General features: G+C 71.8%; 108 protein-coding genes, 2 tRNA genes and 1 pseudogene (1 of these 111 running past the window's edge). 75 read left to right on the top strand and 36 right to left on the bottom strand.

All coding sequences use genetic code 11. From position 1 onward, the window contains the following. From cobA to QQX09_RS11770, 9 genes are all read left to right on the top strand, one after another. Nucleotides 1-54 carry the end of a uroporphyrinogen-III C-methyltransferase gene (gene cobA, locus QQX09_RS11810; protein ID WP_301134944.1) on the top strand. 1,170 nt of this gene lie to the left of the window's left edge, so the window shows 54 of its 1,224 coding nt (coding positions 1,171-1,224); its start codon lies beyond the left edge, outside the window; the stop codon is at nt 52-54. A gap of 19 nt (nt 55-73) precedes the next feature. After that, the gene (locus QQX09_RS11805; protein WP_301135042.1) at nt 74-1,183 is read left to right on the top strand and encodes a uroporphyrinogen-III synthase; all 1,110 of its coding nucleotides are present in this window, start codon (nt 74-76) and stop codon (nt 1,181-1,183) included. Continuing rightward, nucleotides 1,180-1,866 (top strand): sirohydrochlorin chelatase, encoded by a 687-nt coding sequence (locus tag QQX09_RS11800; RefSeq protein ID WP_301134941.1) that lies wholly within the window; start codon nt 1,180-1,182, stop codon nt 1,864-1,866. The genes QQX09_RS11805 and QQX09_RS11800 overlap by 4 nt, the downstream gene beginning before the upstream one ends. Then, nucleotides 1,856-2,563, top strand: coding sequence for a HesA/MoeB/ThiF family protein (locus tag QQX09_RS11795; RefSeq protein ID WP_301134938.1), 708 nt, complete (start codon nt 1,856-1,858; stop codon nt 2,561-2,563). The genes QQX09_RS11800 and QQX09_RS11795 overlap by 11 nt, the downstream gene beginning before the upstream one ends. Then, entirely contained in the window at nt 2,556-3,794 is a 1,239-nt protein-coding gene (locus tag QQX09_RS11790; protein ID WP_301134936.1) for a molybdopterin molybdotransferase MoeA, read from the top strand. The genes QQX09_RS11795 and QQX09_RS11790 overlap by 8 nt, the downstream gene beginning before the upstream one ends. Next, on the top strand, nt 3,791-4,291 hold the full coding sequence (gene moaC / locus QQX09_RS11785; protein ID WP_301134933.1) for a cyclic pyranopterin monophosphate synthase MoaC: 501 nt from the start codon (nt 3,791-3,793) through the stop codon (nt 4,289-4,291). Before QQX09_RS11790 ends, moaC begins: the two co-directional genes overlap by 4 nt. 104 nt (nt 4,292-4,395) lie before the next feature. After that, a complete protein-coding gene (gene mobA / locus QQX09_RS11780) occupies nt 4,396-4,962 on the top strand; it encodes a molybdenum cofactor guanylyltransferase (RefSeq protein WP_301134931.1) in 567 nt (188 codons plus the stop codon). Beyond that, nucleotides 4,959-5,210 (top strand): DUF6457 domain-containing protein, encoded by a 252-nt coding sequence (locus QQX09_RS11775; RefSeq protein ID WP_301134928.1) that lies wholly within the window; start codon nt 4,959-4,961, stop codon nt 5,208-5,210. Before mobA ends, QQX09_RS11775 begins: the two co-directional genes overlap by 4 nt. Then, on the top strand, nt 5,207-5,440 hold the full coding sequence (locus QQX09_RS11770; RefSeq protein ID WP_301134925.1) for a MoaD/ThiS family protein: 234 nt from the start codon (nt 5,207-5,209) through the stop codon (nt 5,438-5,440). Before QQX09_RS11775 ends, QQX09_RS11770 begins: the two co-directional genes overlap by 4 nt. Nucleotides 5,441-5,520: 80 nt before the next feature. Here QQX09_RS11770 and QQX09_RS11765 read toward each other — a convergent pair whose 3' ends face one another. Next, complete coding sequence (locus QQX09_RS11765; RefSeq protein ID WP_301135040.1) at nt 5,521-6,258, bottom strand: HNH endonuclease; 738 nt, start codon at nt 6,256-6,258, stop codon at nt 5,521-5,523. Between the two features lie 841 nt (nt 6,259-7,099). On the opposite strand from QQX09_RS11765, the gene QQX09_RS11760 reads away from it, so the two are divergent. After that, the gene (locus QQX09_RS11760) at nt 7,100-7,744 is read left to right on the top strand and encodes a GyrI-like domain-containing protein (protein WP_301134923.1); all 645 of its coding nucleotides are present in this window, start codon (nt 7,100-7,102) and stop codon (nt 7,742-7,744) included. 19 nt (nt 7,745-7,763) lie between these two features. Here QQX09_RS11760 and moaA read toward each other — a convergent pair whose 3' ends face one another. From moaA to QQX09_RS11720, 8 genes are all read right to left on the bottom strand, one after another. Beyond that, nucleotides 7,764-8,762: a GTP 3',8-cyclase MoaA gene (moaA, locus tag QQX09_RS11755; protein ID WP_301134920.1), complete on the bottom strand. Its 999-nt coding sequence runs from the start codon at nt 8,760-8,762 to the stop codon at nt 7,764-7,766. Next, nucleotides 8,759-9,175: a molybdenum cofactor biosynthesis protein MoaE gene (locus QQX09_RS11750; RefSeq protein ID WP_301134917.1), complete on the bottom strand. Its 417-nt coding sequence runs from the start codon at nt 9,173-9,175 to the stop codon at nt 8,759-8,761. The genes moaA and QQX09_RS11750 overlap by 4 nt, the downstream gene beginning before the upstream one ends. Continuing rightward, nucleotides 9,172-9,663, bottom strand: a complete 492-nt coding sequence (locus QQX09_RS11745; protein ID WP_301134914.1) for a MogA/MoaB family molybdenum cofactor biosynthesis protein — start codon at nt 9,661-9,663, stop codon at nt 9,172-9,174. The genes QQX09_RS11750 and QQX09_RS11745 overlap by 4 nt, the downstream gene beginning before the upstream one ends. A gap of 80 nt (nt 9,664-9,743) precedes the next feature. Beyond that, nucleotides 9,744-10,766, bottom strand: coding sequence for a sulfate/molybdate ABC transporter ATP-binding protein (locus tag QQX09_RS11740; RefSeq protein WP_301134911.1), 1,023 nt, complete (start codon nt 10,764-10,766; stop codon nt 9,744-9,746). After that, the gene (locus tag QQX09_RS11735) at nt 10,763-11,542 is read right to left on the bottom strand and encodes an ABC transporter permease (protein WP_301134909.1); all 780 of its coding nucleotides are present in this window, start codon (nt 11,540-11,542) and stop codon (nt 10,763-10,765) included. Before QQX09_RS11735 ends, QQX09_RS11740 begins: the two co-directional genes overlap by 4 nt. After that, the gene (modA, locus tag QQX09_RS11730) at nt 11,539-12,291 is read right to left on the bottom strand and encodes a molybdate ABC transporter substrate-binding protein (RefSeq protein WP_301134906.1); all 753 of its coding nucleotides are present in this window, start codon (nt 12,289-12,291) and stop codon (nt 11,539-11,541) included. Before modA ends, QQX09_RS11735 begins: the two co-directional genes overlap by 4 nt. 11 nt (nt 12,292-12,302) lie before the next feature. After that, the gene (locus QQX09_RS11725) at nt 12,303-12,704 is read right to left on the bottom strand and encodes a TOBE domain-containing protein (protein ID WP_301134904.1); all 402 of its coding nucleotides are present in this window, start codon (nt 12,702-12,704) and stop codon (nt 12,303-12,305) included. 78 nt (nt 12,705-12,782) lie between these two features. Continuing rightward, on the bottom strand, nt 12,783-13,349 hold the full coding sequence (locus QQX09_RS11720; protein WP_301134902.1) for a PH domain-containing protein: 567 nt from the start codon (nt 13,347-13,349) through the stop codon (nt 12,783-12,785). Nucleotides 13,350-13,453: 104 nt separating this feature from the next. Here QQX09_RS11720 and QQX09_RS11715 point away from each other — a divergent pair, with 104 nt between their 5' ends. The 3 genes from QQX09_RS11715 to QQX09_RS11705 are packed head-to-tail and all read left to right on the top strand — an operon-like array spanning nt 13,454 to nt 16,799. Beyond that, on the top strand, nt 13,454-15,049 hold the full coding sequence (locus tag QQX09_RS11715) for a circularly permuted type 2 ATP-grasp protein (protein ID WP_436969067.1): 1,596 nt from the start codon (nt 13,454-13,456) through the stop codon (nt 15,047-15,049). Next, nucleotides 15,043-15,966: an alpha-E domain-containing protein gene (locus tag QQX09_RS11710; protein WP_301134900.1), complete on the top strand. Its 924-nt coding sequence runs from the start codon at nt 15,043-15,045 to the stop codon at nt 15,964-15,966. The genes QQX09_RS11715 and QQX09_RS11710 overlap by 7 nt, the downstream gene beginning before the upstream one ends. Continuing rightward, complete coding sequence (locus tag QQX09_RS11705; protein WP_301134898.1) at nt 15,963-16,799, top strand: transglutaminase family protein; 837 nt, start codon at nt 15,963-15,965, stop codon at nt 16,797-16,799. The genes QQX09_RS11710 and QQX09_RS11705 overlap by 4 nt, the downstream gene beginning before the upstream one ends. A gap of 54 nt (nt 16,800-16,853) precedes the next feature. On the opposite strand, the gene QQX09_RS11700 is transcribed toward QQX09_RS11705, so the two are convergent. Further along, complete coding sequence (locus QQX09_RS11700; RefSeq protein ID WP_301134896.1) at nt 16,854-18,713, bottom strand: D-alanyl-D-alanine carboxypeptidase family protein; 1,860 nt, start codon at nt 18,711-18,713, stop codon at nt 16,854-16,856. A 152-nt stretch (nt 18,714-18,865) separates the two neighbouring features. Further along, the gene (locus QQX09_RS11695; RefSeq protein ID WP_301134894.1) at nt 18,866-19,894 is read right to left on the bottom strand and encodes a CAP domain-containing protein; all 1,029 of its coding nucleotides are present in this window, start codon (nt 19,892-19,894) and stop codon (nt 18,866-18,868) included. Nucleotides 19,895-20,326: 432 nt separating this feature from the next. On the opposite strand from QQX09_RS11695, the gene leuS reads away from it, so the two are divergent. From leuS to holA, 5 genes are all read left to right on the top strand, one after another. Beyond that, nucleotides 20,327-22,828 carry a leucine--tRNA ligase gene (leuS, locus tag QQX09_RS11690; RefSeq protein WP_301134892.1) on the top strand — a complete coding sequence of 834 codons (2,502 nt, stop codon included), beginning with the start codon at nt 20,327-20,329 and terminating at the stop codon, nt 22,826-22,828. A 111-nt stretch (nt 22,829-22,939) separates the two neighbouring features. Next, entirely contained in the window at nt 22,940-23,794 is an 855-nt protein-coding gene (locus QQX09_RS11685) for a DegV family protein (RefSeq protein ID WP_301134890.1), read from the top strand. Between the two features lie 201 nt (nt 23,795-23,995). Beyond that, nucleotides 23,996-24,703, top strand: coding sequence for a ComEA family DNA-binding protein (locus tag QQX09_RS11680; RefSeq protein WP_301134888.1), 708 nt, complete (start codon nt 23,996-23,998; stop codon nt 24,701-24,703). Between the two features lie 4 nt (nt 24,704-24,707). Further along, nucleotides 24,708-26,996 (top strand): ComEC/Rec2 family competence protein, encoded by a 2,289-nt coding sequence (locus QQX09_RS11675; RefSeq protein WP_301134886.1) that lies wholly within the window; start codon nt 24,708-24,710, stop codon nt 26,994-26,996. Next, nucleotides 26,972-27,982, top strand: a complete 1,011-nt coding sequence (gene holA, locus QQX09_RS11670) for a DNA polymerase III subunit delta (protein ID WP_436969066.1) — start codon at nt 26,972-26,974, stop codon at nt 27,980-27,982. The genes QQX09_RS11675 and holA overlap by 25 nt, the downstream gene beginning before the upstream one ends. A gap of 232 nt (nt 27,983-28,214) precedes the next feature. On the opposite strand, the gene QQX09_RS11665 is transcribed toward holA, so the two are convergent. From QQX09_RS11665 to QQX09_RS11650, 4 genes are all read right to left on the bottom strand, one after another. After that, the gene (locus QQX09_RS11665) at nt 28,215-28,889 is read right to left on the bottom strand and encodes an EAL and HDOD domain-containing protein (RefSeq protein ID WP_301134884.1); all 675 of its coding nucleotides are present in this window, start codon (nt 28,887-28,889) and stop codon (nt 28,215-28,217) included. Nucleotides 28,890-28,975: 86 nt separating this feature from the next. Further along, nucleotides 28,976-29,236, bottom strand: coding sequence for a 30S ribosomal protein S20 (gene rpsT, locus QQX09_RS11660; RefSeq protein ID WP_062289062.1), 261 nt, complete (start codon nt 29,234-29,236; stop codon nt 28,976-28,978). A gap of 75 nt (nt 29,237-29,311) precedes the next feature. Further along, nucleotides 29,312-29,818, bottom strand: coding sequence for a type II toxin-antitoxin system PemK/MazF family toxin (locus QQX09_RS11655; RefSeq protein ID WP_436969069.1), 507 nt, complete (start codon nt 29,816-29,818; stop codon nt 29,312-29,314). Nucleotides 29,819-29,823: 5 nt separating this feature from the next. Further along, entirely contained in the window at nt 29,824-31,515 is a 1,692-nt protein-coding gene (locus QQX09_RS11650; protein ID WP_301134876.1) for a putative bifunctional diguanylate cyclase/phosphodiesterase, read from the bottom strand. Between the two features lie 161 nt (nt 31,516-31,676). On the opposite strand from QQX09_RS11650, the gene lepA reads away from it, so the two are divergent. From lepA to QQX09_RS11635, 3 genes are all read left to right on the top strand, one after another. Beyond that, a complete protein-coding gene (lepA, locus tag QQX09_RS11645) occupies nt 31,677-33,536 on the top strand; it encodes a translation elongation factor 4 (protein WP_436969068.1) in 1,860 nt (619 codons plus the stop codon). 52 nt (nt 33,537-33,588) lie between these two features. Beyond that, a complete protein-coding gene (hemW, locus tag QQX09_RS11640; protein WP_301134873.1) occupies nt 33,589-34,773 on the top strand; it encodes a radical SAM family heme chaperone HemW in 1,185 nt (394 codons plus the stop codon). 79 nt (nt 34,774-34,852) lie between these two features. Then, on the top strand, nt 34,853-36,916 hold the full coding sequence (locus QQX09_RS11635; RefSeq protein WP_301134871.1) for an acyltransferase family protein: 2,064 nt from the start codon (nt 34,853-34,855) through the stop codon (nt 36,914-36,916). 54 nt (nt 36,917-36,970) lie between these two features. On the opposite strand, the gene QQX09_RS11630 is transcribed toward QQX09_RS11635, so the two are convergent. Both QQX09_RS11630 and QQX09_RS11625 read right to left on the bottom strand, forming a co-directional pair. Next, a complete protein-coding gene (locus tag QQX09_RS11630; protein WP_301134869.1) occupies nt 36,971-37,456 on the bottom strand; it encodes a DUF4870 domain-containing protein in 486 nt (161 codons plus the stop codon). 82 nt (nt 37,457-37,538) lie between these two features. Next, on the bottom strand, nt 37,539-37,934 hold the full coding sequence (locus QQX09_RS11625; protein WP_301134867.1) for a DUF4870 domain-containing protein: 396 nt from the start codon (nt 37,932-37,934) through the stop codon (nt 37,539-37,541). Nucleotides 37,935-38,123: 189 nt separating this feature from the next. Between QQX09_RS11625 and hrcA the strand changes: the two genes are divergently transcribed. From hrcA to era, 8 genes are read left to right on the top strand one after another with little or no spacing between them, the layout of a single operon-like run. Then, entirely contained in the window at nt 38,124-39,131 is a 1,008-nt protein-coding gene (hrcA, locus tag QQX09_RS11620; RefSeq protein WP_301134865.1) for a heat-inducible transcriptional repressor HrcA, read from the top strand. Next, nucleotides 39,132-40,265 carry a molecular chaperone DnaJ gene (gene dnaJ, locus QQX09_RS11615; RefSeq protein WP_301134863.1) on the top strand — a complete coding sequence of 378 codons (1,134 nt, stop codon included), beginning with the start codon at nt 39,132-39,134 and terminating at the stop codon, nt 40,263-40,265. A 3-nt stretch (nt 40,266-40,268) separates the two neighbouring features. Then, a complete protein-coding gene (locus QQX09_RS11610) occupies nt 40,269-41,036 on the top strand; it encodes a 16S rRNA (uracil(1498)-N(3))-methyltransferase (RefSeq protein WP_301134861.1) in 768 nt (255 codons plus the stop codon). Between the two features lie 38 nt (nt 41,037-41,074). Next, nucleotides 41,075-41,416, top strand: a complete 342-nt coding sequence (locus tag QQX09_RS11605; RefSeq protein ID WP_301134859.1) for a histidine triad nucleotide-binding protein — start codon at nt 41,075-41,077, stop codon at nt 41,414-41,416. A gap of 38 nt (nt 41,417-41,454) precedes the next feature. Then, on the top strand, nt 41,455-42,459 hold the full coding sequence (locus tag QQX09_RS11600; RefSeq protein WP_301135034.1) for a PhoH family protein: 1,005 nt from the start codon (nt 41,455-41,457) through the stop codon (nt 42,457-42,459). Further along, a complete protein-coding gene (gene ybeY / locus QQX09_RS11595; RefSeq protein WP_301134857.1) occupies nt 42,456-42,905 on the top strand; it encodes an rRNA maturation RNase YbeY in 450 nt (149 codons plus the stop codon). The genes QQX09_RS11600 and ybeY overlap by 4 nt, the downstream gene beginning before the upstream one ends. After that, complete coding sequence (locus tag QQX09_RS11590; RefSeq protein ID WP_301134855.1) at nt 42,902-44,218, top strand: hemolysin family protein; 1,317 nt, start codon at nt 42,902-42,904, stop codon at nt 44,216-44,218. The genes ybeY and QQX09_RS11590 overlap by 4 nt, the downstream gene beginning before the upstream one ends. Next, nucleotides 44,211-45,113 carry a GTPase Era gene (gene era / locus QQX09_RS11585; RefSeq protein ID WP_301134853.1) on the top strand — a complete coding sequence of 301 codons (903 nt, stop codon included), beginning with the start codon at nt 44,211-44,213 and terminating at the stop codon, nt 45,111-45,113. The genes QQX09_RS11590 and era overlap by 8 nt, the downstream gene beginning before the upstream one ends. 125 nt (nt 45,114-45,238) lie before the next feature. Here era and QQX09_RS11580 read toward each other — a convergent pair whose 3' ends face one another. After that, a complete protein-coding gene (locus QQX09_RS11580; protein ID WP_301134851.1) occupies nt 45,239-46,447 on the bottom strand; it encodes a hypothetical protein in 1,209 nt (402 codons plus the stop codon). A 126-nt stretch (nt 46,448-46,573) separates the two neighbouring features. Continuing rightward, nucleotides 46,574-46,732: a hypothetical protein gene (locus QQX09_RS11575; RefSeq protein WP_301134849.1), complete on the bottom strand. Its 159-nt coding sequence runs from the start codon at nt 46,730-46,732 to the stop codon at nt 46,574-46,576. 317 nt (nt 46,733-47,049) lie between these two features. On the opposite strand from QQX09_RS11575, the gene leuA reads away from it, so the two are divergent. Continuing rightward, complete coding sequence (leuA, locus tag QQX09_RS11570) at nt 47,050-48,795, top strand: 2-isopropylmalate synthase (protein ID WP_301134847.1); 1,746 nt, start codon at nt 47,050-47,052, stop codon at nt 48,793-48,795. Next, a complete protein-coding gene (locus QQX09_RS11565; RefSeq protein ID WP_301134846.1) occupies nt 48,792-49,319 on the top strand; it encodes a hypothetical protein in 528 nt (175 codons plus the stop codon). The genes leuA and QQX09_RS11565 overlap by 4 nt, the downstream gene beginning before the upstream one ends. Nucleotides 49,320-49,406: 87 nt before the next feature. On the opposite strand, the gene QQX09_RS11560 is transcribed toward QQX09_RS11565, so the two are convergent. Further along, complete coding sequence (locus tag QQX09_RS11560; protein ID WP_301134845.1) at nt 49,407-50,150, bottom strand: DUF4386 domain-containing protein; 744 nt, start codon at nt 50,148-50,150, stop codon at nt 49,407-49,409. Nucleotides 50,151-50,189: 39 nt separating this feature from the next. Beyond that, nucleotides 50,190-51,281, bottom strand: a complete 1,092-nt coding sequence (locus QQX09_RS11555; protein ID WP_301134843.1) for an NAD(P)-dependent alcohol dehydrogenase — start codon at nt 51,279-51,281, stop codon at nt 50,190-50,192. Between the two features lie 97 nt (nt 51,282-51,378). Here QQX09_RS11555 and QQX09_RS11550 point away from each other — a divergent pair, with 97 nt between their 5' ends. The 9 genes from QQX09_RS11550 (at nt 51,379) to QQX09_RS11510 (ending at nt 58,823) form a co-directional block, all read left to right on the top strand. After that, on the top strand, nt 51,379-52,053 hold the full coding sequence (locus tag QQX09_RS11550; protein ID WP_301134841.1) for a TetR/AcrR family transcriptional regulator: 675 nt from the start codon (nt 51,379-51,381) through the stop codon (nt 52,051-52,053). A 19-nt stretch (nt 52,054-52,072) separates the two neighbouring features. Then, entirely contained in the window at nt 52,073-52,804 is a 732-nt protein-coding gene (gene recO, locus QQX09_RS11545) for a DNA repair protein RecO (RefSeq protein ID WP_301134838.1), read from the top strand. A 153-nt stretch (nt 52,805-52,957) separates the two neighbouring features. Continuing rightward, on the top strand, nt 52,958-53,668 hold the full coding sequence (locus QQX09_RS11540) for an HAD family hydrolase (RefSeq protein ID WP_301134836.1): 711 nt from the start codon (nt 52,958-52,960) through the stop codon (nt 53,666-53,668). A gap of 1 nt (nt 53,669) precedes the next feature. Further along, nucleotides 53,670-54,677: a phosphate/phosphite/phosphonate ABC transporter substrate-binding protein gene (locus QQX09_RS11535; RefSeq protein WP_301134834.1), complete on the top strand. Its 1,008-nt coding sequence runs from the start codon at nt 53,670-53,672 to the stop codon at nt 54,675-54,677. Then, nucleotides 54,677-55,504 (top strand): phosphonate ABC transporter ATP-binding protein, encoded by an 828-nt coding sequence (phnC, locus tag QQX09_RS11530; protein ID WP_301134832.1) that lies wholly within the window; start codon nt 54,677-54,679, stop codon nt 55,502-55,504. The genes QQX09_RS11535 and phnC (QQX09_RS11530) overlap by 1 nt, the downstream gene beginning before the upstream one ends. A 4-nt stretch (nt 55,505-55,508) precedes the next feature. Then, nucleotides 55,509-56,333: a phosphonate ABC transporter, permease protein PhnE gene (gene phnE / locus QQX09_RS11525; protein ID WP_301134831.1), complete on the top strand. Its 825-nt coding sequence runs from the start codon at nt 55,509-55,511 to the stop codon at nt 56,331-56,333. After that, a complete protein-coding gene (gene phnE, locus QQX09_RS11520; RefSeq protein WP_301134829.1) occupies nt 56,330-57,175 on the top strand; it encodes a phosphonate ABC transporter, permease protein PhnE in 846 nt (281 codons plus the stop codon). Before phnE (QQX09_RS11525) ends, phnE (QQX09_RS11520) begins: the two co-directional genes overlap by 4 nt. Nucleotides 57,176-57,188: 13 nt before the next feature. Continuing rightward, nucleotides 57,189-58,010, top strand: coding sequence for a MurR/RpiR family transcriptional regulator (locus QQX09_RS11515; RefSeq protein ID WP_301134827.1), 822 nt, complete (start codon nt 57,189-57,191; stop codon nt 58,008-58,010). Between the two features lie 54 nt (nt 58,011-58,064). After that, nucleotides 58,065-58,823, top strand: a complete 759-nt coding sequence (locus tag QQX09_RS11510) for an isoprenyl transferase (RefSeq protein ID WP_436969065.1) — start codon at nt 58,065-58,067, stop codon at nt 58,821-58,823. Nucleotides 58,824-58,826: 3 nt separating this feature from the next. Here QQX09_RS11510 and QQX09_RS11505 read toward each other — a convergent pair whose 3' ends face one another. The 5 genes from QQX09_RS11505 to QQX09_RS11485 are packed head-to-tail and all read right to left on the bottom strand — an operon-like array spanning nt 58,827 to nt 62,376. Beyond that, nucleotides 58,827-59,369 (bottom strand): DedA family protein, encoded by a 543-nt coding sequence (locus tag QQX09_RS11505; protein ID WP_301134825.1) that lies wholly within the window; start codon nt 59,367-59,369, stop codon nt 58,827-58,829. Next, on the bottom strand, nt 59,369-59,782 hold the full coding sequence (locus QQX09_RS11500; RefSeq protein WP_301134822.1) for a Fur family transcriptional regulator: 414 nt from the start codon (nt 59,780-59,782) through the stop codon (nt 59,369-59,371). Before QQX09_RS11500 ends, QQX09_RS11505 begins: the two co-directional genes overlap by 1 nt. Then, a complete protein-coding gene (locus tag QQX09_RS11495; protein ID WP_301134820.1) occupies nt 59,779-60,618 on the bottom strand; it encodes a metal ABC transporter permease in 840 nt (279 codons plus the stop codon). The genes QQX09_RS11500 and QQX09_RS11495 overlap by 4 nt, the downstream gene beginning before the upstream one ends. After that, a complete protein-coding gene (locus QQX09_RS11490) occupies nt 60,615-61,442 on the bottom strand; it encodes a metal ABC transporter ATP-binding protein (protein WP_301134817.1) in 828 nt (275 codons plus the stop codon). The genes QQX09_RS11495 and QQX09_RS11490 overlap by 4 nt, the downstream gene beginning before the upstream one ends. Beyond that, nucleotides 61,435-62,376 carry a metal ABC transporter substrate-binding protein gene (locus QQX09_RS11485; protein WP_301134814.1) on the bottom strand — a complete coding sequence of 314 codons (942 nt, stop codon included), beginning with the start codon at nt 62,374-62,376 and terminating at the stop codon, nt 61,435-61,437. The genes QQX09_RS11490 and QQX09_RS11485 overlap by 8 nt, the downstream gene beginning before the upstream one ends. A gap of 179 nt (nt 62,377-62,555) precedes the next feature. Between QQX09_RS11485 and QQX09_RS11480 the strand changes: the two genes are divergently transcribed. The 5 genes from QQX09_RS11480 to QQX09_RS11460 all read left to right on the top strand — a co-directional run bounded on the left by QQX09_RS11480 (nt 62,556) and on the right by QQX09_RS11460 (nt 68,806). Further along, a complete protein-coding gene (locus tag QQX09_RS11480) occupies nt 62,556-63,941 on the top strand; it encodes a glycine--tRNA ligase (protein WP_301134811.1) in 1,386 nt (461 codons plus the stop codon). A 1-nt stretch (nt 63,942) separates the two neighbouring features. Continuing rightward, entirely contained in the window at nt 63,943-65,202 is a 1,260-nt protein-coding gene (locus QQX09_RS11475) for a YibE/F family protein (protein ID WP_301134808.1), read from the top strand. A gap of 435 nt (nt 65,203-65,637) precedes the next feature. Continuing rightward, complete coding sequence (dusB, locus tag QQX09_RS11470; RefSeq protein ID WP_301134806.1) at nt 65,638-66,810, top strand: tRNA dihydrouridine synthase DusB; 1,173 nt, start codon at nt 65,638-65,640, stop codon at nt 66,808-66,810. A 101-nt stretch (nt 66,811-66,911) separates the two neighbouring features. Further along, entirely contained in the window at nt 66,912-67,487 is a 576-nt protein-coding gene (locus QQX09_RS11465) for a dihydrofolate reductase family protein (RefSeq protein ID WP_301134804.1), read from the top strand. 50 nt (nt 67,488-67,537) lie between these two features. Next, nucleotides 67,538-68,806, top strand: coding sequence for a deoxyguanosinetriphosphate triphosphohydrolase (locus tag QQX09_RS11460; protein ID WP_301134801.1), 1,269 nt, complete (start codon nt 67,538-67,540; stop codon nt 68,804-68,806). Nucleotide 68,807: 1 nt separating this feature from the next. Here QQX09_RS11460 and QQX09_RS11455 read toward each other — a convergent pair whose 3' ends face one another. The 4 genes from QQX09_RS11455 to QQX09_RS11440 are packed head-to-tail and all read right to left on the bottom strand — an operon-like array spanning nt 68,808 to nt 71,093. Continuing rightward, the gene (locus QQX09_RS11455; RefSeq protein WP_301134798.1) at nt 68,808-69,806 is read right to left on the bottom strand and encodes a DUF368 domain-containing protein; all 999 of its coding nucleotides are present in this window, start codon (nt 69,804-69,806) and stop codon (nt 68,808-68,810) included. Beyond that, nucleotides 69,803-70,219 (bottom strand): hypothetical protein, encoded by a 417-nt coding sequence (locus QQX09_RS11450; protein ID WP_301134795.1) that lies wholly within the window; start codon nt 70,217-70,219, stop codon nt 69,803-69,805. The genes QQX09_RS11455 and QQX09_RS11450 overlap by 4 nt, the downstream gene beginning before the upstream one ends. Continuing rightward, nucleotides 70,216-70,638 (bottom strand): hypothetical protein, encoded by a 423-nt coding sequence (locus QQX09_RS11445; RefSeq protein ID WP_301134793.1) that lies wholly within the window; start codon nt 70,636-70,638, stop codon nt 70,216-70,218. The genes QQX09_RS11450 and QQX09_RS11445 overlap by 4 nt, the downstream gene beginning before the upstream one ends. After that, on the bottom strand, nt 70,638-71,093 hold the full coding sequence (locus QQX09_RS11440) for a DUF6941 family protein (RefSeq protein ID WP_301134790.1): 456 nt from the start codon (nt 71,091-71,093) through the stop codon (nt 70,638-70,640). The genes QQX09_RS11445 and QQX09_RS11440 overlap by 1 nt, the downstream gene beginning before the upstream one ends. A 115-nt stretch (nt 71,094-71,208) precedes the next feature. Between QQX09_RS11440 and dnaG the strand changes: the two genes are divergently transcribed. From dnaG to QQX09_RS11405, 7 genes are all read left to right on the top strand, one after another. After that, nucleotides 71,209-73,170 carry a DNA primase gene (gene dnaG, locus QQX09_RS11435; RefSeq protein WP_301134788.1) on the top strand — a complete coding sequence of 654 codons (1,962 nt, stop codon included), beginning with the start codon at nt 71,209-71,211 and terminating at the stop codon, nt 73,168-73,170. A 176-nt stretch (nt 73,171-73,346) separates the two neighbouring features. Beyond that, on the top strand, nt 73,347-74,375 hold the full coding sequence (gene phnD / locus QQX09_RS11430; RefSeq protein ID WP_301134786.1) for a phosphate/phosphite/phosphonate ABC transporter substrate-binding protein: 1,029 nt from the start codon (nt 73,347-73,349) through the stop codon (nt 74,373-74,375). Nucleotides 74,376-74,459: 84 nt separating this feature from the next. Beyond that, nucleotides 74,460-75,230: a phosphonate ABC transporter ATP-binding protein gene (gene phnC, locus QQX09_RS11425; RefSeq protein ID WP_301134783.1), complete on the top strand. Its 771-nt coding sequence runs from the start codon at nt 74,460-74,462 to the stop codon at nt 75,228-75,230. Beyond that, nucleotides 75,227-76,030 carry a phosphonate ABC transporter, permease protein PhnE gene (gene phnE / locus QQX09_RS11420; RefSeq protein ID WP_301134780.1) on the top strand — a complete coding sequence of 268 codons (804 nt, stop codon included), beginning with the start codon at nt 75,227-75,229 and terminating at the stop codon, nt 76,028-76,030. The genes phnC (QQX09_RS11425) and phnE (QQX09_RS11420) overlap by 4 nt, the downstream gene beginning before the upstream one ends. Further along, a complete protein-coding gene (gene phnE, locus QQX09_RS11415; protein ID WP_301134779.1) occupies nt 76,027-76,911 on the top strand; it encodes a phosphonate ABC transporter, permease protein PhnE in 885 nt (294 codons plus the stop codon). Before phnE (QQX09_RS11420) ends, phnE (QQX09_RS11415) begins: the two co-directional genes overlap by 4 nt. 105 nt (nt 76,912-77,016) lie before the next feature. Beyond that, nucleotides 77,017-77,442, top strand: coding sequence for a VOC family protein (locus QQX09_RS11410; protein WP_301134778.1), 426 nt, complete (start codon nt 77,017-77,019; stop codon nt 77,440-77,442). A gap of 72 nt (nt 77,443-77,514) precedes the next feature. Beyond that, complete coding sequence (locus QQX09_RS11405) at nt 77,515-77,955, top strand: hypothetical protein (RefSeq protein WP_301134777.1); 441 nt, start codon at nt 77,515-77,517, stop codon at nt 77,953-77,955. Between the two features lie 71 nt (nt 77,956-78,026). On the opposite strand, the gene QQX09_RS11400 is transcribed toward QQX09_RS11405, so the two are convergent. Then, nucleotides 78,027-78,102, bottom strand: a tRNA-Asn gene (locus QQX09_RS11400). 77 nt (nt 78,103-78,179) lie between these two features. Next, nucleotides 78,180-78,374: a CsbD family protein gene (locus QQX09_RS11395; protein WP_367307561.1), complete on the bottom strand. Its 195-nt coding sequence runs from the start codon at nt 78,372-78,374 to the stop codon at nt 78,180-78,182. A 176-nt stretch (nt 78,375-78,550) separates the two neighbouring features. Between QQX09_RS11395 and QQX09_RS11390 the strand changes: the two genes are divergently transcribed. After that, nucleotides 78,551-78,624 (top strand) — tRNA-Ile (locus QQX09_RS11390). Between the two features lie 239 nt (nt 78,625-78,863). Then, on the top strand, nt 78,864-82,274 hold the full coding sequence (locus QQX09_RS11385) for a glycosyl hydrolase 53 family protein (protein WP_301134775.1): 3,411 nt from the start codon (nt 78,864-78,866) through the stop codon (nt 82,272-82,274). A 114-nt stretch (nt 82,275-82,388) separates the two neighbouring features. On the opposite strand, the gene QQX09_RS11380 is transcribed toward QQX09_RS11385, so the two are convergent. Then, nucleotides 82,389-83,279 carry an AraC family transcriptional regulator gene (locus tag QQX09_RS11380; RefSeq protein ID WP_301134772.1) on the bottom strand — a complete coding sequence of 297 codons (891 nt, stop codon included), beginning with the start codon at nt 83,277-83,279 and terminating at the stop codon, nt 82,389-82,391. A 56-nt stretch (nt 83,280-83,335) separates the two neighbouring features. Between QQX09_RS11380 and QQX09_RS11375 the strand changes: the two genes are divergently transcribed. The 9 genes from QQX09_RS11375 (at nt 83,336) to dinB (ending at nt 97,205) form a co-directional block, all read left to right on the top strand. Then, the gene (locus tag QQX09_RS11375) at nt 83,336-85,741 is read left to right on the top strand and encodes a beta-galactosidase (protein WP_301134770.1); all 2,406 of its coding nucleotides are present in this window, start codon (nt 83,336-83,338) and stop codon (nt 85,739-85,741) included. Between the two features lie 130 nt (nt 85,742-85,871). Next, the gene (locus QQX09_RS11370) at nt 85,872-87,098 is read left to right on the top strand and encodes a sugar ABC transporter substrate-binding protein (protein ID WP_301134766.1); all 1,227 of its coding nucleotides are present in this window, start codon (nt 85,872-85,874) and stop codon (nt 87,096-87,098) included. A 74-nt stretch (nt 87,099-87,172) separates the two neighbouring features. Then, nucleotides 87,173-88,534, top strand: a complete 1,362-nt coding sequence (locus tag QQX09_RS11365; RefSeq protein WP_301134763.1) for a carbohydrate ABC transporter permease — start codon at nt 87,173-87,175, stop codon at nt 88,532-88,534. Next, the gene (locus QQX09_RS11360) at nt 88,534-89,376 is read left to right on the top strand and encodes a sugar ABC transporter permease (protein WP_301134760.1); all 843 of its coding nucleotides are present in this window, start codon (nt 88,534-88,536) and stop codon (nt 89,374-89,376) included. The genes QQX09_RS11365 and QQX09_RS11360 overlap by 1 nt, the downstream gene beginning before the upstream one ends. A gap of 133 nt (nt 89,377-89,509) precedes the next feature. Then, the gene (locus QQX09_RS11355; protein WP_301134757.1) at nt 89,510-92,482 is read left to right on the top strand and encodes a DUF5107 domain-containing protein; all 2,973 of its coding nucleotides are present in this window, start codon (nt 89,510-89,512) and stop codon (nt 92,480-92,482) included. Between the two features lie 118 nt (nt 92,483-92,600). Beyond that, nucleotides 92,601-93,605: an acetylxylan esterase gene (locus tag QQX09_RS11350; RefSeq protein WP_301134754.1), complete on the top strand. Its 1,005-nt coding sequence runs from the start codon at nt 92,601-92,603 to the stop codon at nt 93,603-93,605. A gap of 73 nt (nt 93,606-93,678) precedes the next feature. Next, entirely contained in the window at nt 93,679-94,545 is an 867-nt protein-coding gene (locus QQX09_RS11345) for a Rossmann-fold NAD(P)-binding domain-containing protein (protein WP_301134752.1), read from the top strand. Between the two features lie 615 nt (nt 94,546-95,160). Further along, complete coding sequence (locus tag QQX09_RS11340; protein WP_301134749.1) at nt 95,161-95,871, top strand: SDR family NAD(P)-dependent oxidoreductase; 711 nt, start codon at nt 95,161-95,163, stop codon at nt 95,869-95,871. 125 nt (nt 95,872-95,996) lie between these two features. Next, nucleotides 95,997-97,205 (top strand): DNA polymerase IV, encoded by a 1,209-nt coding sequence (gene dinB / locus QQX09_RS11335; RefSeq protein WP_301134746.1) that lies wholly within the window; start codon nt 95,997-95,999, stop codon nt 97,203-97,205. Between the two features lie 249 nt (nt 97,206-97,454). On the opposite strand, the gene QQX09_RS11330 is transcribed toward dinB, so the two are convergent. Further along, nucleotides 97,455-99,053, bottom strand: a complete 1,599-nt coding sequence (locus tag QQX09_RS11330) for an MDR family MFS transporter (RefSeq protein ID WP_367307560.1) — start codon at nt 99,051-99,053, stop codon at nt 97,455-97,457. 279 nt (nt 99,054-99,332) lie between these two features. On the opposite strand from QQX09_RS11330, the gene QQX09_RS11325 reads away from it, so the two are divergent. The 5 genes from QQX09_RS11325 (at nt 99,333) to QQX09_RS11305 (ending at nt 106,114) form a co-directional block, all read left to right on the top strand. Next, nucleotides 99,333-100,247 carry a carbohydrate ABC transporter permease gene (locus tag QQX09_RS11325; RefSeq protein ID WP_436969064.1) on the top strand — a complete coding sequence of 305 codons (915 nt, stop codon included), beginning with the start codon at nt 99,333-99,335 and terminating at the stop codon, nt 100,245-100,247. Between the two features lies 1 nt (nt 100,248). Next, nucleotides 100,249-101,223 (top strand): carbohydrate ABC transporter permease, encoded by a 975-nt coding sequence (locus QQX09_RS11320; protein WP_301134740.1) that lies wholly within the window; start codon nt 100,249-100,251, stop codon nt 101,221-101,223. A 98-nt stretch (nt 101,224-101,321) separates the two neighbouring features. Next, the gene (locus QQX09_RS11315) at nt 101,322-102,689 is read left to right on the top strand and encodes an ABC transporter substrate-binding protein (RefSeq protein ID WP_301134738.1); all 1,368 of its coding nucleotides are present in this window, start codon (nt 101,322-101,324) and stop codon (nt 102,687-102,689) included. Between the two features lie 66 nt (nt 102,690-102,755). Next, nucleotides 102,756-104,888: an alpha-galactosidase gene (locus tag QQX09_RS11310; RefSeq protein ID WP_301134736.1), complete on the top strand. Its 2,133-nt coding sequence runs from the start codon at nt 102,756-102,758 to the stop codon at nt 104,886-104,888. A gap of 68 nt (nt 104,889-104,956) precedes the next feature. After that, nucleotides 104,957-106,114: an ROK family transcriptional regulator gene (locus QQX09_RS11305; RefSeq protein WP_301134734.1), complete on the top strand. Its 1,158-nt coding sequence runs from the start codon at nt 104,957-104,959 to the stop codon at nt 106,112-106,114. Here the strand turns inward: QQX09_RS11305 and QQX09_RS11300 are convergent. Beyond that, on the bottom strand, nt 106,101-106,985 hold the full coding sequence (locus tag QQX09_RS11300) for a helix-turn-helix transcriptional regulator (protein WP_301134732.1): 885 nt from the start codon (nt 106,983-106,985) through the stop codon (nt 106,101-106,103). The two genes, QQX09_RS11305 and QQX09_RS11300, sit on opposite strands and share 14 nt — an antisense overlap. 153 nt (nt 106,986-107,138) lie before the next feature. On the opposite strand from QQX09_RS11300, the gene QQX09_RS11295 reads away from it, so the two are divergent. From QQX09_RS11295 to QQX09_RS11280, 4 genes and pseudogenes are all read left to right on the top strand, one after another. After that, on the top strand, nt 107,139-107,471 hold the full coding sequence (locus QQX09_RS11295; protein ID WP_062298699.1) for a carboxymuconolactone decarboxylase family protein: 333 nt from the start codon (nt 107,139-107,141) through the stop codon (nt 107,469-107,471). 1 nt (nt 107,472) lies between these two features. Continuing rightward, nucleotides 107,473-107,868: a cupin domain-containing protein gene (locus QQX09_RS11290; protein WP_062298700.1), complete on the top strand. Its 396-nt coding sequence runs from the start codon at nt 107,473-107,475 to the stop codon at nt 107,866-107,868. After that, a pseudogene (locus QQX09_RS11285) lies at nt 107,868-108,242 on the top strand (DUF2255 family protein). The gene QQX09_RS11290 and the pseudogene QQX09_RS11285 overlap by 1 nt, the downstream one beginning before the upstream one ends. Before the next feature lie 125 nt (nt 108,243-108,367). Continuing rightward, nucleotides 108,368-108,721 (top strand): cyclophilin-like fold protein, encoded by a 354-nt coding sequence (locus QQX09_RS11280; RefSeq protein ID WP_301134730.1) that lies wholly within the window; start codon nt 108,368-108,370, stop codon nt 108,719-108,721. 56 nt (nt 108,722-108,777) lie between these two features. Here QQX09_RS11280 and QQX09_RS11275 read toward each other — a convergent pair whose 3' ends face one another. Continuing rightward, on the bottom strand, nt 108,778-109,683 hold the full coding sequence (locus QQX09_RS11275) for an aldo/keto reductase (protein ID WP_301134728.1): 906 nt from the start codon (nt 109,681-109,683) through the stop codon (nt 108,778-108,780). 330 nt (nt 109,684-110,013) lie between these two features. Here QQX09_RS11275 and QQX09_RS11270 point away from each other — a divergent pair, with 330 nt between their 5' ends. The 3 genes from QQX09_RS11270 (at nt 110,014) to QQX09_RS11260 (ending at nt 113,981) form a co-directional block, all read left to right on the top strand. Further along, the gene (locus QQX09_RS11270; RefSeq protein WP_301134726.1) at nt 110,014-112,110 is read left to right on the top strand and encodes an extracellular solute-binding protein; all 2,097 of its coding nucleotides are present in this window, start codon (nt 110,014-110,016) and stop codon (nt 112,108-112,110) included. An 81-nt stretch (nt 112,111-112,191) separates the two neighbouring features. Then, entirely contained in the window at nt 112,192-113,127 is a 936-nt protein-coding gene (locus QQX09_RS11265; RefSeq protein WP_436969063.1) for a carbohydrate ABC transporter permease, read from the top strand. Further along, nucleotides 113,124-113,981, top strand: a complete 858-nt coding sequence (locus tag QQX09_RS11260) for a carbohydrate ABC transporter permease (RefSeq protein WP_301134725.1) — start codon at nt 113,124-113,126, stop codon at nt 113,979-113,981. The genes QQX09_RS11265 and QQX09_RS11260 overlap by 4 nt, the downstream gene beginning before the upstream one ends. The last annotated feature ends 171 nt before the right edge of the window (nt 113,982-114,152 follow it).

The raw sequence follows: 114,152 nt of genomic DNA, 5'->3' as shown, positions 1-114,152 counted from the left end.
TCGAGGCCGGATCTGCTGGCCTCCGAGGTCGCGGCGACGCCGCGACGCGAGTGACGGGGAGGTCCGCGTGTCGATGGTGGGGGAGCCGCTGTCGGGCTGTGTCATGGTCATCACCGCGGACCGCAGGAAGCGCGAGCTCGCATCCGCGCTGGAGCGCCGCGGCGCCCTGGTGCGCCACGCGCCCGCGCTCAGCACCATCCCGCATCTCGACGACGCCCGCCTCATCGAGGACACCCGGGCCCTCATCGCGTCGCCCCCGGACATCGTGGTGGCGACCACCGGCATCGGCTTCCGCGGCTGGATCGAGGCGGCCGATGCCGCGGGCCTCGCCGAGGACCTGCTCGACGCGATCAAGGACGCCCGGTTCATCGCACGCGGGCCCAAGGCGCGCGGCGCCATCCAGCAGGCGGGCCTCGAGGCGGACTGGGTCGCGGAGTCGGAGACGTCGGCCGAGCTGCGCGACTACCTCCTCGCCGAGGGCGTCGACGGGCTCCGCGTCGCGGTGCAGCACCACGGCAACGGGTCCGACGGGCTGGACGAGGCCTTCGAGGCCGCGGGCGCGGAGGTGCAGAGCCTCCTCGTGTACGGCTGGGGCAGGCCCCTCCAGCCCGACCTCCACGACGAATGGATCGACCAGGCCGCGAGCGGAGGCGTCGACGCGGTGATCTTCACGTCGGCGCCGGGTGCGGAGTCGTGGCTCGCGACCGCGCGGGAACGCGGCGTTCTCGAGGGCGCCGCCGCGCGCGCCGCCTCGGGCGACCTCGTGATCGCAGCGGTGGGCCCGGTGACCGCGGCGCCGCTGCACGAGGCCGGCCTCGTGGTGCGCTTCCCGGACCGGTGGCGCCTCGGCGCCCTGGTGCGGCTGCTGGTCCAGGACTTCACCGAGTCGGCGGTCGGGATCCCGACCCCGGACGGCCCGCTCGTGATGCGCGCGACCTCCGCGGTGCTGGACGGGCGCGTGCTGCCGCTCACGCCGACCGGGCTCGAGATCCTGCGTGCGCTCGCGCACGCGAAGGGGAACGTCCTCACCCGTGAGCAGCTCGCGGGCGTGCTGCCGGGCGCCCAGGCGGGCGCCCACGCGGTCGAGGCGGCGATCAACAGGCTGAGGGAGAACTCGGGGGCACCGATGCTGGTGAGAACTGTGGTGAAGAGGGGCTACGCGCTGGCGGTGAGCGCAGCATGAGCACGCTGATCGCATGCGCGCACGGCACGCGCGACGAGGACGGTCAGGCGACCATCCTCAAGGTCGTCGAGGACATCCGCGGCGCGCTGCCGCAGCACGACGTGCGCGACGCCTACGTCGACGTCCACGGCCCGTACTGCAAGGAGGTCGTCGCGGACGTCGAGCCGTGCGACGGCACCTCGGCGGTGGTAGTGCCGCTGCTGCTCGCGGGCGGCTATCACGTCTACCACGACATCGCGGAGGCGGTGAAGGGGCGGGAGGACGTCGCGGCGGCCTCCGCGCTCGGGCCCGACCCGCGGCTCGTCGACATCGTCATGGACCGCATCCACGAGGCGCACATCCCGGAGACCACCACGCTCATCCTCGCCGCGGCCGGCTCGTCCGACCCGCGCAGCACGGCGGACACCGAGGCGGCGGCCGAGATGCTGCGCGCGCGGTGGAGCGGCCCGGTCCGCATCGGCTACGCCGCCGGCATCCACCCCACGGTGGCCGATGCGGTCGCGGACGCCCGCGCCAACGGCGAGGACGGCGAGGTCGCCGTCGCATCGTTCCTGCTGGCACCCGGCTTCTTCCAGAAGCGGCTGGGGGAGGCGGGGGCGGACTACGTCACGGCGCCGCTCGCGCCTCACCCGAGGCTCGTGGAGATCGTGCTGGACAGGTACCGTGACGCGGGTGGCAGCTGACGCGTACGTCCGGCAGCGGGCGCTTCCCGGATTCGGTGGCGAGGGGCAGGCCGCGCTGGGCGCGGCGCGCGTGGCGATCGTCGGCGTCGGCGGGCTGGGCTGCCCCGCGGCCCTGTACCTCGCCGCGGCCGGCGTGGGCGCGCTCACGCTGATCGACTCGGACCGGGTGTCCGTGACCAACCTGCACCGCCAGGTGCTGTTCGGGCCCGCCGACGTGGGCCGCGCGAAGGTGGAGGCCGCCGCATCGTCCCTCGCCGCCCTCGCCCCCGACGTCCGGGTGACCACCCTCGACGCCCGGCTCGGCGCCGATGCGGCCGAGGTGCTCGCGGGCCACGACCTGGTGCTCGACTGCACCGACACGTGGCCGTCGCGGCTCGCCGTGGCCGACGCGTGCGCGGCGCTCGCCGTCCCCCTCGTGTGGGGCGCGGTCCAGGGGTGGTTCGGCCAGGTGACCGTCTTCGATTCCGGGAGGACCCTGCGCGACGTGTTCCCCGAGGAGCCGGCGCCCGATTTCGGCGTGTGCGACGCCGGCGGGGTCCTCGGGCCGCTGTGCGGGCAGGTGGGCGCCGCGATGGCGTCGCAGGCGGTCGTGCTGCTCACCGGCACGGGACGGGGCCTCGCGGGGACGTTGCAGGTGCTGGACGCGCGCGACGGCGAGTGGCGCAGCCTGCCCGTGGCCGGGGGTGCCCGTGCGTAGCGCGGCCGAGCACCTCGCGCAGGTCCTCGCGCTCGTCGGGCCGCCCGTGCCCCGTCGCGTCGCGCTCGCGGACGCGCTGGATGCCGTCCTCGCGGTCGACGTGCGGGCCGCCGGCGATCTGCCGCCCTTCGACAACTCGGCCATGGACGGCTACGCGGTGCGGGCCGCCGACGTCGCGGAGGCGAGCGAGGGTGCACCCGTCCGGCTCGCGCTGGTGGGGGAGTCCGCCGCGGGGCACCCGTGGGACGGGGTGCTCGGGGCGGGGGAGACGGTGCGCATCATGACGGGCGCGCCCGTGCCGGCCGGGGCCGATGCGGTGGTGCCGCAGGAGCTGGTGGCCGCCGCGGCGGGCGCGGTCCTCGTCGACGCGCCCACGCCCCTCGGCCGCCACATCCGTCGCCGTGCGGAGGACGCGCGCGCGGGTGACCTCGTGGTTCCCGCCGGGGTGCGGCTGCGCCCGCGCCACCTCGCGGCGGCCGCGGCGGCGGGTAGCGGCGAGCTCGTCGTGATGCCGGCACCCCGGGTGGCCTACCTGGCGACCGGCGACGAGCTCGTGCGTCCCGGCACGCCGCTCGCCCCCGGGCGGATCTGGGAGTCGAACGCGACGTATCTCGAGGCGGCGCTGCGCAGCCTCGGCGCCGTGCCCGTGGATCTCGGCACCGTCGGCGACCGGGGCGAGGACGTGCGTGCCGCGGTCGAGGCCGCGGATGCGGATCTCGTCGTCACCACGGGCGGCGCCAGCGTGGGCGACCACGACCCGGTGAAGGAGGGGCTCGCGGGTGCGGGTGTCGAGTTCCTGCGGGTCGCGATCCAGCCGGGCAAGCCTCAGGGTCTCGGGGTCGTCGCGGGGACGCCGGTGGTGTGCCTGCCGGGCAACCCGGTGGCGGTCGCGGTGTGCGTCGAGCTGTTCGTGGGGCCCGCGGTGCGCGCGATGCGCGGCATCCCCGAGCCGGAGTGGGAGCCGATGCGCGCCCTGGAGCCATGGCGCTGCCCGCCGGGGCGCGAGCAGGTGATGCCGGTGGTCATCGAGGGGGCGGCCAGCGGTGAGGACGGCCGGCAGGGCGTCGGCGGGAGCAGCGGCAGCGCGGGTGTGCGTCCCGCCACATCGGGCGGCTCTGGTTCCCACCTCGCCGCCCGCCTCGCCGCGGCCGACGGGCTCGCCCGCGTCCGCGCCGAGGCCGACACCGTCGAGGCGGGCGATATCGTCGCCGTCAGGAGGTTCACCGTATGAGCGAGACCAGCGACGCCGGCGCGACCGGGCCCGCCTTCACCCACCTCGATGGACGCGGCCAGGTCCGCATGGTCGATGTGACCCGCAAGCAGCCCACCGTGCGCAGCGCGACCGCCGAGGGTTTCGTCGCGTGCGCTCCGCACGTGGTGGCGGCGCTGCGGGACGGGACGGTGCCGAAGGGCGACGCGCTGGCACTCGCGCGGATCGCCGGCATCGCCGCCGCCAAACGGACCCCCGAGCTGCTGCCTCTCGCCCACGTCATCGGCGTCCACGGCGCGGTCGTCGAGGTCGAGGTGGAGGACGGCGGCGTCCGCATCAGTGCGACCGTGTCGACCGCGGACCGGACCGGTGTGGAGATGGAGGCATTCACCGCGGTGTCCGTGTCGGCGCTCAACATCGTCGACATGGTGAAGGCGCTCGACAAGGGCACCACCATCCGCGACATCAGGCTCGTCGCGAAGGACGGCGGCAAGTCGGGGTCGTGGCGCCGTGGGTAGTCGCGCCGTGGGTCCGAGGACCGTGGGTTTGAACGCCGTGGGTCCGAGAGCCGCGGGTACGAGGGCCGTGAGCAGGAGTGCCGGCGCGTGGGCGGGGTCTCGCCGTGGCTGACCGCTGGGACGCGATCGTCGTCGCAGGAGGGCGCGGCTCACGGCTCGGCGGTGTGTCGAAGCCCGAGCTCGTCGTCGGCGGCAGCACGCTCCTCGAGCGCGCGCTCGACGCGGTCGCGGGAGCGGCGAGCGTGGTCGTGGTCGGCGGGCCTCGCGCCGAGGGTGTGCGCTGGACCGTCGAGGAGCCCGCGGGCGGCGGCCCGGCCGCCGCGGTCGCGGCGGGGATCGCGGAGCTGGCGCGCGAGCGTGAACCCGCACCCGTGACGGCCGTTCTCGGCGTGGACACCCCGCTGGCGGGGGAGGTGCTCCCGCCACTGCTCGACGCCGCGGCCGACGATCGCGGCGCGTGGGCGGTGGACGCCGGAGGCTTCGCTCAGCAGCTGCTGGCGGTGTACCCGACCTCGATGCTCGCGGAGCGGTGCACCGGGGATCTGGCGGGCACCTCGCTGAGGCGGCTGGTCGAGGGGATCCCGATGGCGGGGCTCTCCGCGTCGGGCGACCTCGCCCGGGATCTCGACACCCGCGAGGATGAGGACTACTGGAAGGAGCGGTTGGGATGACCGAGGGCACCATGGATCAGTGGGTCGCGGCGCTCGCGACCGAGCTCGAGCTCGACCTGGGCCAGCTCGACGTGCAGGCGTTGCTCGACGTGGCGCGCGACGCCGCGCACTCCGTCGTGCGGCCGGCGGCGCCGCTCACGACCTTCCTGGTCGGCTACGCGGCGGGCCGGCGCGCGGCGGCGGGAGACGACATCGGACCCGAGTGCGGGACCGCGCAGGCGCTCGCGGCCCGTTGGGCGGCCGAGTGATCACCGTCCGGCTGTTCGCGGCGGCCGCGGAGGCCGCCGACGCGCAGGAGCTCACGCTCGATGTGGGCACCGTGATAGGCCTGCGCGAGGCCCTCGCTGCCCGCGGCGACGAGGCTCCGCGGGTGATCGGCCAGTGCGCGATCCTGCGCGAGGGCACGCGCCTCGAGGACGCCGCAGCCCTCGCCTCCGGGGATCTCGTGGACGTGCTGCCGCCGTTCGCCGGGGGATAGCCGCCGCGCAGCCCATCTTCCGGCCGCCTGGGCATGCCGGTGCGGCGCCTCCCGTGGGGGTGGGCGCCGTCGGGGCGGGGTCATCTGGGTGGGTCGGTGGCGTCGGGGTTGCCGGTGGGGTGGGTGTCGGTGATGTCGATTCGTAGTGCTGCCTTGCCGCCTTGGCGGGGGCGTTGGAGGGGGTCGACCGTGACGGGCGGGATGAACCACACCTCGGTGGCTGTGGCCTTGACCTGCCAGCCGTCGTCGTGGATCCGATGGTGGCAGCGTGTGCACAGGAGGACCCCGTTGGACAGGTCGGTGGGGCCGGAGTCGAGCTTCCACCAGGCAATATGGTGGGCGTCGCACCACGCCACCGGGGCATGGCAGAACGCGCATCCACCGTCCCTCTCGGCGAGCGCGTGGCGTTGGGCGGGGGTGAAGTATCGGCGGGCGTAGCCCACGTCGAGGACCTGGGAGCCGCCACCGAGGACGATGGGGAGCATCCGCGCGTCGACCATCATGCGTCGCATCTGCCCGGCTGACAGCGGTGTCGACACCGCGTCACACGATCCGAGCCCCACCCCGGTGGTGAGGGCGTCGTAGTCGATGCGGATCACGACCTCGGTCGACACCCCCGAGCCGGGCTGGTCGCAGCGCATCCCGTGACGGGCGAGGTCCACCAGCGCGTCCACGCGGATCCGGCCCGCCTCCCCCGGAGGCGCGGCCCCCAATCCCTCGTCGCGGCGCTTGCGGAACGCGTCCTTGACCTGCGCGTCGCACCACGTCTTGATCGGTGCCGCCGATGCCGGATCCAGCAGGCCCGAGATCCGCACCATCCCGTCGGCGCCTTCCGTGAGGGACAGGTAGCGTTCGGCGCGCTGGCGCTTCTCCCGCTCCTCCCACCGGCCCGCAGCTCCAGGCATGCCTTGCGCAGATCCGCCAACGACAGCTTCAACGCCTTCGCGACCAGCGCCTTCTCGACGTCCTCGCCCGCACCGTCGAGGGCCTCGAGGGTGTCGATCACCAGCGCCGCCTGCGCCGCCGACAGGTCGCCGGCCTTCACTGCGGCCGCCACATGACGGAACCTCGGCGTCTCACCGCTGCCACCGCCACCACCGCCGGCGCCCGCGCCGCCAGCACCGCCGGCACCGCCGGCATCGTCACCGTCGTCGCCGTTGTCGAACAGCCGGCCCGTGACGATCGCATCACGTGCCTGCCCGGCCGACCCGCCCCGCTTCTTCGCGACCATCCCGTTGGCGTTGCGGTGACCGCGCCTGCGCGCCATCCCACCACCGGGCTTGTCCTTGGAACGCCGCTCCGCCTCGGCCGCGAGCATCACCCCCGGCACATCCGCCAGCCGCGCCAGCTTCCCCGCGACCTCCAACGCGGTCGCGAGCTCGTCCTCGGACAGGGTGCGCAGGTCGCGCTGCTCGAAGGGCCTGAGCGGCACCAAGCCCTTCGCGACATCCAGCACCGAGAACTCCATGCGACAAGTCCACCACGAGGGTCAGACAACGCCCAGAAGCCATCACCCCAGGTATGTGGACAGTTTCCACCCCAATACTGCCTGTGGACATCACCCCGCACGAGCACGCGCGGACGCGGGGACACGGGCACACGACAGCCAGGCGACGGGCAGCCGGGGGTGTGCCAGACTCGCCTCAAGGGGGCGCAGCGATGACGGACAAGGTCGACTTCAAGAAGTCCCTCGACGCCTACCAGGCGCGACGCGGAGAGATCCGCATCCTCGACGTGCCGCCCACCCGCTACCTCATGGTCGACGGCCGCGGCGACCCCAACACGAGCCCGGACTTCGCCCAGGCCATCGAGGCCCTCTACCCGGTCGCCTACAAGGTGAAGTTCGCGTCCAAGAAGGAGGTTGGCCGCGATTACGTCGTGCCGCCGCTCGAGGGGCTGTGGACCGCCGACGACCCCTCCGCCTTCACCACGCGCCGCGACAAGTCCGCGTGGCGGTGGACGCTCATGATCATGACGCCCGGGTGGGTGGACGATGCGCTGGTCGAGACGGCCCGCGAGACGGCCCGCGAGACGGCCCGCAAGGCGGCTGCGGCGAAGGGCGCCCCGCCGCGGCTGGACGACGTGCGGCTCGAGACGCTCGCGGAGAGACGATGCGTGCAGACCCTCCACGTCGGGTCCTTCGACGACGAGGGTCCCGTCCTCGCGCGGATCCACGACGAGTTCATCCCAGGCAACAGCCTCCGCATGACCGGCCGGCACCACGAGATCTACCTCAGCGACTTCCGCAAGGTCGCACCCGAGAAGCTCCGCACGATCCTCCGTCAGCCGGTCGCGCCGGCCTGACATCCAGGTGGGGGGCGTCTCAGCCCCCGATCGCGCTCATCGGGCGCGACGGCTGCACGAACGACGGGTCGTCGATGCCGTGCCTGGGCTTCTTCAGCGCGACGCACGCCTGCATCGCCTCGGCGAGCCGCGCATCGTCCGCCCCGTCCCTCATCAACGACCGCAGGTCGGACTCCTCGTGCGCGAAGAGGCAGTTGCGGAACTGGCCGTCGGCCGTGAGCCGCACGCGGTCGCAGCGGTCGCAGAACGCGCGCGTCACCGACGCGATCACCCCGACCGTCGCCGAGGTCCCGACGATCCGGAACTGGGACGCGGGCGCCGCGCCGTCGTGCCCGAGCGCCTCGAGCTCGTACCGCGACGCGACCGCGGACAGGATCTCCTCGCCCGTCACCATCTCCTCGCGCCGCCACGTGTGCCCGCCGTCGAGCGGCATGTGCTCGATGAACCGCATCTCGAGCCCGCGCTCCACGGCGAACGCGACCAGGTCGCCAATCTCGTCGTCGTTCACGCCACGCATCACGAGCGCGTTGAGCTTGACGGGGGAGAAGCCCACCGCGCGCGCCGCCTCGATCCCGGCGAGCGTGTCCGCGAGACGGTCGCGCCGCGTGAGCTCGATGAACCGCGCGCGCTGGAGCGTGTCGAGCGAGATGTTGACCCGCGCGAGCCCCGCGTCCCGCAAGGGCGCCGCGAGCGCCGGCAGCCGCAGCGCGTTGGTGGTGAGCGACAGGTCCAGCGGCCCGTCGGGCCCTTCGATCGCCGCGAGCGCGCGCACCACGTCGACCACGTCGGGACGCAGCAGCGGCTCGCCGCCGGTGAGCCGGATCTCGGTCACCCCGAGCGACACGGCGACGCGTGCGAGACGCACCAGCTCCTCGGTGGTGAGCAGCGTCGACGAGGCGAGCCACGGCACCCCGTCCGCCGGCATGCAGTACGTGCAGCGCAGCGAGCAGCGGTCGGTGAGCGAGATGCGCAGGTCGCGGTGGACGCGCCCGAACCGGTCGACGAGACCCGCCGTCACGCCACACCCACCCACGTGTGCGACCCGTCCGCGAGCAGCTCGCGCTTCCACACGGGCAGCTCGGCCTTCACGGTCTCCACCAGCGCGGACACCGTGTCGAGCGCCTCGCGACGATGCGGCGCGGACACCGCGGCGACGATGGCCGCCTCTCCCACGCTCAGCGAGCCGATGCGATGGGTGACGGCGATGACGAGGTCGGGGGCGTCGTGACGCGCCGCCAGCGCGCCCAGCACCTCCGCGGCGGAGGGATGAGCCGAGTAGTCGAGCCCGACCACCTCGCCCTCGACGGAGGGGTCGTGGTCGCGGACCGTGCCGATGAACGTCGCGATCGCGCCGGCGCGCGGCCCCGCGACGGCGGCGACGTGCGCGTCGAGCGACAACGCCGCGTCCGAGATCGAGGCGAGCGCGATCAATGGTCTCCTCCGTCCAGCTGCGACAGCGCGTGCGGCAGCACGGCCGCCAGCACGGCCGCCGCGGACCGCGCGGCCCCCGGCGATCCGGCGACGTTCACCACGATCGTGCCCTCCTCGGTCACCCCGGCCAGCCCGCGCGACAGCACCGCGGTGGGGACCGCCTCGGCATCGACCGCGCGCAGCCGCTCCGCGACCCCGGGCAGCGGCCGCGCGAGCAGCGGAGCCGTCGCCTCGGGGGTGAGGTCCTCCGGGGTGAGCCCGGTTCCGCCGGTGGTGATGACCACGCGCGCGCCGCCGGCGATCGCCGCGCGGATCGCGCCGCGCACCGGGTCGACGCCGTCGGGGACGATGCGCGTGCCGACCTCCGCGCCCAGCGCCGCCATCGCCTCCGCGAGCACCGGGCCGGACGCGTCCGCGCGCTCGCCGCGCGCGGATCGGTTCGACGCGGTGACGACGTGCACGCGCACGCCCGACAGGTCCGGGGCCATGCCCGTTAGTGTACGAACGGCCGTGTTTCGCCGGGGTTGCGATGCGCTCGCGCCGGCGCTCCTCGCCCCGTGAGGGCGGATCACCCCGTGAGGGCGTACGCGAGGTGCCCCCGCGGCACGCCGAACCACACCACGGCGCCCGCATCGAGCGAGGCGGCGACGGCGGCGTCGACGTCCGCGGCGACCGCCGCGCCGACCACCCGCACCTCGTCGCCGCGAGGCTCGAGCGCCCGCACGGCGTCCGGCACCCATGCGAGCGACCGGTCGCGCGGCGCGTCCCCGATCGCGAGCACGACGGCGGACGGCGGCAGCGCGACCGCCGCCGCCTCGCCGCCGCGCGGGCCACCGCTCACGGGCACGCGCACGCCGCCCTCCAGCTCGAGGGCGCCCCCGCGCATCGTCCCCGCGACCAGCACGCGCGCGGCCATCCGGGCCGCGAACGGCGTGCGCGGCCGGGTGAGGACCTCGGTGGCCGTCCCCGCCTCGACGACGCGACCCCCGGCCATCACCGCCACGTCGTCCGCCAGCGTGTGCGCGTCGAGGACGTCGTGCGTCGTGATGATCGCCGTGACGTCCGCGAGCAGGCTCCGCAGCATCGTGCGGATCGCGGACGCGGCCTCCACGTCCAGGCCCGCGAACGGCTCGTCCAGCAGCAGCACGCGGGGCTCGGCCGCGAGCGCCCGCGCGATCGCGACGCGGCGCGCCTGCCCGCCCGACAGGTCGCCCGGGCGGCGTGAGGCGAGGTCCGCACACCCCACGCGCTCGAGCCACGCCTCCGCGACCCGGCGCGCGTCCCGCCGTCCGGCCGCCCGCGGCCCGAATGCGACGTTGTCGAGCACGCTCATGGGGAACAGCGCATCGTCCTGCGCGAGGAGGACGATGCCCCGGTCGCGGGGCGGCACGGGCCGTCCCGACCCGACGAGCTCACGCCCGTCGAGCACGATGCGCGCGCGGCCGGGCCGCACGACGCCGGCGATCGCCTCGAGCGCGGTGGACTTCCCGGAGCCGTTCGGGCCCAGCAGCGCGAGTGTGCGGCCCGCGCCGACCGTGACGTCCGCCTCGACCCCGCGCTCCGCGACCTCGACCCGCGCCTCGAGCCTCATCGCACCGCCCTTCCCGCGACGGGGCGGTACGCGACCGCGACCACCGCCACGGCGACGACGAGCAGCACGATCGACAGGGCCACGGCCGCGTCGGGATCGGTCTCGCGGGCGAGGTAGATCTCGAGCGGCGTGGTGCGCGTGACGCCGGCGAGCGAGCCCGCGAAGGTCAGCGTCGCGCCGAACTCGCCGAGGGCGCGGGCGAAGGCGAGCACGGTGCCCGTGGCCAGCGCGGGCCCGAGCGCCGGCAGGGTGACCCGCGCCAGGATCCGGGTGCGCGACGCCCCGAGCGTCGCCGCGATCGCCTCGCGCCGCGTCCCGTGCGCGGCCAGCGCGGACTCGACCGACACCACCATGAACGGCATCGCGACGAAGGCCTGCGCGAGCACGACCGCGACGGTCGTGTAGGCGATCGACACGCCCGCCTCGTCGAGCGGCCCGCCGAGCAGCCCGCGGCGGCCGAACGCGTACAGCAGCGCGAGGCCCCCGACCACGGGCGGCAGCACGAGCGGCGCGAGCAGCACCGCGCGCGCGACGGCGCGGACGCGTCCGTGGAGCCCGTGCAGCGCGAAGCCGAGCGGCACGCCCAGCACCAGCACGAGCGCGGTCGCGGCGACCGAGGTCCGCAGGCTCAGCGCGAGCGCCTGGAGCGACGCGGGCGCGGTGATGAGCGCCCACATGTCCCCCCAGCTCGCGCGCGCGAGCAGCCCCACCAGCGGCAGCGCGACGAGCAGCGCTCCCGCGACGGCGAGCGGCACGAGCCAGCGCGGGCCCGTCACGGCGCCCCGAAGCCCGCGTCGGCGAGCACGGCCCGGCCCTCGGCACCGGCGACGTAGGCGACGAAGTCGTCGGCGATCTCCGCGAAGTCGGACCTCGTGAGCCGGGCGATGGGGTAGCGGTTGACCACGGCGTCCGCGCCGTCGATCGAGACCGCCTCGACGCCCGCCGCGCGCGGGACGTCGGTGACGTAGACGACGCCCGCATCTGCCTGGCCGGAGGCGACCTTGCCCAGGACATCCGTGACGCTGAGCTCCTCGGAGACCGCGGCGATGTCGACGCCCTGATGCGCGGCGAGCTCGGCCGTCGCGGCGCCGCACGGCACCTGCGGTGCACAGATCACCGAGACCACCGCATCGTCCGCGAGGGACGCGAGCCCGGTCACCCCGGCGGGGTTGCCCTCGGGCACGGCGATGGTGAGCGTGTTGGTGGCGAAGACGACGGGCTCGCCCGCGACCTCGTCGGCGACAGCGGCCATCTGCGCCTCGTCGGCGGACGCGAAGACGGCCGCCGGGGCGCCCTCGAGGATCTGCGCCGCGAGGTCGCTGCTGCCGCCGTACGTGACGCGCACGTCGACCCAGGGGAGCACCTCCTCGAACTCGTCCGCCAGGGTCTCCATGACCCCGGACAGCGACGCGGCCGCGTACACGTCGAGCACGTGCGTGACCGCCGTCGAGGGGGCGCCCTCCGTGTCCGGGGAGAAGGCGGCGCAGCCGCCGAGCGCGATCGCGACGATGCCGGCCGCCGCCACCCGGGCGCGCCTCACCGCGACCCGGCCGGCGTCTCGACGATGACGGTGGTCGCCTTGACCACCGCGGTCGCGACGGAGCCCGGCTCGAGCGCGAGCTCGCGGGCCGCCTCGGCGCTCATGAGCGACACCACGCGGTGCGGGCCGCACTGGAGGTCCACCTGCGCCATCACGCTGTCCGCGACCACCCGGGTGACGATCCCGGTGAAGCGGTTGCGCGCGGACCGCCGCACGTCGGTGGGGTCCTCGGGAGCCTGCGTGCGGGCGGCGTAGCCGGCGACGTCGACCCCGTCGACGAGGATCCGGCCGGCGCCGTCGCGCACCGTGGAGATCCCCTCGGCGTCGATCCAGCGGCGGATGGTGTCGTCGCTCACGCCGACGAGCGCGGCGGCCTCCGAGATTCGCAGATGCGGCATGGAGGCGACGCTAGCGCCGCATCTGCGGCGGTACAAGGGTGGGGACGATGCGGCGGCGGGGGAGCGGCCCCGGTCCCCCTACGCCGTGGGCGCGGGAGGCGTGGGCGGAGCGGGCGGCGCCGACCGCGGCGGCTGGTCGTCGTCGCCCTCGAGCGCGTCGAAGACCTCGTCGTAGAGCAGCGCGTGCACCTTCTCGACATTCGGGATGTCGTCGAAGGACAGCGGGTCGTCCGAGGCCGACTCGATGATGAGCGTGCCCGTCCGGAACATCCGGTCGATGAGCCCGTGGCGGAACTGCACCGTGTTGACCCGCGCGAGGGGGATGTCGATGCCGCTCTTGGTGAGCACGCCGGTGCGGTAGATCACGCGGCGGTCCGTGATGACGAAGTGCGTGGTCGCCCACCGGATGAAGGGCGCGATCGCGAGCCACACGATGAGCACCAGCCCGACCACGCCCACGACGACGGCGAGCACCGTCTCCGCGATGCCGTCGAGCTCGACCGTGCCGAGCCACCACAGCACGAAGGCCACCAGCGCGATCGCGAGCACGGACACGAGCACCGGCCCCACGAGCGCCTTCCAGTGGGGGTGGCTGTCGACGACGACGTCCTCGTCGGGGGCCAGCAGGTTCCGCGGGTATGCCATGAGGGGAACGTAGCAGCGGGAACGCCCCGCGGGTAGGGGGCGTCATGACGCGCCGGAGACGCGATCGTGACCGCTCCGAAACATGGGGTGGCTATCGTTGCTGCATGACCGCCGACCAGCAGACGCCGTGGACCGGATACCAGCCGGTTCAGGCGTGGGACGAGGCCATGGACCTCGAGGGCCGCGTGAGGGACCCGTACCGCCGGGTCTATCACGAGATCGATCGCATGTCCGGCGAGGACCTCTACTCGCGGGCGGAGGCGCTCGCCTCGACGTACCTGGCGCAGGGCGTGACCTTCGACCACGCGGGCGAGGAGCGGCCGTTCCCGCTCGACATCGTGCCGCGCGTCGTCGGAGCCGAGGAGTGGGACATCATCTCGCCCGGCGTCGCGCAGCGCGTGCGCACCCTGGAGGCCTTCCTCGCGGACGTCTACGGCTCGCAGCACTGCGTGAACGACGGCATCGTCCCCCGCCGCCTCATCGCGACCTCCCAGTACTTCTACCGCGAGGCCGCTGGGGTGGACCCGGCCAACGGCGTGCGCGTCCACGTGTCGGGCATCGACCTCGTCCGTGACCAGCACGGCATCTGGCGCGTCCTCGAGGACAACGTGCGCGTCCCGTCCGGCGTGAGCTACGTGCTGTCCAACCGCCGCGCGATGTCGCAGATGTTCCCCGACATGTTCGGTGCGATGGGTGTGCGCCCGGTGCTCGAGTACTCGCAGCGCCTGCGCGCCGCGCTCACCCGTTGCGCGCCCAACGACATCGACGACCCGACCATCGTGGTGCTCACGCCCGGCGTGTTCAACAGCGCGTACTACGAGCACTCGCTGCTCGCCCGCACCATGGGCGTCGAGCTGGTCGAGGGCCGCGACCTCGAGACCCACAACGGCCGCGTCTACATGCGCACCACCGCCGGCCGCCGCCGCGTCGACGTGATCTACCGCCGCGTCGACGACGACTACCTCGACCCCGTCGCGTTCCGTCCGGACTCCGCGCTCGGCGCGCCGGGCATCGTCCACGCCGCCCGCCTGGGCAACGTCACCATCGCCAACGCGATCGGCAACGGCGTCGCGGACGACAAGCTCATCTACACGTACATGCCGGACCTCACCCGCTACTACCTGGGCGAGGAGCCGATCCTGCCCAACGTCGACACGTGGCGGCTCGACGAGCCTGAGGCGCGCGAGGAGGTCCTTGACCGCCTCGACGAGCTCGTGGTCAAGCCCGTCGACGGCGCGGGCGGCAAGGGCGTGCTCATCGGTCCCAAGGCCTCGCGCGAGGAGCTCGCCCAGGTGCGCGCCCAGATCCTCGAGGACCCGCGCGGCTGGATCGGCCAGCCGGTCATCCAGCTGAGCACCGTGCCGACGCTCACCGACGAGGGCCTCGAGCCGCGTCACGTCGACCTGCGCCCCTTCGCCATCAACGACGGCGACGACGTCTGGGTCCTGCCCGGCGGCCTCACCCGCGTGGCCCTCGCCCGCGGCCAGCTCATCGTCAACTCGTCGCAGGGCGGCGGCTCGAAGGACACCTGGGTGCTCGGCGGCGTGCGCCAGCGCGGCCCGGTGACCCCGCCGCCGGAGTCGAAGGTCGAGCTGTCGGGCATCGGCGCCGTGCCGCAGGCCGCGCACCCCGACGACATCGAGCACGGCCAGCAGCAGCAACAGCAGCAGCAACAGCAGCAGGGGGAGCCGACATGCTGAGCCGCATCGCGGAGTCCCTGTTCTGGATCGGCCGCTACGTCGAGCGCGCCGACAACACCGCCCGCCTCCTCGACGTGCACCTCAACGTGCTGCTCGAGGACCCGTGGGTCGACGAGCCCAGCGCCAACGCCTCGCTGCTGTCGGTGATGAACTGCGACTACGAGGCCCCCGTGAGCCGCCGCGACGTGCTCGCGACCCTCGCGTTCGACGCGGAGCGTTCGTCCTCGATCGCGTGGACGCTCGGCGCCGCCCGCGAGAACGCCCGCCGGGCGCGCGAGGTCATCAGCACCGAGGTGTGGGAGTCGCTCAACACCACGCGCAACCAGCTGCCGCGGTGGACCGCCTCGGCGCGGCCGCACGAGTACTTCGTGTGGGTGCGCGAGCGCGCCGCCGTGGTGTGGGGCCTCCACTCGGCCACGACCTCGCGCGACGACGCCTGGCACTTCATGGAGCTGGGCCGCTCGCTCGAGCGCGCGGACATGATCGCGCGCCTGCTCATGACCCGCCACTTCGAGGGCACCACGGGCCCCAACTGGACCACGCTGCTGCGCTCGTGCTCCGCGCACGAGGCGTACCTGCGCACGGTGCGCGCGCTCGTCACCGAGGAGCGCGCGGCGGAGTTCCTGCTGGTCGACCGCCTGTTCCCGCGCTCGATCGCGTACAACCTGCAGAAGGCGGAGGACACGCTCGGCCTCATCGAGGGCGCCTCGAACAGCCGCGCGCTGTCCGACCGTGCGCGCCTCGCGCTCGGCCGTGCACGCACCAACCTCGAGTACCGCGACGTGCGCGACGTGCTCGACGACCTGCCGGGCCAGATGCGCGAGGTCCAGAGCGCGTGCGGGGCGGCGTCGGACCTCATCCGCGATCGCTACTTCCTGCCGGCGTCGACCGTGCTGTGGAGCCAGGAGGCCCTATGACCACGCTCCGCATCGAGCACCGCACCACCTTCGCGTACGAGGGCTCGATCGTGTCCTCGTACAACGAGGCGCGCCTCACGCCCGCCTGGCTGCCGCGCCAGCGCGTCCTCGACTCGAAGGTCGAGATCGCGCCCGTCACGTGGCGGTCCTCGTACCGGGACTACTGGGAGGCCGACGTCGTCGTCTTCGAGGTGCTGCAGCCCCACGAGGACCTGTCGGTGGTGGGCTCGAGCCTCGTCGAGGTCACGAGCGTGCCCGCCCGCGAGGAGCGCGTCGCGTGGGACACCCTCACCGGCCCCCGATTCCAGGACCTCCTCAGCGAGTACCTGGGGCTGAGCGACACCACCGAGCCCACCGAGGAGCTCGAGGCCTTCGCCCGCGACGCGGCCGCGCGTCTGAGCCCGGACGACACCGCGCGCGCGATCTGCGACCACCTGCACGACCAGATCAAGTACGTGCCCGGCGCCACCTCCGTCCACACGCCCGCGCGCGACGCGTGGGACGCTCGCTCCGGTGTGTGCCAGGACTTCGCGCACCTCGCGATCGGCGCGCTGCGCACGGTCGGGATCCCGGCCCGCTACGTGTCCGGCTACCTCCACCCCAAGCGCGATGCCGCGATCGGCGAGACCGTGTCGGGGGAGTCTCACGCGTGGGTCGAGTGGTGGACCGGCGACTGGTACGGCTTCGATCCCACCAACGACCGCGAGGTGGGCGACCACCACGTCATCGTCGCCCGCGCCCGCGAGTACACGGACGTGCCGCCGCTCACCGGCGTGGTGGCCGGCAGCACCACGGACCTCGACGTCCAGGTGCACATCACCCAGGTCGACTAGGGACGATGCGGCGGGCACCCCGGCGGGGTGCCGTGCGCCGGGACGATGCGCGGCTCAGCCGACGTGCTCGAGGTGCCACGGCTCCGGCTTGGACCCGTCGGGCCGCGCCCACGCCGGCAGCGTCCACCCGTACGAGGGGGCCGCGGAGATGAGCCACGCGTACGCCTCGCCGTCGTAGCCGCCGGGGAGCCCCGGCTCGGACAGGTCGGTCGCCTCGCCCCATCCGTGGTTCGACGTGCCCGGCACCGCCGCCATCCCGCCGTAGCGGGCGGTCGCGGCCAGCTGGCCCGCGTAGTCGCGGTACGCGCTCGAGACGGGGATGTGCAGGCCGAACAGGTCGTGGAACGCCGCGTCGAGCCGGGCGAGGTCGTCGGCGGCGCCGCACGCCAGCAGCAGGTCCTCGCGCCAGGGCAGCCCGCACAGCGCATCGGCCGGGATGAAGCCGTTGTCGAAGTCGCGGGCGAGCGCGGGGGCCGTGGTGCCCGTCGCATCGTCCCCGGTGGCGGCGGAGCCGCCGCCCGCGGGCGCCCCGGAGCCGTCCACCGCGAGGTAGTCCGGCGAGGCCCACAGGAGCCGGTCGCCCACGCGCACCTCGACCCAGCCGTCGGCGGTGACCGCGCCGGTCGTGTCGAGCGCGGCGCCGTCCTCGCGCTGCGTCGCGACCGCGGCGTCGGTCGACGGGCCGCGGCGCAGGTTGAGGGCGCCCTCGACATCCACCTGGACCACGGTCGGGTCGACGAGCCGCAGCGGCGCCTTCCACGGGGTGAAGCGCACGTCCGAGCGGTGTGCGAGCCGCAGCACCGCCGCGACGGCGCCGCGCGACACCGTCGCGGAGGGCAGCAGTTCGAGCCCGTCCTCGCCGATCTGGCCGAGCTCGCCGACCGTGCCCGCGAGCCAGGTCGCCGCGGCATCCATCTCGGAGCCGGGGGCGACGTCCACGTACGTCCCGAGATCGCCGTCCTTCACGCGGGGCGAACCCGCGAAGCGGTAGAGCATGCGGGTCATCGCGCCGCGCGTGAGGGGGTCGTCGGGGCGGAAGATCCGCACGTCACCCTCGAGCCTCCCGGTGACGACGCCCTGCGCCGCCAGCCACGCGATCTCGGCGGCGTGCTCGGTGTCGCCGCGTCCGGCATCGGCGAAGGGGGATCGCCTGGGCACGACCTTCGCCGGGGAGCCGGCGAGCCGGTAGAGGAACGCTGCGAACTCGCCGCGCGTCGCCGTGGCCTCCGGCATGTACGCGCGGCCCGCCTCCGTCAGCACGCCCTCGGCGACGCCCCTGCGCCCCATCCATGCGATCGCGGCGGCGAACGACGAGTAGGTCGGATCGCCGAGAGCATCCGAGACGTCGTCGAACCTCACGGGGCCGAGCGGCTCCGGTGCCGGCACGCCGGACGATGCGGGGGCGTCGGGGTCGTACGGCTCCGGCTCGGGTGCGGGCGGGGCCTGCGTCGCCGTCCCGGACGTGCCTCCGCCGGTCGCGGGCTCCTCGGCGGGGGCGGCCGGGGTGGTGGGAGCGGTCGGCGCGGGCTCGGGGTCCGTCGTCGCGTCGGAGGGCCCGGAGGGTTCCGAGGGCTCTGCGGGCTTGTCTGCGCCGCCCGTCCGCTCGGGTGCGGGCTGCTCGGGCCTGCTGGGAGGCGCGGGCTCCTCGGACTCGGCGGGAGGCGCGGGCTCGGGTTCGGGCTCCGGCGCGCCCGTCTCGACCGGCGCGGGCGACGTCTCGGCGGGGGCGGCCTCCGCATCGTCCACCGTCGCGGATGCGTCGGGGGAGGCGACGGCCGTCGGTTCGGGCGTAGGGGGCACCGTCGCGGCTCCGGCGGGGGCTGTGCCGACGATCAGCAGCGCGCCCGCGACGGCGGTGGTCGCGATCCAGGAGAGCAGGCCTCGGGGTGAGCCGGGCCCGCCACGTCGCTCCATCGGCCTCCTCCCTGTCCGGTCGGGCCGCCGCGCGTCGACGGGGTCCTCCGCGGGGAGGGACCCGGGCGCGCGACCGCTACGTCACGGTCAGCCCTGGCGTACGGCGTCCTTCCATGGTGCCACGCACGCCGCGGCCGGGGGCGGGGAGGGCATCAGGAGACGGAGATGCCCGTGCTCCAGCGGGTGGTGGTGAAGAAGCCGGAGCGCTTCGCGATGACCCTGGCCTTGATGGTGTGCCCGCGGTCGGCGTTCCGCACCGTGTAGCGGCGGCCGGCGGCGTCGGCGATCTTGTTGCCGTCGCGGAACCACCGGTACGAGACGCTGTCGGGCGTGGGGCTCCACGACCCCGCCTGCGCGGTGAGCTGCGAGCCGACCGTCGCGGTGCCGGACACGGTGGGCCGCGGCGCCGAGGTGAAGGCCTTGGGGATCGACACGACCGTGCTGGTCCTCGCTGTCGTGAGGTATCCCGAGCGCTTCGCGATGACCTTGACGCGGATGTTGTGGCCGCGGTCGGCCCTGGTGACGGTGTACTTGCGGCCGGTCGCGCCGTCGATGCGCTTGCCGTCGCGGAACCACCGGTACGTGACGCTGCTGGGCGAGGGGCTCCACGAGCCGATCCTCGCGGTGAGCACCGAGCCCACCTTCTTGGTGCCGGCGATCTTGGGGCGCGGCTTGGTGCTGAACTTGCTGTACTGCGCGAAGTTCTGGGTGGCCCACACGCAGTCGGTCGACTTGTCGTACGCGACGCCGATGCCGATGTCCGAGTAGCTGCCGCTGATGTTCGCCTCGTGGCCCGCGGACTTCAGCCATGCCGACATGACGGCGGAGGCGTTCGCCGCCGCTCCGCCGTAGCCGCAGGCGTAGCCGACGTTCTCGGCGGCACGCGTGGCGGTCGAGGGGATCTGGGACGCGAAGCTCGGGTTGTGGCTGAGGTTCGAGGTGGAGCGCATCCGCTTGCTCCACGTCTCCGAGACGTCCACGATGCCGCCCTGCAGCGAGAGCGGCTTGAGCCCCTCGTTCGCGCGATAGGCGTTGGTCTTCTTGAGGATGAGCTGCGCCGGGTCGGTGGCGGCGTGCGCGGAGCCGCCGGTCAGCGCGAGGGCCGCGACCAGCAGACCGACCAGCGCGAGCGCCACACGGCGCGCGAGGGGGTGCGGGACCGCAAGGGCGGACGGACGCATGCTGACCTCCTGTTCGGGGATCCGGGGCTGGACGCGCCCGTCTCCGGATGGGATATCGGCATGATTCCGGCATTCCGGTAGTCCGTGCAGGGGTTTGTGGGCTATGCCACAGATGTCCCCCGCACAGATGTGGCCAATGTCACTCGTTCAGGGGGTGGAACGTCGTGCCTGGTCAGCGCCCGCGGACCGCCGCGCTCGTCCTGCTGGTGGCCAGGAGGCCGGGCTTGCGCGCGGTGACCCTGACGGTGATCCGCGCGCCGCGGTCCTTCGCGACGGGGGAGCACGTGCGCGCCGTCGCGCCCACCCTGCGCTCGACCGGTGAGCGCAATGGAGCGACCCCCTGCCGCCGACAAGGGTCGTGCGGCGACCCCGTCACGGGGTGGACGTACGTGCGCGGCCCGCGCGCGCATCGTCCCTCGGTAGAATTCACGGGTGACCGAGACGCCCCAGACCGACGAGCACCGCTACGACTTCCACGAGATCGAGGCCCGCTGGCTTCCCGTGTGGGAGGAGCGCCAGCCCTTCCGCTCGGGCCGCGAGAACGATGCGCGCCCCACGAAGTACGTGCTCGACATGTTCCCGTACCCCTCCGGCGACCTCCACATGGGCCACGCCGAGGCGTACGCGCTCGGCGACGTCATCTCCCGCCACTGGGTGCAGAAGGGCTTCAACGTCCTCCACCCCATCGGCTGGGACTCCTTCGGCCTGCCCGCGGAGAACGCGGCGATCAAGCGCGGGGTCGACCCCGCCGGCTGGACCGAGGACAACATCGCGCAGCAGCTGAGCTCGATGAAGCGCTACGCGTGCTCGTTCGACTGGGACCGCGTGCTGATGACGCATCGTCCCGACTACTACCGCTGGAACCAGTGGATCTTCACCCGGATGTTCGAGCGCGGCCTGGCGTACCGCAAGCACTCCAACGTCAACTGGTGCCCGAAGGACCAGACGGTGCTCGCGAACGAGCAGGTCGTGGGCGGGCTGTGCGAGCGGTGCGACACCCCGGTCACCAAGAAGAAGCTCAACCAGTGGTACTTCAAGGTCACGGAGTACGCCGACGAGCTGCTCGACGAGCTGGAGAACCTGCGCGGCTCGTGGCCGTCGAAGGTGATCGCGATGCAGCGCAACTGGATCGGCCGCTCGTCGGGCGCCGACGTGTCCTTCACGATCGAGGGCCGCGAGCAGCCGATCGACATCTACACCACGCGTCCCGACACCCTGTACGGCGCGACCTTCATGGTGGTGGCCGCGGACTCCGACCTGGCCGCCGAGCTGGCGGAGGGCGCGGACGCCGCGACCCAGGAGGCGTTCGCCGCCTACGTCGAGAAGGTCAAGGGCGAGTCCGAGATCGACCGGCTCGCGACCGACCGGGAGAAGACCGGCGTGTTCCTGCAGCGCTACGGCATCAACCCGGTCAACGGCGAGCGACTGCCCATCTGGGCCTCCGACTACGTGCTCGCCGACTACGGCCACGGCGCGATCATGGCCGTGCCCGCGCACGACCAGCGCGACCTCGACTTCGCGCGCGCCATGGACCTGCCGGTCCGGGTGGTCCTCGACTGCCGGGACGATGCGGGGGAGCCCTTCGGCGACCCCGTCGAGACGGGCGTTGCAGCGACGGGCGACGGCGTCCTTATCAACTCGGAGTCGCTGAACGGTCTCGCCAAGACCGAGGCGATCGCGGCCATCACCGCCGAGCTCGAGACCGCCGGCACCGGCCACGCGGCGACCAACTACCGCCTGCGCGACTGGCTGATCTCGCGCCAGCGCTACTGGGGCACGCCCATCCCGATCATCCACTGCGAGACCTGCGGCGAGGTCCCCGTCCCCGACGACCAGCTCCCGGTCACGCTGCCCGCGGCGGAGGGCCTCGACCTCAAGCCCAAGGGCCAGTCGCCGCTCGCGGCCGCGACGGACTGGGTGAACACCACCTGCCCGACCTGTGGCGGTGCCGCCCTGCGCGACACCGACACCATGGACACCTTCGTGGATTCGTCCTGGTACTTCCTGCGCTACCTCGACCCGGCCAAGACCGATGGGCCCTTCGACGTGCTCGACGCGAAGCGCTGGGCACCGGTCGACCAGTACGTCGGCGGCGTGACCCACGCGATCCTCCACCTGCTCTATGCGCGCTTCTTCACCAAGGCGCTCCGGGACATGGGCATGATCGACTTCGACGAGCCGTTCTCCGCGCTCCTCAACCAGGGCATGGTCCAGATGGACGGCTCCGCGATGTCCAAGTCCCGCGGCAACCTGGTGCGCCTGTCCGATCAGCTCGACGAGTTCGGCGTCGACGCCGTCCGTCTCACCATGGCGTTCGCCGGCCCGCCCGAGGACGACATCGACTGGGCCGACGTCTCTCCGGCCGGGTCCGCGAAGTTCCTCGCCCGCGCGTGGCGCCTCGCCCGCGACGTGACCTCCGAGCCGGGCGTCGACCCGAGCACCGGCGACGCGGCGCTGCGCGCGATCACGCACCGCACGTTGCACGACTCCCAGGAGCTGGTCGAGGGCTTCAAGTTCAACGTGGTGGTCGCCCGCGTCATGGAGCTGGTCAACGCGACGCGCAAGGTCATCGACAGCGGCGCCGGCGCCTCCGACCCGGCCGTGCGCGAGGCCGCCGAGGCCGTCGCGATCCTCCTCAGCCTGTTCACGCCGTACACGGCGGAGGACATGTGGGCGATGCTCGGGCACGAGGACGTCGCGCTCGCGACCTACCCGGCCGTCGACGAGTCGCTGCTCGTCGAGGAGACCGTCACGTGCATCGTCCAGGTCAAGGGCAAGGTGCGCGGCCGCCTCGAGGTGCCCCCGGGCATCTCCGAGGACGAGCTGCGCGAGCTCGCGCTGGCCTCCGACGGCGCCAAGCGCGCCATCGGGGACGCGGGCATCCGCACGGTCATCGTGCGCGCGCCCAAGCTCGTCAACATCGTCACCGCGTAGGCGCGTCCGACAGCGCCCGGTGCCCCAGCGGCGCCGGGCGCTGTCGCGTCCTCGGGCGGCGCCGCGGCCGGATCGCCCTCGCCGGGGTGGCCGCGCCGCTAGGGTGACGGCATGACCGTCGCAGTCATCGCCGACTCCGCGGCCTCGCTGTCCCCGGGGCTCGCCGCGAGCCGGCTCATCGGCGTGGTGCCGTTGCAGGTCGTCGTCGACGGCGAGGCGAGGCCGGAGGGTGTGGACATCGGCCACGCCGAGGTGGTCGCGCATCTGCGTGCGGGCGACGTGGTGACGACCTCGCAGCCGACGCCCGCGGCCTTCGACGAGGCGATCGCCGCCGCGGTCGCGGAGGGGGCCGACGGCGTCGTCATCGTGGCGATGTCGGGGGCGCTGTCGGGCACGTACGAGGCGGCCGTGGCCGCCGCGGCACGCGCCGACCTGCCGGTCGAGGTCGTCGATACCAGGACCGTCGCGATGGCGACCGGCTACGCGGCGTTGGCCGCCGCGCACGCGGCCCGGGCGGGAGGCTCGCTCGCGGACGTGGCCGCCGCCGCGCGCGCCGTCGCCACGGGGTCGCGCTGCTTCTTCACCGTCGAGTCGCTCGACCACCTGCGCCGGGGAGGACGGATCGGCCCCGCGGTCGCGGCGGTGGGACGCGTCCTCGGCATCCGACCGGTGCTCGAGGTGCGCGACGGAGAGGTCGTGCTCGTGGGACGGGTGCGGTCGGCGGCGCGGGCGCGGGCCGCCCTGCACGCCGCGGTGGACGATGCGCTGGGAGGGCGCGCGCACCCCGTCGTGACGGTCCACGGCGTCGGGGCGGAGGAGTCCGCGGGGGAGGCCGCGCGCGAGATCGAGGCGCGCCACCCGTGGCTCGGTCCCGTCGCGGTGGCCGAGGTGAGCGCGGTGCTGTCCGCGCACGCGGGACCAGGGACGCTCGCGGCGGTGGTCGCGGACCTGCCCCCTGAGGCCTGAGGGCTCTCCGCCTGGCGCGTCGCGCCGCCCCGCCTCGCGCCGCGCTGCCCCGCCTCGCGCCGCCCCGCCTCGCGCCGCGCCGCCCCGCCCCGCCCCGCCCACTCCGGCGGGCGATGACCCCGGCTCGCCGCGTGGGCCGCCGTGCCCACAGGGATGCCGGTGGCCGTCCACGACGAGGTCGCGCGAGCCTACGGTGCCCGCATGGATCTCGCCGACTCGTCCGAGGACGTGCGCGCACGCTGGTCCGCCGGGCTGCGCGATGCGGCGGCGCGTGCCTATGCGGCCGGCCACGGCGCCGACCCTCCCGCGCCGCAGCCCACCCGCTGGCGGCTCGACGCCCGTACTGCCGCGACCGCCGCGGCCGTGATCGCGGTCATCGCAGCGCTCGGGTGGTGGGGGTTGCGGGCGGAGCCGGCCGTGCCCCTCGTGGCGAGCGCCTCGTCCGCCGCGGCCACGGCGGCGCCCGCGAGGTCCACGCGGCCGGTCCTCGTGGTCCACGTGAGCGGCGCGGTGCGCGAGCCGGGGCTCGTCGAGCTCGCCGCGGGAGCGCGGGTCGCGGACGCCATCGCGCGCGCCGGAGGGCTCGGCCGCAAGGCCGACGAGTCCTCGGTCAACCTCGCCCGGCCCGTCGCCGACGGGGAGCACATCGTGGTGGGACGCGTCCTGGCGGCTGGCTCCTCCGGTGGGGCCGGAGGGTCGTTCGCTGCCGGTTCCCCTGCGCGTGTCGACCTCAACACGGCGGACGCCGCCGCGCTCGAGACCCTGCCCGGCGTGGGGGAGGTGATCGCGGCGCGCATCGTCGCCGATCGCGAGGCCAACGGGCCGTTCATCGCGGTCGCGGACCTCGAGCGCGTATCGGGGGTGGGCCCGTCGATCATCGCGGCGATCGCCGACCTCGCGACCACGTGACGAGGTGGGAGGCTGGGGCGACGTCAGGCTGGTCCCCGCGGCGGTGGCGACGTGGGTGGCGTCGCTCGCCTCCTGGGCCGGCGGGATGCGGGGCGGATTCGCGGTCGCCGGTGCATGCGCCGTCGCGGCGATCCTTGCGACGGTCGCGCGGCGGCGGGTCGGCGCGGGTGCGATCGGCGCGGTCGCGCTCGCGGCGGTCGCCGCCGTGGCCTCGACCGCCGGCACCGGTGCGGCGTCGGCGGCGCGCGCCTGGATCCCCGCGCACACGAGCACCATCGTCGAGGTGAGCGGCCGCGTCGTCGAAGTGAGGCCCGTCGCATCTCACGACGAGCCTCGCGTGGCGGTCCGCGTCGCGGCGGCGCGGTGGCGCGAGGCCGGGCAGCCGCGGTGGCGGGCGGGCGCCGGGCTCGTCGTCGTCCTCGCGGAGGCGGAGGGTGCGCCGGTGCGTGGCGGCACGGCGACGGTGCGCGGCACCACCGCGCCGGCCGCGGGCGGCCCCGTCGACGCGCTGCTCGACGGACGCATCGTCGCCAACCAGGAGCCGACCGGATGGCGGGCCGCGGCCGAGGAGGCGCGCGTGGACTTCGGGGAGGTGCTGGCAGGAGCGCCGGAGGCGACCTCGCCGCTGGTCGCGGGCATGGTGCTCGGCGACACGTCCGCGATGGATCCCGGGTTGGTGGCGCAGATGCGCGCGACGGGTCTCGCCCACCTCACCGCGGTCTCCGGCGCGCACTTCGCGATCCTCGCCGTGGCGGTGGGCACGCTGCTGCGGCGCGCGCGGGCCTCGCCCGCGATCGTCGCCGTCGGGACGGTCGCCGCCTGCGGGGCGTTCGGTGTGGTGGTGTCGGGCGGCGGCTCCGTGCTGCGGGCGCTCGCCATGGCGGCGATCGCGGCGGGGGCACTCCTCGCCGGACGCCGGGGCCAGAGCGTGCCTGCGCTCGCAGCGACCGTGGTGGTGCTGCTGCTGATGCGACCCGAGCTCGCGCGTGACGCGGGCCTCGCCCTGTCCGTCGCCGCGGTGGGATCGATCGCGCTGCTCGCACCGGGGCTGGCGGGCCGCCTCCGACGTCGCGTCGCCGCGCCCCTCGCGGATGCGGCCGCGGTGACGCTCGCCGCGCAGGCCGCGTGCCTGCCGATCCTCGCGGCGATCGACGCCGGCGTGGGCCCGTGGGCCGTGCCGGCCAACGCCGTCGCCACGCCGTTCGCGATCCCGGTGACGCTGCTCGGCGTCGCGGCATTGGCGCTGGCCGGCCCGGCGCCCGCGCTCGCCCAGGTGCTCGCCGACGCGTCCGCACGATGCGCGTACCCCGTGGTCGCCGCGGCGCGCGCCTTCGCGGAGGCGCCGGGCGGCGACCTGCTCAGCGACGTCGGCGCGCGCGGCGTCGTGCAGGGAGGCCTGCTGCTCGCCGCCGTCGCCGCGGCGGCGCGGGCGCCGCGGCCCTGGTGGCGGGCCGGCGCGCTCGTCGCGGCCGTGCTCGGACTCGTGCTCCACGCGCCGCCGCGGTGGCTGCCCGAGGCGCTCGGCGGCGCGATCGACGGCTGGACCGTGGTGGCGTGCGACGTCGGCCAGGGCGACGCCCTCGTCGTGCGCGGGGGAGGCGGCGTGGTGATGGTCGACGTGGGCACGGAGGACGCCGATGCCGCGGGCTGCCTCGACCGGCTGGGGGTCTCGCGGGTGGATCTGCTGGTGCTCAGCCACGAGCACGCGGACCACACCGGTGGGGTCGCACCGCTCCGGGAGGCGGTCGACGTGGGGCACGCGTGGTTGCCGGCCGCGCCATCCGAGCAGACCCTCGACGCGCTCGCCGGGATCCCGACGTCGACGCCGGCCGCGGGGGAGCAGGTGCGGGTGGGAGGCGTCACCGTCGAGGTGCTCCAGACGGGTCCCACGCCGCGCTCGCGCGACGGCACCGAGGTCAACGACTCGTCGACCGCGCTGCGGATCGAGGCCGCCGGGCTCGTGGTGGTCGCGCTCGGGGACCTCGAGGTCGAGGGTCAGCGGCGGCTGGAGCCCGCGGTGGCGGCGCTGGGCGTTGTCGATATCGTCAAGGCCGCGCACCACGGCTCCGCCGCGCAGGATGCGGCGCTGGTGCGCGCGATCGCGGCGCCGGTAGCGCTCGTGTCCGTCGGGGCGGGCAACGACTACGGGCATCCGTCGCCCGAGGCTCTCGACCTGTACGGCGGCGGGGGAGCGGTGGTGCTGCGGACGGATGTGTGCGGAGACGTGGTGCTGGGCGCACGGGACGGCGAGCCGGTGCTCGTCCGGCGATGTCGGGACTCCGTGGGAGGCTAGTCCCCGTGGCGAGACGAGAGGCACCCCAGGCGACATGGCATCGCGCCGCCCCGGCCCCGGTGGTGCTGGTCTCCGGTCCCGAGAAGCTGCTCGCGAGCCGCGCGGTCGAGCGCGTCACGGCGGTGATGCGCAAGAGCGGCGACATCGAGGTGAGCAGGCTCGACGCCAGCGCCTACGCCCGCGGAGGCCTCGCGGGGGCGACCAGCCCGTCGCTGTTCGCCGAGCCGGGCCTCGTGGTGGTCGAGTCGCTCGAGGCGATGAACGACGACTTCCTGCAGGACGCGCTCGCCTACGTCGCGCGACCCGACCCCGAGTGCGTGGTCGTGCTGCTCCACGGTGGCGGCGTGCGCGGCAAGAAGCTGCTCGACACGCTCCGCAAGGGTGGCGCTCCCGAGTACACCTGCCCCGCGATCAAGAAGGACGCCGAGCTCGTCGACTTCGCGACCGGCGAGTTCGAGCGGGCCAAGCGCCCGGCCCCCGCGCGTGCGGTGCGCGCGCTCGTCGACGCGATCGGCGAGGACGTCGCCGAGATCGCGGCCGCGTGCGCGCAGCTGGTCAGCGACGTCGAGGGCACCATCGACGAGGCCGCCGTCGCGAAGTACTACGGCACCCGCGTCAACGCGACCGGCTTCGCAGTGGCCGACGCGGCCATCGCCGGCCGGACCGCCGACGCCATCGCGCTCGTGCGTCACGCGCTGTCGACGGGCACGGACCCGGTCCCGCTGGTCGCCGCGCTCGCGATGAAGCTGCGCACCCTCATCAAGGTGGGTGCCGCGCGCGGCCGGGGTGTGAGCCTCAAGGAGCTGGGGATCCAGCCGTGGCAGGAGGACCGCGCGCGACGCGACCTGCGCAGGTGGGACGCGGATACGCTCGCCCTCGCCGTGCAGGCGGTCGCCCGGGCCGACGCCGAGATCAAGGGCGCGTCGCGTGCGCCTGGCTTCGCGCTCGAGCGGGCGGTCCGCACGGTCGCCGAGCTCGCAGCCTGACCACCCCCGCCGCCCGCGCTTCCGGGGAACTGAGCGACGGTTCTGAACGATCCGTGACTCCCAGGGGGAACTCAGCGACGCCTCCGCGAGAGCACCGTCGCTCAGCTCCCCGCAGGAATCGCATACCTGCTGAAACCGTCGCTGAGTTCCCCGAAACGCGAGGCGGGCCGGGGCGGGCGCGGCCCCATAGCCGAGGCGGGCCGGGGCGGGCGCGGCCGAGGCCGGGGAGCGGCTAGACCAGCGCCGCGTGCTCGCCGCGGTCGTGGACGATGACGCGCTCGAACCACCAGCCCTGGAACAGGTCGAAGCCCAGGTCCCCGCACGCCTCCATGATCTCGGCATCCTCGACGCGTTCCGCGATGAGCGTGGCGCCGCCGCGGCGCGCCGCCTCGACCAGCGCCGGTCCCTCGCGGACGAGGTCGCGGAAGTCGACCTTCACGTAGTCGGCGAGGGGGAGGAGGCTCAGCTGGGACTCGGTGGCCGCGAAGTCGTCGACGGCGACGCGGAAGCCGTCGCGCTTGAGCTCCGACAGCCGCGCGGCGAGCGCCACGTCCGCGTAGGCGGACTCGACGATCTCGATCACCACGCGCGCCGGGTCGCAGTGACGGGCGAGGTCATGGTCGAGCAGGTAGGTGCGGGTGAAGTTGATGAAGGCGGGGTGCGGCGCGGTGATGTCGGGGTCGCGCCAGAACGCGGCCGCGATCACGTGCTCGGTCGCCCGGTCCTGCAGCCGCGGCGGCCACATGTCGATCGGCAGCCCCTCGTGGCCGGGCGCGCGGTAGAGGAGCTCGTGCCCCCGCACCTCGCCGGCGCGTGTGAAGATCCCCTGGCGCCCCACGATCGCGGCCGAGCCGTGGCGGCTCAGGTGCGGAGGGTGCCAGAGCCGGGGGCCCGCGGCGAGTGTCACAGCAGGCAGACTAGCGGTCACGCCCCCGGAAAGCACGAACGCCCCGATCGCCGGTGGCGATGCGGGGCGTAGGTGCGTGAGGTCGCTTAGAGAGCGGCGACCTGCTTGGCCAGCGCCGACTTGCGGTTCGCGGCCTGGTTCTTGTGGATGACACCCTTCGACACGGCCTTGTCGAGCTTGACGGAGGCGGTCTTGAGGGCGGTCTCGGCGGTGGCCTTGTCGCCGGCGGCGATGGCCTCGCGCACCTTGCGGACGTTGGTCTTGAGCTCCGACTTGACGGCGACGTTGCGCAGGCGAGCCTTCTCGTTGGTGCCGATGCGCTTGATCTTCGACTTGATGTTTGCCACAGCGTTCCTTCTGCGTCTTGGTGAAAGTTGGGGGGTGGAGCGCGAGCAGGCGCTCACACACGAACGGAAATTGTATCAGCGATGGTGCTCTTTGAGCGAACCGGCGACGCGGTCGAACGTGGCGCGGTCGAGGATCGCGCCCTCGCGGCGCACCGTGGCGGGGTCGACCCGCAGGATGCGGTCGAGGCGTACCTCGCTGGGACGCCCACGAGAGTCCCACGGTCCGGCGCCGATGTCCATCCAGTACCGGCCCCACCGCGCCTCCTGGGCGGCGTCCTGGTCGTGGTCCTTGCTGGTGAGCATGAGCCCGAGCAGCCAGCGCCCGTCGTGCCCGATGAGCAGGACCGGGCGGTCCTTGCCCTGGCTATGGTCCTCCTCGAACGGCACCCACGTCCACACGACCTCGCCGGGGTCGGGGTCCCCGTTGCGCGAGGGCGCGTACCTGACGGTCGGCATGCCGGAGAAGTCGCCCGGGTAGGCGGTCGTCGTGCGGGTGGACGATGCGCGGGCGGGTCCGGCGGTCCCGCCCGGTCGCGGGGTGGTGCGGACGGCGCGGACGATGCGCCGGAAGAGGTCGAACAGGGAGCTCACCCTGCCGACGGTACCGGCCCCTCGTGCGGGTCCGCCACGGACGACGGACCGCGCAGGTCGAGCTCGTGGGCGGGCTTGGCGTGCCCGAAGAGGAAGCCCTGCCCGAGCTGCCAGCCGTGCTCGCGCGCGATCGCGCGCTGCGCCTCCGACTCGACTCCCTCGATGACGCCGGACATGTGCAGGCTGCGGGTGAGCGTCGCGACGGTGGTCGAGATGCGGTCGCCGGTGCCGCGGTCGCCCAGGCGCAGCGTGAACTCGCGTGCGAGCTTGAGCCCCGAGACCGGGTTGAGCAGCACGGAGCTGAGCGCCGAGTAGCCGGTGCCGAAGTCGTCGATGATGAGGTCGACGCCGAGCGCGGTGAGGCCGTCGAGGTCGGACTTCGCGGCCTGGGTGGCGATGAGCATGCCGGACTCGGTGATCTCGAGGCCCAGGCGGTGCGGGTCGATCCCGGTGGCGTCGAGCGCGTGGGTGACGACGCGGGTGAGGTCGGCCGAGCCGATCTGGCGGGTCGACACGTTGACGAACACGCGCCCCGTGAACTCCGGGTGGGCGGCGATGAACTCGCAGGCCTCGGTGATGACGAACGCGCCGAGCGGGACGACGAGGTTCGCCTCCTCGCACACCTCGATGAACTCCTCGGGCAGGAGCAGCCCGCGGTTGGGGTGCTGCCAGCGCACGAGCGCCTCGTACGCGACCACCTCGGCCGTGTCGAGGCGCACGATCGGCTGGTAGTGCACCACGAGCTCGCCCTCGCGGATCGCGGCGCGCAGCTCGGACTCGATCGACAGCTTGTTGAGCGCGTGCGAGCGCAGCTCGCTCGTGAAGACCTCGACGCGGGCGCGGCCGCGCTGCTTCGCCGCGTACATCGCGGTGTCGGCGTTGCGCAGGAGGCTCTCGGCGGTGAGGTCGGGCTCGGCCAGCGCGAGGCCGGCGCTCACGGTCGGGACCACCTCGTGGCCGCTCACGTTGAACGGGATCTGCACGTCCGAGGCGATCACGGTGAGGAAGGCCTCCGCGGCCGCCTGCGTCGCGACGGACTCCAGGATCACCACGAACTCGTCGCCGCCGAGGCGCGCGACGGTGTCGCCGGGACGCACGGCGCCCTTGATGCGGCGCGCGATCTCCTGGAGCAGCTCGTCGCCGGCCTCGTGCCCGAGCGAGTCGTTGACCACCTTGAAGTGGTCGACGTCGAGGAAGATGCACGCGACGGTGTGCGCGTCGGTGCGGCGCTCCTCGAGCGCGGCCTCGAGCCGCTCGAGCAGCAGCGTGCGGTTCGCGAGGCCCGTGAGGTGGTCGTACAGGGCGCGGCGTTCGAGCAGGTCCTTGGCGCGGCGGATCTCGGTGATGTCCTCGACGTGCACGAGGTAGCGCGCGGCGCCCTCGCCCTCGGCGGGCGAGACGGTCATGCGCGTCCACACCGCGTCGCCGTTGCGGTGGATGAGGCGCGTCTGCGCCTGGAAGTAGGGAAGCTCGCCGTGGTCGAGCTGCCAGCGCAGCTCCTCGTCGCGGGGGATGTCGTCGGGGTGCGTGAGGTCGCGCAGGCGGTAGGTGCGGAGCGCGGCCACCGAGCGTCCGACGATGCGCGCGAAGGCGCCGTTGACGTCGACGAGGGCGCCGTCGGCGCCGAGCACCACCATGCCGATGGGCGAGCCGTCGAACGCGGGACGGAACAGATCGGTCTCCGCCATCGTCGCCTCCTCCCGGGTCCTGGCCGCGCGCACCCTGCGCGCGGTCCACTCCATGTATCGGCAGGTCGGGCGCGGCCATGAGGCTCGGGGGCCGCCGCGGTGCGGCCCGACTTCATGGGAGAATAGCCCGCACCCGAAAAAGCCTGAACCGAGGAACCGTCATCACCGTGTCCGCAGATCCCCGCATCGAGCCCGCCTCGACCCAGCCGGCGCTCATCCGCAACTTCTGCATCATCGCGCACATCGACCACGGCAAGTCGACCCTCGCGGACCGCATGCTCCAGCTCACGGGGGTCGTCGAGCCGCGCCAGATGAAGGCGCAGTACCTCGACCGCATGGACATCGAGCGCGAGCGCGGCATCACCATCAAATCGCAGGCCGTGCGCATGCCGTGGTCGGTCGACGGCGAGCCGCACGCGCTCAACATGATCGACACCCCGGGCCACGTGGACTTCACCTACGAGGTGTCCCGGTCGCTCGCGGCGTGCGAGGGCGCGATCCTCCTGGTCGACGCGGCGCAGGGCATCGAGGCGCAGACCCTCGCGAACCTGTACCTCGCGATGGAGAACGACCTCACCATCATCCCGGTGCTCAACAAGATCGACCTGCCGTCCGCGGACCCCGACCGCTACGCCGCGGAGCTCGCGCAGCTCATCGGCTGCGAGGTCGATGACGTCCTGCGGGTGTCCGGCAAGACCGGCGCGGGCGTGCCCGAGCTCCTCGACCGCGTGGTGCGCGACATCCCCGCGCCCGTCGGCGACGCCGCGGCCCCCACGCGCGCCATGATCTTCGACTCGGTGTACGACACGTACCGCGGCGTGGTCACCTACGTCCGCGTGGTCGACGGCTCGCTCAAGCCGCGCGAGAAGATCGCCATGATGTCGACGCTCGCGACCCACGACCTGCTCGAGATCGGCGTGATCAGCCCCGAGCCGATCCCCACCAAGGGGCTCGGCGTCGGCGAGGTCGGCTACCTCATCACCGGCGTGAAGGACGTGCGCCAGTCCAAGGTCGGCGACACCGTCACCGCGGCCGCGCGACGCGCCGAGGAGTCGCTCGGCGGCTACCGCGACCCCAAGCCGATGGTGTACTCGGGCCTGTTCCCGCTCGACGGCTCGGACTTCCCGATCCTGCGCGACGCCCTCGACAAGCTCCAGCTCAACGACGCGTCGCTCGTGTACGAGCCCGAGAGCTCCGTCGCGCTCGGCTTCGGCTTCCGCTGCGGCTACCTGGGCTTGCTCCACCTCGAGATCGTGCGCGACCGCCTCGAGCGCGAGTTCGGCCTCGACCTCATCTCGACCGCCCCGAACGTGGTCTACGAGGTCGAGATGGAGGACGGCAAGGTCCACACCGTCACCAACCCGTCCGAGTTCCCCGGCGGCAAGGTCGCCGCGGTCCGCGAGCCCGTCGTGAAGGCGTCGATCCTGGTGCCGAGCGAGTTCATCGGCACCGTCATGGAGCTGTGCCAGGAGCGCCGCGGCGTCATGGGCACCATGAACTACCTCAGCGAGACGCGCGTCGAGATGCACTACACGCTGCCGCTCGCCGAGGTGGTGTTCGACTTCTTCGACCAGCTCAAGTCCCGCACCCGCGGCTACGGCTCGCTCGACTACGAGCCCGCCGGCGAGCAGGTCGCGGACCTCGTCAAGGTCGACATCCTCCTCCAGGGCGAGCAGGTGGACGCCTTCAGCGCGGTCGTGCACAAGGACAAGGCGTACGCGTACGGCCTGTCGATGGTGGGCAAGCTCAAGGACCTCATCGACCGCCAGCAGTTCGAGGTGCCGGTCCAGGCCGCGATCGGCTCGCGCATCATCGCCCGCGAGACCATCCGCGCGATCCGCAAGGACGTGCTCGCGAAGTGCTACGGCGGCGACATCTCGCGCAAGCGCAAGCTGCTCGAGAAGCAGAAGGCCGGCAAGAAGCGCATGAAGAACATCGGCTCGGTCGAGGTCCCGCCGGAGGCCTTCATCGCCGCGCTGTCCACGTCGGACGACGGCTCGGACAAGGGCAAGAAGAAGTAGCGTGCCCCTGTCCGACGCGACGGACCATGTTCTCACCAGGCATGATGAGCACATGAATACCGTCGCGGGGGTGAGGGACCTCGGCGTCTACGTCCACGTCCCGTTCTGCTCGGTGCGCTGCGGCTACTGCGACTTCAACACGTACGCGCCCGGCGAGGTCGAGGGCGCGACCCGCGAGGGCTACGTCGAGGCCGCGCTGCGCGAGATGGAGCTCGCGCGCACCGCGATGCCCGGCGACGCCCGCGCCGCGCGCACCGTGTTCTTCGGCGGCGGCACCCCGACCATGCTCGACTCGTCCGCGCTCATCGCGCTGCTCGACGGCGTGCGCGGCACGTGGGGGCTGAGCGCCGATGCGGAGGTCACCACCGAGGCCAACCCGGACTCCGTCACCAAGGAGTCGCTGCGCGCGCTCGCGCGCGCGGGCTTCACCCGCGTGAGCCTGGGCATGCAGTCCGCGGTGCCGCACGTGCTCACGACGCTCGACCGCACGCACAACCCGGCGAACGTGGAGCGCGCCGTCGCGGCCGCCCGCGAGGCCGGCCTCAAGGTCAGCCTCGACCTCATCTACGGCACGCCGGGGGAGTCGCTCGCCGACTGGCGCGCCAGCCTCGAGTCCGTCCTCGCGCTCGAGCCCGATCATGTGAGCGCGTACGCCCTCGTGATCGAGCCGGGCACCCGCATGGGCGCGCAGCTGCGCCGCGGCGAGGTCGAGCCGACCGACCCCGACGTCCAGGCCGAGATGTACGAGCTCGCGGACACGCTCCTGAGCGAGGCCGGCTACTCCTGGTACGAGGTCTCGAACTGGGCGCGCGAGCCCGCCGACCGCTGCCGCCACAACATGGCGTACTGGCGCAGCCAGGACTGGTGGGGCGTGGGCCCCGGCGCACATTCCTACCTGGGCCCGCACCGTCGTCCCGACGGCACGGAGGCACCCGCGCGCCGGTGGTGGAACGTCAAGCACCCGCGCGCCTACGCCGCCCGTCTGGCGGCGGGCGAGAGCCCGGAGGCCGAGGGCGAGGAGCTGGCGGGCGACGATCTCCGCCTCGAGCAGGTGATGCTGCGCCTGCGGCTGTCCGAGGGCATCCCCGCCGAGCTGGTGGAGGGACGCGGCGAGGCGGTCGCGAAGCTCATCGCGGACGGCGTCCTCGACGGCGCCGCTGCCGTGCGCGGGACGCTGCGGCTCACGCGTCGCGGCCGCCTGCTCGCGGATCTCGCGGTCCGCGCGCTGGCCTTCTGACCCGCCCCACCACGGCGCGGACGGCGTCCCGCGGAGCGACTCGCCGCGCGCATCTGGGCGTTCGACCCGGATGTCCCCGATGTCCGTTCCGGGCCGTACCCTGGTGGGCCGGAATACCAGGAAGGAGCGGCGGCCCTCGCGGCCGCCGGGCACGCTCATCAGCACCGACACCCTCACGCGGGAGGCCCCGCGCGCGCGACAGACCCGCGCCGTCCCGCGCGGACGGATCGCGGGTCTCGACGGCCTGCGCGCGATCGCCGTCGTCCTGGTGGTCGCGTACCACCTCGCGCCGTCGTGGCTCCCGGGCGGCTACGTCGGCGTCGACGTGTTCTTCGTCCTGTCGGGCTTCCTCATCACCACGATCCTGCTCCGCGAGCGCGCCGAGCGCGGCCGCATCTCGCTGCGACGCTTCTGGGTCCATCGCGCGCGTCGCCTGCTGCCGGCGCTGGCCGTCGTCGTCGCGGTCGGCGTCGCCGTCGTGTCCGCGGCCGCCGGCGTCGTGCTGCTCGGGGGCGGAGCCGTCGAGGGCTCCCTGTGGGGCGACCTGCTCGTCGGCGCCGGTGCGGAGGTCGCGGCCGCCGCGACGTTCACCAGCAACTGGGCCACCCTGCTGCTCGGCCGCAGCTACGCCGCCGCATCGTCCCCGCACCTGTTCGAGAACCTGTGGTCCCTCGCGGTCGAGGAGCAGTTCTACCTGCTGTGGCCGCTCGCGGTGATCCTCATCGGTGCCGCCGGCCTCGCGATGCGGCGCGCGGCCTGGGTCGCGGCCATGCTCGCCGCCGCATCGGCGCTCGCCATGGCGGTGCTCCTGCCCGCCGGCGATCCCACGCGCGTCTACCTCGGCACCGACACGCACGCCTTCGGCCTCATGATCGGCGCCGGGCTCGCGTTCTGGTGGGCACGGGACGATGCGCGGGAGGCCGCGGCGGCGCAGCCCGCGCGCGCCGTCACGCTCGGCGCCGTGGGGCTCGTCTCGCTCGGCGCGATCGCCGTCCTCCTGCCGTGGGACTCTGCCTGGGCGTACCGCGGCGGGCTCGTGCTCGCCTCGCTCGCCGCCGCGGCCGTCGTCCACCTCGTGGTCGCGGTGCCGGCGCTCGGGGAGCGACTCGACACACCCCTGCTGCGGTGGGTGGGCGACCGCTCGTACGGCATCTACCTGTGGCACTGGCCCGTCCTGGTGGTCGCGGTGACGGCGCTCGACGGCGGCCGCGTCCGCGAGGCCTCGGGGCCGGCCGTGGTGATCACGGTGGTCGCGACGGTCGCCGCCGCGGCGGCCTCGTATCGGTGGCTCGAGATGCCGGTGCGGCGCATGGGCCTGCGCCGTGCCGCACGCGTCCTCGTCGGGCGGCTGCGGCGGGGGGACGATGCGCGGAGCGGCTGGCGTCGCCGCCGGGCTGTCGCGGTGGTCGGCGCGGCCGGCGGCGTGCTCGCGCTCGCGGGGGCGGGCATCGCGCTGGCGCCCGACCGCACGGGCCTCGAGGCGCGGCTGGAGGAGGGCGCGCGCCTCGCGGCGACGCTCGCAGCGCCGCCGCCCACCCCGTCGACGCCCGCGACGATCCCGGCGCCGGGTACGCCCGCATCGTCCGTGCTGGGCCTGGGAGGCACGCCTCTGCCCGCGCAGGTCCCGCCGCCCGGCGCGCTGCCCGAACGCCGGCCGGCGCCGCCCGTCGGCAGCGACGTCACGGTGATCGGCGACTCGGTCGCGCTCGGCGCCGCGCCGGCGCTCGCGGAGGCGCTGCCCGGCATCGCGGTGGACGCCGAGGTGGGGCGGCAGTTCTGGACGGGCGTCGACCGCGTCGAGCAGCTCGCACGCCAGGGGCGGCTGCGCGACTACGTGGTGGTCGCGCTCGGCACCAACGGCGCGGTACCCGAGGAGGACATGGACCGGCTGATCGCGGCGGTCGAGGGGCGTCCGGTGGTGCTGGTGACGCCGTACGGCGACCGGTCGTGGATGGCGGCGTCGCAGCGCGCGGTGCGCGAGGCGGCGCGGGCGCATCCGAACGCGGTGGTGGCGGACTGGCAGCGCGCCGTCGAGCGCCGCCCGGACGTGCTCGGCTCCGACGGGATCCACCCCGACGACGACGGCTCGGCCGTCTTCGCCCGCACCGTGAAGCGCGCCCTCGCGGCCGCGGCGGCGGCCTGACGCACGAGGGCCGGGACCCGGGGTCGCCCCCGAGCCCCGGCCGTGCGGGCTCCGTCAGCGGATGAACGGGATGATGAGCGGGATCCGGTAGTACTCCCCGCGGTTCGCCTTGACGCCGGCGATGATCGAGATGACGAGCGCGTAGATCGGGTACCCGATCATGGGGATCCACGTGACGGCGAACCCGATGCCGAGCGTCAGGAGGCCGATGAGGACCGAGGCGATCACCACGACCAGCGACGTGAGCTGGAGGTTGAGGTTGGTCTTGCCGTGCCAGTCGACGAGCGCGCTGCGCTCGCGGTAGATGAGCCACATCACGAGCGGCACCACGAAGGCGAGCGTGCCCGCGGAGACCACGAGCGCGACTGCGGCGAGGATGTGCACCAGCATGGCGATGGTGCGGGCGTCGCTCTCGAGCATCGGGGCCGGGGCGACGTAGGGCGGCGTGGGCGCCGCGTAGGGCTGCTGCGGCTGGGCGGGGCCGTCCTGAGGGGGGACGGTGCCGTCGGCCGGCGTCTGGGGCTGGGTCGTGTCGTTCATGCCTCCAGCCTCGCAAAAGGGGCGGGGCCCCGCATCCACCACGAGGGGGAGCGGGGCCCTGATCCTGCTCGGGGTACGACCCCTACTTCACGATGCGCCAGTTGAACGGGTAGCGGTAGCGCTCGCCGCGGTTGGCGGCGATGCCGGCCATGATGCACAGCACCAGCATCGCGATGCCGACCACGACGCTGAGCACGATGCCGATGATCACCACCCACAGGATGCCGGCGACGATCTGGGCGATGGTGACGAGGATCGAGAAGTTGAGCGCCTCCTTGCCCTGGTCGTCGACGAACGCGCTGCGTTCGCGGAACACCAGCCAGATGATGAGCGGCGGCAGGAAGCCGAACAGGATGATGCCGAGGTGGGCGAGCATCGCCCACAGGCGCTCGTCGCTCTGCGTCATCGGCTGGGGGGCGTAGGGCTGCTGGGGCGGCGGCGGAGGCGACTGCGGTGGCGGCGGCGGGTTCTCGGTCATGGCTCTCTCCCTCGGATGCGGACCTGGGCGGAGGCGCGCGAGGCGCCCCCGCACCTCCAATCTAGCCAGGTGGGCGCGCTCCGGCCGGGTGCCGCGTGCGGGCCCCGGCACGCCGCGCCGGGGCCCGGGAGGCGTCCGCGGGCCGCGTTAGGATTAGCACTCGTCGAGTTCGAGTGCCAGGAGGGGATCGTGAGCGAGGAGCGTCGCCGCGCCGTGCTGCGCGCGATCGTGGAGGGCTACGTGTCCACCCACGAGCCCGTGGGGTCGAAGGCGCTCGCCGAGGCCCACACGCTGGGCGTCTCCTCCGCGACCATCCGCAACGACATGGCGATCCTCGAGGAGGAGGGGCTCATCGCGCAGCCCTACACCTCCGCGGGGCGCATCCCCACGGACCTGGGCTACCGCTCGTTCGTGGACCAGCTCGCGGCCGCCGCGCTGCCCGACGCCCACAAGCGCGCGATCGGCACGTTCCTGTCCGACGCCGTCGACCTCAACGACGTCGTCGAGAGGTCGGTGCGGCTGCTGAGCCAGCTGACGCGCCAGGTGGCGGTGGTGCAGTACCCGTCGCTGCGGGAGTCCGCGGTGCGCCGCATCGAGCTGGTGCGCATGGGCGCCGAGCACGCGCTCGTGGTCGTGGTGTCCGCGGACGCGCGCGTCGACCAGCGCACCATCGCGCTGGGCGAGGCGACATCGGACGACGCGTTCGAGCGCGCCGTGCGCGAGGTCAACGCCACCGCCGAGGGCCTCACCGGCGCCCGGCTGGAGGCGGCGCTCACCATGTGGGCCGCCGCGCCCGACCAGGTGCCGTGGGCCGGGGCCGTCGCGGACTTCGTGGTGACCGCCGCGCGCGGCGGCACCGTCGAGCGCGTCGTGTTCGCGGGAGCGTCCAACCTGGCACGAGCGGGTTCCGGCCTCGAGGCCGGCACGATCGCGCCGGTGCTGGACGCGCTCGAGGAGCAGGTGGTGCTGCTGCGGCTGTTGCACGAGATGGCGGCCGAGGGGGACGATGTCTCGGTTCGCATCGGCGCGGAGACGCACCACGAGGCGCTGTCGCGCACGTCGATCGTCGCGGCGGCCTACGGCCGCGACGCCGCCTCGCTCGTGGGTGCGCTCGGACCGACACGCATGGACTATCCGGGGACGATGGCCGCCGTACGCGCCGTCGCCCGCTATCTGTCGAAAGTGGTGGAGCTCTAGGTGAAGGACTACTACGCCGTCCTGGGCGTCTCTCGGGACGCCTCCGAGGCGGAGATCAAGAAGGCGTACCGCAAGCTCGCGCGCGAGCTGCACCCCGACGTCGCGGGTGCGGAGGGCGAGGAGCGGTTCAAGGAGGTGGCCGCCGCGTACGACGTGCTCGGCCACGCGGACAAGCGCGCGCAGTACGACCGCGGCGTGGACCCCCGCGCCGCGTCCGGCGGCGCGGGCGGCCCCCAGGGCTTCGGCTTCGAGGACATCTTCGAGACGTTCTTCGGCGGCGGCGCCGGCCCGTTCGGCGGGCAGCAGCGCGGCCCGGCCTCGCGCGTCCAGCGCGGCGGCGACACGCTCGTCCACACCGAGGTCACGCTCGAGGAGGCCGTCTTCGGCGTCACCCGGGAGATCCAGGTCGACCTCGCGGACGTCTGCACCACATGCCACGGCTCGTGCTGCGCGCCCGGCACCCAGCCGCAGGGCTGCCGCCAGTGCAACGGCACCGGCTCCGTCCAGCGCGTCGCGCGCTCGCTGCTCGGCCAGGTCATGACCACCGCGCCGTGCCCCACGTGCGGCGGCTACGGCTCCACCATCGAGACGCCGTGCGGCGAGTGCTCCGGCCAGGGCCGCACCCACTCGCGCCACACCGTGAGCGTCGACATCCCCGCGGGCGTCGAGACCGGCACCCGGATCCGCATGACGGGTCAGGGCGACGCCGGCATCGCGGGCGGCCAGAAGGGCGACCTCTACATCGAGATCCGCGAGCGTCAGCACGCGGTCTTCGAGCGTCGCGGCGACGACCTGCACTGCAACCTCGAGGTGCCGATGACCGCCGCCGCGCTCGGCACGGTCCTGACCGTCGAGACCTTCGACGGTCCGCAGGAGGTCGACGTCCGCCCGGGCACGCACGCGGGCTCGACGGTGAGGCTCAAGGGGCTCGGCGTCGGCCGTCTCCAGCGCGCCGGCCGCGGCGACCTGCACGTGCACCTCGACGTGGTCACGCCGACGGACCTCACCGACGAGCAGGCCGAGCTGCTGCGCCAGCTCGCGGGCCTGCGCGGCGAGGAGGCCCCCGAGGCGCGCCTCGCGCCCCTCGGCGGCGGCGTGTTCTCGCGCCTCCGGGACGCCTTCAAGGGTCACTAGGCGGTGACCGCCCCCGTCTTCGTCGACCCCGCGGCCGCCACCGCCGCCGCGGGCGACGTGCTGCGGGTCGAGGGGGACGAGGCCCGCCACGCGGTGACCGTCCAGCGCCGTCAGGTGGGCGAGCGCGTCGACGTGGTGGACGGGGCGGGCGCCCGCGCGCGCGGCGTGCTCGCCGCGACGGGGGACCGCTGGATGGAGGTGCGCGTCGAGGCGGTGAGCCGCGACCGCGACCCCGAGGTCACGCTCGTGCAGGCGCTCGCGAAGGGCGGCCGCGACGAGCAGGCGGTCGAGGCGGCCGTCGAGCTCGGCGTCACGCGCATCGTCCCGTGGGCGTCCGACCGCGCGATCGTGCAGTGGCGCGGACCCAAGGCCGCCAAGGGCCGCGAGAAGTGGGCGTCGCTCGCGCTCGCCGCCGCGAAGCAGAGCCGGCGCGCCGTCGTCCCGCCGGTGGACGATGCGGCGACCACCCGGCAGCTCGCGGCGCGGGTGGCGGAGGCGGTCGCCTCGGGCGCCCGGGTGCTCGTGCTCCACGAGGCGGCCGCCGCGCCGATCACGGCCCTGAACTGGGACGATGCGGACACGGCCGTGTGGCTGGTCGTCGGTCCCGAGGGTGGCATCTCCGACGCCGAGGTGGAGGCGCTCACCGCCGCCGGCGCCGAGGCCGTCGTGCTCGGCCCCCATGTGCTCCGCGCATCGTCCGCCGGTCCCGCCGCGCTCGCGGCGCTCGCCGCGCTGCGCGGCCACTGGGCGCGGCCGGAGGCGCATCCCTGAGGCCACCGGGCGTCCGCCCAGGTCATTACGCTAGGGGGATGAGCACCACGGACTGCATCTTCTGCAAGATCGTCGCGGGGGAGATCCCCTCGACCACGGTCGTCGAGACCGAGAACGTCATCGCGTTCCGCGACATCGCGCCCAAGGCGCCGGTGCACGTGCTCGTCGCCTCGAAGCAGCACGTCCCCAACGTCGCCGCGGCCGCGCGCGAGATCCCCGAGGTCCTCGCGGAGATGGCACAGGTGGCGCAGCAGATCGCGGACGCCGAGTGCGACGGCGAGTACCGCCTCATCTTCAACACCGGCCCCGCCGCGGGCCAGACCGTGTTCCACGTGCACGGCCACGTCATGAACGGCGGCGCGCTGGGGTGGGACGCGTGAGCGTGACCCGGGTCGTCGTCGTCGACGACGCGGCGAGGATGCCCGACCTGCTGGGGTCCGGCGACGGCGTGCTCCGGGAGGTCGAGCGGGCGTTCCCCGCGGTCGACATCCTCGTGCGCGGCAACCGCATCACGCTGACGGGCGACGAGGACGATGTGGATGCCGCGGCCTCGGCGGTGGAGGAGCTGCGCGACGTGCTGGGCGCCGGCGTGCCGCTCACCCCGGAGGTCGCACGGGAGTCCGTGCGCATGCTGCGCTCGACGGGGCCTGCGACGGGCGGCACCACCACCGTCGCGGAGCGCCCCGCGGGCGTGCTCAGCCGGTCGATCCTGTCGACCCGCGGGCGCACCATCCGCCCCAAGACCCAGGGCCAGGCCTCGTACGTCCACGCGATCGAGGGCCACACCATCACGTTCGGCATCGGCCCCGCCGGCACCGGCAAGACGTACCTCGCGATGGCCCAGGCCGTGGCGGCGCTGCAGTCCAAGCGGGTCAACCGCATCGTCCTCACGCGCCCGGCCGTGGAGGCGGGGGAGCGGCTCGGCTTCCTGCCCGGCTCGCTCAGCGAGAAGATCGACCCGTACCTGCGGCCGCTGTACGACGCGCTGCACGACATGATCGACCCCGAGTCGATCCCGCGGCTGATGGAGGCCGGCACCATCGAGGTGGCGCCGCTCGCGTACATGCGCGGCCGCACGCTCAACGACGCGTTCGTCATCCTCGACGAGGCGCAGAACACCACGCGCGAGCAGATGAAGATGTTCCTCACGCGCCTGGGCTTCGGCACCACCATGGTGGTGACGGGCGACGTCACGCAGGTCGACCTGCCCGGCGGCACCCGCTCGGGGCTGCGCGCCGCGTCGGAGATCCTCACGGGCGTCGAGGACATCGCGTTCTGCCACCTCGGCGCGCAGGACGTGGTCCGGCACCGCCTGGTGAGCGACATCATCACCGCGTACGCGGAGAACGACGAGAAGGACGACGGCCGCGGGCCGCGCCCCACCGGCCAGCGCCGCCGGTTCGACAAGGAGGAGCCCCGGTGATCGAGGTCAACAACGAGACCGACGCGAGCATCGACGAGGTCGAGTTCGCCGAGCTCGCCAAGTACGTGCTGGGCCGGATGCACGTCGCCGAGGGCGCGGAGCTCGCGATCATGTTCGTCGACGAGGAGGCGATGGAGCAGCTCCACCTCCAGTGGATGGACGAGCCCGGACCTACCGACGTGCTGAGCTTCCCCATGGACGAGCTGCGGCCGGGCACGCCCGACGAGCCCACGCCCGCGGGCCTGCTCGGCGACATCGTCGTGTGCCCGTCGGTCGCGAAGCGCCAGGCGGCGTCCGCCGGTCACAGCGCGGAGGAGGAGATGCTGCTCCTCACCACGCACGGGATCCTCCACCTGCTCGGCTACGACCACGTCGAGCCGGAGGAGGAGAAGGAGATGTTCGCGCTCCAGCGCAACCTCCTCCTCACGTTCCTCGCGAGCCGATGACGTCCTCCGCCGTCACGCTGCTGCTGGCGGTCGTGGTCGCGGGCCTCGCGGGCGCGGCGATCCTCCACGCCGTCGTCGCCGCCTTCGAGCAGATCCCCTACGCGGACGAGCGCCGCATGGCCGGCCAGCTGCGGCCGGACGGCGCGCCCACGCGAGCCGCCCGCCTCGCCGCGCTGCCCGACCACGCCGACACCGCATCGTCCGTCGCGTACGCGGTGCTCGAGACCGTGGCGATCGTCGCGTGGACCGCGCTCGCGCTCGCGTGGGGCGACGCGCTGGGCTGGGAGACCGGCCCGACGCTGCTGCTCGCGTGGGTCGTGGCCGCGTTCCTGTCGCTCGTCATCGTGCGCGCCTGGCCGCGCGCCGCCGCCCGGCGCGCTCCCGAGACCGCGATCCGCGCGCTCGCGCCGCTCGCCTGGACGCTCATCCGGCTCACCGCGCCCATCCGCGCCGTGGTGCCCGCGCTGCGCATCCGCGAGCTCGCCGAGCCCGAGGACCTCGTCGAGCAGGCGGGGGAGGCGCTCGAGGAGGAGGACGCCGAGCTGCTGCGCTCGGTCGTGAGCCTGGGCGACACCCTCACCCGCGAGGTCATGGTGCCGCGCACCGACATGGTGACCATCCAGGCGGGCACACCCGCGCGCAAGGCGATGGTGCTGTTCATGCGGTCGGGCTACTCGCGCGTGCCGGTGATCCGCGGCGACGTCGACGACACAGTCGGCGTGCTGTACCTCAAGGACGTGGTGCGGGCGACGTGGGACCACCCCGAACGGCTCGAGGAGCCCATCGACCACCTGCTGCGCGAGGCGGTGTTCGTGCCCGAGTCCGTGCCCGCCGACGACCTGCTGCGGCGCATGCAGGACGAGGTGTTCCACATGGCGGTGGTGGTGGACGAGTTCGGCGGCGTCGCCGGCGTGGTCACCATCGAGGACGCGCTCGAGGAGATCGTGGGCGAGGTGGTCGACGAGCACGACCGCTCCGCGCCCGAGGTCGAGGACCTGGGCGAGGGCCGCTACCGGATGCCGGCCCGCTGCAGCCTCGACGAGCTGGGCGAGCGGTTCGACGTCGAGATCGACGACGAGGACGTGGAGACGGTGGCGGGGCTGCTCGCGAAGGCGCTGGGCAAGGTGCCGATCCCCGGCTCGCGCGCGACCGCGCACGGCATCGAGCTGTTCGCCGAGCGCGCGGAGGGCCGCAGGCGCACGCTGGTGTCGGTGATCGCGACGCGCGCCGAGGTGGACGATGCGGCGCCCGGCACAGGCGAGAACGAGACGGTGCCGCGCAGGCGCGGCCGGAAGGACGAGGACGATGACTGAGAACCACCGATCCGGCTTCGCGGCGTTCGTGGGAAGGCCCAACGCCGGCAAGTCGACCCTGATGAACGCGCTGGTGGGGGACAAGGTCGCGATCATGTCGTCGCGGCCCCAGACGACGCGCCGCGCGATCCGCGGCATCGTCAACCGGCCCGAGGCCCAGTTGGTCATCGTGGACACCCCCGGCCTGCATCGTCCCCGCACGCTGCTGGGCGAGCGCCTCAACGACCTCGTGCGCGAGACGCTGTCGGAGGTCGACGTGATCGGCTTCTGCCTGCCCGCCGACGAGAAGGTGGGCCCGGGCGACAAGTGGATCGCGCGCGAGCTCGCCGATGCGCGACGTCCCGTCGTCGCGATCGTCACCAAGGTCGACAAGGTGCCGCGCGACCGCGTCGCGGCGCACCTGCTCGACGTGTCGCAGCTGGGGGAGTGGGCCGAGATCATCCCCGTGAGCTCGGTCAAGGACATCCAGATGGGCACGCTCGTCGACGTGCTCGCGAAGTACCTGCCGGAGGGTCCCGCGCTCTACCCGGAGGGCGAGCTCACGGACGAGCCCGAGGACGTGCGCATCGCGGAGCTCATCCGCGAGGCGGCGCTCGAGGGCGTCCGCGACGAGCTGCCGCACTCGATCGCCGTGGTGATCGAGGAGATGGTGGAGCCCGACTCGGAGGACGCCCACCGGCCGGTGCTGGAGATCCGCGCGCACGTGTTCGTGGAGCGCGACTCGCAGAAGGGCATCATCATCGGCAAGGGCGGGTCGCGGCTCAAGGAGGTCGGAGCGACGGCGCGGGCCGGGATCGAGCACCTGCTGGGCCGGAAGGTCTACCTGGACCTCCATGTGAAGGTCGCGAAGGACTGGCAGCGCGACCCTAAGCAGCTGGGGCGGCTCGGGTTCTAGCGATTCCCAATGAAGCATGTGACACATGTGATCTCGTGGGGATGAGGGGGCCGGCGTCCGCGACGGTGGCCTGACTGGTGCATCGTTGTCGCGTGCGGTCGGACCCGCTCGTGCGTCGGCAGCTTCTAGTCCGTGAGCGCGATGGTCGCCCAGATCTGGCTGGGGATGTCGGCATCCCAGACGTCCGCGGTGCCCCGGATGACCACCTTCGCCTTGACGTCGTGGTGGCTCATCACCGCCGCCTGGACGGTGTGGCTGCCGTCGCAGGAGTACTCCGCCGAGACGTTGAGCAGGTGCCCGTCGTCGTAGGACGGAGTGGGCTCTGCCGCCTCGCAGTCGCCCGCCAGGTCGGACTCGGAGGCGGCGAGGTGGTCGATCGTCATCGAGTCGGGCCGCAGCTCGACGCTGACGCCCGGCGCCGTCGTGGTCGAGAGGAAGGCTTCGATATCGGGCGCCGCCACCAGTGCGGGCGCAGAACCGCCGTCGTCCGAGGCCGCGCCTGGCACGCCGTCGACCTCCCAGCCCGCCGGCACGGATAGCGAGATCCGCCCGCTGTCATCGGTGACGGAGGTGAAGCTCGTGGGCGTGCCCAGCTCGGACGACATGGCGTCGTACGCCTGCATCGCGATACGGATGGACTCCCAGACGGTCGACTTGAGGCCGTCGCGCGACTCCTCCTCGGTGAAGCGGAGCGCGGCGGCGGCGCCGACGCGGTCCGGCGGGCCGCGGAACACCCACAGTGTCGTGTCGTCGGCAGCCGTGTCGTCCCACCGCGTGCACGCGAGGTCGACGGTGGCACCGTAGAAGTCCCCGTCGACGTGAGACACCGGTGGGCCGGTCATCTCGCACCCACGCCAGCTCTCGGCCTCCTGCTCGACGCGGTACGAGTAGTCCTCCTGGACTGTGTCGAGCAACCGCACGCTCACCCCGGAGGACTCGAAGGTGCCGTAGGCCCCGTCGAACTCGTTGGAGTAGACGAACTCGTTGATGTCCGGCCAGACAATGAGCGAGGGGACGTAGGCGGCGCCATCGCCTTGGGGCCGGGGGCGACCGTCGACCTCCCAGCCCACCGGTGCGAGCATCGAGATCCGCCCGCTCTCATCGGTGACGATCCGCACATCCGCACCATCGGCGGTCGAAGCACCCGCGGACGGGCTGGTGTCGCCGGCATCGGTGTTGGCCGACGACGCGGGTGCGCCCGACGTGCTCGTCTCAGCGCCGCCGTCGGCTGCCGTGCAGCCCGCCAGCAGCGTGAGGAGCGCCGCGGTCGCCGCGAGGGTCCTGCTTCCGTGGGTGCGCACCTGGCTGTGCCCATGCGTCCTTGTCGCCTCCATGGTGCATCCCCCCGATGCCACGGCCGGAACCTCGACGGGTCCGCGTCATCGTTGGACCCGAGGCCCACCCTAAAGCGCGCAAACCTGACAAACCGGCGAGCGACACGCCGTTTGCTGGGAGTCGGGCTACTGGATCGAGGACAGGATCTTGAGTGCTTGGGCGAGGAGCAGGACGAAGCCGCCGCTGCTCAGCAGGATGATGGCGAGGACGGTCGGGACGGCCCAGAAGGGCTGCTCCTTCTTGGCGGTGGCGGCGGGCTCGGTGGTGGCGATCTGGTCGGGCATGTGGGCTCTCCTCGTCGGTTTCGTACTTAGTACGCCTTGTGGTCGCCACGATAGTCGTACTAAGTACGATACGCAAGAGCTGGCGCGACGACCCTTGCCGGACTGGCGAATCGTCCCGTTATCCGCCCGGCGCCTGCCACGACCAGCGCTCGTCACACGCGTCACCTTTGTCATTGGCAGTCGTCCGCTATGGTGGACGCATGCGTGCACGCTCGCTGCTCCTTAGCTGCCGCGACGAGGCCTAGAACAGGCCGGATCCTCGTCGCGGCGGTTCGTGTGCCGGCTCACAGGACAGCGACACAGCTAAGGATTCCCACATGATCAGCGAGCACTACACCGGCGGCGCCCAGACCGCGTCGCCGATGCCCATCAAGAAGTACGTCCCGTTCGATCGCCTGATCGACGTCGACCTGCCCGACCGGACGTGGCCGGGCAAGCGCATCACCAAGGCCCCGCGCTGGTGCGCGGTCGACCTCCGCGACGGCAACCAGGCGCTCATCGAGCCCATGAACGCCGAGCGCAAGATGCGCATGTTCGAGCTCCTGGTCCGCATGGGCTACAAGGAGATCGAGGTCGGCTTCCCGAGCGCGAGCCAGACGGACTTCGACTTCGTCCGGCAGCTCATCGAGGAGGACCGGATCCCCGATGACGTCACCATCCAGGTCCTGACCCAGGCCCGCGAGCACCTCATCGAGCGCACCTACGAGTCCCTCAAGGGTGCCAAGCAGGCGATCGTCCACCTGTACAACTCGACGAGCATCCTCCAGCGCGAGGTCGTGTTCCGCGCGGACGAGGACGAGGTCCTGGACATCGCCACGCATGGCGCGATGCTCTGCCAGAAGTTCGAGGAGACCATCCCCGACACCCGTGTCTTCTACGAGTACAGCCCCGAGTCGTACACCGGCACGGAGCTCGCCTACGCGGTGCGTGTCTGCAACGCCGTGCTGGACGTGTGGAAGCCCACGCCCGACCGCAAGGTCATCATCAACCTGCCCGCCACTGTCGAGATGGCGACCCCGAACGTCTATGCCGACTCGATCGAGTGGATGAACCGGAACCTCGACTACCGCGACTCCGTGGTCCTGTCCCTGCACCCGCACAACGACCGCGGCACCGCGATCGCGGCCGCGGAGCTGGGCTACATGGCCGGCGCGGACCGCATCGAGGGCTGCCTGTTCGGCAACGGCGAGCGCACCGGCAACGTCGACCTGGTGACGCTGGGCATGAACCTCTTCAGCCAGGGCATCGACCCGGAGATCGACTTCTCCGACATCGACGAGGTCCGCCGCACGGTCGAGTACTGCAACCAGCTCGACGTGCACCCGCGCCACCCTTGGGGCGGCGACCTGGTCTTCACCGCGTTCTCCGGCTCGCACCAGGACGCGATCAAGAAGGGCCTCGAGGCGATGGATGCCAAGGCGCAGCGGCAGGGTGTCGAGGTCGACGATCTGCTGTGGGCCGTGCCGTACCTGCCGATCGACCCCAAGGACGTGGGTCGCTCGTACGAGGCGGTCATCCGCGTCAACTCGCAGTCCGGCAAGGGCGGCGTGGCGTACCTGCTCAAGACGGAGCGCAATCTCGACCTGCCCCGCCGCCTCCAGATCGAGTTCTCCCGCGTGGTCCAGCGCGCTGCCGACGCCTCCGGCGCCGAGATGACCGCCGACTCGCTGTGGCGGATCTTCGAGGACGAGTACCTGCCCGCCGCGGACCCCGAGCGCGCCTGGGGGCGCCTGGCCCTCGTGGGCACGCGCGGCACGTCGAGCGAGACCGGCCCGGACACGCTCGCGGCCGACATCACCGACGGCGGCCAGGAGGTCACCATCGAGGGTTCGGGTAACGGCCCGGTCGCGGCCTTCGTCGCGGCGCTCGGCACGCGCGGCGTCAAGGTCGAGGTCCTCGACTACCACGAGCACGCGATGAGCACCGGCGGGGACGCCACCGCCGCCGCGTACGTCGAGTGCGCGATCGGCGACGAGATCCTCTGGGGCGTCGGCATCGACCCGTCGATCACCACCGCGTCGCTCAAGGCGATCATCTCGGCCGTCAACCGCGAGGGGCGATGACCCGTCGCATCGCGGGGGTCGCCGCGGCCGTCCTGGCCGCGGCGGCCCTGACCGCGTGCGGCACCGCCCTGCCCGACACCGAGCTGTCGGACCTGACGGCGCTGGGGCTCGAGTCCGTCCCGTGCGAGGACACCGTGCAGATGGCGGGCATCCAGTCGGATGACGACCAGGCCGTCATCGAGTGCTGGACGGGCGCCCCCGACGACGGCATCATCGCCACCGCGGACGCGGTCCTCGAGGCGCTGCTGGCGGACAACGCCGGCGCCGAGGACGTGAGCGCGGCGCTGTGCTGGGATGACACGGTGACCGATGCGGAGGCCAGCGCCTGCCGCGCGATCCTCGTGGGTGACACCACCGATGGTGCCGTGGTCTCCGCGGTGCTCGCGCTCAAGGACCCGGGTGCGGTCATCGGCGAGCTGCCCGACGCCCCCACCGACGACGAGGTCGAGGCCGCGCTCGCGGGGGCGGACGTCGAGGTCCTCGTCTTCAGCGAGCCCGCGTCCTCGGAGACCGGCGGCGCCTGACCCGCACCCGACCTGCGCCTGACCCGCGTTTGACGCGCAAAGCCCCGCCGCACCCGGGAGGGCACGACGGGGCGGTGCGGGCACGGCTCAGGCCGTGACCAGGTCCGGCTCCCGGCCGGGGAGGGCCGCCACCGCGCGCGGTGCACGCGTGAGGAGCCAGACGGTGAACCACACCTCCGTGACGATCGACGCGGTGGCGACGATCGCGAGGAACGCCCCGCCGAAGTCGGCGTAGTTGGCGAGCAGGAGGTGGGCGAAGGTGTCCGCCACGTACGCGACGCCCGCGATCCCCAGGCCGTAGCCCAGCGCGCGGGGCCCGATGCGCGACGCGACGAGGATGCGGCCGAGCACCATCAGGTGCAGGCCGAACGCCACGAGCGCGAGCAGCCACGTGATGTCGAAGGCCTCCATCGCGAGCCCGGTCCAGGCCTCGCGCTGACCGGCGTCGAGGCCCGCGACGATGTCGCCGCCGACCGCGAGCTGCAGGGCGAGGTACATGAACGTGATCGCGGGGATGAACGCGACCGTGTAGGCCAGGCGGAGCCATGCGGCAAGCAGCGAGCGGCGCTCGCCCGTGTGGCGCAGCAGCACGTGCAGGGCCCACGCGATGCCGATGTCGATCATCGCGATCGCGGCGAAGCCTGCGATGCCGAACCGGAACGTGGTCTCGTTCTCGGCGATGTTGGCCATGGTCGCCGCCGGGTCGTCGAGCACGACGAGCTGGTTGCGGACCAGGAAGTTCGCGCCCATGGCGAGGAGCACGATGGCGATGTAGCCGAGGCCGGCGAGGCGCGCCGCCGATCGGGGCGAGAGGTCGGTCGTGACGTTCATGACGGGTTCTCCTGTCGGGACGATGCGGTGGAGACGCGCTCAGCGGGCGTCGCGGACGAGGACGGCGGCCTTGCCGGAGACGATGCCCGCGGCCAGGTCGGTGACGGCGTCGCCGGCGCGCTCGAGCGGGTACGTGCGGCTGACCGCGGCGCGGACGCTGCCCGCGTCGACGAGGTCCCTCACGCGCTCGAGGCGCTCCGTGGTCGTGGCGGACACGAAGCCCATGAGGCGCTGCGAGGCGAACAGCGAGACGAGCGGCGCCCACAGGGTGCGGCCGCTGCCGCCCACCAGGGCGTCGCCGCCCTCGCCTCCGACCATGACGAGCGTGCCGGTGGGGGACAGGATGCGGCGCAGGCGGCGCAGCGAGGTGAGGCTGCCCGCGTCGATGATCACGTCGAAGGACTCGTCGAGCTCGGTCACCTCGGTGGTCCGGTAGTCGATGACGCGCTCCGCGCCCAGCTCGAGCACCAGCTCGGCCTTCGCGGCGCTGGCGACGCCGGTGACGTGGGCCCCGGCCGCGACGGCGATCTGCACCGCGAACGAGCCGACGCCACCCGACGCGCCCAGGATCAGCACGCGCTGGCCGGCCTCGACCTTGGCGCAGTCCTGGACCGCCTGGAGCGCGGTGACCGCGGACACGGGCATGGCGGCCGCGTCGGCGATCCCCGCAGCCTCGGGCCTGAGTGCGAGCCGCTCCTCCTTGGCGATCGCGAACTGGGCGAACGAGCCGTCGGCGGTGCCGAAGACCTCGTCGCCCACGGCGAACCGGGTGACCCCGGCGCCCACGGCGGAGACGACGCCGGCGAGGTCCGAGCCCTGGACGGGCTGCTTGGGACGGCGCAGGCCGAAGCCGATCGCGCGGATCACGAGCGGGCGGCCCGTGGCGAGGTGCCACACGCCGCGGTCGACGCCCGCGGCGTGGACCTCGACGAGGACCTCGCCGTCGCCGGGCTGCGGAACCGGCACGGTGTCGAGGTGGATCTCCTCCGGGCCGGCGTAGCGGCGCTGGACGGCTGCGCGCATGGTGGTGTCCCCCTCGGTGATGGACGTGGCGTCGCTGGCGGAAGCGGCGGCGGCGATGGTGGCGGCCGAGGCGGCGGCTGCGGCCTGGGCGGTGGTGCTGGCGTTCATGGTTTCCTCCCCGTGTGTCACGCAATCGTACTTAGTACGAGTTGCTATGCTCGACCGTAGGCGTACTTAGTACGAACCGCAAGGGCTGGAGGCAAGAATGTCGGATACCAGGCAGGATGTGCGCAAGCCGCGACTGTCGCGCGAGCGGATCCTCGCCGCCGCGATGGATCTCGCCGACCGCGACGGGATCGAGGCGCTCACGATCCGCAAGCTCGCGGACGAGCTCGGCACCAAGCCGATGACGATCTACCACCACGTCGACGGCAAGGAGGCGCTGCTCGACGGCATGGTCGACGTCGTGTTCTCCGAGATCGCGAAGCCGCCCGTGGACCTCCCATGGCAGGAGGCCCTGCGGGTGCGCTGCCGCTCCGCGCGCGAGGTCCTCGGCCGTCATCCCTGGTCCGTGCCGCTGCTCGAGTCCCGGCACCACCCGGGCCCCGAGCTGCTCGCGCATCACGAGTCGGTGCTGGTCGCCCTCGACCGTGCCGGGATGCCGCTGCCGCTCGTGGCGCACGCCTACGCGGTGCTCGACAGCTTCGTCTACGGCTTCGCGATGCAGGAGGCCAACCTCGCGGTGCAGCGCGGGGACGAGGACGCGGAGCTGGCGGGGGAGATCGCCGCGGCCTTCGATCCGGGCGCCTATCCGATGATGACGCGCTTCGCGATGGAGCACGCGATGCAGCCCGGCTTCAACTTCGGGGACTCGTTCGACTACGGGCTCGACCTGCTGCTCGACGGGCTCGCGCGCGCCGTGGATCGGGAGCGCGCCTGACGCGCGGGACAATGGTCCGGTGCCCCTCTACCGAGACGACGCGATCGTCCTCCGCACCCACAAGCTGGGTGAGGCGGACCGCATCGTCACGATGCTCACGCGGCGCCACGGCAAGGTCCGGGCGGTCGCGAAGGGCGTGCGCCGCACCTCGAGCCGGATCGGGTCCCGCATGGAGCCGTTCATGCTCGTCGACGTCCAGCTGTACGAGGGCCGCAACCTCGACATCGTGAGCCAGGTGGAGACCAAGGAGCCGTACGCGCGCCGCATCGCCGAGGACTACGGGATGTACACGGCCGCCACCGCGATGGTCGAGACGGCCGACAAGCTCGTGGATCACGAGCGCGAGCCCGCGTGGGAGCAGTACCGCCTGCTCCACGGCGCGCTCGGCGCGCTGAGCCGCCGCGACCACGAGCCGGGCCTCGTCCTCGACAGCTTCCTGCTGCGCTCGCTCGCGCACGCGGGCTACGAGGCGAGCTTCCACGACTGCGCGAGCTGCGGCCGCGAGGGCCCGCACCGTGCGTTCGTGGTGGGCGAGGGCGGCGCGGTGTGCGAGTCGTGCCGGCCGCCGGGCGCGGCCGCGCCCGCCCCCGAGACCTTCTCCCTGCTCGAGGCGCTGCTCTCGGGCGACTGGGGGACCGCGGACGTCTCCGACGGGCGCCACCGCAAGGAGGCCGCGGGCCTGATCGCCGCCTTCGCGCAGTTCCACCTCGAGCGCAAGGTGCGCAGCCTCGGCCACGTCGACCGGTCCTGAACGAGGGGGCCGGTCGGAGGGCGGCGGCCGCCCCGCGCCCACGCATCACCGCGTTATTTAACAGGATGTTCACCTGTTCGTGGCCATTCCGTCCACATCGGGCCGCTACTTTGGACGCATCGTCCAGACAAGCGAGCCGACCGGAGGAAGCCTGTGCCGCGAACCGTGATCTTCGACTTCGACGGGACCCTCGCCCTCGGTGACGGGCCCCTCGACGCGTACGTCCGTGCGGTCGACGAGCTCGCCGGGGTGGAGGGATTCGCCGAGGCGGCCGCGGTCGAGCGGTCTCGGCTCGCGACGGAGCCCGGCCTGTACCGCGACGCGTACCACGCGGTCGCCTCGGCGGCCGAGGCCGTCGGGATCGACCAGCAGACCATGTCTGCCGGATACCTGCGCAGCCGCGACCTCCTCGCGACGGACGAGGCGCCGGTCGTCGCCCCGCCCGGGCTCGGCGAGTTCCTCGCGCGGCTCGCCCGCCACGCCGAGCTCGTGCTCGTCACGAACGCTCCCGACACCCGCATCGCCGAGGCGCTCGAGGCGCTCGGCGCCGACGGCGTCTTCTCCCGCCGCGTCTGCTCCGCGCGCAAGCCCGCAGGGATCGCGGCGGTGATCGACGTCGCGCTCATGCGCGGTCCGGTGCTCTCCGTCGGAGACATCGACGAGTTCGACCTGGCGCCGGCGCGCGAGCGCGGCGCGGACACGGCCCTCGTGGGCCCCGCCGCTGCGCACGGTGCAGCCCAGGTCACCTTCGCAGGGGAGCGGCTCGAGCTGCTCTACCCCGCGATCGAAGCGTGGGCGGCCGGTGCGGCGCCCGACGAGATCGTGCCACCCGGCACAACCTTCCCTCATGAAAGGCACGTCTGATATGCGTTCCACGATCCTCACCGCCGGCCTCGCGGCCTCGGCCCTCGTCGCGCTCGCCGGCTGCAGCAGCGACGCCGGTGCAGAGCCCGAGTCGACCGCCGGAGCCGCCGGCACGGAGTGGCCCAGCGAGATCACCCTCGCGCTCATCCCGAACGAGAACGTCCAGGACCTCGTCACCTCGGTCGAGCCGCTCACCGACTACCTGTCCGCCGAGCTCGGCATCACGGTCGAGGGCGTCGTGACCAAGGACTACCAGGCCGCCGTCGAGGCGATCGGCTCGGGCCAGGCGCAGATCGCGATCGCGGACGCCGGCTCGCTCGCGGCCGCCGAGGACATGTACGGCGCTCACGCGGTGCTCCAGGACGTGCGCTACGGCGCCTCCCAGTACGCCTCGATGTTCTTCACCTCGAACCCCGACAAGTACTGCGACGACGAGCCCGTCGAGGCCACCTATGCGGCTACCGGCCAGACCTTCCTCTACTGCAACGGCGTCGCCGCGGGCGAGGACAACGCCGGCGTGGGCCCGATCGCCGTCGACAAGCTCGGCCTCATCGAGGAGGGCACCGCGGTCGCGTTCGGCAACACCACCTCGCCGGCCGGCTACCAGCTCCCGGTCCTCGCGCTCGAGGAGCAGGGCGTCGACATCGACTCGCTCGACCAGGTCCCCGTGACCGGCAACGACACGCTCATCATGGCGGTCTACAACGGCGACGCCGAGGTCGGCTTCGCGTACTGGGACGCCCGCTCGTCGATCGACACCGCCGAGGTCCCCGACCTCGGCGAGAAGGTCGTCGTCTTCGGCCTGTCGGAGATGTACCCCAACGGCGGCGTGGTCCTCTCCGACGAGCTGCCCGAGGACCTGCGTACCGCGATCACGGACCTCATGGACGGCTTCTCGGAGGTCGACCCGGAGACCCTGCAGAACCTCTTCAGCCAGACCGACTGGGTCCCGGCCGACGCCGACGCGATCGACCTCGCCCGACAGGTCAACGCCCGCTTCAGCGAGTGATGAGCGACCTCTCCACGCGACCGGAGGCCGGGGGCACGACGCCCTCGGCCTCCGGGCCGTGGCCCATCGAGCTCGACGAGGTCACCGTCCGCTACCCCAACGGCGTGACGGCGCTCAAGGGCGTCTCGCTCCGCATCGAGGCAGGCGAGATGGTGGCGATCGTCGGGCTGTCCGGGTCGGGCAAGTCCACGATGATCCGCACGATCAACGGGCTGGTGCCGCCCACGTCCGGCCGCGTGGCCGTCGGACCGCACGCGGTCAGCGAGCTGCGCGGCCGCGCGCTGCGCGAGGCTCGCGGCGACATCGGCATGATCTTCCAGGGCTTCAACCTCGCCGACCGTGCGAGCGTGTTCCACAACGCGCTGGTCGGCCGGTTCTCCCACATGCCGACATGGCGGACGATGCTCGGGCTGGCGTCCGACGTCGACCGCGACATGGTGATGCGCTCGCTCGACTCCGTGGGGATGCTCGAGAAGGTCTGGCACCGCGCCGGCGCGCTCTCAGGCGGCCAGAAGCAGCGCGTCGCGATCGCGCGTGCGCTCAGCCAGGAGCCTGCCGTCATGCTCGCCGACGAGCCCGTCGCGAGCCTCGACCCGCCCACCGCGCACTCGGTCATGGCCGACCTCGCCTCCATCAACGCGTCGCGCGGGCTCACCGTGCTGGTCAACCTCCATCTCATGGACCTGGCCCGGCAGTACACGACCCGCATGATCGGGCTGCGCGCGGGCGAGGTCGTCTACGACGGCCCCGCCGCATCGGCCACCGACGCCGACTTCGAGGCGATCTACGGGCGGCCCGTGCAGTCGCGCGACCGGCTGGGGGAGTGACGTCATGACCACCGTCGCAGAGGCTGCGGAGCGGCCGGCGCAAGCGATTCCTCCGCGCCCGCGGACGTGGCCCCGCACCGCGCGCATCGTCGCCGTGCTCGCCGTGCTCACCGCCGCGACCGCGACGCCCGCCCTGGGCGGCGTCGAGATCGACCTCGGCGCGATCGCGGACAACTGGACCAACGGCGCCGACCGCATCGGCCAGATGCTCGTGCCCGACCTCTCGGTCCTGCCGCGCACCTGGCAGCCGCTTCTCGAGACGCTTCAGATGGCGGTCGTCGGCGCCGCGATCTCGGCCGTCCTCGCCGTGCCGCTGTCGCTGTGGGCCGCCCGCCCCACCAACCCGAACGCCCCGGTCCGTGCGGCCGTGCGCTTCGTGCTGAACGTCATCCGTGCGGTCCCGGACCTCGTGTACGCGACGGTGCTGGTGGCGATGGTCGGCGTCGGCACCCTCCCGGGCGTCATCACGCTCGTGCTGTTCGACATCGGCATCGTCGTGAAGCTCGTCTCCGAGGCGATCGACTCCGCGGACTCCTCCTACATGGAGGCGGGGCGCGCCGCGGGCGGCACGCAGACGCAGATCAACAGGCTCACCGCGCTGCCGCAGACCTGGCCCGCGCTCGCGTCCCAGGTGCTGTACTCGCTCGAGCTCAACGTGCGCATCTCGGCGATCCTCGGTCTCGTGGGCGCGGGCGGCATCGGCCGCCTCATCGACGAGATGCGCGGCTTCTACCGCTACGACGCCCTGTCGACCATCATCCTGGAGATCCTCATCGTGGTGATCCTCATCGAGCTCGCCTCGAACGTCCTGCGGAAGAGGCTGCGATGACCGCGCTCGCCGTCCCCGGCGTCGCCACGGCGCCCATCGTGCCGCCGCGCCCGCGCCGTCGTGCGGTCCGCGTCGCCTCCTGGGCGGTCGCGGCCGTGGTCCTCGTCGCGTTCTGGGGCCTGGACCTCGAGTGGGACAAGCTCGTCGACCTGCCGTCCGACCTCGTGCACTACGGCACCCTCATGTTCTCCGACCCGGACTGGTCGATGCTGCCCGAGGCCCTCCTCCAGACGTGGCGGTCGGTGTCGATGGCCTGGCTGGGCGCGCTGCTTGGCGTGGTGCTGTCCACGCTGCTCGGCATCCCGGCTGCGGAGGGCGTGGGCCCCCTGTGGCTGCGGCTTCCGCTGCGCTGGGTGTTCGCGGTGATCCGCGCGGTGCCCGAGGTCGTCATCGCGATCATCATCCTCACGGTGACCGGCCTCACCCCGTTCACGGGCGCGCTCGCCCTCGCGATCGGAGGCATCGGCACGCATGCGAAGTGGACGTACGAGACCGTCGAGGCCGCGCCCACCGGAGCGGGGGAGGCGGTGCGCGCGAGCGGTGGCAGCCTCCTCGAGACCGTGCGCTGGGGCCTGTGGCCCGTCGTGTCGCCCGAGCTGGCCTCGCTCGCGCTCTACCGCTTCGAGATCAACGTCCGCACCTCGGCCATCCTGGGGCTCATCGGCGTGGGCGGCATCGGCGACATGCTCACCTCCTACACCCAGTACCGCGAGTGGGCTACCGTGGGCGTCCTCATCATCGTGGTCATCGTGGTGACCATGACGATCGATGCCGTCTCGGGCGCGGTCCGGCGCCGGATCATGGAAGGGGCCAAGGTTCGTGGCGTGGACAGGAGCACCTGAGGCACCGCCGACCGTGAGGATCGCGGCGCTCGCGCCGTCCCTCGCCCGCGGTGAGCGGCGCGTCGCCGAGGCGATCGCGACCGACGTGCAGCGCGCCGTCGACATGACGGCCCAGGAGCTCGCCGAGGCCGTAGGGGTCGGGCGCGCCTCGGTGATCCGCACGGCCCAGACGCTCGGCTACGACGGCTACCCGCAGCTCCGCGTCGCGCTCGCCCGCGAGAAGGCCTTCGGTGCCGCCGCGCCCGCCGCGGCGGAGGGCAGCCTCGGCGTGGTCCGGGCCGCCGTCGACCGCTTCGCGCGGGCCCTGCCGCACACCGCCGGCGCGGTCACGGAGGACGCGGTCGAGGCCTTCGTCGCGGCGCTGGACCAGGCGCCTCGCGTGGTGATCGCCGCGAGCGGGCTCTCCGCGCCGCTCGGCTACGACTTCGCCATGCGGCTCACGAGCGCCGGCCGTCCCGCCGAGTTCCTGCCCGACACGCTCGCGCAGCACATCGGCGCACGCCAGCTGGTCGCGGGCGACGTGCTCCTCACCATCTCGGGATCGGGCGCGAACGCCGCGACGCTCCACGCCGCCGACGCCGCGCGTGACGCCGGCGCGACCGTGCTCGCGCTCACGGCCTTCGCGCGATCGCCGCTCGTCTCGCGCGCCACCACGGTCCTCGTGGTCCCGCCGGTGACCGGGTCCTTCCAGGACGAGCTCATGCAGACCTCGCGCGCGGCCTTCGCGCTCGTCATCGAGGCCCTCGTGGAGGCGCTCGTGGTCCGGCGCGGACCGCGCGGGCGTGGCGCGCGCGAGGCGACCCTCGCGGTGGTCTCCGAGAGCCTGGGGGAGTAGCGCGGCCCCTCGCCGGGGCGGCCACCGCATCGTCCCGCCGATAGGCTGACCGGCGTGACCTTCGAGCGCCCCTTCCCGCACGCCGGCGGCGCGACGCCGCCCGACCTGCCCGCCGCCGCGGTGCCCGCGCACGTCGCCGTCGTCATGGACGGCAACGGCCGCTGGGCGAAGGAGCGCGGGCTGCCGCGCACCGCGGGCCACGAGCGCGGCGAGGCCTCGCTGCTCGACGTGGTCGCCGGCGCCATCGAGATCGGCGTCACGCACATCAGCGCGTACGCCTTCAGCACCGAGAACTGGAAGCGCAGCCCCGACGAGGTGCGCTTCCTCATGGGCTTCAACCGCGACGTGATCCGCCGCCGCCGCGACGAGATGCACTCGTGGGGCGTGCGCGTGCGCTGGGCCGGACGCCGTCCCAAGCTCTGGAAGTCCGTCATCACCGAGCTCGAGAAGGCCGAGGAGCTCACCCGGGACAACGACGTGCTGACCCTCACCATGTGCGTGAACTACGGCGGCCGCGCGGAGATCGCCGATGCGGCCAAGGCCATCGCGCTGAAGGTCGCGGCGGGCGAGCTGGACCCCTCCAAGGTGTCCGAGAAGACCCTCGCGGCCCACCTCGACGAGCCCGACATGCCCGACGTCGACCTGTTCTGGCGGTCCTCCGGCGAGCAGCGGTCCTCGAACTTCCTGCCGTGGCAGGCGGCCTACGCGGAGTACGTCTTCAGCGACACGCTCTGGCCGGACGTCGACCGCACCCACCTGTGGGCCGCGATCGAGGAGTACGCGCGGCGCAACCGCCGCTTCGGGGCGGCGTAGCGCTCAGACGCTCGCGGCCCCGTCGGGCGTGCGCGGAGACGATGCGTCGGCCGGGTCCCGGCGGCGGCGCACCACGAGCACGGTGACGACGGCCGCGACGACGAGCACGCTGCCGAGCAGCGCCCACGGCGACATGGTGAAGGCCTTGAAGGCCGAGTACCCGACCAGCTCGTACGCGGTCGCCCACAGCAGGCAGCCCGGGATCATCGCGAGCGTGTAGCGGCCCCAGTGCATGCGCGCATAGCCCGCGCCGCCGTTGACGAGCGACTGGATGCCGACCGTGAGGAACGACAACGGGATCGCGATCCAGCCCCAGCGCTCCGTGAAGGCCTGCGCCTTGGTCATCGCCGGCCCGGAGAAGCGCCGCGCGATGCGGGCGCGGCGGCTGTCCTGATGCTCGGCGCGGTCCGCGACCGCATCGGCGCCGGCGCGCGCCCAGCGTGCGAGCCAGTAGGTGGCCTGCGTGCGGAAGAACACGATGCACACGAGCGCCGCGAACAGCCACCACCACGGGCCGTCCATGACGAAGTCGGGGATGCCCGGCATCAGCCTCGGCCTGCCGCCGCGCACTCGGGGCACACCCCGGTGAGCTCGATGGTGTGGCGGATGTCGCCGTAGCCGTGGGCGTCGCCGATGCGGTGCGCGAAGTCCTCGAACTCCGGCACGTCGATCTCGACGGCCTTGCCGCACGACCGGCACCGCAGGTGGTGGTGGTGCTCCTCGCCCGCCTCGCAGCGGCGGTAGAGGGTCTCGCCGGACTCGGACACGACGGCGTCGACCTCGCCCTGGTCCGCGAGGGCCTGCAGGCCCCGGTACACGGTGGCGAGGCCGATGGTCGATCCCTCGGCGCGCAGGCGCTCGTGCCAGGACTGCGCCGAGCGGAAGTCGCGCGTGTCGAGCGCGTCGAGGATCTCGCGGCGCTGGCGCGTCATGCGCGGCGCGGGGGTGGGGGCGTTCATCGGCTCCTCACCATCTTCGTCAGGGAGGTCGCTGCCGCGACGAGGACGTAGACGACCACGCCGAGCACCACGATGAGCGAGCCGGGCTGGATGTCGTGGAACACGGTGATCCAGATGCCGGTGATCGTCAGCACCGCCCCGAGGCCCATCGCGAGGTGCATGGTGCGGGCGAAGGAGCGGGTGAGCAGCTGCGCGATCGCGACGGGCACGATCATCAGCGCGCTGACGAGCAGCACGCCGACCACGCGCATCGCGACCGTGATGGTCACCGCGGCGAGCACCGCGACGACCATGTTGAGCGCGTCGACGGGCAGGCCGGTGGAGCGGGCGAACTCCTGGTCGTGCGTCACGGTGAAGAGCGCCGCCCGCAGGCCGAGCCCGACGAGGAGGATCAGGGCGGCGAGGCCGGCGCTCATCCACACGTCGCCCCAGGTCACGGTCGAGATCGAGCCGAAGAGGTAGCCGAGCAGGTTCGCGTTCGAGCCGCCGGCGAAGCCGATGAGCAGCACGCCGCCCGCGATGCCTCCGTAGAAGAGGATCGCCATCACGATGTCCGCGGCGGTGCCGCGAGAGCGCATCCGCTCGATCACCACGGCGCCGATGATCGCGAAGATCACCGCGCCCGGGATGGCGAGCGCATCCTGCTGCGCGAGGTCGAAGAGGCTGCCGGCGAGCCACCCGGCCGCGACACCGGCGAGCGCGACGTGGCCGATGCCGTCGCCGAGCAGCGCCATGCGGCGCTGGACGAGGTACGTGCCCATGACGGGCGCGGCCATGCCCACGAGCAGGCCGACGATGAGCATGCGCTGGATCAGCGGCTCGGACAGGAGGCTCACGGGCCCTCCAATCCCAGCGACGAGGCGTCGCGCTGAGGCGGGTCGGTGTGCGGGTGCTCGTGCTCGTGACCCGGCAGCGCGTGCACCCCGAGGTCCTTCGGGGGGATGCCGTCGTACGTCACGCAGCCGTGCTCGAGCACCACCGCGCGGTCGATGTGGCGGGCGAGGGCGCCCAGCTCGTGGAGGACGACGACGATGCCGACGCCCTCCTGCTTGAGGTGCCCGAGCGTGTGCGCGAAGGCGACCTGCGACTGCAGGTCCACGCCGGCCATCGGCTCGTCGAGGATGAGCAGGCGCGGCTGGCGGACGAGGGCGCGGGCGATAAGCACGCGCTGCTGCTGGCCGCCGGACAAGCGGGAGACGTCGCGCTTGGCCAAGTCCTCGATGCCCACCGAGGCGAGGGCCTCGCGGGCGCGGGTACGGGCGTCGCGCGGAGGCACCAGGCCGCGCAGGCGGGAGCCGGACCGCCCGTCGCGCTCGCGCGCGCCGAGGAGGCCGGACGTCACCACCTCGATCGCGGTGGCGGAGACGCCGCCCGCGGCGGTGATGCGCTGCGGGACGTAGCCCAGGCGCGCCCGTGCCGGCGGGGACGCCGGGGCGCCGAACATGTCGATCGAGCCCGCCGTGGTAGGCACCGCGCCGACGATCGCGCGGATGAAGGTGGACTTGCCGGAGCCGTTGCCGCCCATGAGGGCGACGACCTCGCCGGCGGACGCCCGGAGGGAGACGCCGTGGAGGATCTCGGTGCCCTGCAGGGAGACGCGGACGTCCCGCGCCTCGACCAGCGAGAGCGGGACGTCCGTGGCTACGTGGGTGTCACTCACAGCCGAGCGCATCCTCCAGAGTCGCGAGGTTCCTGGTCATGACAGCAATGTAGTCGTCGCCGTCCGCGACCGTCTCCACGGGGCTGAGCACCGTGGTCTCGACGCCCACGTCGGTGGCGAGCGCCTCGGCGACGGACGCGCTCACGGCGTCCTCGGTGAAGATCGTGGTGGCGCCGGTCTCGGCGATGATGTCCTTGATCTCGAGGATGCGGGCCGGCGACGGCTCGCTCTCGGGGTCGAGCCCGGCGACGCCCTCCTGGTGGAGGCCGTACGCGTCGGCGAGGTAGCCGAAGGCCTCGTGGCCCGTCACGATCGTGTCGCGCTCGCACTGCGCGAGGCCGTCCGTGTACCGGGTGTCGAGGTCGTCGAGCGACGCGTGGAGCGCCTCGGCGTTCGCGGTGTAGGTGTCGGCGTTGTCGGGGTCCGCGGCGGCGAAGGCCTCGCCCACGGCGTCCGCGTAGTGCGCGAGCAGCTCGGGGTCGAGCCAGAAGTGCGGGTCGGACGAGCCGTGGTCGTGGTCGTCCTCCTCCTCGGCGTGCTCGTCCTCGTCGGCGTGCTCCTCGGCCGCGTGCAGCTCGACCGCCTCGGCCGCGTCGAGGGCCTCGACACCGGTGGTGGAGATCGCGTCGTCGACCGCGGGCTGGAAGTCCGACAGGTAGAGCGCGAGGTCCGCGGTGCCGAGCTGGCGCACGGTGGAGGGGGAGAGCTCGACGTCGTGCGGCTCGACGCCCGCGGGGGTCATCGACACGACCTCGACCAGGTCGCCACCGACCTGCTCGGCGACGAACTGCAGCGGGTAGAACGCGGTGGCGACGGTGAGAGACGCGTCCGACGCGTCGCCGGACGCGCCGGCACCGCCGTCGGATGCGGAGCACGCGGTGAGCGCCAGGGTCGACACCGCGGCGGCGGCGATGAGGGCGGAGGTCTTCTTCATGAGTCCCACTGTAGTGCAATTGAGAATCATTAGCGATAAGACGATGGTCCCGGACCCTGCCGCCTCGTCCCGGCGTCCACCCGCGCATCGTCCCCATGCCCGCCCGCGCATCGTCCCCATGCCCGCCCACGGCTAGACTGTCGCGAGCGATTCCGACCCCCTTCCACAAGGAGCATCACGTGGCCGCACCCAGCCGTCTCGACAACGCCATCTCGCTCGCGAAGCGCCGCGGCTTCGTGTTCCCGTGCGGCGAGATCTACGGAGGGACGCGCTCCGCGTGGGACTACGGACCGCTGGGCGTCGAGCTCAAGGAGAACATCAAGCGCCAGTGGTGGCGCGCGATGGTCACCTCGCGCGACGACATCGTGGGCCTCGACTCCTCCGTGATCCTGCCCCCGCAGGTGTGGGAGGCCTCGGGCCACATCGCCGCGTTCGTCGACCCGCTGGTCGAGTGCCTGTCCTGCCACAAGCGCTACCGCGAGGACCACCTGCTCGAGGAGTTCGAGGAGAAGAAGGGTCGCGCCCCCGAGGGCGGCCTCGCCGAGATCGCCTGCGCGGCCTGCGGCTCGCGCGGCCAGTGGACCGAGCCGAAGATGTTCAACGGCCTGCTGCGCACCTACCTGGGTGCCGCCTCCGACGAGTCCGGGCTGCACTACCTGCGCCCCGAGACCGCGCAGGGCATCTTCATCAACTTCGAGAACGTGATGCGCACCGCGCGCCAGAAGCCCCCGTTCGGCATCGCGCAGGTGGGCAAGTCGTTCCGCAACGAGATCACGCCCGGCAACTTCATCTTCCGCACGCGCGAGTTCGAGCAGATGGAGATGGAGTTCTTCGTCGTGCCCGGCACCGACGAGGAGTGGCACCAGCACTGGATCCAGACCCGCAAGGACTGGTACACGGACCTGGGCATCTCCGAGGACAACCTGCGCCTCTACGAGCACCCGCAGGAGAAGCTCTCGCACTACTCCAAGGGCACCACGGACATCGAGTACCGCTTCGGCTTCCAGGGCTCGGAGTGGGGCGAGCTCGAGGGCATCGCGAACCGCACCGACTTCGACCTGTCGACCCACGCCAAGCACTCGGGCAAGGACCTGTCGTACCTCGACCCGGCCACCAACGAGCGCTTCGTGCCGTACGTAATCGAGCCGGCCGCGGGCCTGTCGCGCTCGCTCATGGCCTTCCTCGTCGAGGCGTACACCGAGGAGGAGGTGCCCACCGCCAAGGGCGGCACCGAGACCCGCACGGTCCTGCGCCTCGACCACCGCCTCGCGCCGGTCAAGGCCGCGGTGCTGCCGCTGTCGAAGTCCGCGGACCTCGTGCCCACCGCCGAGAGCCTCGCGAAGGAGCTCCGCGGCGCGTGGAACATCGACGTCGACGTCACGCAGTCCATCGGCAAGCGCTACCGCCGCCAGGACGAGGTGGGCACGCCGTACTGCATCACCATCGACTTCGACACGCTCGACGACCAGGCCGTCACCATCCGCGACCGCGACACCATGCAGCAGGAGCGCGTGGCGCTCTCGCAGGTGAGCGGCTACCTCGCCCAGCGCCTCATCGGCGCCTGACATGGGCGCCGGGCACTCGCACTCCGAGAGCCCGCCGCGGGCGAACGCTGCCACGACGCGCCTCCTGTGGGCGCTCGTGGTGGGCGTGCTCGCCGCGGTGATCGTCGGCGCGGCCGTCACGTGGCCGTCCACCTGGGACAAGCTCGGGTCGGAGAGCTTCCTCTACGAGGACGCGCGCCGGCTCGAGGCCGAGGTCGTCGCGTACGACGAGACCACCGGCGAGTCGACCGTCGATGTCACGACCCCGGGCGCGGAGGCCGAGCGCACGATGGCGCCCGCGGGCGTCGCCACCCTCGTCTTCGAGCCCGGCGACGAGGTGCTCGTCATCGAGGTCGACCCCGACCAGCCGCTCATCTTCTCGGACTTCGAGCGCGACCCGCCCATCCTCGCGCTGCTCATCGTCTACGTGGTGCTCGTGCTCGCGGTGGCGTGGTGGCGCGGGCTCGGCGCGCTCGTGGGCCTCGCGCTCGCCTTCGGCATCGTCGCGTTCTACACGGTGCCGGCGCTGTTCGACGGCGCGAGCCCGCCCGTGGTCGGCCTTGTCACCTCCGCCGGGGCGCTCTTCGTGCTGCTTTACGTGGCGCACGGCGCCAACGCGCGCACCACCACCGCGTACCTCGGCACCATCGCGGGCCTGCTGTTCACCGCGATCATCGGCACGTGGGCGGTGTCCGCGGCGCAGATCCCCGGCGTCCCCTCCGAGGCCGAGGTCAACCTCGCCTTCCTCGACGGCCGCATCTCGCTCCAGGGTCTCGCGCTGTGCGGGCTCATGATCGCCGGCCTCGGCGTCCTCAACGACGTCACCATCACGCAGGCGTCCGCCGTGTGGGAGCTCGGCAAGGCACGCCCCGACCTCGGCCCCTGGCAGCTGTTCTCGCGCGGCATGCGCATCGGCCGCGACCACATCGCGTCGACCGTCTACACGATCGCCTTCGCGTACGTCGGCGCCTCGCTGCCGCTCATCATGCTCATCGCCGTCTACGACAACCCTGTGTCGACCGCGATCACGTCCTCCGAGATCGCGGGCGAGGTGGTGCGCACGCTCGTGGGCTCGATCGGGCTGGTGCTCGCGGTGCCGCTCACCACCGCGATCGGCGCGCTGATCGTGGGCCTCGGCGGCGAGGCGGTGGACGATGCGGCGGAGGACCACGACCACGGTGGCGCCGGCTCTGCGACGGTCGCCGTGGTGGCGGAGGAGGCTCCCGAGGTGACGGGTCGCGACGCAGAGACGGGCCCCCGCGAGCCCCGCACGGAGGCCTGAGGCGGGGAAAACGCGTGCCAGACGGCGGATTCGTGATGATTTCCCCCGATTTGTCGTGTTGCGCTTGACGTGCCGGGGGCGTGGGCCCCACGCTTGAGGAGGCGGGCATTCGGGGCGCGAGGGAGCGTCCCTGGGGGATAGGGCCGAGTGCACCCGTCCCTCCTTGCACGTCGTGGCTGCGCGCCTGGTCGCTGCGCCGCGGCGCCTCGCGCCCGGGCTTTCCCTCAGCGGCCCGGGCGCGAGAGCGCCCGCCCTCGGATTCGCGGCGGCGATCCGCTCCGCCCCGACCGCGCTCCACACGGATCCTGCGACTGCAGCCGTGCTGGTCGGGCGATGCGACGCAGGCGGCATACGGATCCGGGCCGAGCCGGGATCGTGTGTGGAGCCCGGTCGGTGGCCCGCTGGACGCCAGCCCCATCCGGCGCTCCTGAGACAATGGAGCCCATGACCACGACCACCCGCCTCCTGCCGCCGCTGCGCATCGGCCCCCTCGAGGTCGACACGCCCGTGGTGCTCGCGCCCATGGCCGGCGTCACCAACGCCGCCTTCCGCCGCCTCTGCCGCGAGCACGGCGGCGGGCTCTACGTGGCCGAGATGGTGACGTCGCGCGCGCTCGTCGAGCGCACGCCCGAGTCGTTGCGGATCATCGCCCACGACCCCGACGAGACCCCGCGCTCGGTGCAGGTCTACGGCGTCGACCCCGCCACCATCGCCGCCGCGGTCAGGATGATCGCCGAGGAGGACCGCGCCGACCACATCGACATGAACTTCGGCTGCCCGGTCCCCAAGGTGACGCGCCGGGGCGGGGGAGCGGTGCTCCCGTGGAAGCGCGACCTCTTCAAGGAGATCGTGCGGGCGGCGGTCCGCGAGGCGTCCAAGTTCGACATCCCGGTGACCGTGAAGATGCGCAAGGGCGTCGACGACGACCACCTCACGTACCTCGACGCGGGCCGCACCGCCGAGAAGGAGGGTGCGGCGGCCGTCGCGCTGCACGCCCGCACCGCGGCCGAGTACTACTCGGGCAACGCCGACTGGGAGGCGATCGCTCGCCTCAAGGAGACGGTCAAGAGCGTCCCGGTGCTGGGCAACGGCGACATCTGGCAGGCCGAGGACGCCGTGCGCATGGTCGAGCAGACCGGCTGCGACGGCGTGGTGGTCGGCCGCGGCTGCATGGGCCGTCCGTGGCTCTTCGCCGACCTGCAGGCGGCCTTCGAGGGCCGCGAGGACCGCGTCCGGCCCGGCCTGCGCATGGTCGCCGACACGATCTACCGCCACGGCGAGCTCATGGTCGCGCACTTCGACGACGACGAGGACAAGGGCATGCGCGAGCTGCGCAAGCACATGTCCTGGTACCTCAAGGGCTATCCGGTGGGTGGCGAGGTGCGCCGCTCGCTCGGCCTCATCTCGACGCTGGCGGAGCTGCGCGAGATCCTCGACACGCTCGACCTCGAGGCCGGCTACCCCGGCGAGGAGGCCGAGGGCCCGCGCGGCCGTCAGGGCTCGCCCCGCGTGCCGTCGTGCCCCGAGGGCTGGCTCGACACCCAGGACATCACGCCGGACCTCGAGAAGCGCCTGCGCGAGGCCGAGCTCAGCGTCTCCGGAGGCTGACAGCGGGACGATGCGCGGGCGGAGGCCCGCGCTCCCCGCACCTCGCACAGTGTGACGAACTGCACCCTGCAAATGCCGCATACCTGCACTAACGTGGCCGCATGAGCAGGGTGCGCGCCTATCTCGCGATGTCGCTGGACGGCTTCGTCGCCGGGCCCCGAGACGACCTGAACTGGCTCGAGCCGCGCGCGGAGGGAGCACCGCCGGTGGCGGACGAGCCGTGGCGCGACTCGGACGACGACGCGCTCCACTTCGGCGACTTCCTCGACCGCGTGGGCTGCATCGTCATGGGACGGCGCACCTTCGACCTCGTCACGCGCTTCCCGGACTGGCCGTACCGCGACCTGCCGATGCTCGTCCCCACGCACCGTCCCCTCGAGACCGACCACGCGAGCGTCCGTCCCGCGCGCGGCGACATCGCGGCGGTCGTCGAGAAGGCGAAGGGGATCGCGGGCCGCAAGGACGTGTACGTCGACGGGGCCACGCTCGTGCGGGACGCGCTGGACGCGCGGGTGCTCGACGAGCTCGTCGTCACGGTCGTGCCCACGGTGCTCGGCAAGGGCGTGTCGCTCTTCTCCGGCCTGTCGCGTCCCGCCGAGCTGACCGCCGAGCACGTGGTCCGCTTCGGCGACGGCTTCGTCCAGATCCATCTCGCGTGCCCCACCGCGCCGCGCTGACGCCGCCGCACCTTCCTGGACCCGCGCATCGTGCCCGGTAGAGTCGGAATGTGAGCGTCCCACCCACGGGCTACGGCGCGGCGGACGTGCAGCGCTTCGTCCAGGAGCCGCCCAAGCAGGCCCAGCGCACCCCGTTCGAGCGCGACCGCGCGCGCATCGTGCACTCGAGCGCCCTCCGGCGCCTCGGCGCCAAGACGCAGATCCTCGGCGCCGGCACCGGCGACTTCGTCCGCACGCGCCTCACCCACACCCTCGAGGTGGCGCAGGTGGGCCGCAGCCTCGGCAAGGTCCTCGGCTGCGACCCCGACGTGGTCGACGCGGCCTGTCTCGCGCACGACCTCGGCCACCCGCCCTTCGGCCACAACGGCGAGCGCGCCCTCGACGAGGTGTCCCGCGACATCGGCGGCTTCGAGGGCAACGCCCAGACGCTGCGCATCCTCGCGCGCCTCGAGACCAAGACCTACGACCCCGCGACCGGGCAGAGCGTGGGCCTCAACCTCACGCGGGCCGTGCTGGACGCGAGCGTCAAGTACCCGTGGACCGAGGACGCGACGCCCACCCGCCCGGACGGCACGCCCACCCGCAAGTTCGGCGTCTACGACGACGACCTGCCGGTGTTCCGCTGGCTGCGCGAGGGGGCGCCCGACCGCGCGCAGAGCTTCGAGGCCCAGGTGATGGACCTCGCGGACGACATCGCCTACTCGGTGCACGACGTCGAGGACTCCGTGGTCCACCACACCGTCTCGCTCGGGGTGCTGCACGACCAGGCCCGCGCCCGCGAGATCGCCGACCACGCACGGGTCTGGTACGGCCGCGGCGAGCCGGATGCGCTCATGGCCGCGCTCGACCGGCTGCGCGCCGAGCCGTGGTGGATGGACGAGTACGACGGCTCCCACCGCGCCCTCGCGACGCTCAAGGACATGACCAGCCAGCTCATCGGCCGCATCGTCGGCACGGTGGCGGAGGCCACGCGCGCCGAGTACGGCGACGGACCGCTCACCCGCCACCACGCCCGCCTGGTGATCCCCGAGGAGACCTCCGACGAGATCCTCATGCTCAAGGGGATCGCCGTGCACTTCCTCATGGCGCCGCGCGAGAGGAAGGCGGCCTACCGCCAGCAGCGCGAGCGCATCGCGGCACTCGTCGGCGCGCTCGTCGAGCTGGGGGACGAGGCGCTGGAGCCCCACTTCGCGGTGATGCACCGCGAGGCGGGGGACGATGCGGCGCGCAAGCGGGTGGTGATCGACCAGGTGGCGTCGCTCACCGACAAGTCGGCGTACGACTGGCACCACCGCTACGTGGCGCGCCGCCGGGGCTGAGTTAGGCGCCGGCGTTCTCGGCGACCTCGGCGGCCTCGCGGCGCGTGAGGAGGCGGTGCTCGGCGACGAGGATCCCGACGACGAGGCCCGCGCCCACGAGGGCGGCGAGCAGCGGCGCGACGACGGGCTCCGTGGGCGCGATCCGCATGCCGTCCGCGTCCTGCCACGGCCACAGCGCGACCAGCGAGCCCGCCATGATGCCCGTGAGCACCACGAGGGTGACGCGGCGGTGGTGCTCGAGCAGCCACTGGAGCAGCTTGACGATGGTGACGAGGCCGATCGCGAGGCCCACCGCGAAGAGCGCGAGGTAGCCCAGGTCGCGGTCGTTGAGTGCCGCGATGGTGGGCTCGTACAGGCCCATGGTGAGCAGCAGGAACGAGCCGGACAGGCCGGGCAGCACCAGCGCGGACACGGCGAGCGCGCCCGCCGGGACGAGCACGTACCACTCGGGGGAGAGGTTACCGGCGGGCAGCGACACGACCACGGCGACCACCACGGCGGCGACGGCCGCGAGCAGCCATTCGCGCATCGTCCACGGCACGGCGGGGGAGAGCGGCGCGACGCGACGCGAGTGGCGGAACGGCACCGCGAGGGACGCGAGCACGAGGCCCAGGAACAGTCCGCGCATGGTCTCGGGGTGGTCCTCGAGGAGGCCCTCCATCACGTGCGCCATCGACACCAGCGCGATCACCATGCCCACGCCGATGGGCAGCACCACGCCCCACGCGACGCGCGAGAGCTGGGCGCGCGCCTCGGCGAGGCCGCGGCCACGCAGGCCGTCGGTGACGGCGTGGCGCAGGCCCGCGATGAGGTGGCCGGCGGAGGTGAGGAGCGTCTCGTAGACGCCGGTCATGAGCGCGACGGTGCCGCCGCTCACGCCGGGCACCGTCTCGGCGGTGCCGATCATGGCGCCGCGCACGAGGTCGAGCGCGAGCAGGAGCGGGGTGCGGCGCGGCTGCGGGGCGCCGGCCTCGACGGGGGATGCGTCGTGCGCGGTCATGCCGTTCCTTCCTGCGCGGGGGTGACCCCCGCATCGTCCCGGCGTGCGCGCCGCTCGCGCAAGAGCAGCGCGAGGGCGATCGCCGGCAGCAGCAGCGGCGCCCAGCCGTAGGCCGAGCCGTAGCCGGTCCACACGGTCTCGTCGGGCCACCACGAGGACTCGACGTAGCCGAGCGTGCCCACCACGAGGACGCCGAGCAGCTCGAGCGCCGTGCCGACGAGCGCGACGCCCGCCCAGCGCCGCCACAGGGCGACGGCGATCGCCAGGTAGAGGAGCGCGGAGACGCCGGACACGAGGTACGGCACGGGCGCCTCGGACAGCTTGGTCGAGATCTGGTAGCTCGACCGGCCCAGGGCGGCCAGCGCGAGGACCGCGTAGGCGACCACCAGCGCGATGCGGGCGACCGGGTTCATGCCGCGCCGACGAGGATGACGAGCACCCGCCACGCCACGACGGCGAGCGCCACGGCGACGATCACGGCGGCGGCCCCGTCGACGCGGGTGATCTGCACCTGCGTGAGGACGGGCCGGTTGGGGTCGGGGTCCGCGGAGGCGGCCTCGGGCGTGCCGAGCCGCCCGATGCCGAGCAGCGCGAGCAGCGCCACCGACGCGATGACGTAGCCCAGGGTGAGGATGAGGTCCGCGTCCAAGCCCGTGAAGAGCAGCGCGGCGACCGCGACGGTGTGCACGGCGACCGCCGCATACGTCACGGGCACCAGCACCTTGAGGGCACGATGCGCGGGCGCCCAGAGGAGCGTGGCGATACCGGTGAGCGCGAGGAGCGCGGACACGACAAGGACGAGGGGGTGGATCACCCCCGTGTACAGCTCCACTACGCCTGCTGCGCCGCCTGCTGGACGCGCATGGGGAGGCGGGTCATCTCCTCGCCGTCGACGCTGATCACCCAGGAGAACAGGCGCGGCTTGTCGAAGCGGAGCCCGTCGATGGTGAAGGCGAAGCTCGCGACCTGCTCGTCCCCGTCCACGAGGTGCGGCGGACGGCCCACGGTGAACTCGCCGCCCATCGCGCGGATGGGGGCGGGCTTGCCGTCGGCGTCCGGGCGGATGCCGATCGGGTACTCGACGCCGTCCTCCGTGAGGAGCTTGAGCTCGAAGTTGTGCGTGCGGTTCGTCTCGGTGAACGGGACGTGCACGATGGCGCCGACGGAGAGGCGGCGGTGCACGGCCGGGAAGCCGCGCACGAAGATGATGTTCCACCCCGCGCCCAGCGCGTAGATCTTGTTCTGCACGACCTCAGCCGAGTCGGCGAGGAATGCGTCCACTCTCACAGCAGCCAGTCCTTTCATGGGGTGCGGCTCAAGCCTAGCGCCACTCGGTGCCGTTCCCGGGCGCGAACGGGGGACGATGCGCCGGAAGCGGGCCGCACCCGAGTACCCTGTGCCCGTGGCGGGCACGATCAACAGGGACGACATCGCGGCTGTCCGCGAGCGTGCGCCCATCGAGGAGATCATCGGCCAGCACGTCTCCCTCAAGTCCGCGGGCGTCGGCTCGCTCAAGGGGTTGTGCCCCTTCCACGACGAGCGTTCCCCCTCGTTCCACGTGCGTCCGGCGGCGGGCCGCTGGCACTGCTTCGGATGCGGCGAGGGCGGCGACGTCATCGAGTTCGTCATGCGCATGGACGGGCTGCCGTTCGCCGAGGCCGTCGAGTACCTCGCCGAGCGCGCGGGCGTGACGCTGCGCTACGAGTCCGGCGGGCGCCGCGGGTCCGAGTCGGGCGCGAGCATGCGACGCCGGCTGCTCGAGGCGCACCGGGTCGCCGCCGAGTACTTCGTCGAGCAGCTGTCGAGCCCCGAGGCGCAGATCGCGCGGGACTTCCTGCGCGACCGCGGCTTCGACCGCGAGGCGGCCGAGCACTTCGGCTGCGGGTACGCGCCCCAGGGCTGGTCCCACCTCACCGACCACCTGCGCCGCAAGGGCTTCACCGAGCCCGAGCTCAAGGCCTCGGGGCTGGTCTCCGAGGGCCAGCGCGGCGTCTACGACCGCTTCCGCGGCCGCCTGGTGTGGCCCATCCGCGAGGTGACGGGCGACGTCATCGGCTTCGGCGCGCGCCGCCTGCACGAGGACGACCAGGGCCCCAAGTACCTCAACACCCCCGAGACGCAGATCTACAAGAAGAGCCACGTGCTCTATGGGCTGGACCTCGCCAAGGGCGCGATCCGCTCCGAGCGCGCCACCGTCGTGGTCGAGGGCTACACCGACGTGATGGCGTGCCACCTCGCGGGCATCACCAACGCCGTCGCGACCTGCGGCACGGCCTTCGGCGAGGACCACGTCAAGGTGGTGCGCCGCCTCATGGGCGACACGGGCCAGACGCAGCTCAAGGTCGGCTCGACAGGCGCCAAGGTGATCTTCACGTTCGACGGCGACGAGGCCGGCCAGAACGCGGCGCTGAAGTCCTTCGCCCTCGACCAGCAGTTCCTCGCGCAGACGTTCGTCGCCGTGGACCCCGAGGGCATGGACCCGTGCGACATCCGTCAGCGCGACGGCGACGACGCGGTGCGGCGCCTCATGGAGCGCCGGATGCCGCTGTTCGAGTTCGTCATCAGGGCCTCGCTCGCGGCGCACGACCTCGAGACGCCCGAGGGCCGTATCGCCGCGCTGCGCACCGCCGCGCCCATCGTCGGGCAGATCCGCGACCGCGCGCTGCGGCCCGAGTACGCGCGCCGCCTCGCGGGCTGGCTCGGCATGGAGCCCGCCGACGTGCTGCGCACCGTGTCCCGGGCGGGGGAGCGGGCCCAGCCCGCGCAGACCCAGCCCGCCGGCCCCGGCGGGCGCCCCACGGGAACCCAGCCCGCGCATCGTCCCGACGACGGCCCGCCGCCCATGGATCCCGAGACCGGCCAGATCATGACCGTGACCGCGACGCGGCCCAACCCGCGCGACCCGGTGGTGCGTGCCGAAGCGCTGTCGCTGGGCGTGCTGCTGCAGGCGAAGAACGAGATCGCGCAGGATCCGATGACGCTCGGGATCGTCGCCGAGCTCGCGCGCGACTCGTTCACCGCGCCGCAGTACGGGCAGATCTTCGACGCGATCGTCGCCGCAGGCGGCCCGGCCGCCGCCGTGGCGGACTGGGTCGGCACGGTCGAGGAGCAGGCGGGGCCCGACCTCGCGCCGCTCGTCTCGCAGCTCGCCGTCACCCCGCTGCCACACGACAAGCCGGCCGAGCTGGGCCACTACGCGCGGTCGGTGCTGGCGCGCCTGCTCGACCTCGCGATCACCCGCCGGACGGCCGACCTGCGCGGCCGCATGCAGCGCGCCGGCGCGGGCACGGACGCCGCCCAGGAGGCCTTCGCGGAGATCATCCGGCTCGAGGGACGCCGCCGCCAGCTGCGCGAGGTCGAGTGACGCCTCTCATGTCACGGCGAGGCAAAGCCCACGTGAACTGAGAGTTACCAGGCTGAAAACTCTTGTCGACACGTGCATGGCACCCGGTGACCCGTCGCTACCGTGAGGCGAGGCCGCGTCCACGCGGCCGGGCCGCGACCATCCGCGGCGTTCCCATCACCACGGAAGGTGTACCAGTGAGGAATCGTCTGTTCGCCCCCGCCGCAGCCGCGGCAGGCCTCGTGATCGCGCTCGCGGGCTGCTCCAGCTCCGACGGCGCCGAGTCGGACTCGTCGGCGGAGACCTCGGCCACCGCCGGCGCCGCCGCCGCTCTGCCCGACACGCTGACCCTCGCGCTCGTGCCCTCGGACGACGTCGAGCAGATCACGACGGACGGCGAGGCTCTCGCCGCCGTGCTGGCCGACGAGCTCGGGGTCGACGTCGAGGTCTTCGTGCCGGACAGCTACAACGCGGTGGTCGTCGCGCTCCAGACGGGCCAGGCCGACATCGGCTTCCTCGGCCCCATCGCGATGTGGCAGGCGCAGCAGGAGGCCGGCGCGGAGATCGTGCTCCAGGCGCTCCGCTACGGCGCGGCGGACTACGTGGGCCAGTGGTTCACCAACGACCCCGACACGTACTGCCTCGACGACGTCACCACCGAGGCGGACGACGAGGGCATCAACTACTCGTACTGCAACGGCGCGACCGGCTACACGGGCCCCCAGGGCGAGGACGCGCTCGCGCTGCTCCCGGAGGACGCCTCGATCGCGTGGACCGACGCGACCTCGGCCTCCGGCTACTACTTCCCGGCGATCCAGCTCGCGGAGATCCTCGGCATCGAGGACGCCGCCTCGGCGTTCCCCGGCGGCTTCTTCGCGGGCGGCCACTCGCAGACCGTCCAGGCGGTCTACGACGGCGAGGCCACCGTGGGCCTGTCCTACAACGACGCGCGCTCGAACCTGGCGGAGGAGTTCTCCGACGTCGGCGAGAAGGTCGTGGTCTTCGCCTACACGAAGAACATCCCGAACGACGGCGTGGTGCTGTCGGGCGACCTCGACGACTCGATCCAGGAGACGCTCACCGCGGCGCTGCTCGACATCGCCGCCACCGAGGAGGGCCTCGCCGCCCTGGCCGCGGTCTACGACATCGAGGGTCTCGAGGCTGCCGACCTCGCCGCGTTCGAGGACTTCGTGGGCCCCACCTACGACACCTTCGGCGGCGAGTGATCGCGTAGGTCTCGTACGGAACATCGCGCCGGCGGTCGGCCACGTGGCTGGCCGCCGGCGCCTCCTCTTTGGTAGGCAATTCACATGATCGAGCTCAACGGCGTCACCGTCCGCTACCCCAACGGGGTGGTCGGCCTCGATGACGTCTCCCTCACCATCCCCGACGGGCAGTTCGTGGTCGTCGTGGGCCTGTCCGGCGCCGGCAAGTCGACGCTCATCCGCACCATCAACGGCCTGGTGCCCGTGACCGAGGGCAGCCTCAAGGTCGATGGCGTCGAGGTGGCGGGCGCCTCCCAGCGCCGCCTGCGCGACGTGCGTTCCGACATCGGGATGATCTTCCAGTCGTTCAACCTCGTGAAGCGCACGTCCGTCATGAACAACGTGATGATGGGCCAGATGCACGCGATCCCCGCGTACCGCTCGCTCATCGGCGCATGGTCCGCGGACGAGAAGGAGCGCGCCTTCCAGGCGCTCGAGCGCGTCGGCATCGTCGAGAAGGCGTGGACCCGCGCGTCGCAGCTCTCCGGCGGCCAGCAGCAGCGCGTCGCGATCGCTCGCGCGCTCGCGCAGGACCCCAAGGTGATGCTCGCGGACGAGCCGGTCGCGTCTCTCGACCCGCCCACCGCGCAGATGGTCATGAAGGACCTCCAGCGCATCAACCGCGAGCTGGACATCACCACCATGGTGAACCTCCACTTCCTCGACCTCGCGCGCCAGTTCGGCGACCGCGTCATCGGCATGCGCGCGGGCAAGGTGGTCTTCGACGGCACCGGCGCCGAGGCGGACGATGCGGTGTTCGAGGAGATCTACGGCCGCTCGCTCACGGCGGACGACGTCCTCCCGGGGCACGCATGACGGTCGCCGCGTCCCCCGCGGCGCCTGCGCGTCCCCGCAAGCCCCGGCCCAGCCGCGTCCTCATCGCGGGCCTGGTCGCGGTGGCGGCGATCACCGCCTGGGCGGCGTGGGAGGTCGACTTCACCCTCGGCCCGCTGCTCGAGAACTTCTCCAACGGCTGGGTGGTGGTCGAGCAGTTCCTGCACCCCAACTGGTCGTACCTGGGCAACGCGTGGACCGCGTGGCTCGAGACCATCTCGATCGCGATCGTGGCGAGCTTCTTCGGCGTCGCGGTGGGCCTGGTGTTCGCGTACATGGCGTCGCGCGTCACGAACCGCTCGACGCCGCTGTACCGCGCGGTCAAGTGGTTCCTCGCGGTGCTGCGCTCGCTGCCGGACGTCGCGTACGTGCTCATCTTCGTCGCGCTCGTCGGCGTCGGTTCCCTCGCGGGCATCCTCGCGCTGTTCATCTTCAACATCGGCATCGCCGCGAAGCTCACGGCCGAGACCATCGACGCGGTCGACCCGGGCCCGCTCGAAGCCGCGGACGCGTCCGGCGCGGGGACCTTCTCGCGCGCCCGGTGGGCGGTGCAGCCGCAGATCCTGCCGAACTTCCTCTCGTACGCGCTGTACATCTTCGAGCTCAACATCCGCTCGTCCGTGGTCATCGGCTACGCGGGCGGCGGCGGCATCGGCCAGCTCATCCAGGTGCAGTTCGCCCGCTTCAACTTCGAGAACGTGTCGGCCATCGTCATCAGCATGTTCGTGGTGGTGCTGCTCATCGACCAGCTCTCCCAGTACCTGCGCAGGAGGCTCGTGTGAGCACCGCGTCCACCGCGTCAGAGACGCGCACCGTCCGTCCGGAGGAGCCGGGCAAGGCTCGCGCCACCATCGGCGCCATCGTCCTCGTGATCCTCGTGGTCGCCGGGGGATACCTCTCCAACGCCGACTGGGGCAAGCTCCCGGACATCTTCACCGAGGGAGGGCGGTACTTCTCCCTCATGCTCAAGGGCCTCGTGCAGAATCCCTTCTCCGAGCCCTACAGCGAGTACTGGAGCGCGGCGCTCGGCGGCATGCTCGAGTCCATCTCGATGGCGTGGATCGGCACGATGATCGGCGCGGTGCTGTCGATCCCCATGGGCTTCCTCGCGGCGCGCAACGTCTCGCACCCGGTCGTGGTCCAGGTGACCCGCGTGATCCTCAACGCGATCCGCACGCTGCCGGAGCTGGTCTTCGCGATCATCCTGCTGCTGCCGATCTTCGGCTTCGGTCCCAACGCGGGCGCCCTCGCGCTCGGCGTCGGCGCCGTCGGCACGCTCGGCAAGCTCACGGCCGAGGCGCTCGAGGGAATCGACCCGGGCCCGGTTGAGGCCGCACGCGCCTCCGGGGCGCCGGGCAGCGCGATCCTGCGGTGGACCTACTGGTCGCAGGTGCTGCCCGAGGTGCTCGCGTTCTGGCTGTACCGCTTCGAGATCAACATCCGCGCGTCCGCGATCCTCGGCATCATCGGCGCGGGCGGCATCGGATCGGTGCTGTCGCAGGCGTTCCGCTACCGCGAGTGGGACTTCATCGGAATCCTGCTGTTCGTCATCATCGTGGTGACCGTGCTGGTCGACGCCGTGTCCGGGGCGGTGCGCCACCGCATCATCGCGGGCTCGGGCGTCTCCGATGCCAAGGTGGAGCAGGACGCCGCGACGCTGTAGCGGCGGGAGGCATCCGGGCCTCGTGCGCTGGGACGATGCGCGGCCCGCCGCGCCGTTGTCGGCGGCCGCGCGTACCGTGTCGGTGGGAGAGCCGGGGAGGTCGTCATGGGTGGTCCACGGGTGTCGTACGTGACGCTGGGAGTCGCGGACCTGGAGCGTTCGCGCGCGTTCTACGAGGCGTGGGGCTGGACGCCCGCGCAGGTGGACGAGGGGATCGTGTTCTACCAGGCCAACGGGGTGGTGGTCGCGCTGTTCGGGCTCGGCGCGCTCGCGGCCGACCAGGGGCGTCCCGACGCCGACCTCGGGGTCGGCGGGATGACGCTCGCGCAGAACTACCCGACCGAGGCGGAGGTCGACGCGGTCTTCGAGGAGGCCCTCAAGGCCGGGGCGACGCCGCTCAAGACGCCCGAGCAGGTGTTCTGGGGCGGCTACAGCGGCTATGTGGCGGACCCGGACGGCCACGTGTGGGAGCTCGCGATGAACCCGTTCTCGCCGCCCGCCGCCGACGGCTCGGTGGTCCTCGGCGGCTGACGGGGCCCGCGCATCGTCCCGGCGCGGTCCCGATCTGTTGCGACCGCGCGCACCGCTGGTAGCGTCCGAAGGGTGGACGCGGACCGCGCTGTCGAGGAGCGGGCGCGACGCAGGGTCGCCGCGCTCGACAATGTCGACGTGCCCTCGGTGCGCGACCTGCGCGACTTCGAGGTGAACCTCCTCGTGAGGCGCGGCCGCCGCATCGTCCGCCGCGTCATGCGCGAGGCCGGGCTGCTGCGGCCCTGGTGGGAGCGCTCGCCGCTGCTGGTCCTCGTGGTGCCGCTCACGTTGGCGTACGCCGCGGTGTTCTCGGACCCGATGGTGCTGTTCATCGGCGGGGTGGTGCTCGCGTGGGGGCTCGCGGCCGAGCCGCGGGTCAACCGGGCCGAGCGGCGCGAGCTGGCGCGCCTGCTGCGGCTCTACCGCAACGCGGTCGCGAACGCGCTGGACGCGCGCGCCGACGAGCGGGCGAGGCGCGAGCAGGGGCCCGGATCGTACGGGCTGAGCACGTAGGGGAGCGGGGCCGGGCCCGTTGACGGCGCCGGGAATGCAGAAGGCCCGGTCCTCGATGAGGACCGGGCCGGTGGCTCCCCCGACTGGACTCGAACCAGTAACCTGCCGATTAACAGTCGGCTGCTCTGCCAATTGAGCTACGGAGGATCGCGCTCGAATACTGTACCGGATCCCGGAGGGGTCCGGTGACCACTTCGAGGCGCGAACCCCCGCGGCGGTGGTCGTCAGTCGTCGTCGGTGGCGTCGTTGAACGTCGAGGCGACGGCGTCCTTCGCGTCCTCGACCTTGTCCTTGGCGCCGGCCTTGAGCTGGTCGATCCTGCCCTCGGCCTCGAGCTGCTCGTCGCCGGTCGCCTTGCCGGCGCCCTCCTTGGCCTTGCCCTTGAGGTCCTCGGCGGCGTTGCTCGCACGGTCGCTCATGCTCATGACTCCTCCACTTCGAATCGTCACTGACCGCGGTCGCGGTCACCCTTGATACAAGGTGAAGTGTTGGCGAGGCATTCCCTGGGGCGGTGGGAGAGGGGGTGTCGGGAGGGGGCGCGCGCTCGTCGTGCGTGCGCCTCGCTAGACTGTCGGGCGGCCTCCTCGGGGGCTGCGGGCCAGTAGCTCAGCCGGTTAGAGCAGTGGACTCATAATCCATCGGTCGCGGGTTCGAGCCCCGCCTGGCCCACCGACGCAGAACCCGGTGCGTTCTGGCCGTTCGGGCGGCGCGACCCTCGATTCGTCCAGGTAGGCCATCGATTCGTGTCTGGAGCGCGGCGCCGGGCGATTCCTAGCATCGGGACGCAACCAACCCGTTCGACGAGGAACGCTCGACACGTCACGTCACGTCACGTCACGGTGCCCCCCGGAACCGTGCACGCTGGCCAGACCGTCATCCGCTGTCATCGTCGACAGAGAGGAAGATCGATGTCGATCCCAACATCCCTCCGTCGCGCCGCGGCGGGCCTGAGTGCCGCGACGCTGGGCCTCGGTGTCCTCGTGCTCGCCGCCCAGCCGGTAGCCGCCGCCGACGAGGTCGCGGTGCCGAACGCCAGCTTCGAGGACTGGACCAACGCGGACAGCTGGATCGCGGCGGGCTGGTCGATGACGAACACGGTCTGGGTGTCCAGCGCGGCGGCGCGCACGGGGGAGTACTCCCAGGCGCTCGGCCAGTGGAACGACTCGACCACGCTGTCGCAGACCGTCACGGCGGCCGAGGGCTCGTACGACGTGTCGATCTTCGTGTGGGCCAACGAGAGCCTCGGCGACAGCGCTCTGGTCGCCAACGGGAAGTCCGAGCAGATAGCTAGCGGTGGCGCCACCCAGATCGACGGCTCGCTCACCTGGGACGAGATCGTCGTCACCGACGTGCCCGTGGCAGCAGACGGACTGCTTGAGATCCAGATCGTGATCCCCGAGCTCACGTCCGCAACGCTCGCGGGGTATCTCGACGACGTGACGGTGGTGCCCGCCAGCAGCGACGCCGGCGGCGATGAGTCGGGCGAATCCTTCCTGGCCGAGCCCGGTTTCGAGGAGGGCGGCGCCGCCTGGGACATCGGCGGCGACCTCGTGGAGACGGGCCGCGGTGACTCGGTGCACTCCGTGCGGCACGCCGGATCGGCCGCGCAGGAGACGTCGCAGACCGTGACCGGGCTCGAGGATGGCTACTACCGCCTCACAGCCTGGGTCCAGAACGACGGCGCCTACGACGAGGCCTACATGTTCGCCTCCGGCGGCGGCGACTCGGACGCCATGACCGCGATCCCGCGGACCAACTTCCCATACGACCCTGCGGACTCGTGGAAGAAGACGACCTTGCGGGGCGTGCACGTCACGAGCGGGACGCTGGAGGTTGGCCTCCGCACCTCCGGCACCGGCGAGGGCTCCGTCGTCATCGACGATCTCGCCCTGCTGAAGGACGAAGGCCCGTACGAGATGCTCATCGGCGGTGACATCTCGGCGCTCACCTACACCGAGGACAGCGGCGGCCGCTACTTCGACTCCGACGGCGTCGAGCGCGACCCCCTGGAGATCCTTGCCGACAGCGGCTGGAACATCGTCCGCATCCGCGTCTACAACGACCCGGGCAAGGGCCGCGGCTCCGACGGGTACTACGTGCCCGAGGGCTACGTCGATGCCGCCGATGCGCTCGACCTGTCGCGTCGCGCCAAAGCCGCGGGCCTGCAGATCCAGCTCTCGTTCCACTACAGCGACTACTGGACCAATCCCGGCATCCAGATGATCCCGTCGGCCTGGCAGACCCTCATCGAGGGCGCGAGCGACGCGGATGCCGTGACCATCCTCGAAGGCCAGGTGCACGACTACACCAAGGACCTCCTCGACCAGCTGGCCGCGCAGGGCACCTCGCCCGAGTACGTCGCGATCGGCAATGAGACCCGGTCCGGCATGCTGTTCCCGTACGGCACCACCGGCAACTGGGACAACCTCGCCCGGTTCTACAACTCCGGCGCCGAGGCGGTGCGCGAGGCGGCGCCCGAGGCGAAGGTGATCATCCACCTCGACGATGGCGGCAACACCGCCACCTACCGGACGTACTTCACGAACGCGGAGGCCCGGGGCGTCGACTACGACATCATCGGCACCTCGTTCTACCCGTACTGGACCGGCAAGTCGGCACCGCAGTTCGCCGACTTCGCCACCACCATCACGCAGCAGTTCGGCAAGCCCATGGTGATCATGGAGACCGGGTTCAACTACCAGGCCGACAACGGCGCCGGCGAGGTCGGTCAGCTGATGGACAACGGCCCGTACGGCGATGCCGACAGCAGCACTCCTGAGCTGCAGCGCGACTTCATGATCGAGCTGTTCAGCGAGATGCAGGGCGTGCCCCATGGCATGGTCATCGGCGATCTCTACTGGGATCCGATCCAGCTCTACGCGGGCGGCCAGACCGGCTGGGCCTACAACGAGGCGACGGACCGGGCCGAGACCAACGCGATCGACAACACCACGCTGTTCGACCTCGAGGGCCACGCGCTCCCCGTGCTCGACGCGTACCGCCTGAACACGCGCGGGAGCCAGGTGGGCACTGTGGGCGGCCGCGTGGTCGACGCGATCGGCCAGCCCGTCGCCGGCGCGACGGTCACTCTCGGCGACCGTGCCGTGGTCACCAACGCCTACGGCGACTACTACCTCCCGGGCGTCGAGCCCGGCGATCACTCGGTGAGCGCCGGGAAGTCGGGCCTGGGGGCATCGTCCGTCCAGGCGGTCTCCGTCACGGCCGGGGCGCGAACCTCCGCCGGGCTCGAGCTGACTGGCGGGCAGGCGCTGCGTACCGTCTCGGGAACCGTGAAGTCGACGGGCGGCGACGTGCTGCCCGGCGCGCTGCTGAGGCTCACCGCTGACGGGTTCTCCGACGTCCGCCTCGCGGGCGCGGACGGCACCTACGCCTTCCCCGCGGTTCCTGCGGGCAGGTACCAGCTGACGGTGGTGCAGGACGGCTACGTGTCGGAGTCGCTGGCGATTCGAGTCGCTCGCAAGCCCGTCGTCCAGGCCATCGCGCTGATCCCTGATGTCGGCTCCGTGGCAGGACAGGTGTTCGGACCCGGCGACGAGCCGATCGAGGGCGCTACGGTCAGTGCGGACGGCCACGAGGTCACCACCGGCGCGGACGGCTCGTTCGTCATCACCGGCGTGCCTTCCGGCTCTGGGGTCACGGTCTCCGCGGAGGCAGACGGGTACCTGTCCACGGTCTCCGAGCCGCTGGTGGTGGAGCACAGCCAGACCACGTCCGGCGTGCGCATCGTCCTGCCGGTCGAGGTCGCCGTGGCCAACGGCGGCTTCGAGGCCGCGGGCGCCGGCGGCGAGGCGACCGCCGAGGGCTGGACGTTCACCAGCGACCCCGAGGGTGCGGCCATCCGCCAGGACCGTTCGTACTTCGGTGGGGCGTACGAGGGGCAGTTCAGCGGTGTCTTCTGGCTCGACTCGGACTACGCGGCCGCGATGGAGCAGGAGCTCCACGCCGAGACGCCGGGTGTCTACACCGTCCGTGCCGCCGTCTACAGCGGGGTCAACGGGCGGCTGATGATGCAGCTCAAGGACGAGGCGGGCGCCGTGCTCGCGGAGACCGTGGTGCCGACCAGCTCGACCTCGCGGATCAGCGAGGTGACCGCCACGGTCACGTCGCCGACCTTCACCGTCGCCTTCGTGGTCGATGGTCTCTCCGGGGACTGGGCCGTGATCGACGGCGTGGTCGCCGGCTACCTGGGCGACGGCTCGACCGGGCCCGAGAGCTGCGTGAAGCCGGGCAGGCCGCTGCCCGACCAGGCACGCGCCTACGGCGTGCGCGAGTGCCGCGCAGGGGGTGGGTCCAACTGACCTTGCTGCGCCGGCAACAGAGGCCCGTGAGCCGGCGCCGCCAACACGCGCGGGGTCTCCGGACTCGCTCCGGGGACCCCGCGCGTCACGCCTGTGGTGCCTGGTGGCCGTGGCTCAGTGCCCGCGCTCGCGGTACTGCGAGGGTGACTCGCCGTGCGCGCGGGAGAAGCTGCGCGAGAAGTACAGCGGGTCCGAGAAGCCCGCCGCCCTCGCGACGGCTGCGACAGTGAGATCCGTGCTGTCCAGCAGCTCGCGCGCGAGCGCCATCCGGAGGCTGTTCTGGTAGCGCAGCGGCGGCATCCCGACGTGCTGGCGGAAGAGCGCGGTGAGCTGCGGTGCGCTGAGACCCACCATCGAGGCAAGCGCCTCGACGGAGGTACGGTCCGGCGTGGTCGCGCGGAGATGGTCGATCGCCCGCTCGACCGGACTCAGCGCCGGGCCACGCGCACGCCGTCCAGTGGCGATCACGTGCGTCAAGGCGTTCCATGCCGCACCGGATGCGCGAACGTGCCCGCCCGGAGTGCCCGAGTCGAGCGCATCGATGATCTGCGAGATCAGGCTCGCGACCGGGGCCGCATCGCGCAGGTGCGAGACCGCGCCCGCAGCCGCCGCGCGCGCGGCAGAGAGCAGCTCGTCGGCGTCCGGACCGATGGCATGGAACCACCAAAGTGTCCATGGAGCCTCGTCATCGGCGTGGTACTCGTGCGGCGTACCTGCCGGGATCAGCACGGCGTCGCCGCGGTCGACCTTCGAGCGGCCGTGGGTCGTCTCGCACCAGCCCCCGCCGCCGGTGCACACCATGACGATGTGTTCGCCGCTGCCCTCGGGGCGCACGCGGCCGTGGTGGGCAGCCTTGGGGAACATCCCTGCGTCCGTTACCATGAGGCGCCCGGTGACCTGCTTCGAGGCCACGGCCCGCACCGTGGGACGCGGGACGACGAACATGCGCTGGCCCTCGAATCCGTCGCGCAGCGCGCCGGGCGGCACGGTAAGCGTTTCGTCCATGTGGAGCATTAGAACGCCCATCGCGCCGAATGGTCAAGGTTCCCTAGCCTGTCACCATGATGACGAACGAAGACGTTCACGAGGTGGCACGGCGATCCGATCGGACCGTGGCCATCGCGGAAGGACCGGAGCCGCGACGCGGCCACCTGCAGCTCGGCGAGCCGGCCGGAGCGACCGACCGCATCGAGGTGACGAGCCGCTGGCTCGAGCGCGCCGGCACCCCGTGGTTCCCGATCACCGGTGAGATCCACTTCTCGCGCATCGCCCGTGAGCGCTGGTCCGAGGTGCTGGGCCACGCCGCCGCCGGTGGTCTGACCTCCGTCGCCACCTACGTCTTCTGGCAGGCCCACGAGCCCGAGCCCGGCGTGTTCGTCTGGGAGGGCAACCGCGACCTGCGCGCTTTCGTCGAGCTGGCCGCCGCGCACGGCCTCGACGTCATCGTCCGCATGGGTCCCTGGGGCCACGGCGAGGCCCGCCTGGGCGGGTTCCCGGACTGGCTCGTCGAGCGGGGCCTGGCGACGCGCACCAACGACCCCGAGTACCTGAAGCTGGCCCGCTCGCTGTACGCGCAGATCATCCAGCAGATCGCGGGCCTCACCCACGCTGAGGGCGGTCCTGTCATCGGCGCCCAGATGGACAACGAGCTCTACGACCAGCCGGAGCACCTCGCGATGCTCCGCACGATCGCCGAAGAGCTCGGCCTGCGTGTGCCGATCTGGACCGCGACCGGCTGGGGCGGCGCGCAGGTCCCCGAGACCCTCCTTCCGCTCTACAGCGCGTACTCGGACGGGTTCTGGGAGGACACGGCCACCGAGTGGCCCGCCTTCGCGCCGTTCCACTTCCGGTATAGCGAGGTGCGCGACGACCTCTCGGTGGGCGCGGACCTGCGCGAGGCGCTCGACGGCATCGTCCTCGACCCCGACGCTGTGCCGCTCAAGGACGACTCGGCGCTTCCTTTCGCGACCTGCGAGCTCGGCGGCGGCATGCACGTCGCCTATCACCGCCGCCCGCTCGTGACCCCGCACGACGTCGCGAACCTCGCGCTCGCCAAGGTGGGCAGCGGCTCGATCTGGCAGGGCTACTACATGTACGCCGGCGGAACGCAGCGCGTGGGCGCGCACGGGACCGAGCAGGAGTCGCACGCCACCGGCTACCCGAACGACGTCCCCACCCGGACCTACGACTTCGGCGCGCCGATCGGGGAGTTCGCTCAGATCCGCCCCCACCACCACCTCCTGCGGCGCCAGCACCTGTGGCTCGCGGAGGACGGCGCGGCGGTCGCCTCGATGCAGACGACCGTGGGCGGCGGCAGCGACGACCCGGACGAGCTGCGGTGGTCGGTCCGCGCGAACGTGCAGCGCGGGTACCTCTTCCTGACCACCTACCAGCCGGCCAAGCGGCCGCTCGCCGACCAGGCTGGCGTCCAGGTCGCGATCGAGTTCCCCGACACCACCGTCGAGGTCCCGAGCCGGCCCATGGACATCCCGGCCGGCGTGTCGATGGTGTGGCCGCTCAGGCTGCCCCTCGCCGGCGGTCAGACGCTGCGGTCCGCGACCGCCGAGGTCGTCACCCGCATCGGCCTCGATGACGGCCGGGACCTGCTCGTCCTGTCGGCGGCCCCGGGCGTGCCGGTCGAGTTCGTGTTCGACGGGCAGGTCGAGGTCGCAGGCTCCGTCTCCACCGAGCAGCGGGATGCCACCACGGTGGCCGTGCTCGCGGCGAAGCCCGGTCTCGATACGATCGTCGACGTCCCGGGCACCAGGATCCTCGTGCTCGATGACGCCACCGCGAACGCGCTCTACAAGCTCGACGTCTTCGGGCGGGAGCGGCTGGTCGTGTCGGACGCACCGCTCTACTCGTTCGACGGTGACCTCGTCCTCCACTCCGAGGCTTCCGAGGCGGATGTCCTCCTCCTTCCAGGCGTGGACGCTCTCACCGCGCGCTCCGCGCTCGCCGCGAGCGTCGTCACGGGCGGGTCGGCCTGGCAGCAGTGGCATCTCGCCATCGAGGGCGCAGGGACGCACCGGCTCGTGGGCGGGGTGGCGCTCGAGGCTCCTCGCCCGCCCGCGATCGTGAGCGGTGGGCCCATGGACAGGCTCAGCGCGCCGACGGACTTCTCGGGGGCGGCTCATCTGCCGGTGGACCTGCCCGCCACGGCGGGAGACGCGGACCGCGTGCTCCTGCGCATCGACTGGACGGGGGATGTCGGTCGTGCGGTGGTCGACGACGAGGTGGTCAGCGACCACTTCTGGCACGGTCCCGTCTGGGACATCGACGTCACCGGCGTGCTCGGCGAGACCATCGACCTGCAGCTGCTGCCGTGGCGTGAGGCCACCGGTGTCTGGGTCGACCCGACGGTGCGCGACGTGCCGGAGGGCATCGCGGTGAAGTCCGTCGACATGGTTCGCGTGGCACGTGTGGTCCTCTCGGGACCCGATTCCGCCACCACAGGCTCGCGGTGAACCACACACCGCAGTGAGGGCTCGTCGGGGCCGACCGCAACGGCCCCGACGAGAACTCAAGCAGTACCAGTGAAACAAGCCGGGCGCCAATGTCGGCGCCTCGGTTCCCCCACCTGAAACGGAGTTCAGCATGAACCGGAAGACCATTGCGATCGCGGGTACCGCCGTGTTCGCCCTCTCCCTCGCCGCGTGCTCGACCGGCGGCGACCCGGGCGCCGCACCCTCGGGCTCGTCGGACGCCGCAGACGCCGGCGAGCCGATCACGCTGGTCGTGTGGGAGTCGCTCGAGGGCCGCAAGGACTTCATCGAGCAGGCGGGCGCCGCGTACAGCGAGGAGCACCCCAACATCACGATCGAGTACAAGAACGTCGAGCTGGGTGACGCTCCGGGTCAGATCGCGCTCGACGGCCCTGGCGGCGTCGGCCCCGACGTCTTCGCCGCGCCGAGCAATGCGGCCGGCGAGATGGTCACGGGTGGCCACATCCTTCCCATCACGGATACCGCGGCACTCGGCGACATCGTCCCCGGAGCCGAGGCGGCGGTCACGTACGACGGCCAGATCTACGGCGTGCCCGTCACGGTCGACACCTACGCGCTGTTCTACAACAAGGACCTCGTCACCGAGCCGCCCACGACCTGGGACGAGCTCAAGACGTGGGCGGAGGGCTTCAACGAGGAGAACCCCGGGAAGTACGGGTTCGTCCTCAACCCCGGCGCGTACTACTCCGCGGGCTTCGGCTTCAGCGCGCCCGACAACCTGCTGTTCGGTCCCGCCGGCGATGACCCGGCGACGCCCAACACCAACACCCCCGCCACCATCGCGGGCTACGAGGAGTTCCAGTCGCTGCGCGACATCCTGCCCGTCGCGGCGGCGGACCTCGACGCCGCGACCGTCGACTCGCTCTTCCAGGGTGGCCAGGCGGCCATGGAGCTGACCGGTTCGTGGAACATCCCGGTGTTCGACGAGGCCGGCCTCAACTATGGCGTTGCCACGCTTCCCGCACGGGAGGGCTTCGACACGCCGACCGGGTCGTTCGTGAACTCGCGCACGATGTTCGTGTCCGCGTACAGCGACTACCCGGAGGAGGCGGCGGCGTTCGCGGCGTTCCTCGCCAGCCCGGACATGCAGCAGCTGGCGTTCGACATCACGGGTTCCGTGCCGTCGATCGACATGACCGTGGAGTCGGAGCCGACGAACGGCCTCATCCAGCAGGCTGCCTACGGCTTCGCGACCCCCGCGATCCCCGCGATGACCCAGTACTGGACGGCCATGGACTCGGCGGTGCAGAACATCTGGGACGGCGCCGACGTCAAGACCGAGCTCGACGCGGCGACCGACGTCATCAACAACGGCTGACGCTCCACCGAGCGCCAACCGCCGCGGCGTCCCGGCCGATCCCGGGACGCCGCGGCAAGCGGAAGGAAGAACCCATGGCGGTCACCATCCAGCCGGCCGATGCAGAGACGCATCGACCCGAGCCAGACCCCCGCAATACGCGCGAGCCCAGCGACGGCCGCGTCCGCGGCCTCGCCCTCGCGTTCATGGGGCTGGCGCACCTGACCGTGCTGGACCAGCGAATCAAGGGCGCGCTCTTCGCGCTCGTCGAGGTCGCCTTCATCGTGACCCTGCCGTCCCTGTTCCACCGGATCGTCGGCCTGGTCACGCTGGGAAGCCCGCATCCCGAGCTCCCCACGAAGGATCGCGACAACTCCACGTTCATGATGATCGACGGCGTCATCGCCGTCGCGATCATCGCCGTCTTCGTCGGCGTCTACGTGATCTCGGTGCGCAGCGCCATGCAGGACCTGCGCCTCGGTGCGCGCTACCGTCCCCGCTCCTTCCGCGCGCAGGCTTCCGCCGTGGCGAACAGGAGCTTCCCGCTGATCGGGCTCTCGCCGACGGTGCTGCTCATCGCGTTCTTCGTCGTGGTGCCGCTCGTGTTCTCGACGCTGGTCGCCTTCACCAACTACTCCTCGCCGGAGCACGTGCCGCCGGCGAACACGGTCGACTGGGTCGGGTTCGACAACTTCGTCACCATGTTCGGCGGCGACGCGACGTGGACCTCGGCGCTCACCCGAGTGTTCGTCTGGACCACCGTGTGGGCGATCCTCGCCGTCGCGACCACCTACATCGGCGGCATGCTCCTCGCCATCGTGCTGCACGAGGCCAACATCCGGTTCAAGCCGGTCTACCGTGCGATCTTCATCCTGCCGTACGCGATCCCCGCGGTCGTCTCGATGCTCGTGTGGCGCAACATGCTCAACGGCGCGTTCGGCGCGGTCAACACGCTGCTCATGGACATCGGGCTGATCGATTCGCCGGTCCCGTGGCTGTCCGACCCGTGGCTCGCGAAGTTCGTCGTCGTGATGATCGCGCTCTGGGCCGGATTCCCCTACTTCATGCTCCTCACCATGGGAGCGATGACCGCGATCCCCGCCGATCTCCAGGAGGCGGCGCAGATCGACGGTGCCTCGAAGTGGCAGCGCTTCCGGTACATCACCCTGCCGATGGTGCTGTACCAAACGGCGCCGCTGATCATCATGTCGCTGGCGATGAATTTCAACAACTTCGGCGCGATCTTCTTCCTGACCCAGGGCGGGCCCAACGTCGCCGACACCACGACGACCGGCGCAGGCGGCACGGACATCCTCGTGTCCTGGATCTACCAGCTCACCGTCGGCCTCATGAAGTACAACTACGGCGCCGTCATCGCCGTCATGATCTTCCTCGTCATGGCGCCGTTCGCGATCTTCAACTTCCGTCGCACACGGGCGTTCAAGGGAGAAATGTGATGCCCAGCAAGCGGTTCGCGTCCGTCCTCGGGCGCACCATGATCTACATCGGGCTGACGATGGTCGCGATCGTCGTCATCTGGCCGATCAGCTACACCCTGAGCGCGGCGTTCACGCCGGGCAACTCCATCGCCGGCCTGTCGAACGTGCCGTTCGGAGCCGGCTTCACCTGGGACCACTTCACGTACCTGTTCACCGAGACGATGTACCCGCGGTGGTTCCTCAACTCGTTCATCATCGCGGTCGCGACCATGCTCGGCACGCTGGTATTCGCCTCTCTCGCCGGGTACGTGTTCTCGCGGTTCCGGTTCACGCTCAAGCGCCCCCTCATGATGAGCCTCCTCGTGCTCCAGATCTTCCCGTCGTTCGTCGGCATGATCGCGATCTACGTGATCCTGCTCAGGATGAACGCGCTGGACACGCTCTGGGGACTGGTGCTCGTCTACCTGGCGGGCAACCTGCCGTACTCGATCTGGCTGGTGAAGAGCTACTTCGACACCATCCCCAGCGGCCTGGACGAGGCGGCGCGGATCGACGGCGCGTCCCACCTGCGGACGTACGTCACCATCGTGCTCCCGATCGCGAAGCCGATCCTCCTGTTCCTCGCGATCACCACGTTCGCGGCGCCATGGATGGACTTCATCTTCCCCAAGCTCGTCCTGAGAAGCCCGGAGCAGCAGACGCTCGCGCTCGGCCTCACGAGCTTCGTGTCCGACAAGAACAGCGACTTCACCACCTTCGCCGCGGGCGCCGTGATCGTCGCGATCCCGTTCATCATCTTCTTCCTCCTGACGCAGAAGTCGCTGATCCAGTCGATGGCGACCGGCGCCATGAAGGAGTAGTCCCACCGCCCAGGCGATCCCGCGCCTGACACCCCCACCTCACCGGCATCTCGCTCGACCCCACAGCAGTCGCGCGGGCAGGCCGTCGTACCACCGCAGCGATGCGGTCCACAGCAACCTAAGGAGAGCAGCGGTGACCGCTGAAGACGTGCGACCCGAGACCGAGCTCGAGCTCGAGACCGCGGGTCCGGAGAAGATCTCACTGCCCGACGCGCCGGAGGACCTCCGCGCCGAGCTGGACGCCGGCCGGGCGATCGCCTGGAGCGAGCCCGTCCCGATCCGGACCTACGAGCCGGGCAAGCCCAGCCAGTACCCGATGTACCTCGACAAGCGTGTCTATCAGGGCTCGAGCGGCAAGGTCTATCCGATCCCGTTCACCGAGAAGATCGAGGACACCCCGAAGACCAACGCGTGGGAGGCGGTGCACCTCGAGAACGCGTTCGTCCGCGTGATGGTCCTGCCCGAGCTCGGCGGTCGCATCCACATCGGTTACGACAAGACCACGGGATACGACTTCTTCTACCGCAACAACGTCATCAAGCCGGCGCTCGTGGGCCTTGCCGGGCCCTGGATCAGCGGTGGCGTCGAGTTCAACTGGCCTCAGCACCACCGTCCGGCGACGTACCTTCCGGTGGAGACCTCGATCGAGAACGGCGAGGACGGCTCGGTGACCGTGTGGTGCTACGACCACGACCCGTTCGCACGCATGTCGGCTCAGCACGGCATCCGGCTCCACGCGGACAGCAGCATCGTCGAGCTCGTCGTGCGGGTGCACAACCGCACGAGCGAGCGCCAGACGTTCCTGTGGTGGTCCAACGTCGCCGCGCGCGTGCACGACGACTACCAGTCCTTCTTCCCTGAGGACGTGCGCTACGTCGCGGACCATGCCCGGCGCGCGCTCACCGCGTTCCCCGAGGCGGACCGTCCCTACTACAACGTCGACTATCCCGCGCTCGCGGCCGAGCAGCCCGGCGCGGACCGTATCGACTACTACCGCAACATCCCGGTGCCGACCTCGTACATGATCGTCGACTCGCAGGAGGACTTCTTCGGCGGCTACGACCACGCCGCGGGCGCGGGCTTCGTCCACTGGGCCGAGCGTCGGGTGTCGCCCGGCAAGAAGCAGTGGACCTGGGGCAACGCTCCGTTCGGGCATGCCTGGGACGACCAGCTGACCGATGGGGACGGCCCCTACGTCGAGCTCATGGCGGGCGTGTACACCGATAACCAGCCGGACTTCGCGTGGCTGCTGCCGGGCGAGACCAAGGTGTTCTCGCAGTACTGGTACCCGATCCCGGCGACGGGTCCTGCCCATGCCGCGACCCCGGACGCGGCCGTGAACGTCGAGCGCGGTGACGACCTCGTCGCCACCTTCGCCGTGACGTCGCCGCGCAACGGCGCGCGCATCCGCGTGCTCGAGGGCGACGTCGTGGTCGCGGACCGCGTGGTCGACATGCGTCCCTCGGTTCCGGCGACGATCGGCGTTCCGCAGGCAGCCGGCCGCTCGTTCATGGTCGAGCTGCGCGACGAGTCCGGTCGTGAGCTGGTGTCGTGGTCGCCGATCGAGGTCTCCGACGAGGAGCCCTGGGTCGCCGACGAGCCGCCCGCCCCGGACGCGATCGACTCCGTCGAGGAGCTGTACCTCACGGGACTGCACCTCAGCCAGTACCGCCACCCGACGCGATCGCCCCTGCCGTACTGGGAGGAGGCGCTCCTGCGCGATGCGGGTGACGCGCGGGTCAACACCGCGATGGCCGATCGCCTCTACCGGGCGGGCCGCTACGACGAGGCACGCACCCACGTCGAGGCCGCGATCGCACGTCTGTCTCGCCGCAACGCCAACCCCACCGATGCGGAGGCCTACTACCTCTCCGGCCTGATCGAGATGCGCCTCGGCAACGTCGAGGCCGCCGAGCAGGCGTTCGGCAAGGCGGGGTGGGACGGCACCTGGTCCGCCGGTGCCGGCATCGAGCTGGCGCGGTCGCTTGCGCGGCGCGGCTGCAACCGTGCTGCGCTCCGCGTGCTCGACTCGCTCGACTCGGTGGCGGGCTACGACGCCCGCCGGCCAGCGCTCCGCGCCATCGTGCTCCGCAGGCTCGGCATGATCGCCGAGGCCGACGCTGTGCTCCGCGACGCCCTCGACGTGGACCGCCTCGACGCGACGCTGCGGTACCTGGCTGGCTCCGTGCTCGGCGACGACGCCGGGATGCTGGTCGATGTCGCTCTCGATCTGGCGAAGGCAGGGGAGACCGAGTCCTCGGTCGAGATGTACCGGGCCGCGGCGCTCGTGCCGCTCGGCGGCTCCGGCAACTTCGGCCCGATCGCCTACTACCTCGCGGCCCACACCTTGGAGTCGGCCGGGTTCACGACGCGCGCCGCCGAGGCGCGATCGGCGGCGCAGCGCGAGGACCGCGCGTGGGCGTTCCCCGCCGGGCTGGATGCGCTCGATGCGCTCGCGAGCGCGATCGCGGCGGATCCCACCGATGCGGTCGCTCACCATCTGCTCGGGATGCTCTACTACGACTGCTCGCGTCGTCGTGAGGCCTCCGCGCACTGGGACCGGGCTATCGAGCTCGGTCTGGCGGACCCGGTGCTGTACCGCAACGCCGGCCTCGCGGCCTACAACGTCCTCGGGGACGATGCGGTGGCGTGGGCCCGTTACAACGAGGCGGTGCGCCTGGCTCCTGGCGACGCGCGCCTGCGCTACGAGCAGGATCAGCTCGCCAAGCGAGTGGGCCGGTCCGCCGGTGAGCGGCTCGCCGCGCTGCGCCCGTCCGAGGAGCTCGTGCTCACGCGCGATGACTTCGCGATCGAGTACGTCGGTCTTCTCATCGCCGAGGGCTTCGGCGAGGAGGCATACGCCATCCTTACCAGCCGCTCCTTCCACCCGTGGGAGGGCGGCGAAGGCCAGGCCATCGATGCGTGGGATGCCGCGCTCGAGGCGACGGGAAGGGAGATCGTCGATCCGCCTCGCACTCTTGGTGAGGCGCGCGCCGCGTACGTGCCGCCGGCGGCTGTGCGTGAGGACGGTGTCACCGACTACTTCGCCACCAGCCTTCCCGAGTTGCTGCTGTTCGACCGCGAGGACACCGGCAAGAACGCCTGACCGCAGCGCAGGCGCGCGGGACGCTCCGCCATTCCAGAGGTGGTGGGCGTCCCGCGTGGCGGTGCGGCACGTCGCCCGTGGATAGGGTCGGACGCCGTCGCCGACCCGAGGAGGATGGATGACCGACAACACTTCGCGGATCGACCCGACAGGTCGCCCGCCGGATCTCGTGCCAGCGCCTGACGACTTCGACGAGCGGTGGCTAGCGACCCTCGATGAGGCGCGCACTATCGGAGGTGCCGAGGCCACGCTGGTGGCCGTCGATGCTGGACTCACTCTCGTCGATGTGTGGGACATGACCTTCGCCGGCTTCGGTGGAGACCCGATCAAGGCCTGGTACGTGAGGCCACACGGCGTGTCGGACGACCTCCCGTTGGTCGTCGAGTTCCTCGGCTACACCGACGGCCGCGGGCTGCCCCACGAGCGGCTCATGTGGGCGAACGCCGGATATGCGTACGTGGTCATGGATACGCGAGCCCAGGGCACTGGCGGCGGAGGCGGCGGCGGCACCTCGGATGCCTCGGGTAGCGGCCATGCCGGAAGCCCCGCGGCCACGGGCTACCTGACGCGCGGCATCCGCAGATTCGATACCCACTACTACCGTCGGCTCATCACGGACGCCGCGCTGTGCGTCGAGGCCTCGTCGAGCCTCCCCGGAGTCGATCGCTCGCGCGTCGTGGTCGCCGGCGGGAGCCAGGGAGGTGGCCTCGCGATCGCCGCCGCGGGCCTCGTCGACGGCATCGCGGCCGCGCTTGTCGACGTGCCCTTCCTTTGCGACTTCCGTCGCGCCGTCGATCTCGCGGTCGGCGACCCGTACGACGAGATCGTGCGCTACCTCGCGATCCATCGGGAGCGGGTCGAGGAGACCTTCGAGACCCTTGCCTATGTCGACGCGGTTCATCACGCCGCCCGGGCCACGGCTCCTGCGTTGTTCTCGGTGGGGCTCCGCGATGTCACCTGTCCGCCTGCGACGGTTCGCGCGGCGTACGAGGCCTGGGGTGGGGACGTTGAGATCGTCGAGTACCCGTTCAACGGGCACGAGGGCGGCGGGCCGTACCAGCAGCGCCGCCAGATCGAGTTCCTTGCGCGGCAGTGGGACGAGCGGGCTGCGTCGCTCACGTAGACGCGCGCAGGTGCGGGCCCGAGAGCCGCGTGATCGCGAGGCCGCATCCAGGGGCATCGGGCAGTCTGGGGTGGTGAACGATGTGACGCAACAGCAGACCCTGGGGCGACGGCGGGCTCTCGAGCCCGCGCACGGATCGCTGCTTGTCGGATGCGGGAAGCTCGGACTGCGGCTTGCTGAACTGCTCGCGCGGGAAGGCGAGACGGTCTTCGCGATCCGGCGCCACGCCCGCGCCCTGCCGAGCTACGTCACCGCGATTGCCTCTGACGTGACGAAGCCGCTGCCGCGAACGCTGCCACCGGTCGAGTCGATGGTCGTCACCTTGCCGCCGTCGGTCGACCCCGCGGGCTATCGGCCCGTGCTTCGACGCATCCGCGATGCGCTCGACCAGGTCCCCGCACGGACCGTCTTTGTCTCGTCCACCGGGGTGTTCGAGGGCTGGGACGGCCCTCAGCCCATCACGGAGCACGACGTCCCGAGACCTGCGACGGCGCGCGCGCAGGCACTCCGGGACGGTGAGCTCGCGGCTGCGGAGCTCTTCGACGCGCTCATCGTCCGGCCCGCCGGGATCTATGGACCGGGTCGTGACTTCCTGGTGCGGACGGTGAGGAAGCGCCGCCCGATCACTTCGGCTGCGCGCACGAACCGGATCCACGAGACCGATCTCGTGCGCGCCTTGCACGCGCTCCTGCGCAGTGCTGATCCGCCGCGCGTGCTGCACGCTGTGGACGCCGCGCCGGCGAGGCTCGGCGACGTCACTGACTACATCAGCGAGCTCGTCGGGGCGGAGCCGCCCCCGGAGAGCGAGGGTCCGGGGCGAGCCGGCAACGTCTTCGACGGTGCAGCGCTCCGCCGACTTCTCGGTGACCTGCGCTATCCGAGTTATCGGGAGGGCTACCGAGACATGCTGGAGGGTGGCACCGCTCCGCCGTCGGCCTGAGCCGGCCTGCATGGCGCTCGACGTCGCGGCCTGCATCGTTGCTGTGAGATGCAGCTGTCGCAGGGGTGGGGTCGTTCGCGATGGACTGTATGCAGAACCGCCATGGACTGGGGACTCCCGCGGCAGGGCATACCCCCTGGTCAGTCAATTCCGAGTCTTCGCCACCGACGGCGTGCACTCGGTATGCGGTAGTTCATGCACTCGGTTCTCGTGGGGAGTGGCTGGTCGGGGCGGTATAGCTGGCATGGAACGACTGGGGTGGCCTCTAGCGCGGCGATCGAGCCGTGTCAGGGGGCAATTCGCGTTGTCGATCGGCGAGTCTGTGCGCGATGGGTGCCGCGCGACGATGTGCCTGCATGCTGCGCGGCCCGCTCGAGGCGGGCTTCGGGGCTATGCGCCTTCGGGGATGTCCGGCACTGCGGTGGGCCTCATGGGCGGATCCGGCGTCCGGCGGGCAGGTCCGTCGGGGTCGGGGACGTGCAGCCGCGTAGTCTGAACGCCGGAGCGGCGTCGCTGCCGCAGCGGCGGAATGCTGTGAGTCTTGCGTCGACCGGCAGGCGCGGCCACGATCCCTCGCCGGCCACCGGATCGCCTGGAGCCCGGGCGGAACCGTTGGTGACGAGCCGGCAAGCTCAGCGCGAGACGCGCGTCGACAAGGGAGAAGCAGTGGCCAAAGGTGCGGTGATCGTGGTCGGAGCAGGTCCCGGACTGGGCCTGGCGATCGCGCGCGTGTTCGCGCAGGCGGGGCACCCTGTCGCCCTGATCGCGCGGCGCAAGGAACGAGTTCAGGCGCTCGTGGGCGACCTCGTCTCCTATGGAATGCCTGCGCTTGCCTACCAGGCGGACGCGAGCGAGCCCGGCAATTTGCGCGTCGCGATCACCGATGCGATCGCTGACCTTGGTGCGCCTGCATCGCTGGTGTACAACGCCGCCTTGCTCCGCCGCGATTCGCCGACCGACGGAGATGACGGCGGGTGGGTCACGGCGATGGCCGTCGACGTGCTCGGCGCAAAGGTGGCCGCAGAGACCGTGTTGCCCTCGTTCGAGGGCGAGCGGCAGAGCCTGCTCTTCACGGGCGGCGCGCTCGCGACGAGGCCGTCGCCTAGCTTTGCATCCCTCTCGGTGGGCAAGGCGGCGCTACGTGCGTATGTGCAGGCGCTGTCGGTCCAGCTCGTGGACTCGCCCGTGCATGCGGCGATCGTCACGATCGACGGGACAGTGGACGGAGGTCTGCCGCAACTCAGCTCCGTGGCCATCGCGAAGGCATACCTCCAACTGCATGAGGCCGAACCTGGCACTCGGGTCAACGAGGTCATCGTCAGATAGCGGCCCGTCCTCGATCGGGTCTGCCCCGGTGTTGATTGACGTCGACCAACTCGGGGGCACACCCATACGGTGTCGGGCGCCGGTGAGACCATTCCGGGAAGAGCGTGTGTGACGGGAGGTGTGGGATGCGCGACGAAGCGACGGTGCTCCACGCCGACCTCGACGCGTTCTACGCCTCGGTCGAGCAACGCGACAATTCGGCGCTGCGCGGACGGCCTGTGATCGTCGGCGGCGGCGTGGTGGTGGCCGCGAGCTATGAGGCGAAAGCGCGGGGCGTGCGCACTGCGATGGGGGTGCAGCGTGCGCGTGCGCTCTGTCCCGACGCCATCGTCGTCCCTCCCCGGATGGAGGACTACTCGGCGGCGAGCCGTGCGGTGTTCGCGATCTTCCACGACACGACTCCGTACGTGGAGGGTGTCTCGATCGACGAGGCATTCCTGGAGGTTGGGGGGCTTCGCCGCCTTGCCGGGACTCCCGAGGAGATCGCCGTGCGCCTGCGGGAGCGCGTGCGTGCCGAAGTCGGGCTCCCGATCTCGGTGGGCGTCGCGAGAACCAAGTTCCTCGCGAAGGTGGCGAGCGCGGTCGGCAAGCCCGACGGGCTCCTCGTGGTGAGGCCGGACCGCGAGGAGGCTTTCCTTCATCCACTTCCAGTCGAACGGCTCTGGGGAGTCGGCGCGGTGACCGCGGAGAAGTTGCACAGCAACGGCGTCTACACGGTCGGGCAGTTGGCCGAGCTCGAAGCGGCGACCGCCGAGCAGTGGCTCGGGAAGGCGGCCGGTGCGCATCTGCACGCGCTGGCCCGGCTCCGGGACCCGCGGCCGGTCGAGACGACCAAACGCCACGGATCCATCGGGTCGCAGCGCGCGCTTGGCAATCGGTCGTACACGGGTGGTGAGCTCGAGCTGATCCTCACCCAGATCGTCGACGGCCTCGCGAAGCGCCTGCGCGATCGTGGGTCGTCGTGCGCCACCGTGGTCCTGAGGCTTCGCTACGGCGACTTCACGAAGGCGACGCGATCGCACACGCTCGCCGCGCCCACCGACCGCACCGAGGTATTGCTCGGCGTCGCCCAACGATTGCTCGCTGCGGCGGGCCCCGACATCTCCGACCGGGGCGTCACCCTCATAGGCGTCTCGCTCGCGCAGCTGGCCAGCGCCGGCACGGTTCAGCTTGAGCTTCCGATCGACTGGAACGACGGGGCGCGTATCGACAGCGCGCTTGACACCGCCCTCGACGCGGTCCGCGATCGATTCGGCTCCGCCTCCGTCACCCGCGCAGCGCTCATCGGCCGTGACCCTGGTGTGTCGGCGCCGCGGCTGCCTGAACACGAGTAGACACGTGCAGGGCCCGCGTGACGAGCGCGACCCTGGAATGCGCGGCTCGGCTCGCGAGGGTCAAGTGGGCGTGATCCCACCAAGCGGACAGTCGGCCATGTGGTCGCCGTCGACGATGGTGCCCGCGACCCACGCCTCCGTGAACACGTTGGATCCGTGGCGAAGTGGGTTGAACAGGCTTCGGCCGCAGGCCATACGCCCCTGGTGAGTCGACTCCGAGTCTTCGCCACGCCACCAGCGGACGGCCGCCTACGCCCGCGCGGGCTCCTCGCCCTCGGCCGCCGCATCGTCCTCATGCCGCTCCAGGTAGGCGGCGGAGGCGCCGTCGACCTCGTACGACTCGGGGACCGCGTCCTCGCTCACCGAGGTCCGTAGCGGCACCTCCTTGACGAAGAGCAGCAGCACCAGCGCGACGAGCGTGAGCGGCACGATGGACAGGAACACGGGAGTCAGGGCGTCGTTGTACGAGCCGATGATGACGTCCTGCGCGGCCTGGGGGAGCGTCCCCACGATCTCGGGCGTGATGCTGTTGGCGCCCTCGATGCCGCCCGCCGCGACGTCGGGCGGGATGCGCTCGGTGAGCAGGTCGATGAGGTTGTTGGTGAAGATCGATCCCACCACGGCGGCTCCGAGCGAGGCGCCGATCTGGCGGAAGAAGTTGTTCGCCGCGGTCGCCGTGCCGACCATCGTGATGGGGAACGTGTTCTGCACGATCAGCACGAGCGTCTGCATCATCATGCCGAGCCCCATGCCGAACACCGCGAGGTACAGGCAGGTCAGCCACAGCCCGTGGTCGGGAGTCATCGTCGACAGCAGGAACAGCCCCACCGTCACGATCGCGGCGCCGACGATCGGGTAGATCTTGTAGCGCCCCGTCCGTGACACGGTGTTGCCGACGATGATCGAGGTGGGCAGCATCGCGCCCATCATCGGGATCATCAGCAGCCCCGCCTCGGTGGCGCCGACCTGCCCGACCATCTGCAGGTAGGTCGGCATGTACGCGAGCGTGCCGAACATCGCCACGCCGATCATGAGCCCCGCGGCGGTGGTGAGGTTGAAGTTGCGCCGCCCGAACAGCAGGAGCGGCATCACCGGCTCCTTCGCGCGCCGCTCGACCAGCACGAACACGAGACCGGCGACCACGGTCAGCGCGATCAGCCCGATGATGAGCGGGTCGGTCCACTCGTAGTGCCCACCGCCCCACGAGGTGAACAGCACCAGGGACGATGCGGCGATCGCCAGCAGCACCATGCCGGCGACGTCGAGGGTGGGGCGCCCGCGGTCCTGGGGGTTGGGGTGGAGGAAGAACATCACCGACACGATCGCGACCGCTCCGAGCGGGACGTTGATCCACAGGCACCACTGCCAGCCCGGCCCGTCGGTGAACCAGCCGCCCAGCAGCGGGCCGATGACGGACGAGACTGCGAACGCCGCTCCCATCAGCCCCATGTACTTCGCGCGTTCGCGCGCGGGCACGATATCCGCGATGACCGCCTGCGACAGGATCATGAGCCCGCCGCCGCCGAGGCCCTGGATCGCGCGGCCGAGGATGAGCTCGGGCATCGCCGTCGCGAGCGCACCCACGACCGATCCGACGATGAACACCGCGATCGCCCCGATGAACAGCGACTTGCGGCCGATGAGGTCGCCCAGCTTGCCGTACACGGGCATCATCACGGTGGCCGCGAGGATGTACGCGGTGGTCACCCACAGCATGTGGTCGACGCCGTCGAGCTCGCCGACGATCGTCGGCAGGGCCGTGGAGAAGATCGTCTGGTCGAGAGCCGAGAGGAGCATGGCGGTCATCAGGCCGACCATGACGAGCAGGATCTCCCTGCGACCGGCCACGCGGGCCTCACCTTGTGCGGGCGTCATACCTGCCATCTTGCGGGTTTCGGTGCGGAAGCGCGCGGCGGCGGCGTGTGAGGCGAGCCCTGCGCTGCACTGCATGCCAGTGATCGGAGCACGCGCCGGCCGACCGAGCCACGTGCTCCACAGGCGTCAATTTGTTACCGAAACGATAGCAATTGTGGCTGTCAAAGGCGCCTGTGCGCTTGACTCCTCGCGTGGGTGTGCCTACATTGCTTTCAAGACGAAAGTTATTCGGAGGTGATCCGAGTGGCAACGATGCCTCTCACCGCAAACCCTCGCCGAGGCGCGAAGGTGTCGCGGAAGCGCGGACAGCTGGTCCCGGCGCTGCTCTTCCTCTTGCCAGCGCTGCTCGGCTTCCTCGCGTTCTTCGCCTGGCCCGCCGCGCGCGGCATCTACCTGAGCTTCACGGACTACAACCTGCTCAGCGATCCCGAGTTCGTGGGCCTCGAGAACTACGCGAGCATCGGCGGCGACTCGGTGTTCTGGCGCTCGATGGTGGTGACGCTGCAGTACGTGCTCATCAACATCGTGGTCCAGACCATCGCCGCGTTCGCGCTCGCGGTGCTGCTGCACCGCTTCACCAAGTCGATGGTGATCCGCGGTGTCGTGATGCTCCCGTACCTCATCGCCAACGTCATCGTGGCGCTGGTCTGGTACTGGCTCGCCGACTACAACCTGGGCCTCATCAACTCCGCCCTCGACGCGATCGGGCTCGACCGCATCGGGTTCTTCGGCGACCAGCAGTACGCGATGACGACGATCGCGCTCGTCAACGTCTGGCGTCACCTGGGCTACACGACGCTGCTGATCTTCGCGGGTCTGCAGGCGATCCCCGGTGACGTGTACGAGGCTGCCGCGGTCGACGGAGCGGGGGAGTGGCGGGTCTTCCGGTCGATCACGCTGCCGCTGCTGCGCCCCGTGCTCGCCTTCGTCCTGGTGGTCACCGTCGTGGGGTCGTTCCAGATATTCGACACGATCGCGGTCACGACCCAAGGCGGACCGGTCGATGCGACCAACGCGATCACCTACTACATCTACGACAAGGCGTTCGGAAGCTTCGACTTCGGCTACGCCAGCGCCCTGTCGGTGATCCTCATGCTGATCCTGGCGGTGATCGCCCTCGTGCAGATGCGGGTGCTACGCGCCAACCAGTCTGACCTGGAGCGTTGACATGACCACCCTCACCCCCGCACCCGCCCCGGCCTCGGACCCCCGCCCGACCTCGCGACGCCGCCGTCGCGGCTCCCCGGACAGCCAGGCCGTGGGCCGCCACCGCAACCCGCTGAGCCGCGCGCTCGGATGGACCGCGATCGGCCTCGTCATCCTCGTGACGTTGTTCCCCTTCTACTGGATGCTGCGCACCGCGCTCAGCAACAACCGGGCGATGTTCTCGGAGCCGCTGAGCCTGCTGCCCGTCGATCCCACCCTGGGACCGATCCAGCGCGTGCTCGGCCTGCAGTCCACCGCCGACGCGCTCGCCGAGGGCGGTTCCGTCGGCGACATCAACTTCACGCAGTACCTGATCAACTCGATCATCGTCTGCACGCTGATCACCGTCTTCCAGGTGCTGTTGAGCGCGATGGCCGCCTACGCCTTCTCCCTCCTCGAGTGGCGCGGGCGCGACGCGGTCTTCGGGGTCTTCCTGGTCGCGCTGCTCGTGCCGGGCATGTTCACCCTGCTGCCCAACTTCCTGCTCGTGCGCGACCTGGGTCTCCTCAACAGCTACCTGGGTATCGCGCTGCCCGCCATGTTCTTCTCACCGTTCGTGGTGTTCTTCCTCCGTCAGTTCTTCCTGGGGGTGAACCGCAGCTTCATCGAGGCCGCGATCATCGACGGCGCGGGCCAGTGGCGCATCTTCTCGCGCATCGCCCTGCCGATCGTGATGCCGCAGATCATCACCATCGCGATCCTGCAGTTCATCTTCTACTGGAACGACTACCTGTGGCCGTTGCTGATCGGTCAGACCGAGGAGTCCACGCTGCTCACCGTCGGGCTCGGGATCTTCCGGTCGCAGACCCCCCAGGGCAGCCCGGACTGGGCGGGCCTCATGGCCGGTTCGCTCATCGCGGCGATCCCGATCTTCATCCTCGTGCTCGTCTTCGGACGCCGCATCGTCGGCTCCATCCAATCGTCCGGGGTGAAGTGACGGGCCCGGCCCGCCGCATCGTCCCCGGAGGCGCCAGCCGGCGCACCCCTTCCCACCCATCACCCACCTCACCCACCTCTCACCCAAGGAGCATTTCGATGAAGAAGTCCCTTGCCACCACCGCCACTCTCGCCATCGCGGTCGGCGCCCTCGCCGGATGCTCCGGCGGCGGTTCCGACGACGGCTCGAGCGAGGGCTCGGGACAGGGCGGCGACGTCACCACGATCAGCTACGGCCTGTGGGACTCCAACCAGCTCCCGGCCTACCAGCAGTGCGCCGACGACTTCGCCGCCGCCAACCCGCAGTACACCGTCGACATCGAGCAGATCGGCTGGGACGACTACTGGAGCAAGATCACCACCGGCTTCGTCTCGGGCGAGAACTACGACGTCTTCACCAGCCACGTCGCGTACTACCCCGAGTTCCAGAAGAACAACCAGGTGCTCCCGCTCGACGAGTACATCGCCCGCGACGGCCTCGACATGTCGATCTACCAGGACGGCCTGGTGGAGCTGTGGCAGGACCCCGACGGCGTCCAGTACGGGCTCCCCAAGGACTTCGACACGGTCTCGCTGTTCTACAACGTGCAGATGACGGAGGAGGCCGGCTACTCCGCCGAGGACCTCGCGAACCTCACGTGGAACCCGGAGGACGGCGGCACCTACGAGGAGTTCATCGCGCACATGACCGTGGACAAGAACGGTGTCCGCGGCGACGAGCCGGGCTTCGACAAGGACAACGTCGAGACCTACGGCCTGTGGATGGAGGGCTCGGGCGGCGCCGACGGCCAGACCCAGTGGACGTTCCTGACGGCCTCGCTCGGCTGGGAGCAGACCGACGGTCCGTGGGCGACCTCGTACCGCTACGACGACCCGGTCTTCGCCGAGACCATCGACTGGTGGTACTCGCTCGTCGAGAAGGGCTACATGCCGACCTTCGCGGCGCAGGAGGGCATCAGCTGGGCGGACCAGCTCATCGCGGGCAAGGCCGCGATGGTGCCCAACGGCTCGTGGATGACCGGCTACGTCTTCGGCGCGGCCAGCGACACCTTCACCCCGGCGGTGGCGCCCACCCCCGTCGGTCCCGACGGGCAGAGCTGGTCGATGATGAACGGACTCGCGGACAACATCTCGGCCACCACCGACAACCCCGACGCCGCCTGGGAGTGGGTCAAGTACCTCGGCTCCGCCGAGTGCCAGGACGTGGTCGCCGAGGCGGCCGTGGTCTTCCCGGCGATCAAGACCTCCACCGACAAGGCCGTCGTTGCCTTCGAGGCGGGCGGCGTCGACGTGACCGCCTTCACCGGCCATGTGGACGACGGCACCACCGTGCTGTTCCCGATCACCGACAACAAGTCGGACGTCAACTCCATCATGACGCCCGTCATGGAGGCGATCATGTCCGGCTCCGCCGGGACGGACACCCTCGCGGACGCGAACGCCAACGTCAACGCGCTGTTCGAATAACCTGCCCGCCTCCTCCGTCGGGCACCGTCAGCCAGACGGAGGAGGCCTTCCCTCGGAGAGATACCCATGGCTGACACCATCGTCACGTCCACCCAGGCGGCGCGCGTCATCACGCTCAGCCGCGCCGGGGTCGAGCTCGTGCTCGACCTGGAGGCCGGCTACCCCACGGTCCTGCATTGGGGCGCGCCGCTGGCCGGGATCGCGCCCGCGTCGCTGCGTGCGCTCAAGGACGGCGGGATCCCGCACAGCGACCTCGACGAGCCCGTCGATCCGGGGATGCTGCGCGAGGCCGCGCGAGGCTTCACCGGCAGGCCCGCGCTGCGCGGTCATCGCGGCGCGATCGGGTTCTCGCCGCTGTTCGCGGTGGCCGACGTGACCGCGCTGGACGATGCGTGCACCGTCCGGCTCGTCGACGGCGCGCTCGAGCTCGGCCTCGAGCTGAGGGTCGCCCTGTCGCCCGAGGGCGTGCTGCTGATCGACGCGACGCTGAAGAACAACGGCGACACGACCTACACACTGGATGAGCTCGCGATGTGGCTGCCTGTGCCGGACCGCGCCACCGAGACGCTCGACTTCACGGGCCGATGGCTGCGCGAGCGCCAGGCGCAGCGCCTCCCCTTCGCACCCGGGCTGCGGCTCCGCGAGAGCCGCGAGGGACGCTCGGGTCACGACTACACGATCGTCCAGTGCGCGCTCACCGCCGACACCACCACAGAGGCGGGGGAGGTGTGGGCGCTGGGGCTGCTGTGGAGCGGCGGCTCGCGCCACCTCGCGGAACGCGCCGTCACCGGCCGCGGCGCTCTGGGCGCGGGCGAGCTCATCGAACCGGGCGAGGCGGAGCTCGCGCCCGGCGACGCGTACACCGCGCCCACCGTCGCCGCCTTCTACTCCGAGGACGGCCTGGACGGGCTCGGGGCTCGCGCACACGCCTGGCTGCGCTCGCGGCCCACCCATCCGTCGTCGCCGCGACCGGTGACGCTCAACGTGTGGGAGGCGGTCTACTTCGACCACGACCTCGACACGCTGTCGAGGCTCGCGGAGGTCGCGGCCGGCGTGGGCGTCGAACGGTTCGTGCTCGACGACGGCTGGTTCGGATCGCGACGCGACGACTGGTCGGGACTCGGCGACTGGGAGGTATCGCCCGAGGTCTGGCCCGACGGACTCGGCCCGCTCGTCGAGCGTGTGCGCGCGCTCGGCATGCAGTTCGGGCTGTGGTTCGAGGGCGAGATGGTCAACCCCGACTCTGACCTCTACCGCGCGCATCCCGACTGGATCCTCCAGGTGCCCGGGCGGGTCCCCCCGCTCGCGCGTCACCAGCTGGTCCTCGACCTCGCGAACCCCGACGCCTACACCCACGTGCTCGAGCAGGTGCACGCGGTGATATCCGAGCACCGCATCGACTACATCAAGTGGGACCACAACCGGTTCCTCACCGACCCCGGGCACGTCGGGGAGGCGGCGGTGCGCCGGCAGACCGAGGCGATCTATCGGCTGTTCGACGAGCTGCGCACGCGCAGCCCCGGGCTCGAGATCGAGTCCTGCGCCTCCGGCGGCGGCCGGATCGACCTGGGCATGGCCCAGCATGCCGACCGGTTCTGGACGTCCGACCAGAACGATGCGCTGGAGCGGCAGCAGATCCAGCGGTGGACGTCGCTCGTGATCCCGCCCGAGATGCTCGGCACTCACATCGGTCCCACCATCTCCCACGGCACCGGGCGGCGCCACGGCGTCCAGATGCGCGCGGTCACCGCGTTGTTCGGTCACGCGGGCATCGAGTGGAACCTGCTCGAGGCGACCGAGGACGAGCTCGAGGCGCTGCGCGGATGGACGCAGTTCTACCGGTCGCACCGGGGACTGCTCCACGGCGGCCGCACGGTCCGGGTCGATCACCCCGACCCGAGCGCCGTCGTCCACGGAGTGGTCGCCCACGACCGTTCGGCGGCCGTCTTCGCCTACGTCCAGTGCACGACCACGGCGGGCACATCGCCGGCGGCGTTCCGTGTCCCCGGGCTCGATCCGGACGCGGTGTACCGCGTGCACGCTCACGAGTTCGAGACCCCGGCGACGGTGCAGCGCCGCGCACCGGCCTGGCTCGACGGCCTGGAGGTCACCGGCGCCGCCCTCGCACGGGTGGGCCTGCGCCCGCCGATCCTGTGGCCCGAGCAGGCCGTGCTGGCCGTCGTCGAGCGTGTCTCGTGATGGTGACGAGGCACGCACCAGGGGCTATGGCATCCTGAGTGCCGGCGATGAGAGGACGGGTGACCGGGGTGAGCACTGACGCGGTCGGGACACGCGGCGGCGAGGTCGAGCTCGCCGCGCTGTCGACCATCCTCGTGCACGGTCCCGTGTCCCGCACCGAGCTCGCCGGCAGGCTGGCACTGTCGCAGTCGACCATGACGCGTGCCGTCAAGCCGCTCATCGACCGGGGCCTCGTGCACGAGACCTCCGAGGTGCTCGAGGGCCCCGGACGGCCGTCCCGGCCGCTCGTCGGCACCGCCGGCGACCGGAGGTACGGCGGCGCCAAGCTCACCGGCGACGAGGTGTTCGCGGTGGTGACCGACATGCTCGCCACGGAGCTCGCCTCGGACCGCCGGGCGCTGCGGTCGCACGAGCCGGCGGACGTCGCCCGCGAGGTCGCCGCTCTGCTGCGCGAGCTCGCGGACGACGCGCCGCTCGTCGGTGCCGGCGTCTCCCTCGGAGGCAGCGCGGCCGACGGTCGCACGGTGGACCGCGCGCCGTTCCTCGGCTGGCGAGACGTCCGGTTCGGGGACCTGGTCGAGAGCGAGCTCGGGGCGCCCGTGGTGATCGACAACGACCTCTCGGCCCTCACGGCGGGCGAGCACTGGTTCGGCGAGGCCCGTGGCCTCGAGGACTTCGCCGTGGTGACCATCGGCGCCGGCATCGGCCTGGGGCTCGTACGCCACGACCAGGTGGTGCGCACGCCCGACATGGGACTCGGGCTCGCGGGTCACGTGCCGCTCGACCCCACCGGCCCTCGCTGCTTCGCGGGTCACCGCGGCTGCTCGACCGCGATGCTCGCGATCCCGAGCATCGAGGCGCAGGCGAGCATCGGCCTGCAGCGTCCCGTCGGCTTCGACGAGGTCCTCGCGCTCGCCGCAGAGGCCGAGCCCGTGTGCTCGGAGATCGTCGCGTCCGCCGCTCGTGGCGTCGGCCGCCTGCTCGCGCTGGTCGCGAACCTCGCGATGGTCGACGTGATCGTGGTAAGCGGCGAGGGTCTGGCGGTGCTCGATGTCGCCGGTGCCGCCATGCGCCGGCAGCTCACCGACGACCGCGACCCCGAGGCGCATGCCTTGGACCTGCGCATGGACCGGTCGGGCTTCTCCCGCTGGGCACGCGGCGCCGCGACGGTGGCGATCCAGGCGTCGCTGCGCGGCCTGATCGAGGCTCCGGTCAGCCCTCGCTGATGGGCGTGGCCTGCGCGGCCGCTTCCTGCTCGGACGCCCACCAGCTCGCCAGCAGCGCGAGCTTCTCGGCGGAATCCGAGCCCGGCGTCGCGGTGTAGACCGTCAGGCCGAGCCCCTCGTCGGCCGGAAGCCCGAGCACGTTGTACTCGAGCTCGACCAGCCCGACGACCGGGTGGCGCATTCGCTTGAGGCCCTCGATGTGGAGGCGCACGTCGTGCCGCGCCCAGCGGGTGCGGAACTCCTCGGATCGCGTCGAGAGCTCGCCGACGAGGTCCGTGATCGACTTGTCGAAGGGGTTGCGGCCGGCGACGGTCCGCAGGCTCGCGACCGAGCTGTCGGCGATCGTGTCCCAGTCAGGGTAGAAGTCGCGCGATGCGGGGTCGAAGAAGATGAACCGCGGGTAGCCGGGCCGCTCGGGCTGCGAGCGGTAGACGGGGTCGTACAGCGCGCGGCCGAGCTCGTTGGTCGCGACGATGTCGCCGCGCAGGTTGCCGAGGACCGCGGCGCCGGCGGTGATGGACTCGACGAGGTGCAGCAGGCTGGGGCGCACGCCCGCGGGGCCGCCCGGCTTGCGCCGGGCGCGAGTCGAGGCGTTGGCGGTGCGCGCCAGGTCGAAGAGGTGGGCGCGCTCGGCCTCGTCGAGCCGCAGCGCCGACGCGATCGCTTCGAGCACCTCGTCCGAGACGCCGCGGAGGTCGCCCCGCTCGAGCTTGGTGTAGTACTCGACGCTCACGCCGGCCAGGATCGCGACCTCGCCGCGCCGCAGGCCGGGGACGCGGCGGCTGCCCACGTCGGGCAGCCCCACCATCGCCGGCGTGACCTTCGCGCGGCGCGTCATCAGGAAGTCGCGGACCTCGTTCGTCGTGCTCATGACGCCACCGTAAGCCTGCGGCCCGCGTGGTGACAGGTACCCGCAGAGGTACCTCTGACAGGAACTGTCACGACGGCCGGGCCCCGGCTGTACTGGAGGCATCGCCCGCCGTGCCGCGGCGCATGGCGTCCAGAGACCGGAAAGGAAGACCTCATGTCGGAACCCCAGGAGCAGACCCCGATGCAGCGGATGATGGGCGACTTCGCACCCACGTTCGTCGAGCTCACCGACGAGGTGCTGTTCGGCAAGGTGTGGGCGCGCACCGATGCGCTGTCGCCGCGCGACCGGAGCCTCGTCACCATCACGAGCCTCGTCACGGCCGGCAACATCGAGCAGCTCAACGCGCACATCCCGATGGGCCTCGCCAACGGCCTCACCGAGGACGAGATCAAGGAGGCGATCACCCACGTCGCGTTCTACGCCGGCTGGCCGCCCGCCGTCTCGGCCCTCACCCTCGCCCAGAAGCTGTTCTCCAAGGAGGCCTGACATGAACATCGAGCCCACCATCCCCACCATGAAGAACCCGCCGGAGCAGTTCGCCGGCGACGTGTGGGTCGACCTGATCGCGATCCCTCACGGCCCGGAGCAGCGCGCCGTCCTCGCCAAGGTGCGGTTCGCTCCCGGCGCCCGTACCGCGTGGCACTCGCACGCGCATGGCCAGTACTGCCACGTGACCGACGGCACCGCGCTGTTCGGCAGCCGTGACGGCACCATCATCGAGGCGAAGGCCGGCCAGACGGTCTACACCCCGCCGAACGAGGAGCACTGGCACGCCGCCGCGCCGGACTCGTTCATGGAGCACCTCGCGCTGCTCGAGGGCACCGACCCGGCGACCAGCACCGTCTGGGGCGAGCACGTCACGGACGAGGAGCTCGGCCGCTGATGGCGGCGTGGCCCGCGGACGTCCTCGCCGCGATCGCCGGCACGGACGACCTGCACATCTCGCCGTTCCGCGCGGACGGTGTCACCTACGGCACCCCCACGTGGATCTGGTCCGTGGTCGTGGACGGCGCGCTCTACGTGCGCGCGTGGAACGGTGTCCGCTCGCGCTGGCATCAGGCGGCGATGTCGTAGGGGGCCGGCCGCATCTCCGCCGGCGGCCACACCTTGGACGTCACCTTCACGCCGGCCGATGCGTCGCTCACCGACGCGATCGACGCCGCCTACCGCGTCAAGTATGCGGACAGCCGGTACCTGCCGCCCATGGTGAGCGCGGGGCCGCAGGCAGCGACCGTCCGCATCGATCCCGCAGGCTGACCCCGGCCTGCCGTGGCGGCGGCCGCGCACGCTGAGAAGCGCCGCACCCGCATCGGGCCCCCTCCGGCGATCCTGGAGGGGGCCCTCGCCGTCCGCGCACCCACCTCACGCGCCAGGAGACGTCCATGCAGATCCAGTTCACGCTCGACGATGCGAGCCTCACCGTGACGCTCGGCGACGGCCCGGCCGCGCGCGACCTGGTCGCGCAGCTCCCGCTCACGCTCACGATGCGGGACTTCCACGGCATCGAGAAGGTCGCGGACCTTCCCGAGCGCCTCGACGTCGCCGGCGAACCCGCCGGGACGGACGCACACGTGGGCGACCTCACCTACTACGCCCCGTGGGGCAACGTCGCGTTCTTCTACCGGGACTTCGGCTACGCCGCGGGGCTCGTGAGCCTCGGCACCGTCGACGGCGAGGCCGCGGTGCTCGAGGGCATCGCCGACGGTGCGACCGTCACGGTGACCCTGGTCGCCTGAGCCGGAGACGACGAAGGCCGGCCCCGGTGCGGGGGCCGGCCCTCGTATCGTCCGCGTCAGCCGCGCGAGCCGACCACCATCTTGAGCATCGTGCCCAGGTTCAGCTTGCCGCCGTACACGGGCATCATGTTCGCCGACCCGTAGTCGGTCACGGGCGCCACGTTCCTGAGGGCCTCCATGTCCTCGGCGCCGATCTCGAAGTCGAGCGCGGCGTTGCTTGCCATGTGCGCGGGGTTCGCCGTCTTCGGCAGTGGCAGCAGTCCGAGGTCGAGGCAGTAGCGGATCGACAACTGCGGCACGGACACGCCGTAGCGGGCGGCGATGGCCTCGACCTCGGCGTTGCCCAGCAGCGCGCCGTGGGCGACGGGGGAGTAGGCCTCGACGAGGACGTCCCGCGCCTGGGAGTGCGCGATGAGGTCGAACGGCGTGTTGCCGATGTGCGCGAGGACCTGGTTGACCATCGGCTTGACGGTGGCCGAGTCGAGGACGTTGTCGAGGTCGTCCTGCTCGAAGTTCGAGAGGCCGATCGCGCGCACCTTGCCGGCCCGGTAGGCGTCCTCGAGCGCACGCCACACCTCGCGGTTCTCGTCGAAGTAGCGCTTCTCGCCACGGAACGCGGTCCACGGCTGCGGGCTGTGGATGATCATCATGTCGATGTGGTCGAGGCCGAGCTTCTTGAGCGAGCCGTCGATCGACCTCGCTGCCTTCGCGTACGACTTCGCACCCGCGTCGACCTTCGAGGTGACGAAGATCTCGTCGCGGGAGACGGCGCTGGAGCGCACGCCCTCGCCCACGCCCTGCTCGTTGCGGTAGGCCTGCGCGGTGTCGATGTGGCGGTAGCCGGCATCGATCGCGGACCGCACCGCGCCGACGGCGTCCTTGTTGTTGATGAACCAGGTGCCGAGTCCCAGCTTCGGGATCTCGACGCCGTTGCTCAGCGTGTAGGCCTGGTTGAGGACCATGGGGTCTCCTTTCCTCTGTCGCCCGCGTCGGGCGAGCGGGTCGACGGGCGCGTATCCGCATCGTGCGGCCATCATCGCGATCCCTTGCTGCCGCGACCAGGTGGCGCCGGAAGGGGTTCCGCGAGCACCCCCGAGGCGTGCGACCCCGAGCGTGCGGCGCACCGACGCTAGGGGCGCATCGACGCGCGAGGGAGCCTCTATCAGGGACCCTCTCAGCGGCGTCGATATCCCGCTCTGGGGCCCTACGTCCCGCGATCCTTGCCAGGAGCACGGCGAGCATCGTCGGCACGGCGACGACGTCGCACCTCCCAGCACAGAAACGGACTTCCCATGGCCAAGCTCCTCGTCATCCGCGCGCACCCGCTCACCGCCGACGCCTCGCGGTCGATGCGCCTCGCCGACGAGTTCCTCGCGGCGTACACCGAGGCCCACCCCGACGACGACGTCATCGACCAGAACCTGTACAACATCGCCATCCCGGAGATCGACCTCGACCTGTTCGGCGCGTGGAAGAAGCTCGGCGACGGCGTCCCGTTCGTGCGGCTGCACGAGGCGGAGCAGACCAAGAGCACCCTGTTCGAGGGGTACACGACCCAGTTCCTCAACATGGACAAGATCGTGATCGCGAACCCCCTGTGGAACCTCCAGGTGCCCACGCGGCTCAAGGCGTGGATCGACTGCATCTGCGTTGCCGGCAAGACCTTCAAGTACAACGAGCAGGGGGAGGCGGTCGGGCTCGTGCGCGGCAAGAAGGCCATCCACCTCCAGACCGCGGGCGGTTTCTACGGCTCGCAGGACCCGGCGAGCCAGTACGTGCAGATGATGCTCAACTTCATCGGGATCGAGGATGTCGCCTCGATCGCGGCCGAGGGGATGGACCACGACCCGGCGCACGCCGACGACATCATGGAGGCCGCGTGCGCGCATGGTGTGCGCATCCGGCGGCCGAGCGCCGCTGATAACAGTTCGGTGACAGTGATTGACCGACCCGCGTGCTGCGGGTACTTTGGCGAAAGCCGGTCATTGATTCGTTTCAGTGATCGGATGCCATACGGCACTTACAAGGAGGTAAGAATGTCTGTCGCACGCCTACACCGCCGGGCGGGGGTCGCCGCCGGCGCGCTCGCAGGTGCGGTCATCCTCGCCAGCTGCTCGACCGGCGGGTCCACGTCCGAGGGAACGTCCAGCGCGGACGGCGGTGCCGAGCCCGGCGAGGTCACCGAGCTGACGCTGCTGACCGGCACCGTCGAGCTCAACGTCGCGATCGCGGAAGCCGTGGTCGCCGGGTTCAACGAGGCGAACCCCGACGTCCAGGTGACGGTCGACGCCTCGGTGCCGTCCGGCTCCGAGGGCGACAACCTGCTCAAGACGCGACTCGCCACCGGCGATGCGCCCGACATGTTCTGGTACAACTCGGGTTCGCTGCTCCAGGCGCTGAACCCGGACGCGCAGCTGCTCAACATCGCGGACGAGCCCTTCATGGACAACGTGATGGACAGCTTCATCCCGACGGTATCGACCGACAACGGCGTCTACGGCGTCCCGATCGACGTCGCGGGCGGCGGCGGCATCTTCTACTCGATCCCGATCTACGAGGAGCTCGGTCTCGAGGTGCCCACCACGTGGGACGAGTTCGTGTCCAACACCCAGGCGATCAAGGACGCGGGCTACGACAACGCGCTCATCCAATCGTTCGGCGACACCTGGACGTCGCAGATCATCATGCTGGCCGACTACTACAACATCTACAACGAGGACCCGGACTGGGCGGCGAAGTACACGGCCAACGAGGCGCACTACAGCGACACGCCGGTCGCTCTGCGGTCCTTCGAGAAGATGCAGGAGATCTACGACGACGGCCTCCTCAACAAGGATTACGCGTCGCTGACCTTCGACAAGGCGCTCGAGCGCATGGCGTCGGGCGAGGGTGCGCAGTACCCGATGCTCATGTTCGCGATCGACACGATGATGAGCCTCTACCCGGAGTCCGCCGAGAACATCGGCTACTTCGCGATCCCCGGCGACGACGCCGCGGCGAACGGCCTGACGGTGTGGATGCCGCCGGCCATCTACGCGCCGGCGACCACGGAGAACCCGGACGCGGTGAAGAAGTTCATGGCCTACGTCGCCAGCCCCGAGGCGTGCCAGGCGCGCCTGGATGCGGGCATCGCCGCCGGCGGACCGTTCGTGGTCGAGGGCTGCGAGCTCCCGGACGACGTGCCGCAGGCGATCAAGGACATGCTGCCCTACTTCGACTCGGGCGACACCGCTCCGGCGCTCGAGTTCCTGTCCCCGATCAAGGGCCCCTCGCTCGAGCAGATCCTCGTCGAGGTCGGCTCCGGCATCCGTTCCGCCGAGGACGGCGCGGCGCTCTACGACGAGGACGTCAAGAAGCAGGCCCAGCAGCTGGGCCTCGAGGGCTGGTGACCCCACCCGTCCTCAGTTGACCACCGCCGTCGGGGCCCGACCTCTCGGGTCGGGCCCCGACGGCCCGCTCAGGAGCCCCTCATGACCGACACCATGGCGCGCGGGCGCGCCGCCACCCCCACCACCCCCGAGCCCGAGCGGGCGCGTCATCGTCGCGGACGCGCCAAGAGCCCCTATCCCATGTGGTTCTACGCTCCCGCCGGGATCATCTACGGCGTCCTCTTCATCGTCCCGACCTTCGCGTCGTTCTACTTCGCGCTCACGCGATGGACCATCTTCGAGTCCGAGTTCATCGGCCTCGACAACTTCCGCACCTTCTTCTCCGAGCCCTTCCTGTTCGAGAGCCTCATCAACACGCTGATCTTCGCGGTGATCACCTCGGGCGCGAAGGTGGTCCTCGGCCTCCTCATCGCCGTGTTCCTCACGAGCCAGATCATCGCGCGCGGCTGGCTGCGCTCGGTCGTGTTCTTCCCGGTGCTCATCTCGGCCGTCGGCATCGGCGCGACGTTCGCGGTCCTGCTCGACCCGTTCGAGGGGCTGGTGAACCGCACCCTCGCCGCGGTCGGGGTCGAGGGCCCGGGTTGGCTGACCGACCCGAACCTCGCGCTGTTCTCCGTCGCGCTCGTCGATGTGTGGCGCGGCGTCGGCCTGGCGGTGCTCATCTACATCGCGGGCATCGTCGCGATCCCGCAGGAGTACTTCGAGGCCGCCAAGGTCGACGGCGCCAGCGCCTTCAAGCGGTTCTGGCACGTCACGCTGCCGCTGATGCGTCCCGCGACCACGACGGTGATCATCCTGTCGCTCATCGGCGGCCTGCGGTCGTTCGACCTCATCTGGACCATGACGGGGGGCGGTCCCGGCTTCAGCTCGGACGTCCTCGCCTCCGTGGTCTACAAGCAGTACCAGGCGGGCTTCTACGGCCTCTCGACGGCGGGCAACGTCGTGCTGTTCGTCCTTGTGGCGCTCATCGTCGTGCCCCTGTTCTGGTTCCTCAACCGTAAGGAGGTCGACCGATGACCACGCAGGCGGAGCCCAAGTCCAGGCTCAACCGCACGTACTCGTGGACCGCCGGGCTGCTCGGCATCGTCGTCACGGCCGTGATCTTCATCGTGCCGTTCATCTTCATCTTCCTCACGGCCTCGAAGACCCGCGTCGAGGCGGCGAGCCTGGAGTTCTCGTGGCCCACCGAATGGGCGTTCGTCGAGAACCTCGTCGAGGTGATCCAGGCGCGCGACTACGTGCTCGTGACGGCCTTCATCAACTCGACGATCCTCACCGTCGCGTCCGTGACGTTGATGGTGGTGTTCTCGGCGATGGTCGGCTACGTGCTCCAGCGCCGCTCGAGCCGCTGGAACGGGCTCATCAACTTCCTGGTGCTCGCCGGCCTCATCGTGCCGCCCGCGGTGGTGCCGACGATCTGGGTCATGCAGCGCCTCGGGCTGTTCAAGACGATGCACGGCCTGGTGTTCATCATGGTCGCGTTCGGCATGGCGTTCTGCGTGCTGATGTTCCGTGCGTTCGTCGCCACCATTCCCCGCGAGCTCGACGAGGCCGCGATCATGGACGGAGCGGGTCCGATCCGCCTGTTCTTCCAGGTGATCTTCCCGCTGCTGCGGTCCGTTATCGTGACCGTCATCGTCGTGCAGGCCGTCTTCGTCTTCAACGACTTCCAGGCGCCGCTGTACTTCTTCCCCGGCTCGGGCAACGAGACCGTGCAGGTCACCCTGTACAACTTCCAGGGGCAGTACTCGACGGCCTGGAACCTGCTGTTCATGGACATCCTGCTCATCACGGTGCCCATGCTGGTGATGTACATCTTCTTCAACCGGCAGATCGTGGCCGGCATGACCTCCGGCGCGGTCAAGGGCTGAGCCGGACCGGTCGGACAGGTGAGGGCCCCACGCCCGCGGCGATCCCGCGGGCGCGGGGCCCTCACCGTGCGCGTGCACGATGCGTGGCGGAGGCGTCCTCCGGCCGCGCGGCCACACGCGGAAGGGGGGCGGGGGCCCCCAGGTGGGGCCCCCCCCCCGGGCCCCCGCGAC

Origin of the sequence: Demequina litoralis, assembly GCF_030418455.1 — a bacterium.
GTDB lineage: Bacteria > Actinomycetota > Actinomycetes > Actinomycetales > Demequinaceae > Demequina > Demequina litoralis.
The sequence above is the reverse complement of the archived record's forward strand: the minus strand, read 5'-3'. Positions and strand labels throughout refer to the sequence as shown.

Coding starts and splice junctions, on each gene's coding strand:
- QQX09_RS11805 (WP_301135042.1), top strand. CDS start 74: ATGGTGGGGGAGCCGCTGTCGGGCTGTGTCATGGTCATCACCGCGGAC.
- QQX09_RS11800 (WP_301134941.1), top strand. CDS start 1,180: ATGAGCACGCTGATCGCATGCGCGCACGGCACGCGCGACGAGGACGGT.
- moaC (WP_301134933.1), top strand. CDS start 3,791: ATGAGCGAGACCAGCGACGCCGGCGCGACCGGGCCCGCCTTCACCCAC.
- QQX09_RS11775 (WP_301134928.1), top strand. CDS start 4,959: ATGACCGAGGGCACCATGGATCAGTGGGTCGCGGCGCTCGCGACCGAG.
- QQX09_RS11765 (WP_301135040.1), bottom strand. CDS start 6,258: ATGGTGCGGATCTCGGGCCTGCTGGATCCGGCATCGGCGGCACCGATC.
- QQX09_RS11760 (WP_301134923.1), top strand. CDS start 7,100: ATGACGGACAAGGTCGACTTCAAGAAGTCCCTCGACGCCTACCAGGCG.
- QQX09_RS11745 (WP_301134914.1), bottom strand. CDS start 9,663: ATGGCCCCGGACCTGTCGGGCGTGCGCGTGCACGTCGTCACCGCGTCG.
- QQX09_RS11740 (WP_301134911.1), bottom strand. CDS start 10,766: ATGAGGCTCGAGGCGCGGGTCGAGGTCGCGGAGCGCGGGGTCGAGGCG.
- QQX09_RS11725 (WP_301134904.1), bottom strand. CDS start 12,704: ATGCCGCATCTGCGAATCTCGGAGGCCGCCGCGCTCGTCGGCGTGAGC.
- QQX09_RS11720 (WP_301134902.1), bottom strand. CDS start 13,349: ATGGCATACCCGCGGAACCTGCTGGCCCCCGACGAGGACGTCGTCGTC.
- QQX09_RS11715 (WP_436969067.1), top strand. CDS start 13,454: ATGACCGCCGACCAGCAGACGCCGTGGACCGGATACCAGCCGGTTCAG.
- QQX09_RS11710 (WP_301134900.1), top strand. CDS start 15,043: ATGCTGAGCCGCATCGCGGAGTCCCTGTTCTGGATCGGCCGCTACGTC.
- QQX09_RS11705 (WP_301134898.1), top strand. CDS start 15,963: ATGACCACGCTCCGCATCGAGCACCGCACCACCTTCGCGTACGAGGGC.
- QQX09_RS11700 (WP_301134896.1), bottom strand. CDS start 18,713: ATGGAGCGACGTGGCGGGCCCGGCTCACCCCGAGGCCTGCTCTCCTGG.
- QQX09_RS11695 (WP_301134894.1), bottom strand. CDS start 19,894: ATGCGTCCGTCCGCCCTTGCGGTCCCGCACCCCCTCGCGCGCCGTGTG.
- QQX09_RS11685 (WP_301134890.1), top strand. CDS start 22,940: ATGACCGTCGCAGTCATCGCCGACTCCGCGGCCTCGCTGTCCCCGGGG.
- QQX09_RS11680 (WP_301134888.1), top strand. CDS start 23,996: ATGGATCTCGCCGACTCGTCCGAGGACGTGCGCGCACGCTGGTCCGCC.
- holA (WP_436969066.1), top strand. CDS start 26,972: ATGTCGGGACTCCGTGGGAGGCTAGTCCCCGTGGCGAGACGAGAGGCA.
- QQX09_RS11650 (WP_301134876.1), bottom strand. CDS start 31,515: ATGGCGGAGACCGATCTGTTCCGTCCCGCGTTCGACGGCTCGCCCATC.
- hemW (WP_301134873.1), top strand. CDS start 33,589: ATGAATACCGTCGCGGGGGTGAGGGACCTCGGCGTCTACGTCCACGTC.
- QQX09_RS11635 (WP_301134871.1), top strand. CDS start 34,853: ATGTCCGTTCCGGGCCGTACCCTGGTGGGCCGGAATACCAGGAAGGAG.
- QQX09_RS11630 (WP_301134869.1), bottom strand. CDS start 37,456: ATGAACGACACGACCCAGCCCCAGACGCCGGCCGACGGCACCGTCCCC.
- QQX09_RS11625 (WP_301134867.1), bottom strand. CDS start 37,934: ATGACCGAGAACCCGCCGCCGCCACCGCAGTCGCCTCCGCCGCCGCCC.
- QQX09_RS11605 (WP_301134859.1), top strand. CDS start 41,075: ATGAGCACCACGGACTGCATCTTCTGCAAGATCGTCGCGGGGGAGATC.
- QQX09_RS11600 (WP_301135034.1), top strand. CDS start 41,455: ATGCCCGACCTGCTGGGGTCCGGCGACGGCGTGCTCCGGGAGGTCGAG.
- QQX09_RS11590 (WP_301134855.1), top strand. CDS start 42,902: ATGACGTCCTCCGCCGTCACGCTGCTGCTGGCGGTCGTGGTCGCGGGC.
- era (WP_301134853.1), top strand. CDS start 44,211: ATGACTGAGAACCACCGATCCGGCTTCGCGGCGTTCGTGGGAAGGCCC.
- QQX09_RS11580 (WP_301134851.1), bottom strand. CDS start 46,447: ATGGAGGCGACAAGGACGCATGGGCACAGCCAGGTGCGCACCCACGGA.
- QQX09_RS11575 (WP_301134849.1), bottom strand. CDS start 46,732: ATGCCCGACCAGATCGCCACCACCGAGCCCGCCGCCACCGCCAAGAAG.
- leuA (WP_301134847.1), top strand. CDS start 47,050: ATGATCAGCGAGCACTACACCGGCGGCGCCCAGACCGCGTCGCCGATG.
- QQX09_RS11565 (WP_301134846.1), top strand. CDS start 48,792: ATGACCCGTCGCATCGCGGGGGTCGCCGCGGCCGTCCTGGCCGCGGCG.
- QQX09_RS11560 (WP_301134845.1), bottom strand. CDS start 50,150: ATGAACGTCACGACCGACCTCTCGCCCCGATCGGCGGCGCGCCTCGCC.
- QQX09_RS11555 (WP_301134843.1), bottom strand. CDS start 51,281: ATGAACGCCAGCACCACCGCCCAGGCCGCAGCCGCCGCCTCGGCCGCC.
- QQX09_RS11550 (WP_301134841.1), top strand. CDS start 51,379: ATGTCGGATACCAGGCAGGATGTGCGCAAGCCGCGACTGTCGCGCGAG.
- QQX09_RS11535 (WP_301134834.1), top strand. CDS start 53,670: ATGCGTTCCACGATCCTCACCGCCGGCCTCGCGGCCTCGGCCCTCGTC.
- phnC (WP_301134832.1), top strand. CDS start 54,677: ATGAGCGACCTCTCCACGCGACCGGAGGCCGGGGGCACGACGCCCTCG.
- phnE (WP_301134831.1), top strand. CDS start 55,509: ATGACCACCGTCGCAGAGGCTGCGGAGCGGCCGGCGCAAGCGATTCCT.
- phnE (WP_301134829.1), top strand. CDS start 56,330: ATGACCGCGCTCGCCGTCCCCGGCGTCGCCACGGCGCCCATCGTGCCG.
- QQX09_RS11505 (WP_301134825.1), bottom strand. CDS start 59,369: ATGCCGGGCATCCCCGACTTCGTCATGGACGGCCCGTGGTGGTGGCTG.
- QQX09_RS11500 (WP_301134822.1), bottom strand. CDS start 59,782: ATGAACGCCCCCACCCCCGCGCCGCGCATGACGCGCCAGCGCCGCGAG.
- QQX09_RS11485 (WP_301134814.1), bottom strand. CDS start 62,376: ATGAAGAAGACCTCCGCCCTCATCGCCGCCGCCGCGGTGTCGACCCTG.
- QQX09_RS11475 (WP_301134808.1), top strand. CDS start 63,943: ATGGGCGCCGGGCACTCGCACTCCGAGAGCCCGCCGCGGGCGAACGCT.
- dusB (WP_301134806.1), top strand. CDS start 65,638: ATGGAGCCCATGACCACGACCACCCGCCTCCTGCCGCCGCTGCGCATC.
- QQX09_RS11465 (WP_301134804.1), top strand. CDS start 66,912: ATGAGCAGGGTGCGCGCCTATCTCGCGATGTCGCTGGACGGCTTCGTC.
- QQX09_RS11455 (WP_301134798.1), bottom strand. CDS start 69,806: ATGACCGCGCACGACGCATCCCCCGTCGAGGCCGGCGCCCCGCAGCCG.
- QQX09_RS11450 (WP_301134795.1), bottom strand. CDS start 70,219: ATGAACCCGGTCGCCCGCATCGCGCTGGTGGTCGCCTACGCGGTCCTC.
- phnC (WP_301134783.1), top strand. CDS start 74,460: ATGATCGAGCTCAACGGCGTCACCGTCCGCTACCCCAACGGGGTGGTC.
- phnE (WP_301134780.1), top strand. CDS start 75,227: ATGACGGTCGCCGCGTCCCCCGCGGCGCCTGCGCGTCCCCGCAAGCCC.
- QQX09_RS11410 (WP_301134778.1), top strand. CDS start 77,017: ATGGGTGGTCCACGGGTGTCGTACGTGACGCTGGGAGTCGCGGACCTG.
- QQX09_RS11395 (WP_367307561.1), bottom strand. CDS start 78,374: ATGAGCGACCGTGCGAGCAACGCCGCCGAGGACCTCAAGGGCAAGGCC.
- QQX09_RS11385 (WP_301134775.1), top strand. CDS start 78,864: ATGTCGATCCCAACATCCCTCCGTCGCGCCGCGGCGGGCCTGAGTGCC.
- QQX09_RS11380 (WP_301134772.1), bottom strand. CDS start 83,279: ATGGACGAAACGCTTACCGTGCCGCCCGGCGCGCTGCGCGACGGATTC.
- QQX09_RS11375 (WP_301134770.1), top strand. CDS start 83,336: ATGATGACGAACGAAGACGTTCACGAGGTGGCACGGCGATCCGATCGG.
- QQX09_RS11370 (WP_301134766.1), top strand. CDS start 85,872: ATGAACCGGAAGACCATTGCGATCGCGGGTACCGCCGTGTTCGCCCTC.
- QQX09_RS11365 (WP_301134763.1), top strand. CDS start 87,173: ATGGCGGTCACCATCCAGCCGGCCGATGCAGAGACGCATCGACCCGAG.
- QQX09_RS11360 (WP_301134760.1), top strand. CDS start 88,534: ATGCCCAGCAAGCGGTTCGCGTCCGTCCTCGGGCGCACCATGATCTAC.
- QQX09_RS11350 (WP_301134754.1), top strand. CDS start 92,601: ATGACCGACAACACTTCGCGGATCGACCCGACAGGTCGCCCGCCGGAT.
- dinB (WP_301134746.1), top strand. CDS start 95,997: ATGCGCGACGAAGCGACGGTGCTCCACGCCGACCTCGACGCGTTCTAC.
- QQX09_RS11325 (WP_436969064.1), top strand. CDS start 99,333: ATGCCTCTCACCGCAAACCCTCGCCGAGGCGCGAAGGTGTCGCGGAAG.
- QQX09_RS11320 (WP_301134740.1), top strand. CDS start 100,249: ATGACCACCCTCACCCCCGCACCCGCCCCGGCCTCGGACCCCCGCCCG.
- QQX09_RS11315 (WP_301134738.1), top strand. CDS start 101,322: ATGAAGAAGTCCCTTGCCACCACCGCCACTCTCGCCATCGCGGTCGGC.
- QQX09_RS11310 (WP_301134736.1), top strand. CDS start 102,756: ATGGCTGACACCATCGTCACGTCCACCCAGGCGGCGCGCGTCATCACG.
- QQX09_RS11300 (WP_301134732.1), bottom strand. CDS start 106,985: ATGAGCACGACGAACGAGGTCCGCGACTTCCTGATGACGCGCCGCGCG.
- QQX09_RS11295 (WP_062298699.1), top strand. CDS start 107,139: ATGTCGGAACCCCAGGAGCAGACCCCGATGCAGCGGATGATGGGCGAC.
- QQX09_RS11290 (WP_062298700.1), top strand. CDS start 107,473: ATGAACATCGAGCCCACCATCCCCACCATGAAGAACCCGCCGGAGCAG.
- QQX09_RS11280 (WP_301134730.1), top strand. CDS start 108,368: ATGCAGATCCAGTTCACGCTCGACGATGCGAGCCTCACCGTGACGCTC.
- QQX09_RS11275 (WP_301134728.1), bottom strand. CDS start 109,683: ATGGTCCTCAACCAGGCCTACACGCTGAGCAACGGCGTCGAGATCCCG.
- QQX09_RS11270 (WP_301134726.1), top strand. CDS start 110,014: ATGGCCAAGCTCCTCGTCATCCGCGCGCACCCGCTCACCGCCGACGCC.
- QQX09_RS11265 (WP_436969063.1), top strand. CDS start 112,192: ATGACCGACACCATGGCGCGCGGGCGCGCCGCCACCCCCACCACCCCC.
- QQX09_RS11260 (WP_301134725.1), top strand. CDS start 113,124: ATGACCACGCAGGCGGAGCCCAAGTCCAGGCTCAACCGCACGTACTCG.